Annotated in this window: 105 protein-coding genes (2 of these 105 only partly in view); 47 read left to right on the top strand and 58 right to left on the bottom strand. The window is 61.1% G+C overall.

Annotation, left to right across the window (positions count from 1 at the left end; translation table 11 throughout):
- The 3 genes from eno to ispD form a co-directional block, all read left to right on the top strand.
- On the top strand, positions 1 to 370 hold the 3' end of the coding sequence (gene eno / locus C0058_RS06330) for a phosphopyruvate hydratase (RefSeq protein ID WP_102368233.1). It extends 920 nt beyond the left edge of the window; only the last 370 of its 1,290 coding nucleotides appear in the window; its start codon lies off the left edge, out of view; the stop codon is at positions 368 to 370.
- A gap of 171 nt (positions 371 to 541) precedes the next feature.
- Positions 542 to 820, top strand: coding sequence for a cell division protein FtsB (gene ftsB / locus C0058_RS06335; RefSeq protein WP_003219292.1), 279 nt, complete (start codon positions 542 to 544; stop codon positions 818 to 820).
- Positions 817 to 1,527 (top strand): 2-C-methyl-D-erythritol 4-phosphate cytidylyltransferase, encoded by a 711-nt coding sequence (ispD, locus tag C0058_RS06340; protein WP_003219291.1) that lies wholly within the window; start codon positions 817 to 819, stop codon positions 1,525 to 1,527. Before ftsB ends, ispD begins: the two co-directional genes overlap by 4 nt.
- Before the next feature lie 3 nt (positions 1,528 to 1,530).
- Here the strand turns inward: ispD and C0058_RS06345 are convergent, their stop codons facing one another.
- Together C0058_RS06345 and C0058_RS06350 are read right to left on the bottom strand one after the other, a co-directional pair.
- Entirely contained in the window at positions 1,531 to 4,569 is a 3,039-nt protein-coding gene (locus C0058_RS06345) for a dermonecrotic toxin domain-containing protein (protein ID WP_102368234.1), read from the bottom strand.
- 69 nt (positions 4,570 to 4,638) lie between these two features.
- A complete protein-coding gene (locus C0058_RS06350) occupies positions 4,639 to 5,535 on the bottom strand; it encodes a LysR substrate-binding domain-containing protein (protein WP_102368235.1) in 897 nt (298 codons plus the stop codon).
- A 109-nt stretch (positions 5,536 to 5,644) separates the two neighbouring features.
- Here C0058_RS06350 and C0058_RS06355 point away from each other — a divergent pair, with 109 nt between their 5' ends.
- From C0058_RS06355 to rpoS, 8 genes are all read left to right on the top strand, one after another.
- The gene (locus C0058_RS06355; RefSeq protein WP_003219285.1) at positions 5,645 to 6,757 is read left to right on the top strand and encodes an S-(hydroxymethyl)glutathione dehydrogenase/class III alcohol dehydrogenase; all 1,113 of its coding nucleotides are present in this window, start codon (positions 5,645 to 5,647) and stop codon (positions 6,755 to 6,757) included.
- Between the two features lie 8 nt (positions 6,758 to 6,765).
- On the top strand, positions 6,766 to 7,611 hold the full coding sequence (gene fghA / locus C0058_RS06360) for an S-formylglutathione hydrolase (protein ID WP_003219284.1): 846 nt from the start codon (positions 6,766 to 6,768) through the stop codon (positions 7,609 to 7,611).
- A 54-nt stretch (positions 7,612 to 7,665) separates the two neighbouring features.
- Positions 7,666 to 8,139 (top strand): 2-C-methyl-D-erythritol 2,4-cyclodiphosphate synthase, encoded by a 474-nt coding sequence (ispF, locus tag C0058_RS06365; RefSeq protein WP_003219282.1) that lies wholly within the window; start codon positions 7,666 to 7,668, stop codon positions 8,137 to 8,139.
- Positions 8,136 to 9,194: a tRNA pseudouridine(13) synthase TruD gene (gene truD / locus C0058_RS06370; RefSeq protein WP_003219280.1), complete on the top strand. Its 1,059-nt coding sequence runs from the start codon at positions 8,136 to 8,138 to the stop codon at positions 9,192 to 9,194. Before ispF ends, truD begins: the two co-directional genes overlap by 4 nt.
- Entirely contained in the window at positions 9,182 to 9,931 is a 750-nt protein-coding gene (gene surE, locus C0058_RS06375; RefSeq protein WP_003219278.1) for a 5'/3'-nucleotidase SurE, read from the top strand. The genes truD and surE overlap by 13 nt, the downstream gene beginning before the upstream one ends.
- A 41-nt stretch (positions 9,932 to 9,972) precedes the next feature.
- Positions 9,973 to 10,608 carry a protein-L-isoaspartate(D-aspartate) O-methyltransferase gene (locus C0058_RS06380; RefSeq protein WP_010176736.1) on the top strand — a complete coding sequence of 212 codons (636 nt, stop codon included), beginning with the start codon at positions 9,973 to 9,975 and terminating at the stop codon, positions 10,606 to 10,608.
- 210 nt (positions 10,609 to 10,818) lie between these two features.
- Complete coding sequence (locus C0058_RS06385) at positions 10,819 to 11,655, top strand: peptidoglycan DD-metalloendopeptidase family protein (RefSeq protein ID WP_032898924.1); 837 nt, start codon at positions 10,819 to 10,821, stop codon at positions 11,653 to 11,655.
- A gap of 105 nt (positions 11,656 to 11,760) precedes the next feature.
- On the top strand, positions 11,761 to 12,765 hold the full coding sequence (gene rpoS, locus C0058_RS06390; RefSeq protein ID WP_003219274.1) for an RNA polymerase sigma factor RpoS: 1,005 nt from the start codon (positions 11,761 to 11,763) through the stop codon (positions 12,763 to 12,765).
- Positions 12,766 to 13,096: 331 nt separating this feature from the next.
- Here the strand turns inward: rpoS and C0058_RS06400 are convergent, their stop codons facing one another.
- Positions 13,097 to 13,306 carry a cold-shock protein gene (locus C0058_RS06400; protein WP_002554837.1) on the bottom strand — a complete coding sequence of 70 codons (210 nt, stop codon included), beginning with the start codon at positions 13,304 to 13,306 and terminating at the stop codon, positions 13,097 to 13,099.
- 378 nt (positions 13,307 to 13,684) lie between these two features.
- Here C0058_RS06400 and dcd point away from each other — a divergent pair, with 378 nt between their 5' ends.
- Positions 13,685 to 14,251 (top strand): dCTP deaminase, encoded by a 567-nt coding sequence (gene dcd, locus C0058_RS06405; protein ID WP_003219273.1) that lies wholly within the window; start codon positions 13,685 to 13,687, stop codon positions 14,249 to 14,251.
- Positions 14,252 to 14,358: 107 nt separating this feature from the next.
- Positions 14,359 to 14,562, top strand: coding sequence for a hypothetical protein (locus C0058_RS06410; protein ID WP_003219272.1), 204 nt, complete (start codon positions 14,359 to 14,361; stop codon positions 14,560 to 14,562).
- Between the two features lie 31 nt (positions 14,563 to 14,593).
- Here the strand turns inward: C0058_RS06410 and pdeM are convergent, their stop codons facing one another.
- The 11 genes from pdeM to C0058_RS06470 all read right to left on the bottom strand — a co-directional run bounded on the left by pdeM (position 14,594) and on the right by C0058_RS06470 (position 29,314).
- Positions 14,594 to 15,250: a ligase-associated DNA damage response endonuclease PdeM gene (gene pdeM, locus C0058_RS06415; protein WP_003219271.1), complete on the bottom strand. Its 657-nt coding sequence runs from the start codon at positions 15,248 to 15,250 to the stop codon at positions 14,594 to 14,596.
- Positions 15,250 to 17,727, bottom strand: coding sequence for a ligase-associated DNA damage response DEXH box helicase (locus C0058_RS06420; protein WP_102368237.1), 2,478 nt, complete (start codon positions 17,725 to 17,727; stop codon positions 15,250 to 15,252). The genes pdeM and C0058_RS06420 overlap by 1 nt, the downstream gene beginning before the upstream one ends.
- An 891-nt stretch (positions 17,728 to 18,618) precedes the next feature.
- Complete coding sequence (locus C0058_RS06430; protein ID WP_008432141.1) at positions 18,619 to 19,383, bottom strand: ABC transporter ATP-binding protein; 765 nt, start codon at positions 19,381 to 19,383, stop codon at positions 18,619 to 18,621.
- A 13-nt stretch (positions 19,384 to 19,396) separates the two neighbouring features.
- On the bottom strand, positions 19,397 to 20,515 hold the full coding sequence (locus C0058_RS06435) for a succinylglutamate desuccinylase/aspartoacylase family protein (RefSeq protein WP_003209530.1): 1,119 nt from the start codon (positions 20,513 to 20,515) through the stop codon (positions 19,397 to 19,399).
- Positions 20,516 to 20,524: 9 nt separating this feature from the next.
- On the bottom strand, positions 20,525 to 21,235 hold the full coding sequence (locus tag C0058_RS06440; RefSeq protein WP_003209532.1) for an ABC transporter permease: 711 nt from the start codon (positions 21,233 to 21,235) through the stop codon (positions 20,525 to 20,527).
- Positions 21,232 to 21,960, bottom strand: coding sequence for an ABC transporter permease (locus C0058_RS06445; RefSeq protein ID WP_008432134.1), 729 nt, complete (start codon positions 21,958 to 21,960; stop codon positions 21,232 to 21,234). The genes C0058_RS06440 and C0058_RS06445 overlap by 4 nt, the downstream gene beginning before the upstream one ends.
- 57 nt (positions 21,961 to 22,017) lie before the next feature.
- Positions 22,018 to 22,797: a transporter substrate-binding domain-containing protein gene (locus C0058_RS06450; protein WP_003213667.1), complete on the bottom strand. Its 780-nt coding sequence runs from the start codon at positions 22,795 to 22,797 to the stop codon at positions 22,018 to 22,020.
- Between the two features lie 329 nt (positions 22,798 to 23,126).
- Complete coding sequence (locus C0058_RS06455) at positions 23,127 to 24,761, bottom strand: ATP-dependent DNA ligase (RefSeq protein WP_008432132.1); 1,635 nt, start codon at positions 24,759 to 24,761, stop codon at positions 23,127 to 23,129.
- Positions 24,758 to 25,762 carry a ligase-associated DNA damage response exonuclease gene (locus tag C0058_RS06460; protein ID WP_003213671.1) on the bottom strand — a complete coding sequence of 335 codons (1,005 nt, stop codon included), beginning with the start codon at positions 25,760 to 25,762 and terminating at the stop codon, positions 24,758 to 24,760. The genes C0058_RS06455 and C0058_RS06460 overlap by 4 nt, the downstream gene beginning before the upstream one ends.
- A gap of 232 nt (positions 25,763 to 25,994) precedes the next feature.
- Entirely contained in the window at positions 25,995 to 28,436 is a 2,442-nt protein-coding gene (locus tag C0058_RS06465; protein ID WP_102368238.1) for a penicillin acylase family protein, read from the bottom strand.
- A 233-nt stretch (positions 28,437 to 28,669) separates the two neighbouring features.
- Positions 28,670 to 29,314, bottom strand: coding sequence for a glutathione binding-like protein (locus C0058_RS06470; protein ID WP_003213676.1), 645 nt, complete (start codon positions 29,312 to 29,314; stop codon positions 28,670 to 28,672).
- A gap of 96 nt (positions 29,315 to 29,410) precedes the next feature.
- Here C0058_RS06470 and C0058_RS06475 point away from each other — a divergent pair, with 96 nt between their 5' ends.
- A complete protein-coding gene (locus tag C0058_RS06475; protein ID WP_102368239.1) occupies positions 29,411 to 29,962 on the top strand; it encodes a cysteine hydrolase family protein in 552 nt (183 codons plus the stop codon).
- Between the two features lie 158 nt (positions 29,963 to 30,120).
- Here the strand turns inward: C0058_RS06475 and C0058_RS06485 are convergent, their stop codons facing one another.
- The 5 genes from C0058_RS06485 to C0058_RS06505 form a co-directional block, all read right to left on the bottom strand.
- Entirely contained in the window at positions 30,121 to 30,909 is a 789-nt protein-coding gene (locus C0058_RS06485) for an ABC transporter ATP-binding protein (protein WP_102368240.1), read from the bottom strand.
- The gene (locus tag C0058_RS06490) at positions 30,906 to 31,964 is read right to left on the bottom strand and encodes an iron ABC transporter permease (RefSeq protein WP_102368241.1); all 1,059 of its coding nucleotides are present in this window, start codon (positions 31,962 to 31,964) and stop codon (positions 30,906 to 30,908) included. Before C0058_RS06490 ends, C0058_RS06485 begins: the two co-directional genes overlap by 4 nt.
- A 161-nt stretch (positions 31,965 to 32,125) precedes the next feature.
- Entirely contained in the window at positions 32,126 to 33,241 is a 1,116-nt protein-coding gene (locus C0058_RS06495; protein WP_102368242.1) for an ABC transporter substrate-binding protein, read from the bottom strand.
- A 28-nt stretch (positions 33,242 to 33,269) separates the two neighbouring features.
- Complete coding sequence (locus tag C0058_RS06500; protein ID WP_102368243.1) at positions 33,270 to 33,950, bottom strand: Fe2+-dependent dioxygenase; 681 nt, start codon at positions 33,948 to 33,950, stop codon at positions 33,270 to 33,272.
- A 3-nt stretch (positions 33,951 to 33,953) separates the two neighbouring features.
- Entirely contained in the window at positions 33,954 to 36,335 is a 2,382-nt protein-coding gene (locus tag C0058_RS06505; RefSeq protein WP_087694266.1) for a TonB-dependent siderophore receptor, read from the bottom strand.
- Positions 36,336 to 36,531: 196 nt separating this feature from the next.
- Here C0058_RS06505 and C0058_RS06510 point away from each other — a divergent pair, with 196 nt between their 5' ends.
- Together C0058_RS06510 and C0058_RS06515 are read left to right on the top strand one after the other, a co-directional pair.
- Positions 36,532 to 37,242 carry a response regulator gene (locus C0058_RS06510; RefSeq protein ID WP_003213692.1) on the top strand — a complete coding sequence of 237 codons (711 nt, stop codon included), beginning with the start codon at positions 36,532 to 36,534 and terminating at the stop codon, positions 37,240 to 37,242.
- Positions 37,239 to 38,630, top strand: coding sequence for an ATP-binding protein (locus C0058_RS06515; RefSeq protein ID WP_087694265.1), 1,392 nt, complete (start codon positions 37,239 to 37,241; stop codon positions 38,628 to 38,630). The genes C0058_RS06510 and C0058_RS06515 overlap by 4 nt, the downstream gene beginning before the upstream one ends.
- Positions 38,631 to 38,770: 140 nt before the next feature.
- Here the strand turns inward: C0058_RS06515 and C0058_RS06520 are convergent, their stop codons facing one another.
- The 4 genes from C0058_RS06520 to C0058_RS06535 form a co-directional block, all read right to left on the bottom strand.
- The gene (locus C0058_RS06520) at positions 38,771 to 38,971 is read right to left on the bottom strand and encodes an SEC-C metal-binding domain-containing protein (RefSeq protein WP_003213695.1); all 201 of its coding nucleotides are present in this window, start codon (positions 38,969 to 38,971) and stop codon (positions 38,771 to 38,773) included.
- Complete coding sequence (locus C0058_RS06525) at positions 38,968 to 39,468, bottom strand: LEA type 2 family protein (RefSeq protein WP_003213697.1); 501 nt, start codon at positions 39,466 to 39,468, stop codon at positions 38,968 to 38,970. The genes C0058_RS06520 and C0058_RS06525 overlap by 4 nt, the downstream gene beginning before the upstream one ends.
- A 61-nt stretch (positions 39,469 to 39,529) precedes the next feature.
- Complete coding sequence (locus tag C0058_RS06530; protein ID WP_003213699.1) at positions 39,530 to 40,000, bottom strand: YchJ family protein; 471 nt, start codon at positions 39,998 to 40,000, stop codon at positions 39,530 to 39,532.
- Between the two features lie 4 nt (positions 40,001 to 40,004).
- Entirely contained in the window at positions 40,005 to 40,502 is a 498-nt protein-coding gene (locus tag C0058_RS06535; RefSeq protein WP_008432105.1) for a DUF6231 family protein, read from the bottom strand.
- Between the two features lie 180 nt (positions 40,503 to 40,682).
- Here C0058_RS06535 and C0058_RS06540 point away from each other — a divergent pair, with 180 nt between their 5' ends.
- From C0058_RS06540 to C0058_RS06550, 3 genes are all read left to right on the top strand, one after another.
- On the top strand, positions 40,683 to 41,378 hold the full coding sequence (locus C0058_RS06540; RefSeq protein WP_102368244.1) for an OmpA family protein: 696 nt from the start codon (positions 40,683 to 40,685) through the stop codon (positions 41,376 to 41,378).
- 128 nt (positions 41,379 to 41,506) lie between these two features.
- Positions 41,507 to 41,800 carry a DUF1145 domain-containing protein gene (locus tag C0058_RS06545; protein ID WP_102368245.1) on the top strand — a complete coding sequence of 98 codons (294 nt, stop codon included), beginning with the start codon at positions 41,507 to 41,509 and terminating at the stop codon, positions 41,798 to 41,800.
- Positions 41,793 to 42,551 (top strand): hypothetical protein, encoded by a 759-nt coding sequence (locus tag C0058_RS06550; protein WP_102368246.1) that lies wholly within the window; start codon positions 41,793 to 41,795, stop codon positions 42,549 to 42,551. Before C0058_RS06545 ends, C0058_RS06550 begins: the two co-directional genes overlap by 8 nt.
- A 102-nt stretch (positions 42,552 to 42,653) precedes the next feature.
- On the opposite strand, the gene C0058_RS06555 is transcribed toward C0058_RS06550, so the two are convergent.
- Positions 42,654 to 43,118, bottom strand: a complete 465-nt coding sequence (locus tag C0058_RS06555) for a CopD family protein (RefSeq protein WP_003213709.1) — start codon at positions 43,116 to 43,118, stop codon at positions 42,654 to 42,656.
- Between the two features lie 99 nt (positions 43,119 to 43,217).
- On the opposite strand from C0058_RS06555, the gene dinG reads away from it, so the two are divergent.
- The 6 genes from dinG (at position 43,218) to C0058_RS06585 (ending at position 51,744) form a co-directional block, all read left to right on the top strand.
- Entirely contained in the window at positions 43,218 to 45,362 is a 2,145-nt protein-coding gene (gene dinG, locus C0058_RS06560) for an ATP-dependent DNA helicase DinG (protein ID WP_008432096.1), read from the top strand.
- Positions 45,363 to 45,457: 95 nt separating this feature from the next.
- Positions 45,458 to 47,785 carry a beta-galactosidase gene (locus C0058_RS06565; protein WP_102368247.1) on the top strand — a complete coding sequence of 776 codons (2,328 nt, stop codon included), beginning with the start codon at positions 45,458 to 45,460 and terminating at the stop codon, positions 47,783 to 47,785.
- Between the two features lie 92 nt (positions 47,786 to 47,877).
- Positions 47,878 to 49,023, top strand: coding sequence for a serine hydrolase domain-containing protein (locus tag C0058_RS06570; protein ID WP_102368248.1), 1,146 nt, complete (start codon positions 47,878 to 47,880; stop codon positions 49,021 to 49,023).
- A 142-nt stretch (positions 49,024 to 49,165) separates the two neighbouring features.
- Positions 49,166 to 50,323, top strand: coding sequence for an OmpA family protein (locus tag C0058_RS06575; protein WP_087694263.1), 1,158 nt, complete (start codon positions 49,166 to 49,168; stop codon positions 50,321 to 50,323).
- 27 nt (positions 50,324 to 50,350) lie between these two features.
- A complete protein-coding gene (gene pdxH, locus C0058_RS06580) occupies positions 50,351 to 50,998 on the top strand; it encodes a pyridoxamine 5'-phosphate oxidase (RefSeq protein ID WP_102368249.1) in 648 nt (215 codons plus the stop codon).
- Positions 50,999 to 51,279: 281 nt separating this feature from the next.
- The gene (locus tag C0058_RS06585; RefSeq protein WP_003189251.1) at positions 51,280 to 51,744 is read left to right on the top strand and encodes a glycine zipper 2TM domain-containing protein; all 465 of its coding nucleotides are present in this window, start codon (positions 51,280 to 51,282) and stop codon (positions 51,742 to 51,744) included.
- 77 nt (positions 51,745 to 51,821) lie between these two features.
- Here the strand turns inward: C0058_RS06585 and C0058_RS06590 are convergent, their stop codons facing one another.
- From C0058_RS06590 to nhaA, 3 genes are all read right to left on the bottom strand, one after another.
- Positions 51,822 to 52,157: a hypothetical protein gene (locus tag C0058_RS06590; RefSeq protein ID WP_102368250.1), complete on the bottom strand. Its 336-nt coding sequence runs from the start codon at positions 52,155 to 52,157 to the stop codon at positions 51,822 to 51,824.
- A complete protein-coding gene (locus tag C0058_RS06595; RefSeq protein ID WP_003211689.1) occupies positions 52,154 to 53,383 on the bottom strand; it encodes an S-type pyocin domain-containing protein in 1,230 nt (409 codons plus the stop codon). The genes C0058_RS06590 and C0058_RS06595 overlap by 4 nt, the downstream gene beginning before the upstream one ends.
- Positions 53,384 to 53,539: 156 nt before the next feature.
- Positions 53,540 to 54,727, bottom strand: a complete 1,188-nt coding sequence (nhaA, locus tag C0058_RS06600; RefSeq protein WP_003211688.1) for a Na+/H+ antiporter NhaA — start codon at positions 54,725 to 54,727, stop codon at positions 53,540 to 53,542.
- 213 nt (positions 54,728 to 54,940) lie between these two features.
- Between nhaA and C0058_RS06605 the strand changes: the two genes are divergently transcribed.
- Complete coding sequence (locus C0058_RS06605) at positions 54,941 to 56,038, top strand: PLP-dependent cysteine synthase family protein (RefSeq protein WP_173406096.1); 1,098 nt, start codon at positions 54,941 to 54,943, stop codon at positions 56,036 to 56,038.
- A gap of 135 nt (positions 56,039 to 56,173) precedes the next feature.
- On the opposite strand, the gene C0058_RS06610 is transcribed toward C0058_RS06605, so the two are convergent.
- Both C0058_RS06610 and C0058_RS06615 read right to left on the bottom strand, forming a co-directional pair.
- A complete protein-coding gene (locus tag C0058_RS06610) occupies positions 56,174 to 57,787 on the bottom strand; it encodes an NAD(P)/FAD-dependent oxidoreductase (RefSeq protein WP_102368251.1) in 1,614 nt (537 codons plus the stop codon).
- A 107-nt stretch (positions 57,788 to 57,894) separates the two neighbouring features.
- A complete protein-coding gene (locus C0058_RS06615) occupies positions 57,895 to 58,566 on the bottom strand; it encodes a COG3650 family protein (protein ID WP_003211681.1) in 672 nt (223 codons plus the stop codon).
- Between the two features lie 136 nt (positions 58,567 to 58,702).
- Here C0058_RS06615 and C0058_RS06620 point away from each other — a divergent pair, with 136 nt between their 5' ends.
- Entirely contained in the window at positions 58,703 to 59,098 is a 396-nt protein-coding gene (locus tag C0058_RS06620) for a hypothetical protein (protein WP_102368252.1), read from the top strand.
- 16 nt (positions 59,099 to 59,114) lie between these two features.
- On the opposite strand, the gene C0058_RS06625 is transcribed toward C0058_RS06620, so the two are convergent.
- Complete coding sequence (locus tag C0058_RS06625; protein WP_003211677.1) at positions 59,115 to 59,714, bottom strand: short chain dehydrogenase; 600 nt, start codon at positions 59,712 to 59,714, stop codon at positions 59,115 to 59,117.
- 104 nt (positions 59,715 to 59,818) lie between these two features.
- On the opposite strand from C0058_RS06625, the gene C0058_RS06630 reads away from it, so the two are divergent.
- Positions 59,819 to 60,727 (top strand): LysR family transcriptional regulator, encoded by a 909-nt coding sequence (locus tag C0058_RS06630; RefSeq protein ID WP_003211675.1) that lies wholly within the window; start codon positions 59,819 to 59,821, stop codon positions 60,725 to 60,727.
- Here C0058_RS06630 and C0058_RS06635 read toward each other — a convergent pair.
- The 10 genes from C0058_RS06635 to C0058_RS06685 form a co-directional block, all read right to left on the bottom strand.
- The gene (locus C0058_RS06635) at positions 60,724 to 61,209 is read right to left on the bottom strand and encodes a DoxX family protein (RefSeq protein ID WP_102368253.1); all 486 of its coding nucleotides are present in this window, start codon (positions 61,207 to 61,209) and stop codon (positions 60,724 to 60,726) included. The two genes, C0058_RS06630 and C0058_RS06635, sit on opposite strands and share 4 nt — an antisense overlap.
- Complete coding sequence (locus tag C0058_RS06640; protein ID WP_102368254.1) at positions 61,206 to 61,982, bottom strand: DUF2063 domain-containing protein; 777 nt, start codon at positions 61,980 to 61,982, stop codon at positions 61,206 to 61,208. The genes C0058_RS06635 and C0058_RS06640 overlap by 4 nt, the downstream gene beginning before the upstream one ends.
- Positions 61,979 to 62,854: a DUF692 domain-containing protein gene (locus tag C0058_RS06645; RefSeq protein WP_102368255.1), complete on the bottom strand. Its 876-nt coding sequence runs from the start codon at positions 62,852 to 62,854 to the stop codon at positions 61,979 to 61,981. The genes C0058_RS06640 and C0058_RS06645 overlap by 4 nt, the downstream gene beginning before the upstream one ends.
- Positions 62,855 to 62,880: 26 nt before the next feature.
- Complete coding sequence (locus C0058_RS06650; RefSeq protein WP_003211666.1) at positions 62,881 to 63,186, bottom strand: DUF2282 domain-containing protein; 306 nt, start codon at positions 63,184 to 63,186, stop codon at positions 62,881 to 62,883.
- 260 nt (positions 63,187 to 63,446) lie between these two features.
- The gene (locus C0058_RS06660) at positions 63,447 to 64,148 is read right to left on the bottom strand and encodes an ABC transporter ATP-binding protein (RefSeq protein WP_003211664.1); all 702 of its coding nucleotides are present in this window, start codon (positions 64,146 to 64,148) and stop codon (positions 63,447 to 63,449) included.
- Position 64,149: 1 nt separating this feature from the next.
- Positions 64,150 to 64,917 (bottom strand): high-affinity branched-chain amino acid ABC transporter ATP-binding protein LivG, encoded by a 768-nt coding sequence (gene livG, locus C0058_RS06665; protein ID WP_003211663.1) that lies wholly within the window; start codon positions 64,915 to 64,917, stop codon positions 64,150 to 64,152.
- Positions 64,914 to 66,167, bottom strand: coding sequence for a high-affinity branched-chain amino acid ABC transporter permease LivM (locus tag C0058_RS06670; protein WP_003211661.1), 1,254 nt, complete (start codon positions 66,165 to 66,167; stop codon positions 64,914 to 64,916). The genes livG and C0058_RS06670 overlap by 4 nt, the downstream gene beginning before the upstream one ends.
- Entirely contained in the window at positions 66,164 to 67,087 is a 924-nt protein-coding gene (livH, locus tag C0058_RS06675; RefSeq protein ID WP_003211659.1) for a high-affinity branched-chain amino acid ABC transporter permease LivH, read from the bottom strand. Before livH ends, C0058_RS06670 begins: the two co-directional genes overlap by 4 nt.
- Positions 67,087 to 67,269, bottom strand: coding sequence for a hypothetical protein (locus C0058_RS06680; RefSeq protein WP_003211657.1), 183 nt, complete (start codon positions 67,267 to 67,269; stop codon positions 67,087 to 67,089). Before C0058_RS06680 ends, livH begins: the two co-directional genes overlap by 1 nt.
- Before the next feature lie 45 nt (positions 67,270 to 67,314).
- Positions 67,315 to 68,442 carry a branched-chain amino acid ABC transporter substrate-binding protein gene (locus C0058_RS06685; protein ID WP_087693197.1) on the bottom strand — a complete coding sequence of 376 codons (1,128 nt, stop codon included), beginning with the start codon at positions 68,440 to 68,442 and terminating at the stop codon, positions 67,315 to 67,317.
- 340 nt (positions 68,443 to 68,782) lie between these two features.
- Here C0058_RS06685 and C0058_RS06690 point away from each other — a divergent pair, with 340 nt between their 5' ends.
- A complete protein-coding gene (locus tag C0058_RS06690; protein ID WP_102368256.1) occupies positions 68,783 to 69,085 on the top strand; it encodes a DUF2288 domain-containing protein in 303 nt (100 codons plus the stop codon).
- A 1,033-nt stretch (positions 69,086 to 70,118) separates the two neighbouring features.
- Here the strand turns inward: C0058_RS06690 and C0058_RS06705 are convergent.
- Both C0058_RS06705 and C0058_RS06710 read right to left on the bottom strand, forming a co-directional pair.
- Entirely contained in the window at positions 70,119 to 72,296 is a 2,178-nt protein-coding gene (locus C0058_RS06705; RefSeq protein ID WP_023659116.1) for a hypothetical protein, read from the bottom strand.
- Positions 72,297 to 72,502: 206 nt separating this feature from the next.
- Positions 72,503 to 74,764 carry a bifunctional diguanylate cyclase/phosphodiesterase gene (locus C0058_RS06710; protein WP_023659115.1) on the bottom strand — a complete coding sequence of 754 codons (2,262 nt, stop codon included), beginning with the start codon at positions 74,762 to 74,764 and terminating at the stop codon, positions 72,503 to 72,505.
- Positions 74,765 to 75,045: 281 nt separating this feature from the next.
- On the opposite strand from C0058_RS06710, the gene C0058_RS06715 reads away from it, so the two are divergent.
- The gene (locus C0058_RS06715; RefSeq protein WP_003210907.1) at positions 75,046 to 76,392 is read left to right on the top strand and encodes an MFS transporter; all 1,347 of its coding nucleotides are present in this window, start codon (positions 75,046 to 75,048) and stop codon (positions 76,390 to 76,392) included.
- Positions 76,393 to 76,577: 185 nt separating this feature from the next.
- Here C0058_RS06715 and rapA read toward each other — a convergent pair whose 3' ends face one another.
- Positions 76,578 to 79,424, bottom strand: coding sequence for an RNA polymerase-associated protein RapA (gene rapA / locus C0058_RS06720; RefSeq protein WP_102368258.1), 2,847 nt, complete (start codon positions 79,422 to 79,424; stop codon positions 76,578 to 76,580).
- A 216-nt stretch (positions 79,425 to 79,640) separates the two neighbouring features.
- On the opposite strand from rapA, the gene C0058_RS06725 reads away from it, so the two are divergent.
- On the top strand, positions 79,641 to 79,982 hold the full coding sequence (locus C0058_RS06725; protein WP_008430424.1) for a hypothetical protein: 342 nt from the start codon (positions 79,641 to 79,643) through the stop codon (positions 79,980 to 79,982).
- Here the strand turns inward: C0058_RS06725 and C0058_RS06730 are convergent.
- The 3 genes from C0058_RS06730 to C0058_RS06740 form a co-directional block, all read right to left on the bottom strand.
- Positions 79,979 to 81,175 carry an aminotransferase class V-fold PLP-dependent enzyme gene (locus tag C0058_RS06730; protein WP_371132488.1) on the bottom strand — a complete coding sequence of 399 codons (1,197 nt, stop codon included), beginning with the start codon at positions 81,173 to 81,175 and terminating at the stop codon, positions 79,979 to 79,981. The two genes, C0058_RS06725 and C0058_RS06730, sit on opposite strands and share 4 nt — an antisense overlap.
- Positions 81,172 to 81,642 carry a RidA family protein gene (locus C0058_RS06735; protein WP_003210913.1) on the bottom strand — a complete coding sequence of 157 codons (471 nt, stop codon included), beginning with the start codon at positions 81,640 to 81,642 and terminating at the stop codon, positions 81,172 to 81,174. Before C0058_RS06735 ends, C0058_RS06730 begins: the two co-directional genes overlap by 4 nt.
- An 88-nt stretch (positions 81,643 to 81,730) precedes the next feature.
- The gene (locus C0058_RS06740) at positions 81,731 to 82,603 is read right to left on the bottom strand and encodes a LysR substrate-binding domain-containing protein (protein WP_102368259.1); all 873 of its coding nucleotides are present in this window, start codon (positions 82,601 to 82,603) and stop codon (positions 81,731 to 81,733) included.
- Between C0058_RS06740 and C0058_RS32575 the strand changes: the two genes are divergently transcribed.
- Positions 82,597 to 82,899 (top strand): hypothetical protein, encoded by a 303-nt coding sequence (locus C0058_RS32575; protein ID WP_143495551.1) that lies wholly within the window; start codon positions 82,597 to 82,599, stop codon positions 82,897 to 82,899. The genes C0058_RS06740 and C0058_RS32575 overlap by 7 nt on opposite strands.
- A gap of 143 nt (positions 82,900 to 83,042) precedes the next feature.
- Positions 83,043 to 83,159 carry a cytochrome c oxidase subunit CcoM gene (ccoM, locus tag C0058_RS33155; protein ID WP_003210916.1) on the top strand — a complete coding sequence of 39 codons (117 nt, stop codon included), beginning with the start codon at positions 83,043 to 83,045 and terminating at the stop codon, positions 83,157 to 83,159.
- A gap of 976 nt (positions 83,160 to 84,135) precedes the next feature.
- Here the strand turns inward: ccoM and C0058_RS06750 are convergent.
- Together C0058_RS06750 and C0058_RS06755 are read right to left on the bottom strand one after the other, a co-directional pair.
- The gene (locus tag C0058_RS06750; RefSeq protein ID WP_003219836.1) at positions 84,136 to 85,611 is read right to left on the bottom strand and encodes an inorganic phosphate transporter; all 1,476 of its coding nucleotides are present in this window, start codon (positions 85,609 to 85,611) and stop codon (positions 84,136 to 84,138) included.
- Positions 85,612 to 85,921: 310 nt separating this feature from the next.
- The gene (locus C0058_RS06755; RefSeq protein ID WP_003219834.1) at positions 85,922 to 86,122 is read right to left on the bottom strand and encodes a hypothetical protein; all 201 of its coding nucleotides are present in this window, start codon (positions 86,120 to 86,122) and stop codon (positions 85,922 to 85,924) included.
- 667 nt (positions 86,123 to 86,789) lie between these two features.
- Between C0058_RS06755 and pcaR the strand changes: the two genes are divergently transcribed.
- The 11 genes from pcaR to pcaC all read left to right on the top strand — a co-directional run bounded on the left by pcaR (position 86,790) and on the right by pcaC (position 97,686).
- Positions 86,790 to 87,632 carry a pca regulon transcriptional regulator PcaR gene (gene pcaR / locus C0058_RS06760; RefSeq protein WP_102368260.1) on the top strand — a complete coding sequence of 281 codons (843 nt, stop codon included), beginning with the start codon at positions 86,790 to 86,792 and terminating at the stop codon, positions 87,630 to 87,632.
- Positions 87,633 to 87,780: 148 nt separating this feature from the next.
- Positions 87,781 to 89,127 (top strand): MFS transporter, encoded by a 1,347-nt coding sequence (locus C0058_RS06765; RefSeq protein ID WP_003219832.1) that lies wholly within the window; start codon positions 87,781 to 87,783, stop codon positions 89,125 to 89,127.
- 147 nt (positions 89,128 to 89,274) lie between these two features.
- Positions 89,275 to 90,132 carry a CoA transferase subunit A gene (locus tag C0058_RS06770; protein ID WP_003219830.1) on the top strand — a complete coding sequence of 286 codons (858 nt, stop codon included), beginning with the start codon at positions 89,275 to 89,277 and terminating at the stop codon, positions 90,130 to 90,132.
- Positions 90,129 to 90,911: a CoA-transferase subunit beta gene (locus tag C0058_RS06775; protein ID WP_172834582.1), complete on the top strand. Its 783-nt coding sequence runs from the start codon at positions 90,129 to 90,131 to the stop codon at positions 90,909 to 90,911. The genes C0058_RS06770 and C0058_RS06775 overlap by 4 nt, the downstream gene beginning before the upstream one ends.
- The gene (pcaF, locus tag C0058_RS06780) at positions 90,908 to 92,113 is read left to right on the top strand and encodes a 3-oxoadipyl-CoA thiolase (RefSeq protein ID WP_173883074.1); all 1,206 of its coding nucleotides are present in this window, start codon (positions 90,908 to 90,910) and stop codon (positions 92,111 to 92,113) included. The genes C0058_RS06775 and pcaF overlap by 4 nt, the downstream gene beginning before the upstream one ends.
- A 28-nt stretch (positions 92,114 to 92,141) precedes the next feature.
- A complete protein-coding gene (gene pcaH / locus C0058_RS06785) occupies positions 92,142 to 92,846 on the top strand; it encodes a protocatechuate 3,4-dioxygenase subunit beta (RefSeq protein WP_003219824.1) in 705 nt (234 codons plus the stop codon).
- A 1-nt stretch (position 92,847) separates the two neighbouring features.
- Complete coding sequence (pcaG, locus tag C0058_RS06790) at positions 92,848 to 93,414, top strand: protocatechuate 3,4-dioxygenase subunit alpha (RefSeq protein ID WP_003219820.1); 567 nt, start codon at positions 92,848 to 92,850, stop codon at positions 93,412 to 93,414.
- Between the two features lie 180 nt (positions 93,415 to 93,594).
- Complete coding sequence (locus tag C0058_RS06795; RefSeq protein ID WP_003219818.1) at positions 93,595 to 94,890, top strand: MFS family transporter; 1,296 nt, start codon at positions 93,595 to 93,597, stop codon at positions 94,888 to 94,890.
- Positions 94,891 to 94,939: 49 nt separating this feature from the next.
- Entirely contained in the window at positions 94,940 to 96,304 is a 1,365-nt protein-coding gene (locus C0058_RS06800; protein ID WP_008431146.1) for a 3-carboxy-cis,cis-muconate cycloisomerase, read from the top strand.
- A gap of 10 nt (positions 96,305 to 96,314) precedes the next feature.
- Complete coding sequence (pcaD, locus tag C0058_RS06805) at positions 96,315 to 97,106, top strand: 3-oxoadipate enol-lactonase (RefSeq protein ID WP_003219815.1); 792 nt, start codon at positions 96,315 to 96,317, stop codon at positions 97,104 to 97,106.
- A gap of 187 nt (positions 97,107 to 97,293) precedes the next feature.
- Positions 97,294 to 97,686, top strand: a complete 393-nt coding sequence (gene pcaC / locus C0058_RS06810) for a 4-carboxymuconolactone decarboxylase (RefSeq protein WP_008431145.1) — start codon at positions 97,294 to 97,296, stop codon at positions 97,684 to 97,686.
- Here the strand turns inward: pcaC and C0058_RS06815 are convergent.
- From C0058_RS06815 to C0058_RS06840, 5 genes are all read right to left on the bottom strand, one after another.
- Positions 97,683 to 98,582, bottom strand: a complete 900-nt coding sequence (locus tag C0058_RS06815) for a polysaccharide deacetylase family protein (protein ID WP_166742188.1) — start codon at positions 98,580 to 98,582, stop codon at positions 97,683 to 97,685. The genes pcaC and C0058_RS06815 overlap by 4 nt on opposite strands.
- A gap of 78 nt (positions 98,583 to 98,660) precedes the next feature.
- Positions 98,661 to 99,911 carry an OprD family porin gene (locus C0058_RS06820; protein ID WP_102368263.1) on the bottom strand — a complete coding sequence of 417 codons (1,251 nt, stop codon included), beginning with the start codon at positions 99,909 to 99,911 and terminating at the stop codon, positions 98,661 to 98,663.
- A gap of 172 nt (positions 99,912 to 100,083) precedes the next feature.
- Positions 100,084 to 101,541, bottom strand: a complete 1,458-nt coding sequence (gene adeC / locus C0058_RS06830; protein ID WP_003219806.1) for an AdeC/AdeK/OprM family multidrug efflux complex outer membrane factor — start codon at positions 101,539 to 101,541, stop codon at positions 100,084 to 100,086.
- Complete coding sequence (locus tag C0058_RS06835; RefSeq protein WP_003219803.1) at positions 101,538 to 104,699, bottom strand: efflux RND transporter permease subunit; 3,162 nt, start codon at positions 104,697 to 104,699, stop codon at positions 101,538 to 101,540. The genes adeC and C0058_RS06835 overlap by 4 nt, the downstream gene beginning before the upstream one ends.
- 3 nt (positions 104,700 to 104,702) lie before the next feature.
- Complete coding sequence (locus C0058_RS06840) at positions 104,703 to 105,851, bottom strand: efflux RND transporter periplasmic adaptor subunit (protein ID WP_003219800.1); 1,149 nt, start codon at positions 105,849 to 105,851, stop codon at positions 104,703 to 104,705.
- A gap of 286 nt (positions 105,852 to 106,137) precedes the next feature.
- On the opposite strand from C0058_RS06840, the gene C0058_RS06845 reads away from it, so the two are divergent.
- Positions 106,138 to 106,770: a TetR family transcriptional regulator gene (locus C0058_RS06845; RefSeq protein WP_003219798.1), complete on the top strand. Its 633-nt coding sequence runs from the start codon at positions 106,138 to 106,140 to the stop codon at positions 106,768 to 106,770.
- A 230-nt stretch (positions 106,771 to 107,000) separates the two neighbouring features.
- Here the strand turns inward: C0058_RS06845 and C0058_RS06850 are convergent, their stop codons facing one another.
- Genes C0058_RS06850 through C0058_RS06860 form a run of 3 tightly spaced genes read right to left on the bottom strand, consistent with a single transcriptional unit; the run spans position 107,001 to position 109,577 of the window.
- Positions 107,001 to 108,056 carry an alkene reductase gene (locus C0058_RS06850; protein ID WP_003219797.1) on the bottom strand — a complete coding sequence of 352 codons (1,056 nt, stop codon included), beginning with the start codon at positions 108,054 to 108,056 and terminating at the stop codon, positions 107,001 to 107,003.
- 26 nt (positions 108,057 to 108,082) lie between these two features.
- A complete protein-coding gene (locus C0058_RS06855) occupies positions 108,083 to 109,249 on the bottom strand; it encodes an MFS transporter (RefSeq protein ID WP_003219795.1) in 1,167 nt (388 codons plus the stop codon).
- Between the two features lie 13 nt (positions 109,250 to 109,262).
- On the bottom strand, positions 109,263 to 109,577 hold the full coding sequence (locus C0058_RS06860) for a helix-turn-helix transcriptional regulator (protein ID WP_003219793.1): 315 nt from the start codon (positions 109,575 to 109,577) through the stop codon (positions 109,263 to 109,265).
- Between the two features lie 156 nt (positions 109,578 to 109,733).
- Between C0058_RS06860 and C0058_RS06865 the strand changes: the two genes are divergently transcribed.
- Entirely contained in the window at positions 109,734 to 110,318 is a 585-nt protein-coding gene (locus tag C0058_RS06865; RefSeq protein WP_003219791.1) for an ACP phosphodiesterase, read from the top strand.
- 109 nt (positions 110,319 to 110,427) lie between these two features.
- Here the strand turns inward: C0058_RS06865 and C0058_RS06870 are convergent, their stop codons facing one another.
- A complete protein-coding gene (locus C0058_RS06870; RefSeq protein ID WP_003219789.1) occupies positions 110,428 to 111,219 on the bottom strand; it encodes a lysophospholipid acyltransferase family protein in 792 nt (263 codons plus the stop codon).
- Positions 111,219 to 111,974, bottom strand: a complete 756-nt coding sequence (olsB, locus tag C0058_RS06875) for an L-ornithine N(alpha)-acyltransferase (RefSeq protein ID WP_102368264.1) — start codon at positions 111,972 to 111,974, stop codon at positions 111,219 to 111,221. Before olsB ends, C0058_RS06870 begins: the two co-directional genes overlap by 1 nt.
- Positions 111,975 to 113,021: 1,047 nt before the next feature.
- Between olsB and C0058_RS06890 the strand changes: the two genes are divergently transcribed.
- On the top strand, positions 113,022 to 113,937 hold the 5' portion of the coding sequence (locus C0058_RS06890; RefSeq protein WP_102368266.1) for a serine hydrolase. Its footprint extends 164 nt past the window's final position; only the first 916 of its 1,080 coding nucleotides appear in the window; the start codon lies at positions 113,022 to 113,024; its stop codon lies beyond the right edge, outside the window.

Below are 113,937 nucleotides of genomic sequence, written 5' to 3' on the forward strand. Positions count from 1 at the left end.
CGGCGAGAAGATCCAGCTGGTGGGCGACGACCTGTTCGTGACCAACACCGAGATCCTGAAAGAAGGCATCGACAAAAAGATCGCCAACTCGATCCTGATCAAGTTCAACCAGATCGGCACCCTGACCGAAACCCTGGAAGCCATCCAGATGGCCAAGGCTGCGGGCTACACCGCCGTGATCTCCCACCGCTCCGGCGAAACCGAAGACTCGACCATTGCCGACCTGGCCGTGGGCACTTCGGCTGGGCAGATCAAGACCGGTTCCCTGTGCCGTTCCGATCGCGTTTCCAAGTACAACCAATTGCTGCGTATCGAAGAGCAACTGGGCGGCAAAGCCAAGTACAACGGTCGCAGCGAGTTTCGCGGCTGATTGTTAAATGGTAAAAGGTCAGCGGATTACGTCGGAAAAATCACGGCAGCGTGAATTTCGGCGCTAATCTCATGACTAACAAGCACAAGCCTGGTTTTTCCAGGCTTCGTGCTATCAGTTGCTGCAAAAGTTTTGCATGGCTGTCTTTTTTCACTGGATACCCGATATTCGATGCGCAGTCCCAATTGGTTGTTCCTCGTCTTGCTCTTGCTGCTGGCTGGCCTGCAGTACCGCCTTTGGGTGGGGAATGGCAGCTTGGCGCAGGTCACCGAACTGACCCAGCAAATTGCCGCACAGCACGCCGAAAACGAGGTGTTGCTGGAGCGCAATCGCGTGCTCGATGCCGAAGTACTTGAATTGAAGAAAGGCATGGAGACCGTTGAAGAGCGGGCTCGCCATGAGTTGGGCATGGTCAAGGAGGGCGAAACCCTCTACCAGTTGGCCCAATGAGCATTTCGTCACCGGCCTTCTGGGCCGTGATTCCTGCCGCGGGCGTGGGTGCCCGTATGGCCGCGGACCGTCCCAAGCAGTACTTGCAATTGGGTGGGCGCACTATTCTCGAACACAGCCTTGGCTGTTTCCTCGATCATCCGGGCCTCAAGGGGCTGGTGGTCAGCGTTGCGATGGATGACCCTTACTGGCCGACCCTGGCTTGCGCCACCGACCCACGCATTGTGCGCGTTGACGGCGGCGAAGAGCGCTCGGGTTCGGTCCTCAATGCCTTGCTTTACCTGCACGGCCAGGGCGCGAGCGATGACGATTGGGTGCTGGTGCATGACGCCGCCCGGCCGAACCTCAGCCGCGATGACCTGGACAAGTTGCTCTTTGAACTGGCCGACGACAGCGTGGGCGGGCTGCTGGCCGTGCCGGCGCGGGACACCCTCAAGCGCGCCGACAAGCACGGGCGCGTGTTGGAAACGGTTGATCGCACGCCGATCTGGCAGGCCTACACCCCGCAGATGTTCCACCTTGGCGCGCTGCACCGGGCCTTGGCCGACAGCCTGGTCTCGGACGTGGTCATCACCGACGAAGCCTCGGCCATGGAATGGGCCGGGCATGCGCCTCGCCTGATCGAAGGCCGTTCCGACAACCTCAAGGTCACGCGCCCGGAAGACCTTGAATGGCTGCGCCAGCGTCGGACTTTCCAGTCTTCCTGACGCTCACACCGTCATCTGTTCAACCCCGGCCGGGGTCTTGAACTCATCCACCAGCGCCTGAATGCTGTCGAACGGTTTGCCGTCCACGGCCCAACCGGGCGCGCTGATGGCGTATCGGCTGCCCTGTTGATCGATCCTGAAATGGCGTACGTCGCCTCGCCGTGAACGGTAGTGAAGGTGTGCCGGTGTCGTGACGGTGGCCGGTGTCAGCATGAACTGGCCTGGCTTGGTCAGCAGCGTCTGTGGCGTCCTGGCCTGGGGCTGGGAGGGGGCGGGCGCCGGTTGCGCCGGGCGTTGCAAGCTGGCGCGGTCCACCCGCAGGACCAGGTTGGCCTTGACCGTTCCCTCACCCTTGCCGATGCCCAGGCTGGCGGTGCGTCCCGTGTCCACTTCGACGCCGAGGTGCCCGCCAGCCGCTGCATCCTCGATCCGCAGGCCGATGCTGCCGGTGAGTTCGGCGATCCCCGGAATCCCTTTGTAGGTATTGGTATGGCTGTCACCCACCAGTGCGACCCATTTTCCCGGGCGCGGCTTGGTGGTCTGGATCCATTGAATCACCTCGGTGGCGTAGAAGTTCATCATGCGCTGGCGCAAGTTGTCGGCGGTGTCGGGCAGGTCGCGCAGCATGTAGCTGACAGTGCAGTCGATCGGCTGGATTTTGATCCCGGCGTCACGGGCTGCGGTGACGATGTTGACGAACGAGTAGTGCCGGTCGCGCAACGGCGGGTAGATGTTGTTGAGGAAGCCCTTGAGTTCCTCGGGCATCACCGCGCTTCGGGTACGGTAGAACGCCTTGAGCAAGGGCATGTGTACATCCGTCAGCAGATGCTCGAAATAGAGGCGTTTGACCCCCTCGCTGGCCAACAGCGGCATGTTGTTGATCAGGAACGCCTTGCTCGACAGGGCTCCATGGCTTTCGCCGATCACCAGGCCGTCGCTGGCGTGCAGCAGTTTTTGAATGATGGTCGGCTGCGATTCATTCAGGCTGAGCCTTGGAAGCACGGGCCGCATCGGTGAAAACGACAAGTTGGCAAAGAATATCGTGGCATCTTCAGACAGCTTGGTTCTTTTCTCGAAAAACAACTTGCGGGTGTCTTTCACCGGCTGGGCACCGCTGCCCACGGGTTCAAGGTTTTCCGAAAACGAACTGGTGTCGGTGAGCATCTCCGAAACGGTCTCGCGTGCGGGGGGTGGCATCTCGTAGGCACTGTAGAACGTCGAGTGTTGCGGGCCGCCGAACAGCGTGTAGACCCTTTGCCAGGCATTGCGAAATGCGCCTCCGCCGGCCAGCCCGGCCGTGCGCCACTTCAGGTCGGCGCTCTGGATGGCATACAGGCCGGTGGATTGCAGCGTGTTTGGCGCGTTGGGAGCCATTACGAACAGTTCGAAGAAGCCTGATTCATTGGGGGTCTTGTAGGTCAGGTACAGGTCGCCGTGAATCCGGATGGTCTGCAGGCCGCCGGGAGTCATCCGTGGGCTCAGGGTGCGCGTCTCGGTGTTGGCCGCCATGGAGGTTTCGTTGATGGCGCTGACGCTGATCCGGCCCGCATCCTGGCGTACTGCCGGGCCCAGGGTGGGGCGCAGGCTTTCGAGGCCCTTGAGCCCCTTGGACACGCCATGGGCGACCACCGGCAGCGCGTTAAGGGCGCCGAATACAATGCGCTCCTTCGCGTGGGGTTTGCCGCGCAGCAGGTCGTCGGCACCCACCACCATTTCAGTCGCGCCGGAGGTCAGGAAGCAAAATTCCGCCAGTAGTGCGTTGCCCATGGCCAGTGCTACGGGAACCGCCAGGATGCAGGCTTTTTCCAGGGCATCCAGGGTGTCGGCCTTGAGCGTATCCAGGGGCGAAATAAAGCTTCGCGCCGCTACTTTTGCAAGGCGTACCCTGATCTGCCGGGCGATGAACTCAAACGGGTTACTGCCCAGTGCCGGATACATCGGGTTATTGATGTACTGCTCGGGATCCCAGTAGTTATCGGCCCGCAGGCTGTTGAACAAACCCGGGGAGGTTGCCGGCTTCGGAAACACCGCCATCCCCACCAGTGCCTCCTCCACGCCGCTGTAGATCAGGCCGGAGTCGATGGCGTCCTCGTCGAAGTGTTGGGTCAGCGTCTTGCGTTGAGTGGCGTCCCTTGCCGTTTCCACCAGCCAACTGCGCATGTCTGCCGGGTTATTGAACCCATGGAAGGGCGAGGAGTTGCCCGGGATATAGAGCAGGGTCACCTGGCTTTGGTTATCGGTGATGGTCAGGATGTCGGTGGATTCGCTGTTGTGAACGCGCAATAGCCGCAGGGACAGGTTTGGGTCGAGGCGATAGGGCTCCTGGAAATCCTCCAGGGTGAGGTTGTCGTGGTTCTTGTCGATGCCGATTCCCGCCGCCCGTGCCGCCAGCTGTCTCTCTGCCACGGTCAGGGTGAACTCATGGAACTGTTCCAGATAGGCTTTGGTGAACGCGATGCGCATCAGGGTGTTGTAGTTTTCCCGGTGGTTGTTCCAAAACTTGCCGATCGCCTCGTCGTAGGTTTGTTCGAAATGGCTTGAGTTAACGATGAGCCTGAAGGTTTTTGGTGAAATCTGCAGCTGCGTGCTCGGGTCGTAAACCTGGGGCTGGCTTTGCAGATACAGCGCCTCATAACGCCTTGGCGGGATCCAGCCCGAGACGATGAACTCTTCGTTGAACATTGCCGGAATCCGGTTATCCATCAAGCGCGGCAGCTCGCTGACAATATTGAAATAAGGTGCAGTGGTGGAAAACCCGGTGGTATTGAGCATGCCGCCCGGGGGCTGGGGCGCATTGCAGACCATGGCCTCGGTCAGCGACATCGACTGGATCACCACGGCGGTGAAGGCCGCGTTGGGGTTGTCGGTGTTGTATTCGAGGGTGGCGAGGAGGGTGGTGTCCGGGTCGAACTCGACCTGGCTGAGGGGCTGTACCCGCTCGCGGATCAACTGGGCGGCGATTCGCGAAGGTACGGGAAAATCCGCCAGGACCTTGCGAACGAAATGACTGATGCGCTGGAGTTGCGGGCCGTTGGTTATCATGGGGGTGCCTGGTTACGCAGTAAAAAAGGCTATTTACCGGCACTCAGGCGCTGCATGGGCGGTAGCAGTCTATCTCAGGTAGACGGGATGGTTGCCCAGGCCCTCCTTGAGAAAGTCCACCAGTTTTCGCACCTTGGGCGAAAGGTGGCGTTGTTGCGGGTACAGCGCCCAAACCGCGGTGTTGGGCGGTTGATGGGCTTCGAGTAACGACACCAGTGCGCCGCTGTGCAAATGCTCCAGCACGTAATAGTCCGGCAACTGGCAAAGACCGACACCTTGCAGGGCCGCATCCAGCACCGCTTGCCCGCTGTTGCAGCGCCAGTTTCCCTGTACCCGCTGGGAAAATTCGCGCCCGTCCTGGGCCAGTTGCCAAATATCCGAGCTGCCGATCAGGCAGTTATGCCGGCTTAACTCCGACAAGCTATGTGGCCGCCCGTACCTGGCCAGGTAGGACTGTGACGCGCACAGGTACATACGCCGCGGCGCGAGGCGGCTGGCAACCATGCGCGAATCCGCCAGGCGCCCGAGGCGAATCGCCAGGTCCAGGCCTTCGTGCACCAGGTCCAGCTGGCGGTTGGTCAATTCCACGTCCACGCGCAATTGCGGATAAAGCGCCATGAACCGCGTCACCAGCGGCACGATAAAACGCTCGCCGTAAGCCACTGCGCAGGTCATGCGCAACATTCCCTTGGGCTCGCTGGCCAGGTCGCCCACGGCGCGCAAGGCTTCTTCGCGACCGTCCTGCAATCGCTGGCAATGTTGCAGGAAGGTCTGGCCGGCTTCGGTCAGTGTCACCTTGCGCGTGCTGCGATACAGCAAGCGTGTTTGCAGGCGCTCTTCCAGTCGCGCGACCTGGCGGCTGATATGGGACGACGACACGCCCAGGCGCTCGGCGGCCGCGGTGAATTGGCTGCATTCGGCCACGGCGACGAACTCGTCGATGCCCTCCCAGCGGTTTTCCAGCATGCTGATTATCCCTGCGTAGCAATAATGTTTTGCTTTTGTCTGGATTATTAATCAGATGAGCATGTTTTACACTGCCGGCCATACGTTTTTAACCCGATGGAGAAACCGGATGATCAAGTCCCGCGCGGCCGTAGCCTTCGAAGCCAAGAAACCCCTCGAGATCGTTGAAGTGGATGTGGCCATGCCCAAGGCGGGCGAGGTGCTGTTGCGGGTGGTGGCGTCCGGTGTGTGCCATACCGATGCCTACACCCTGTCGGGCGCGGACCCGGAAGGCATTTTCCCGTCGATCCTCGGCCACGAAGGCGGCGCCGTGGTTGAAGCCATCGGCGAAGGCGTGACCTCGGTGGCGGTGGGCGACCACGTGATCCCGCTGTACACCCCGGAATGCGGCAAGTGCAAATTCTGCCTGTCGGGCAAGACCAACCTCTGCCAGGCGATTCGCGCCACCCAGGGTAAAGGCCTGATGCCAGATGGCACCTCGCGCTTTTCCTACAAGGGCCAGCCGATTTTCCACTACATGGGCACTTCGACCTTCTCCGAATACACCGTGCTGCCGGAAATCTCCGTAGCGAAGATTCCCAAAGAAGCGCCGCTGGAAAAAGTCTGCCTGCTGGGCTGTGGTGTCACCACCGGTATCGGTGCAGTGATCAACACCGCCAAGGTCAAGCCAGGCGACACCGTGGCCATCTTCGGCCTGGGCGGCATCGGCCTGTCGGCGGTGATCGGCGCGGTGAAAGCCAAGGCCGGCCGCATCATTGCCATCGACATCAACCCGGCCAAGTTTGAAATCGCCAGGCAGCTGGGTGCCACCGACTGCATCAACCCGAAAGACTACGACCGCCCGATCCAGGACGTGATCGTCGATTTGACCGACGGCGGCGTCGACTTTTCCTTCGAGTGCATCGGCAATGTCCAGCTGATGCGTGCGGCCCTTGAGTGCTGCCACAAAGGTTGGGGCGAGTCGGTGATCATCGGCGTGGCCGGCGCCGGCCAGGAAATTGCTACCCGTCCGTTCCAACTGGTCACCGGCCGCGTCTGGCGCGGTTCGGCGTTCGGCGGCGTGCGCGGTCGCAGCGAGTTGCCAAGCTATGTGGAAATGGCCCAGACCGGTGAAATCCCGCTGGATACGTTCATCACCCACACCATGGGCCTGGAAGATATCAACAAGGCGTTTGACCTGATGCATGAAGGCAAGAGCATCCGCACCGTCATTCACTTCTGAGGTCGGCCATGAGTCTGGAAAACCTGTCGTGCCAGAAAAGCTTTGGCGGCTGGCATAAACGCTACAAGCATCATTCCGACGTGCTGGGTTGCGACATGACCTTCGCCGTGTACCTGCCGCCGCAAGCGGAGCAGGGCGGCAAATTGCCGGTGCTGTACTGGCTATCGGGCCTGACCTGCACCGATGAGAACTTCATGCAGAAGGCCGGCGCGCAACGCATGGCAGCCGAGCTGGGGTTGATCATTGTTGCGCCGGACACCAGCCCGCGCGGCCCCGGTGTGCCGGGTGATCCGGACAACGCCTGGGACTTTGGCCTGGGCGCCGGTTTCTACCTGAACGCCACCCAGGAGCCCTGGGCCCAGCACTATCGGATGCATGACTACGTGGTGCAGGAGTTGCCTGCATTGGTCGAGGCGCATTTCCCGGCGTCGGCCAAACGCGGGATCAGCGGCCACTCCATGGGCGGCCACGGCGCGCTGGTGTGTGCCTTGCGCAACCCGGGGCGTTATCAGTCGGTGTCGGCGTTCTCGCCGATCAACAACCCGATGGATTGCCCGTGGGGCCAGAAGGCATTCTCCCGCTACCTCGGCGAAGAGCGCTCGAAATGGCGCGAATGGGATGCCTGCGTGTTGATCAGCGAAGCCTCGGAAAAGCTGCCATTGCTGGTGGACCAGGGCGACCGCGACGATTTCCTCGCGGTGCAGCTCAAGCCTGAAGCGTTGCAACAGGCGGCCAGGGCGGCGAACCATCCGCTGGAGCTGCGCCTGCAACCGGGCTATGACCACAGCTACTTCTTTATCGCCAGCTTCATCGAAGACCACTTACGCCATCACGCGCGCGCTTTGCTCGGTTAATGTGAGGCAAAAGTAGGTAGAATCACGCCCTGAATTAAATCGGGGCGTTTTTTTATGCGTATTGGCCACGGCTATGATGTGCACCGTTTCGCCGAAGGCGATTTCATCACCCTGGGCGGCGTGCGGATCGCGCACCACCACGGGTTGCTGGCTCATTCCGACGGCGACGTGGTGCTGCATGCCTTGAGCGATGCCTTGCTCGGCGCAGCCGCGTTGGGCGACATCGGCAAGCACTTTCCGGATACCGACCCGACCTTCAAGGGCGCGGACAGTCGTGTGCTGTTGCGTCACGTGGTCGGCTTGATCCATGCCAAGGGCTGGAAGGTCGGCAACGTCGACAACACCATCGTCGCCCAGGCGCCCAAGATGGCCCCGCATATCGAAACGATGCGCGCGCTGATTGCCGCGGATCTTCAAGTTGAGTTGGATCAAGTGAACGTAAAAGCCACCACCACCGAAAAGCTCGGGTTTACCGGTCGCGAAGAGGGCATTGCCGTGCACTCCGTTGCCTTGTTGCTGCGCGCATGAATGATCTGCAACTGCTGGGCCCGCGTGCCTATGGCGAGGCCTTGGGCAGCGCTGTTCTAAAGGCCACCGCTGAAGACTTCCAGGTGGATGAAGTGCTGGATATCCCGCTGACCGGCGAGGGTGAACACCTGTGGTTGTGGGTGGAAAAGCGCGGCCTGAATACCGAAGAGGCGGCGCGGCGGATTGCCAAGGCGGCGGGCGTGCCGTTGCGTACCGTCAGCTACGCCGGGCTCAAGGACCGCCAGGCGCTGACACGCCAGTGGTTCAGCGTGCAGTTGCCGGGCAAGGCGGACCCGGACCTGAGCGCGGCTGAAAACGACACCCTGAAGATCCTCAAGACCGGCCGTCACAAGCGCAAGCTGCAGCGCGGCGCGCATTCGGCCAACGGCTTTACCTTGCGCCTGACCCAGTTTGCCGGGGATGCGGCGGCCATCGACGCCCGCCTGCAACTGATCGCCAGGCAAGGCATTCCCAACTATTTCGGCGCCCAGCGTTTCGGCCATAACGGCGGCAACGTCGTCGATGCCCGTGACTGGGCCGCGCGCAAGGCCTTGCCGGAGCAGCGCAATGTGCGTTCGCGCCTGCTCTCGACGGCCCGCAGTTTCCTGTTCAATAAAGTGCTGGCGGCGCGGGTGGCCGACGGTTCCTGGCAGCGCGCCCAGGTCGGTGACTTGCTGGCGTTTACCGACAGCCGCAGCTTTTTCCCGGCGGGGGAGGCTGAATGCAGCGACCCGCGCCTGGCAATCCTCGACCTGCATCCCACCGGCCCGCAGTGGGGCGAAGGTGATTCGCCGGCGGCGGGAGCAACCTTCGCGCTGGAACAGGCGATTGCCGACGGTGAAGCCGAACTGCGGGATTGGCTGGTGAATGCCGGCATGAGCCAGGAACGTCGCATTCTTCGACTGCCCATTGGCGGGTTGACGTGGCATTATCCCGAACCTGACATTCTGCAATTGGAATTCGTCCTGCCGGCTGGATGCTTCGCCACTGTCTTGGTGCGCGAGCTTGTAGATCTGGTGCCGGTGGGGCAGACGGACAGCCCATGCGTATTCTGATATCTAACGACGACGGGGTCACTGCACCCGGCCTTGCCGCGCTTCATGCTGCGCTGGCGGATTACGCCGAGTGCGTGGTGGTTGCCCCGGACCAGGACAAAAGCGGCGCCAGCAGCTCGCTGACGCTCGACCGTCCGTTGCATACACAGACGTTGCCCAACGGCTTTATCAGCGTGAATGGCACGCCGACCGACTGCGTGCACCTGGCGATCAACAGCCTGCTGGACCGCGAGCCGGACCTGGTGGTTTCCGGGATCAACCTGGGCGCCAACCTGGGTGACGACGTGCTGTATTCCGGTACGGTGGCGGCAGCCCTTGAAGGGCGCTTCCTCGGTCGGACCTCGTTCGCTTTTTCGTTTGCGTCCCGTCAATTGGACAACCTGGCGACTGCGGCGTATTTCGCCCGCAAGCTGGTGGAGGCCCATGACACCCTGGTCCTGCCGCCGCGCACGGTGCTCAACGTCAATATTCCCAATCTGCCCCTGGACCACATTCGCGGTATCCAGCTGACCCGCCTCGGCCACCGTGCCCGTGCGGCAGCGCCGCTGAAGGTGGTCGACCCGCGTGGCAGGGAAGGGTACTGGATTGCCGCTGCCGGCGATGCCGAGGACGGTGGCGAGGGCACGGACTTTCATGCGGTGATGCAAGGTTATGTCTCGATTACCCCGTTGCAACTCGATCGCACCTTCAGTGATGCCTTCAGTAGCCTCGATGGCTGGCTGGAGGGGCTGCGCTGATGGCTCGTGAACAAGACGACCTGCTGCGCCGGGGCATCGGGATGACCTCCCAGCGCACCCGCGAGCGATTGATCCAGCGCCTGTATGAAGAAGGGCTGTCCAATGCCCAGGTGCTGGAAGTCATCCGGCGTACCCCGCGGCATCTGTTTGTCGATGAAGCCCTGGCGCACCGCGCCTATGAAGACACAGCCTTGCCCATCGGCCACAACCAGACCATCTCCCAGCCCTATATGGTGGCGCGGATGAGTGAGTTGCTGCTGGCGGCGGGCCCGCTGGACAAGGTGCTGGAAATCGGCACCGGTTCCGGCTACCAGACGGCCGTGTTGTCGCAGCTGGTGGAGCGGGTGTTTTCCGTGGAGCGCATCAAGGTGTTGCAAGACCGGGCCAAGGAACGCCTGGTGGAGTTGAACTTGCGCAACGTGGTGTTCCGTTGGGGTGATGGCTGGGAAGGCTGGCCGGCACTGGCGCCATACAACGGCATTATCGTCACCGCGGTGGCGACCGACGTGCCCCAGGCCTTGCTCGATCAACTGGCTCCCGGCGGGCGCCTGGTGATTCCGGTGGGCTCCGGCGAAGTGCAACAATTAATGTTGATCATTCGCGAGGAAGAGGGCTTTTCCCGGCATGTGCTCGGCGCCGTGCGTTTTGTCCCGCTGCTCAACGGTCCGCTGGCCTGATCAATTATTTCTGCGTACTGAATTCTATTGCCGGGTATGTGTCTTACAGCGGGGTCTGTTGAGTCCACATGATCAGCCGTCGGAGTTAAACATGATGAAATTTTCTTTAGAATCGTGTTTCCAGTAAAAACCCAACGGCCAGTTATACTTGCGTCATATTTCAAGCCTGATACAGGCGTTCATAGTCAGCCACCACAAAGGGAGCGGCGGGTGAGTCTCACGGTCATTGCACAGCGTATGAGTCAAACAAGCTTTCAGCGACTGGTGATTGGCCTTGTCTTGAGTTCCTTGCTGGCGGCTTGTTCAAGCACGCCATCCGGTGGCGCGCGGGTGGTCGACCGCAATAACGCGGTACCGCAGAAACCTACCGTTACCACAGGCCAATACGTCGTGCGCAAGGGCGATACGATGTTCTCGATCGCCTTTCGTTATGGCTGGGATTACAAGGCGCTCGCCGCCCGTAACAACATCCCTGTGCCATACACGATACATCCAGGTCAGACCATTCGTTTCGATGGACGAACCGGTTCAACACCGACCGCGGTAGTCACAAACACGGCTTCTTCGCCGTCGTCTTCGAGCAAGACCACCATCATCACCCGGCCTGCAGGCACCGCCGCGCCTAGCGTTGCGAGCAAGCCGGCACCTGCGCCGATGCCGCCGGCGGGGCCCGCACCGACCGGCTGGGGATGGCCCTCAAATGGCATCCTTATTGGAAAATTCTCTTCAAACGGTAGTTTGAATAAAGGCATTGATATCGCCGGGGATTTGGGACAGCCTGTTTTAGCTGCGTCTGATGGGACAGTGGTGTACGCCGGGAGTGGTTTACGGGGCTACGGCGAGCTGGTCATCATCAAACACAGCGATACCTACGTCAGTGCCTACGGTCACAACCGCAGGCTGTTGGTTCGGGAGGGGCAGCAGGTCAAAGTCGGACAGACAATTGCCGAGATGGGGTCAACTGGTACAGACCGGGTGAAACTGCACTTTGAGATTCGCCGCCAAGGGAAGCCTGTTGATCCGCTGCAATTCCTTCCCCGTCGTTGATGTGTTGCACAGCCTGTTCCTCACGTAGTAGGAACAGGCTCCAGCGTTGCCAAGGATAAAGGCGTCGCTTGAGCTTGAGGTCGAACTCACCAAAGGACTATAACAATGGCTCTCAGTAAAGAAGCGCCGGAGTTTGACATCGACGATGAGGTTCTCCTTATGGAGACTGTCATCGATACGGAATCGATGTCGAATGAGGGACCTGCTGTACCTTCAGTTCGCACCAAATCCAAGAACTCCACCGCGTTAAAGCAACACAAGTACATTGATTACACACGGGCGCTCGACGCGACTCAGTTGTACCTCAATGAAATCGGCTTTTCCCCTCTGCTCACTCCCGAAGAAGAAGTCCATTTTGCGCGCTTGTCGCAAAAGGGCGATCCGGCTGGGCGCAAGCGCATGATTGAAAGCAACCTGCGACTGGTGGTGAAAATCGCCCGACGCTACGTCAATCGTGGGCTGTCCCTGTTGGACTTGATCGAGGAAGGCAATCTCGGCCTGATCCGGGCGGTGGAAAAGTTCGACCCTGAGCGGGGCTTCCGCTTTTCGACCTACGCCACCTGGTGGATTCGTCAGACCATCGAACGGGCGATCATGAATCAGACCCGTACGATCCGGTTGCCGATCCATGTGGTCAAGGAGCTCAACGTCTACCTGCGGGCGGCGCGTGAGCTGACACAGAAACTCGATCATGAACCTTCGCCTGAAGAAATCGCCAACCTGCTGGAAAAACCGGTGGGAGAGGTCAAGCGCATGCTCGGTCTCAATGAGCGGGTGTCTTCTGTCGATGTCTCGCTGGGTCCGGATTCGGATAAAACCCTGCTGGACACCCTGACCGATGATCGTCCTACGGACCCATGTGAGTTGCTGCAGGACGACGATCTGTCGCAAAGCATCGACCAGTGGCTTTCGGAGCTGACGGACAAACAGCGTGAGGTGGTGATTCGCCGCTTCGGGCTGCGCGGCCACGAAAGCAGCACCCTGGAAGATGTTGGCCTGGAGATTGGCTTGACCCGTGAGCGGGTGCGGCAGATCCAGGTCGAGGGCCTCAAGCGCTTGCGCGAGATCCTCGAGAAGAATGGCTTGTCGAGTGAGTCGTTGTTTCAATAAACGACGCAGGATGAAATGTGGGAGCGGGCTTGTGTGGGAGCTGGCTTGCCTGCGATAGCATCACCTCGGTGCAACTGATAGATCGAGGTGATGCTATCGCGGGCAAGCCCGGCTCCCACATAGGTGGGCTCCCACATTTTTTTGTGCATGGAATTACATCGTGTGATTGCTCGTTCCCACGCTCTGTGTGGGAAAGCAGCCCAGGACGCTCCGCGTCCCAAAGCGTGACGCAGAGCGTCACAAGAGGCATTCCCACGCAGAGCGTAGGAACGAGCGGGCACAAAAAAGCCCCGCTTTTGAGGGCGGGGCTTTTCGACTAAATCAGTAAAAGTTAGATAACTTGAACTTCTTCAGCTTGCATGCCTTTCTGACCGCGGGTAGCGATGAAAGAAACCTGTTGGCCTTCTTTCAGGCTTTTGAAGCCGTCGGATTGGATAGCTTTGAAGTGAACGAACAGGTCGTCACCGGATTGTGGAGTGATGAAGCCGAAGCCTTTTTCATCGTTGAACCACTTAACGGTACCAGTTTGGCGATTAGACATGGTGTATCTCCTTGGACAAAGTTAACTGCGACTCAGGAAAAGCCCTGGCCGAGACTGAGTGCAAAGAGCAGGAAAAATTCTTGGAGATGGTTGGATCGAAATTCAACATATCGTGTAGAGATTCTCAGTGACACAAGCAGCACAGTGGCGCCACCTTAACCCTTTTTCCGGAACGTGCCAATGGTATTTCCGAAGGTTTCTCTATTTTCGTGACTGGCGGCACCCTGATACCGCACCAACACCCCACAATTGAAGGTGCGCCCCGCCCAGCAGGGGCTGCGCGGCGCCAAGAAAAACAGCCGCCCCTTTGAACCACGGGGCCAGCCCCGGTAAGATGCCCAACAGAATTTTTTCACCTCGCTATTCAGGACACCCGCCATGAGCATCAAATCGGACAAGTGGATTCGCCGCATGGCGCAAGAGCACGGCATGATCGAGCCCTTCGTGGAGCGCCAGATGCGTGGCGAAGGCGCTGAGCGGCTGATCTCGTTCGGGGTTTCCAGCTACGGCTACGACGTACGCTGCGCCGATGAGTTCAAGGTGTTCACCAACATCAACTCGGCAACCGTCGATCCGAAAAACTTCGACGAAAAAAGCTTCGTCGACGTCAAGAGCGACGTCTGCATCATCCCGCCAAACTCCTTTGCCCTGGCGCGCACCGTCGAATTCTTCCGTATCCCGCGTAATGTCCTGACTATCTGCCTGGGCAAAAGCACCTACGCGCGCTGCGGCATCATCGTCAACGTGACGCCGCTGGAGCCGGAATGGGAAGGGCACGTCACCCTGGAGTTCTCCAACACCACCACCTTGCCGGCAAAAATCTACGCCAACGAAGGCGTGGCGCAGATGCTGTTCTTCGAATCCGACGAAGAGTGCGAAGTGTCCTATAAGGACCGTGGCGGCAAGTATCAGGGCCAGCGCGGCGTCACTCTCCCACGCACTTGATCGAATCGTCTTACAGGCTAAGGGAATTTGTCAGCGGGCATGCACTCTATTGGGTGTACTGCCCCGACGCGTGCACAACGCGCCGGGCCACGCTTGAGGAGTCCCCTATGAAGCTCGATCCGCGAATCAGCGCCGAACTCGCCCGGCTTGAACCCAACCAGATTGGTGTGATGGCCTGGTCCTTGATGGCCGATCCCGCCGCAGGCGGCATTCCCGGCCAGCCAGGTCCCGATGATCCCTGGCCCAACCAGCCTGAAGAGCCTGGCGAACCCACTCTCCCTGACGAACCGCCTCCCGCCCCTGTGGCCTGATTTCCTGCACGTGTCGCCAATGGTCAGTTGCTCAACGCACTGGCCATACTTCCTGGTCTCCGATCACGAAGATCCGGCTGCCTTCTTCCTGCGTCACTGAATAACCCCCGGTAAAAGCGCCGAACGCCGGTAGCAGGCTGACTTGGTTGCCGATCAGGAAGCACGGCAGGCGCAAGCTTTGCCGGCCCTTGCCCCGCAGGCGATACACCGGATGCACGTGCCCGGCCAGCACATGGTGGCTGGCATGGGCGTCGGGCTCGTGCTGCAAGGCAAATGGGCCCATCAGCAAGGGTTCGGTCACCACCTCAATATTCAGATCGCCAGGCGGGTCGCCAGCGCGTTTGTCGTGGTTGCCGCGAATCAGCGTGAGCGCCACGCCTGCATGACGCTCACGCCAGGCTCTCAGGGCGTTCAGGGTGCCGCTGGCGTGAGAGCCGGGCCCGTGGAGAAAGTCGCCGAGAAAGATCACCTGCGCGCCGGGGAAAGCCGCCAACAACCGGTCCAGGCGCTGCAGGTTGGCCGTCGTCGTGCCCTGTGGCACTGGCTGGCCCAGGCTGCGATAGGCCGACGCCTTGCCAAAATGCGCGTCGGCGATCAGCAGGCACTTTCTCGCAGGCCAGTACACCGCCTTGTCCGCCAGCAACCACAGCGCTTCTTCCGCCAGATGTATCGGGTAATGAGCGGGCATCAGGGCTTCCCGTTATCGGCGACTTTTTCCAGATCCTTGACCATCCGCGCAATCCGCTCCGAGAGTTTTTCCGAGCTCAGGCTTTCCCGAAAACGTTCCACCAGCAGCGGAAAGGCCAACGGCGTAGGCCGTTTGATGCGATGCAGGTCCAGCTTCAACCCAGACAGGTGGCGCAAGGTCTCTTCCAGGCGACGAATATCCAGCTCATCCCGCAGGACTTCTTCCCCGGCCTGGGTCAGCAGCAGGTTCTGCGGGTCATATTGCTTGAACACTTCAAAGAACAAACCGCTGGAAGCCTGGACCTGACGCGTACTTTTCGGCGCGCCCGGATAGCCTGCGAACACCAGCCCGGCGATCCGCGCGATCTCGCGAAAACGTCGCAGGGCCAGCTCACCGGCATTCAGGCTGGCTACCACGTCATCCAGCAGATGATTCGCGCTCAGCAGTTCGCCGCCCAATAACTCAGGCCAATCCACTTCGGTCGCACTCAACAGTTCCAGCCCATAGTCATTGACCGCAATCGAGAACGTCACCGCCTGCTGCCGGCTGACGCGCCAGGCCAGCAGGCTCGCCAGCCCCAGATGCACCTGGCGCCCGGCAAACGGATACAGGAACAGATGCCAGCCCTCCCGGGACTTGAGGGCCTCGGCCAGCAAGTGATCGCGGGTCGGCAGCCCGGACCAGCGCAGTTGGGTTTCCAGCAAGGGTTGCACCGCTTGCATCTCCGGGCCGAGATAGTGACCGTGGGCAGCCGCATCAAAGCGCTCGACCACCGCCTGGGCCAGCTCGTTGGAAAGAGGCATGCGCCCGCCGTTCCAGCGTGGCACGGCAGCCTTTTTCGCGGTGCTGCGCTTCACATAAGCAGTCATGTTTTCCACCCGTACCAACTCCAGCAAGCGGCCGGCGAACAGGAAACCATCCCCTGGCTTAAGTCGTGCAATAAAGCCTTCCTCGACACTGCCCAGGGTCTTGCCACCGCCGCCTTTGCTCCAGAATTTCAGCTGGATGCTGGCGTCGCTGACGATCGTACCCACGCTCATGCGATGGCGTCGCGCCAGGCGTGCGTCGGGGACGCGCCAGATGCCGTGTTCGTCCGGCTCGACGCGGCGGTAATCCGGGTAGGCCGTCAGTGACAGGCCACCATGGCGCACGAAACCCAGGGCCCAGGCCCAATCTGCTGCGCTCAGGTCACGATAGGCCCACGCGGTGCGCACCTCCGCCAGCAGCTCATCCGGCACAAAGCCGCCGCCCAGCGCTATGCTCACCAGATGCTGCACCAGCACATCCAACGGCTTGTGAGGCGACTGGCGCGCTTCTATGCGCCGTTCAGCGATGGCGTCCTGCGCGGCAGCGGCTTCCACCATTTCCAGGCTGTGGGTTGGCACCAGCGTGACCCGCGACGGCCGGCCCGGTGCGTGGCCGGAGCGCCCTGCGCGCTGCATCAGCCGGGCTACGCCCTTGGCGGAGCCAATCTGCAGTACCCGTTCCACCGGCAGGAAATCTACCCCCAGGTCCAGGCTCGACGTACACACCACGGCCTTCAGTTGCCCCTCCTTCAGGGCTCGCTCCACCCAGTCCCGGGTTTCCCGGGACAGCGAGCCGTGGTGCAGGGCAATCACTCCGGCCCAGTCGGGGCGCGCGTCGAGCAGGGCCTGGTACCAGATTTCCGATTGTGCCCGTGTGTTGGTAAACACCAGGCAACTGCTGCTGGCATCGACTTCGGCCACCACTTGCGGGAGCATTTTCAGGCCGATATGGCCGGCCCACGGAAAGCGCTCGATAACCGGTGGCAACAGGGTGTCCACTCGCAACTGTTTGGTGGTTTGGCCTTGGACGTTGATCCCGCCGCCTTGTGGGATCAACACCTCCAACGCGTGGGCCTGATTACCCAGGGTTGCGGAAATGCCCCACACAATCAGGTCGGGGTGCCATTGCCGAAGGCGTGCGAGGGCCAGTTGCAATTGCACGCCGCGTTTGTTGCCGATCAGTTCGTGCCATTCGTCCACTACCACCATGCGCAGGTGCGACAGGCTGGCCTGGCTGTCGGCGCGGGCGAGCATCAGCGTGAGGCTTTCCGGGGTGGTGATCAGGGTGGTGGGCAGACGGCGGGTTTGGCGGGCGCGTTCGCTGCTGCTGGTGTCGCCGGTGCGCAGGCCGACGGTCCAGGGGATTTTCAGTGATTCGAGCGGGGCCTCAAGGGCGCGGGCGGTGTCGGCGGCCAGGGCGCGCATTGGGGTGATCCACAGGACGGCCAGCGGTTCGGCGGGGGCTTTGCGTTTGCGGGGTGTGGTTTCGGTGATGGCGAATCGGTTGAGGGCGGCGAACCACAGGGCGTAGGTTTTCCCGGCGCCGGTGCTGGCGTGGAGCAGTCCTGACTGGCCTTCCTTGACTGCGTGCCATACGTCTTTTTGGAAGGCGAACGGTTTCCAGCCCTTGGCGGTGAACCAGTCTTTGGCGAAGTTGGGGGATTTGACCATGCTTGGGGCTCTGGGGGGGTAATTCAGAGACCTTTGGGGTGGGGGAAAGGTTTAACTGCGATTTTTTTTGGGGCGGGGTGTATATCCGTTATTTAGGTAACGGCTGCCTATGGTTCCGCTCTTACAGCGGGTCACTTTTGGCAAACGCCCCAAAAGTAACCAAAAGGTCTTTGCCCCACCACTCGGTGCCTCGCCTAGGCTCGGCATGCCCGCACTCCGGCACGGCTCCGCGGGCCGCCGCGACGGGCCATCCATGGCCCGGCGCGGCTAAATCGGCATCCTTGCCGATTTACCCGCTCCACCGTGCCTACTTGCGGCCATCGTGGTTGACGGGGCCTGCAGATCAAAATCAAAAGCAAAAGCACGGCGGCCTGAAAGCCGACCTGAGTGTTAAAAGCCAGATCAAAAACCAGAGCGAAAGCAGAGCTGCTTTTCTGTAGGAGCTGGCTTGCCGGCGATGCAGACAACTCGGTGTATCAGGCAAACCCAGTTGATGCCATCGCCGGCAAGCCAGCTCCTACAGTGGACCGTCCCCGCTTTAGCTTTTGATTTTGCTTTTAACACTCAAGCCGGCCGGTAGGCCGCTGTGCTGTTGATCTGCTTTTGATCTTGATCTTGGGCGCCCCGTTAAACCACGCTGGCCGAACGCAGGCTTTGGAGCGTGGGTAACCCGGCAGGACGCCGGGTTAGCCGTCCTGGGCCAGGGATGGCCCATGACGGCGGCCCACGGTCCAAAGCCGGAGTGAGGGCACTCCGAGCCTAAGCGAGGAGCCGAGTGGTGGGGCAAGAGCGTTTTGCTTACTTTTGCGCTGTTCAAAAGTGAGCCGCTGTAAGAGCGGAACCATAAGTGGCCGTTACCTAAATAACGGATATACACCCAACCCCTGCGGGCTACTTCAAATTCCCACTCAAAAACTGCTGCAACCGCTCGCTCTTCGGATTACCCAGCACATCCTCCGGCGCACCCTGTTCCTCCACCAACCCCTTGTGCAAAAACAGCACCTGGCTCGACACCTTGCGCGCAAAGCTCATCTCATGGGTCACCATGATCATCGTCCGGCCTTCCTCAGCCAAACCCTGGATCACCTTCAACACCTCACCCACCAACTCCGGGTCCAGCGCCGAAGTCGGCTCGTCAAACAGCATCACCTCCGGCTCCATCGCCAGCGCCCTGGCAATCGCCACCCGCTGTTGCTGGCCACCCGACAAAAACGCCGGATATTGACCGGCCACCCGCGCCGGCAACCCCACCTTGTCCAGATACCGGCGAGCGCGATCCTCGGCGTCCTTCTTGCTGCAACCCAGCACCCGGCGCGGCGCCATGGTGATGTTCTCCAGCACACTCATGTGGCTCCACAGGTTGAAATGCTGAAACACCATCGCCAACCGCGTACGCAGGCGCTGCAACTCAGCATCATCCGCCACGCGCATCCCATGGCGGTCACTGACCATGCGAATCTGCTGCCCATCCAGCGTCATCGCGCCATCATTGGGCTGTTCAAGAAAATTGATGCAACGTAAAAAGGTGCTTTTGCCCGAGCCACTGGCGCCGATCAAGCTGATCACATCACCGGTCCTGGCCTTGAGCGAGACACCTTTGAGCACCTCATTGTCGCCATAGCTTTTATGCAGGCCTTCAACGGTCAATTTGTACATGGGGCGTGCATCCTCAAGGCGAAAGTAGGTAGCCGCTGCGATAGGCTTCAGTGCCTGCGACATGGGCAATGACCATCCCGGCAGTGGCCATGCGCCGCAGCGAACGAGCGTAAAGCAGCCCGGCATTGCGGCAATGCACTGGCGTTACGCGGTCGGAAATGGGGTCGATGATTTCGGCGATCAGTTGCCCGGCGTCCACGTATTCCCCAGGCAGCGCGCTGAATACCAGCAAGCCGCCCACGGGTGTGGCCACCGGCTCGACGCCCGCCAGCGGTGTGGCGGGGTAGGGCAATTCCGGTAGCGGTGCCGGCTCGCCGCTGATTGCGCCGAAGTGAATCAGGTAATCGATGATCGCCTGGCAGTCGAGGCTGGCCAGGCCGTGGTTGACGTCGCCCTGGCCGCGCAACTCGACGGTCACCGAAAAGCTGCCCATCGGAATCGGGAAGCGCTCGCCAAACCGTTGTTGCAATTGCCACCACACCAGCGTGAAACACTCATCGAACGACTGCCCACCGGAATCGGTAGCCAACAGGCTGGCTTCCGAACCGATATAGCGCGCCAGCGGCTCCACCTGCGGCCACGCCTCGGGGGTGGTGTACAGGTGTGCAACGGCTTCGAAGTCGCAGTGCAGGTCCAGCACCATGTCGGCATCACACGCCAGGCGTTGCAGCACCAGGCGTTGGGATTCCAGTTGTGTGACGGGCGTTTGCGCCGCCAGGGCCATGGTCAGCGCATCGCGGATCAGTTCGACGTTGTGCGCAGGATCATCTCCCAGCAGGCCTTCGACTTGATTGCCAACCTCGTCGGACAGGTCGACAAACAGGCGGTTGAAGTTCTGCCCGCTTTCCAGCTCGTAGCGGCCCAGGGGGATGTCCATCAACACCTGTTCCAGGCCGGTCGGGTTGGCGATCGGTACCAGCACGATCTCGCTGCGCAGGCGGCCGGCCGCAGCCAGCTCCGCCAGGCGCGCCTTCAAGTGCCAGGCCACCAGCATGCCCGGCAATTCGTCGGCGTGCAGTGACGACTGGATGTAGACCTTGCCTTCGGCCTGCTCCGGCCCGAAGTGGAAACTGTGGATTTGTCGCTCCGTGCCCGGCACCGGCGCCACAAGTGGATGAATCTGATGACGCATGAAGGCTCCTTAGTGGCTGGGGCCGAGAAAGGCCAGCCAGCGACGCTCCGCCAGACGAAACAGACCGACCAGGGCAAAGGTCACGGTCAGGTAGATCAGCGCAGCGATACCGAATGATTGAAAGGTCATGTAGGTGGCCGAGTTGGCGTCCCGGGCGACTTTCAGGATATCCGGGATGGTCGCGGTGAAGGCCACCGTCGTCGAGTGCAGCATCAGGATCACTTCATTACTGTAGTACGGCAGCGAGCGGCGCAGGGCCGACGGCATGATCACGTAGGCATACAGCTTCCAGCCGCTGAGGCCGTAGGCTTTCGCCGCTTCGACTTCGCCGTGGGCCATGCTGCGGATCGCCCCGGCAAAAATCTCCGTGGTGTAGGCGCAGGTGTTGAGGGCGAAGGCGAGAATCGTGCAGTTCATCGCATCACGAAAGAACGCGTCCAGCACCGGCTGCGCGCGAACCGCCGCGATGCTGTAGATCCCGGTGTAGCAAATCAGCAACTGGATATACAGCGGCGTGCCGCGAAACAGGTAGGTGTAGAACTGCACCGGCCAGCGTACCCAGCGATTGCGCGACACCCGCGCAATGGACAGCGGGATCGATACCAGGAAGCCGATGAAGATCGACGCGCTGAGCAGCCACATCGTCATGGCCAGCCCGGTGATGTGCTGGCCGTCGCTATAAAGGAAGGGGCGCCAGTATTGCTGGATAAGTTCGATCATCGCACTGCCTCCCGGGAGCCTGCGGAGTAGCGCCGTTCGAGGCGGCGCAGGACGAAGTTGGACGCGCTGGTGATCAGCAGGTAGATAAACGCGGCGATCACCAGGAAATAGAACAGCTGATAAGTACTCTTGCCGGCATCCTGCGCGGCCTTGACCAGGTCGGCCAGGCCGATGATCGACACCAGTGCCGTGGCCTTGAGCATCACCATCCAGTTATTGCCGATGCCCGGCAGGGCGAAGCGCATCATCTGCGGGAAGGTCACGAAGCGAAACCGCTGGCCACGCGTGAGCCCGTAGGCCGTGGCGGCCTCCAACTGGCCACGGGGCACGGCGAGGATCGCGCCGCGAAAGGTCTCGGTGAAATACGCACCGTAGATAAAGCCCAGGGTGATCACCCCTGCGCTGAATGGGTCGATCTCGATGTAGTCCCATTCCATAAAGTCGGTAAAGCTGGTCAGCCAGATTTGCAGGCTGTAGAAAATCAGCAGCATCAGCACCAGGTCGGGCACGCCGCGAATCAGGGTGGTGTAGATCTGCGCGGGAATCCGCAGGAACGGCAGGCTGGACAGTTTGGCAGTAGCCCCGAGCAGGCCCAGCAACACGCTGACGGCCAGGGAGAACACCGACAACTTGACGGTCATCCAGGTGCCTTGCAGCAACAGCGGGCCGAAACCCTTCAAGCTGAAGGCACTGAGCCCCAGGGTTTGCAAAAGATCTTCGAACATAAATCAGGACCTATGGCGATAAAAAAGCGCCCCTCCAGAGGAAGGGCGCCCCAGGCATTATTTGCCGCTGTACAGGTTCAGATCGCCAAAGTGTTTCTTCTGGATGGTGGCGTAGGTGCCATCATCGTGTAACGCTTTGATACCTTTATCCAACAAGGCCTTGAGGTCTTTGTTACCTTTTTTGATACCGACCGCAGTTTTGGACGGCAGCAGTGGATCGTCGATGGCCTTGCTGACTTCGTAGTCAGCACCGGCTGGCGACTTCAAAAAGCCCAGTTCGGCTTGCAGCATGTCCTGCACGGAAGCGTCCAGGCGGCCGGAAGTCAGGTCGGCGTACACCTGGTCCTGGTTGGCGTAGGCCTTGGTGGTGACACCGGCCTTGTCCAGTACGGCCTTGGCGTAGGCTTCCTGGATGGTGCCTTGCTCGTAGCCAACGCTTTTGCCCTTGAGGGACTCAGGCGTGGAGTAGTTCGCGCCCTTTTTGAACACCAGGGAAGTTGGGCCGGAGAACAGCTCGTTGGAGAAGTCGATCGCCTTTTCACGGGCTTCGGTCACGGTCATCGAGGAAATCACGCCGTCAAACTTGTTGGCGTTGAGGCCTGGAATCATGCCGTCGAAATCACTTTCGACCCACTTGCACTTGACCTTCAGCTCGGCACAGATGGCATTGCCCAGGTCGATATCGAAGCCCACCAGGCTGCCGTCAGCGGCTTTCGACTCAAATGGCGCGTAGGACGGATCGACACCAAAACGCAATTCCTTGTATTCCTTGGCCAGCGCGGAACCGGCGGCCATGCACAGAGCCAGTGCAGAAAGGGTCAGCAATGCTTTTTTCATTATGTAATCCCTGGAAACCAAGATAAGCGCTTGTGGCGCGGTTAGGACTGTTACTGAACGGTGTCAGACCGGACTCAAGTAGCAATTTCTGCACCATAGTTCCGAATGGTCGTTTTAAAAGGTGAGATTAAGGAGTTGTGCCAGTAGGAAATGCCCGAAAATGGGCATTGATCAATCTATGCATTATTTTGGGGCGTGTGAGGTTTTCAAATGTGGGAGCGGGCTTGCTCGCGAATGCGGTGGATCAGTCGGTACATGTATTGACTGACACACCGCATTCGCGAGCAAGCCCGCTCCCACATTGATCGGTGGCGTTCGTGAGAGGCTTGTCAGGCCAGTAAATCCTGCAGGGTCGCCAGGTTGTCGGCTTCCTCGACGGCCTTGTCCTGGCGCCAGCGCAACATCCTCGGGAAACGCACCGCAATTCCGCTCTTGTGCCGCTTGGACAGGGCAATCCCTTCAAAACCCAGTTCAAACACCATGCTCGGCGTGACGCTGCTCACCGGGCCGAATTTCTCCACGGTGGTCTTGCGCACGATGGCGTCGACCTTGCGCATTTCCTCATCGGTCAGCCCCGAATACGCCTTGGCGAACGGGACTAAAGTACGCTCAGTACCGGGCGGGCCGTCCCACACCGCAAAGGTATAGTCGCTGTACAGGCTGGCGCGCCGGCCATGGCCGCGCTGGGCGTAGATCAACACCGCATCGACGCTGAACGGGTCGACTTTCCACTTCCACCACACGCCCATGTCCTTGGTCCGGCCCACGCCGTAGAGCCCGTCCCGGGCCTTGAGCATCATGCCTTCCACGCCCAGGCTGCGGGACGCCTCACGCTGCTCTGCCAAGTCTTGCCAGCTATCGCCGATCAGCACTGGCGACGTGCGCAACGTTGGCTGGTCGCAGTCGCTGACCACCAGCTCCAGTTGCGCCCGGCGTTCGGCCTGGGTGTGGTTGCGCCAGTCTTCGCCGTGGTGTTCCAGCAGGTCATAAGCGAGCACGGCGACCGGCGCGTCTTCGAGGATTTTCTTGCCCAGGGTCTTGCGGCCGATACGCTGTTGCAGCAGGGCGAAGGGTTGCACCGAGTCCTTCCACACCACGATTTCGCCGTCGATCACCGTGCCATCGGGCAGGCTGTTTTCCAGGTCATGAAGCTCCGGAAAGCGCTCGGTGACCAGTTCTTCGCCCCGAGACCAGACCCACAAGCGGCCTTCGCGCTTGACCAGTTGTGCGCGGATACCGTCCCACTTCCATTCCACTTGCCAGTCAGCAGGGGAGCCGAGCAAGGCATCGAACTGCTCCACCGGCTGGGCCAGGCCATGGGCCAGGAAAAACGGATAAGGCTGCCCGCCACGCTGGGCGTGTTCGTCGGACGATTCGGCGGCAATCAGCTTCAAGTAGCCTTCGGCCGTCGGACGGTTCGACAGGTCGGTGTAGCCCACCAGCCGCTGGGCCACGCGTTTGCTGTCCAGCCCGGCCATGGCGGCCAGGGCGCGGGTGACCAGCAACTTCGACACACCGACCCGGAAGCTGCCGGTGATCAGCTTGATGCAGAGCATCAGGCTCGGCTGATCCAGCTGTGCCCACAACGCGGGCAGGCGTTCTGCCAGTTCTTCTGGCGGCAGGCCACGCAAGGGCAGGAGTTTTTCTTCCAGCCACACGGCCAGACCATCGTCCGAGGTGTGGGGCGATTCCGGTAACAGCAGGGAAATGGTTTCCGCCAGGTCGCCTACCGACTGATAACTCTCTTCGAACAGCCACGGCTCAATGCTCGCGGCTTCGGTGGCCATGTCCCGCAGCAACCGGGTGGGCACCAGTTGCCGGGGCCGGCCGCCGGATAAAAAGTACACCGCCCACGCAGCATCTTCCGCGGGCGCCTGTAGGAAATAAGCCTGCAAGGCGGCGAGCTTGGCGTTGCTGGAGGTGGTGGCGTCGAGGTTGGCGTACAGCTCGGCGAAGGCTTTCATGACGTGGCCTCCTCTTCGTCATCGCCGTATTCGGTGGTGAATCCCTGGGCATCCAGGCCCTTTTCCCGCAGGTGCCTGACCAATACGCCCACAGAACCGTGGGTGACCATTACCCGCTCGGCACCGGTTTGCTCAATGGCCCATAACAGTCCGGGCCAATCGGCGTGGTCCGAGAGCACAAAGCCGCGATCCACGCCGCGCCGACGCCGGGTTCCGCGCAGGCGCATCCAGCCGCTGGCGAAGGCGTCACTGTAGTCGCCGAAGCGGCGCATCCAGGTGCTGCCACCGGCGGAGGGCGGGGCGATGATCAGGGCCTGGCGCAATAAAGGGTCGGTCTTTTTGAAGTCGCCGGCGTAGAGGGTTTCAGGGATATAGATGCCAGCTTCGCGGTACACCCGGTTCAAGGGTTCGACCGCGCCATGGCTGAGGATCGGGCCGATGCTGGCGTCGATGCCGTGGAGAATCCGCTGGGCTTTGCCGAAGGAATAACAGAACAACACGCTGGCCTTGCCGGCGGCGATATTGGCCTGCCACCAGTCGTTGATCCCGGCAAAAATCTGCGCCTGGGGCTGCCAGCGGTAGATCGGCAGGCCGAAGGTCGATTCGGTGATAAACGTATGGCAGCGCACCGGTTCGAACGGCGCGCAGGTGCCGTCGGGCTCGACTTTATAGTCGCCGGAGGCGACCCAGACTTCACCCTGGTATTCCAGGCGCACCTGGGCGGAGCCGAGGACATGGCCGGCGGGGTGGAAACTCAAAGTGACGCCGTGGTGGCGCAGGCTTTCGCCGTAGGCCAGCGTTTGCAGGTTGATGTCCTGGCCGAGGCGCGAGCGCAGGATACCTTCGCCGGGGGCGGCGGCCAGGTAGTGTTGGTTGCCGGTGCGGGCGTGGTCGCCGTGGGCGTGGGTGATGACCGAACGTTCCACCGGGCGCCAGGGGTCGATGTAGAAATCCCCGGCGGGGCAGTAGAGGCCTTCGGGCCGGGCGATAACAAGGTCCATGGGCGTGCCGTGGAGGTGGGCTTGTTAATTATGAGGCGAGGGCGGGTGGAGAAGTTCTATCGGAATGCATGCAATCAAATGTGGGAGCTGGCTTGCTGTGGTGAGGGGGCTTGTCCCCCGTCGGGTTCACCACAGATTGATGGGGCTGCTTCGCAGCCCAACGCGGGGCAAGCCCGCTCACCACAGCAAGCCCGCTCCCACATTTTGATCCGGTTGAGTCAGGGAAACCGGGTTATTTACCCGGCACCAACGTCAACCGCGTCTTCCCATACACCCCGTCAAAGTTCTGCGGCTGCATCGGGAAGCTCAGGTATTGCGCCTTCAGCCACGGGTCGATGCCATTGGCATAGTTCGGGCTGGCCGGGTTGCCGGATTGGCCGATGCCGCTTTGGCCCATCATCGGTTCCGCCAGGCCGAAGTCGACAATCATCCGCAGCGCCGGCACCTGGGTCGTGTCGAAACTCTGGCCCCAGCTATACGGTGCGCTGTTCAGCGTGTTGTGATCGCCGCCCGCGGCCAGTGGGCCGCGAATGGCCTGGCCGCTGGTGTTCTTCCAGGTGTAGCTGTGCAGTTTGCCCCACTGCCAGGCCTTGTGATCGGCGCCCAGCGCGCTGTCGCCTGCGGTGATCGCGGCGGCCAGGCTGCGGGCGAGGATCGCCGGCTTGTCGGTTTTCTGCCCGGTGCGGGCGTCATTCCAGAACGGGCTGTCTTCGCGCCCCAGCAGGTGGTCGGCCACCGCCGAGTACGACAGGTTGGCGTTACCGATGAAGGCTTTCCAGGTGGCGCTGTTTTCCGGACCGAGTTCGTCGAGGAAAATCTGCTTGGCGCTTTCCTGCAGGAACAACTCATAAATCGCCGCGTCGGCGGAGGTGGATGCCAGCCGACCGTCGAAGGCCATCAGGCGGCCCAGTGCTTCCCGCGCCTTGGCCTGGTCTGCCACCGGCAATCCATCGATCGCCTGTTTCAGCGGCTGGGCCATGCCCGGCGCCTGGAACATGCTCTTGAGCTTGGCGGCAAACGTGGTGGTCTGGTCGTACTGCATGGCAATCATGCTGCGGCTGTCATGCTTGCCGCTGCCGGCCAGTTGCGCGATACGTTCGGCGCGTTCCGGCGCGGCCCACGAGTTGGACAGTTGCATGCCGTAGCCACGGGGAATGGTGCGCTGGTTGGCCGTGCCGATCCAACCCTGGGCCGGGTCCTGATCGTAGGGGTGCAGCATCGCGTCGGCGTAGCCATCCCAGTCGAAACGCCCGTCCCAGCCCGGCGATGGCACCAGGCCTTCGCCTTCACGGCGGTTGGGGAAGCGCCCGGTCACTTGCCAGCCAATGCTGCTGGCGTCGGCGAAGACCATGTTCAAGGCAATTGCGCGAATTTCCCGGGTGGCGTCAGACGCTTTACCGGCGGTTTGCGCACGGGACAGGTCGAAGAACGCGTCCAGGCTCTTGTCGTCCTTGAAATCGGCGGTTTGCAACGCCAGGCCGTAGCCGCTGGTCAGCGACTGGGCACTGTTGAGCAGCGGCCCGTGGCGGGTTTCGTACACCGCTTCGCGAATCGGCCGCTGGCCCTTGGCGAAGTAGGTTTCATTGCGCACGATGGCGGGCAGCCATTTGCCGTTGTTTTCGTAGTACAGCGCGTTGCCCTGGCGCTTGACCTTCTCCAGGAATACGTCCTGGGTGTCACCCGAGACCTGGCTCATGCTCCAGGCCACCTTGCCGTTGAAGCCGGAAAGCAGGGTTGGCAAACCGGCGATGGACACACCGGCGGCCTGGTATTTCGGCGAGCGGATCTGCACGTAGTTCCACAGCGACGGGGCCTGCATCGAGGTCGACAGGTCATTGGCCAGCAGGCTCTTGTTGCTGCGGCTGCGCTGCGGGCCGATCGCCCAGTTGCTGGAGCTGGACGTGCCCAGGGTGTTGAGGGTGCCGAGGTGCTCGCTGAGGCTGGTCAGCGCAGCGAGGCCCGGGATCTGGCCCAGGTTGATGCCCTTGAGCTTGTCGGACTCGGCCACTGGCAGCGGTTCATCCGGGTAGCTCGGGGTCAGCCAGGCGAGTTTGTCGGCACCGACTTTTTGCGCGAGCACCAATGACGACAGCTCTTCCTGCAAGTTGGTCGACTCGCTGAAATTCAGCAGGCAGAACAGCAGCGCCGAATCTTCCGGCTTCCAGTATTCAGGCTTGTAGCCAGTCTGGGCCAGGTCTGGCGGCAGCTTGTCGCGGTAGCGGAACAGGTAGGCGTTGACCCCGCGCGCATACACCTCAAAGAAGCGCTTGAGGCGCGGCGACGAGGCGTTATACAGCTCGCCGGCGCTTTTGCGCAGGTTGACCGCCCGCATGAAACGGTCGACATCCAGCATATCCGGCCCGGACATTTCCGCCAGGCGGCCCTGGGCCAGCAGGCGCAGGGTGACCATCTGGGTGATGCGGTCGCTGGCGTGCACGTAGCCCAGGGTGAACAGCGCATCGTGGAAGGTGCTGCTTTCAATCAGCGGGATGCCCTGGCTGTTGCGGCGCACCGAAACGTTCTGCGCCAGGCCCTTGATCGACTGTACGCCGGAAACCGGAGGCAGGGTGTCTTGGGTGCTCTGTAACTGGCAACCGGCCAGGCCCAAGGCACTGGCAATTGCCGCGGCAACGCCGAACCGGGGAAGAAAATGTGAGAGGGCTGGCGAGGCCATGGCAAAGCTCCTGCGGGGGGTAGCGTCAGTAAAGGCGCTACGTTAGTGAGCGCGGCGAAACGACGCAAGCGGGAGGCGATGCTTATTTCAGGATTTGCGTAAGGTTTCTAGTCGGGCACAAATCAGTGTGGGAGCGGGCTTGCTCGCGAATGCGGTGTATCAGCTAAAAGAGTTGTGGCTGATCCACGGCATTCGCGAGCAAGCCCGCTCCCACATTTTGATCCCGTTGACCTTCAGGATTTTGGCGGATTGACCTTCTGCACCAGCTCATAGGCACGCACCGTCGCCGGGCGTTGCTTGATGTGGTTGAACCAGCGTTCTACATGTGGGAAGTCTTCCAGCTTCTGGCTCTGCCACTTGTGGGAAACGATCCACGGGTAGATCGCCATGTCGGCAATGCTGTATTCCTCGCCGGCCACGAACGTGCGGTCGGCCAGGCGCCGGTCCAGCACGCCATACAGGCGGGCGGTCTCATCCACATAGCGTTTGATCGCGTAGGGAATCTTTTCCGGGGCGAACTGGCTGAAGTGGTGATTCTGGCCGGCCATCGGCCCCAGGCCACCCATTTGCCAGAACAGCCATTGCAGCGCTTCCTGACGACCACGCAGGTCCTGGGGAATGAACTTGCCGGTTTTTTCCGCGAGGTACAGCAGGATCGCACCGGATTCGAACAGGGAAATCGGCGCGCCGCCGTCGGTCGGGTTCTGATCGACGATGGCCGGGATGCGGTTATTGGGTGCGATCTTCAGGAAGTCGGGCTTGAACTGATCGCCCTGGCCGATGTTGATCGGGTGTACCTCGTAAGGCAGGCCGGCTTCTTCCAGGAACAACGACACTTTGTGACCGTTGGGGGTGGTCCAGTAATACAGGTCGATCATGAAGCTCTCCAAGGGTGGTGATGCTTGAGCGAATGCCTGTAGGTATAGGTGATGTTAGGGTGACGAAAATTCAATGAAACATTTGGGTCTATCGATATGGAAATTCGTGCGGGCGCAGCGTTGATTCTGATTGACCAGCAAAAAGGCATTCATCATCCCAGGCTGGGACGGCGCAATAATCCGCACGCCGAGGCGCGCATGCTGGCGTTGCTGGCGCATTGGCGGCGCGAAGGCTGGCCGGTGATTCATGTGCAGCATCTTTCCCATTCGCCGGAATCGGTGTTCTGGCCGCAGCAGTCGGGGGTTGAGTTTCAGGACGCGTTTATTCCGCAGGCGGGTGAGCAGTTGATCCAGAAACGCGTGCCGGACGCATTTTGTGGGACGGGGCTGGAAGCGAGGTTGCGTGAGGCCGGGCTTCGGCAAGTGGTGCTGGTGGGCGTGGCCACCCATAACTCGGTGGAGGCCACGGCCCGCAGTGCCGGCAACCTGGGGTTTGAGACGTGGGTTATCGAAGATGCCTGCTACACCTTCGACAAGGCGGACTTTTTCGGGCAGATGCATTCGGCGCAGGCGGTACATGCCATGTCGTTGGGCAACCTGCACGGCGAGTACGCCACAGTGATTTCCTCCAAACAGTTGCTGGAGTGACCGTTGTGGCGAGGGAGCTTGCTCCCGCTGGACCAGGCTGGAGCTCCAGTGCGAAGCGCTCCCGAGTGCCTCACCTCAGTCCGCCTGAAGACGCGCGTGCACAGATTTTGGGGCTGCTACGCAGCCCAACGGGAGCAAGCTCCCTCGCCACAGAGGATCTAAGCCACCGCTCCGTCCACCAACACCTGCAACGTTTGTTGTGAGCATCGCTCGATGCGTACCCGCACACCATAGACTTCGGCAAACAGCGCCGTATCCAGCACGTCATCCGCCGCGCCACTGGCGTACAGCCGGCCCTGGCGCAGCACCGCGATATGGTCGGCATAGCGCGCCGCGAGGTTGATGTCGTGCAGCACCACCACGGCGATCAGGTTGTGTTCCCGCACCAGGTCGCGCACGCAATCCATGACCTTCAACTGGTAGTTCAAGTCCAGCGCACTGGTGGGTTCATCCAGCAGCATCACCTGTGGCCGACGCGCAATCAGTTGCGCCAGGCTGACCAGTTGCCGCTGGCCGCCGGATAACGTGCTCAATAGCTGATCCGCCAGATGAGCGATGCCAATCCTTTGCAACGCATCAAAGGCCTCGCGCATGCACGCGTCGCTTGAAAGCGCAATGCCCTCGACGTTCGCCACCCGCAGCGCCGCGATCACGCTTTCCATCACACTCAGGCTCAAGCCCGGCGGAAGGTTTTGCGGCATATAGGTCACACGCCGGGCGCGGTCACCGACGGACATTTTCGTCAGGTCCAGGTCACCCAATCTGACAACGCCGTGCATCTTTTCCAGCCCCGCCACCGCCCGCAGCAACGTCGACTTGCCCGCACCGTTCGGCCCGATCAACGCGGTCAGGCTGCCGTGGGCCAAGGTTGGCAAACTCAGGTCATGCACAATCTGGCGCCGGCCATAGCTGACCTGGGCGTTCTGAATCGACAGCCCGCTGCTCATAACTGCCTCCCGCGCTTGAACACCAGCAACACGAAAATCGGCACGCCCACCAGCGCGGTGACGATACCCACGGGTACGATCACCCCGGGCATGATCAGCTTGCTGGCGATGGATGACAGCGACAACAACAACGCGCCGACAAGCGCGCTGGCCGGCAGCAGGAAGCGCTGGTCTTCACCCACCAGAATCCGCGCGATGTGCGGACCCACCAGGCCGATAAATCCGATGGTTCCCACAAACGCCACGGCGGTGGCCGACAGCAGGCTGATGCGCAACAACGAGAAAAACCGCAGGCGCTTCACATCGACACCGAAGCTTTGCGCGCGGTCTTCGCCCATGCGCAACAGGGTCAGGCGTGGCGCGGCCGCGAAGGAAAAGGGCATGACCACGGCGACCACCAACGCGAGGATGCCGAGCTTGTCCCAGTTGGCCCGGGTCACGCTGCCCAGGGTCCAGAACACCAGTTGTTGCAGCACATCTTCGGTGGCGACCAGTTGCAACAGGGCGACCACCGCGTTGCAACTGAACACCAGGGCAATCCCGAACAGCACCAGGTTTTCCACCCCGGCACCGCGCAGGCGCGACATGGCTTGCAGCAAAAAGACCGAGGCGGCGGCAAACACAAAGGCTGAAATGGAAATCGCCGTATTGGCCGACACCCACAGCGTCGTCACCGGAAACACAATCACCAGGGACGCGCCCAACGCCGCCGCCGAGGAAACCCCCAGGGTGAATGGACTGGCGAGCGGGTTGTTAAGGATCGCCTGCATCTCGGCGCCCGCCAGCGACAGCGCGCAACCGACCAACACCGCCATCAAGGCGTAGGGCAGGCGCACGTTCCAGATGATCACCTGGTCGGTGGCGCTCAGGTGGGCCGGGTGCAGCAAGCCATCGAGCAGGGCGCCAAGGCCCATGCCCGACGGGCCGCTGGCCAGGTCCACGAGGATCGCGCACATCAGCGCGCCACCCAGCAGGGCCAGCAGCCAGCAACGACGCGCGAGCAGGCGGCGATAGCCTTGGCTGGCGGTGGCGAGGTCGAGGGTTTGAGTGGTCATTGGATTCGCAGCCTTGAAAACGACGAAAATCCCTGCCGGTACACGGTCAGTGTGGGAGCTGGCTTGCCTGCGATGGCGATGGTGAATCCAACACCGCTATCGCAGGCAAGCCAGCTCCCACAGGAACCGTGTCCAGGCAGGGAATGGGTTGTGAGCCTTAGTTACTTGGGTTTGCCATCAATCCAGTAAGCACCCTGCAGCGGCATGCCGAGGAACTGTTGGTTCATCGCTTCCATGGTCGCCTTGGGATCCAGCTTGGCGAACAATTCCGGATGCACCCACTTGGCCAGCGCTTCAATCGCCAGCAGGTTGTACGGCGAGTTGTAGAAGTCATGCCACAGACCGTGGGAATTGCCCTCACGAATCGCCCGAAGGTTCACAAACTCAGGGCGGGCCAGCACGGTATCAAACGCGGCACGCGCGTCTTCGTTGCTCACGCCAGCACCCAGAATCAACCCGGGCTTGTGATTGCCGGTGGCCACATACACATCCGGGTCAGCTTTCAGCGCGTACTCGACACTGATATCTCCCAGCGCCCCCGGCACCACGTCGGCGGCGATGTTGCGCCCGCCCACCAGCTTGATCACTTCACCCATGCCGCTCTTGCCAGTGGTGTGCCCCGGTGCCTGCCAGGCGCCGGCCAGCAATTCCAGGAACACGCTCGGGCGCGGCCCGGCCGGCAAGGTGGCGACGGCGTCGGTGATCACCTTGATGTGCTGGTCATAAAAGTCGAGGAACGCCTTGGCCTGGGTTTCCCGGCCCAGGGCCTGGCCCAGGGCGGTCATGCTGGCGTGGGTGCCTTGCACCGGGTTGATGCGGAAGTCGACGAACAACACTGCAATGCCCGCCTTGGCCAACACGTCCGCCACCGGGCTGTGTTCAGTCGGGCCATGGCCGGAAATGCTGAACACCGCCAGGTCCGGTTTCAGCGAAAGAATTTCCTCGGCGCTGACGCTTTGCTCCGACGCCTGGCCAATCAGCGGAATGTCTTTTACCGTCGGAAATTTCGCCACGTAGGCGTTATAGGTGTGGGCGTCCAACAGTTTCAAATCATTCTGCCAGCCGACAATCCGTTGGAATGGCGCGTCCTTGTCCAGCAAGGCAAAGGCCGAAATCAGCCGGCCTTCGCCGAGCACCACGCGCTGCACGTGGTCTGGCACCTCGACCTTGCGGCCCAGCACGTCGGTGACTTCATGGGCGGCGGCGGTTTCGGCGTGGCCGAGGATCAGCACGGCAAACAGCGCGCCCAGCTTGAGGAAGTTGCGGGGTTTCAGCATGGCGAGAACTCCAGGTGAAGGCGGCGCATCAGACATCGCTCCAGCGCCGCAAAAGGTTGTGATAGGCGCCGCTCAGTTGCAGCAATGCGTGGTCGTCGGCGTGTTGCGCGGTGAGGCGTTGAATCGCCACGTCCATGTCCAGCAGCAGTTGGCGCTGGCTGTCTTCTCGCACCAGGCTTTCGATCCAGAAGAAACTGGCGATGCGCTCGCCGCGGGTGACCGGGTTGATCTTGTGCAAACTGCTGCCGGGATAAATCAGCAGGTGTCCGGCGGTCAGCTTCACCGAGTGCTCGCCGAAGGTGTCGCGGATCACCAGTTCGCCGCCGTCGTAGCTGGCCGGATCAGCCAGGAACAAGGTGGCGGAGATGTCGGTGCGCACCCGTTCGCGCACGCCCTTGAGGCCGCGAATCGCATTGTCGATATGCCAGTCGAAGGCCTCGCCGCCGCTGTAGCGGTTGAACAGCGGCGGGTAGATTTTCTTCGGCAGGGCGGCGGACATGAACAGCGCGTTGTCCGACAGCCGAGACAGAATCTGCTCACCCAGGCGAATCGCTACCGGCGCGTCTTCCGACAGCTGCCGGTTGTTTTTCGCCCTGGCCGAGCGTTGCCCGGCGGTAACCTTGCCGTCGACCCACGGTTGATCGAGCAGGGTGGTGACGGCCACCTCGACTTCTTCGGCACTCAACAGGCCGGGGATTTCGATCAGCACGGCTTAAAACTCATAGTCGACACTGGCGGTGAGCGTGCGCCCGGCGCCCGGAATGCCGTAGAGCTGGAAGCCGTCCAGGGACGCGCCGATCTGGCTGTAGTAGAACTTGTTAAACACGTTGTTCAGGTTGAGGTTGACCGTGGTTTGCCTGGTCACTTTGTATTGCGCAGCCACGTTGTTGAGCCAGTAGCCGGGGGCCTTTTCGTGGTCACGGGTGTAGATCGCGTACACGCCGGACGGGCCGGTGGCGTAGCTGCTGTTGTTGTTCAGGCCGCCGACGTATTTGTTGTCGCTGTAGCGGCGGCGTCCTACGTATTGCGCGCCGTAACTCAGGCTCAGGTCGTCGGTGACGGCGTAGGTGGTCCACAGGTTGGCGGTCAGGTCGGGAACGTTCTTGGCTTCCTCGCCTTTGTTTGCCCCTTTGGTCTGGGTGCTTTTCAGCGCGGAGAACCCGCTGTACACCGTCCAGCGCGGGCTGATATTGCCTTGCAGGCCCAGTTCCACACCGTCTACGCGCTTGGCGGGGAGGGCGCGTACCGGAGCGCTTTCGCCGTCCTGGTATTCCCAGGAGTTGTCCAGTTCGGTGCGGAAGATCGCGGCGGTGACGTTCAGCAGGTCGTGGGCAATGTCCCACTTGGTGCCGATCTCGTAGGTCTTCGACTTGGCCGGGGTGTAGTTGCTGGTGCTCGCGGCGCCGTAGATCTGGTTGTTGGTCGACGCGCCCAGGGCTGACGGTTGTGCCGCTTCGCTGTAGGACACGTAGATGCTGCCGTTAGGCAACGGCTTGTACACCGCGCCGACCCGGCCGCTCACGGCACCGTCGGTGCTGTCGATGGACGCTTGGCCACGCTGGGTGGTTTTGGCCTGCCAGTTGTCGTAGCGCAGGGAGCCGAGCACTTGCCACTGTTCATTCAGGGTGACGGTATCGCCCAGGTAGATGCCGGCGTTGTCGATCACTGAGCGTGGCTGGCCTTCACCCTTGGTCACTTCGCTGCTGGCGAAGCTGTGGTTCGGGTCGTTCATGTCGAAGAACAGATCGCCGGCTGGCACTTCGGCGTTGCGTTTCAGGCCGCCGTAGGTCTCGTGATAGAACTCGAGGCCGCTGACCACCGCGTGTTCCAGCCCGCCGGTATTGAGTTTGAAGGCGAAGTCGGTCTGGTTGTCGAGGATGGTGTAGCGCGTCGACTGGCCGAAGTCGCTCCCTCGCAAAATACCGTAGGCGGTGTTACCGCTGTTGGCGTATCCCGGGTACGCATTTACCGTGCTGCCGGGCACTTGGCTGATCGGTCCTACGCCGGTGTAGCCCAAGGTCGCACAGCGCGTGCCGGTGCAGGTTTTTTGGCCATTGCCGTTGGCGGCGAAGAAGCGCGCGGGCGAGAGCACCGCGAAGTTGTCGGTACGCTCCCACTTGGTCTGGTTCTTCAGGGTCGCTTCGTTCCAGTCGAAATCATGCTCGAAGCGGGTGGTCAGCGAAGTGGTTTTGGTCTGCTGGGTGTACAGGTGCGAGTCGCCATACCAGTTGGAGCGCTTGACTCCCGGCATGCGGTCGCCGTCGGTGCCGCGCTGGATCGGCACACCGCCGTCCGGCGTGTTGTCGTCCTTCTGGTAGAAGGTGTCGATAAACAGGCGGGTGTCGGTGCCCAGGCCGAAGCCGAGGGAGGTCGCGATGCCCCAGCGGTCGTAGTCCACGTCGTCACGCTCGGCCACCTGGTTGTAGTGCTTCATCAGGTTGATGCGCAGGGCGGTGGTGTCATTCAGTTGTTGGTTGAAATCGCCGGTGAGGCGGCGGTAGCTGTCGGTGCCGATGCCGGCCGAGAGTTTGTTGGCATCCCCCAGATGCGCCTCTTTACTCACCAGGTTGACGCTGCCGCCTACCGCGGAAACGCCGGATTCGATCGAGCCGGTGCCCTTGAACACTTCTGCCTGTTGCAGGTTGAAGGTGTCGGTGCGGGTCGATTGGCCGGCATCGCGCACACCGTCGACGGTCAGGCTCTGCTCCGAGGAAAACCCGCGAATCGAAAACAGGTCGCCCCAGCCCAGGTTGCCTTCGCCGGACATGAAGGTGATGCCCGGCACGTTGCGCAACACTTCCTGCAAGGTCTGCGCGTTTTGCTCCTTGAGCACTTGCTGCGGGACGATGGTTACGCTTTGCGGGGCATCAAGCAGCGGCTGGCTGATTTTTGCCGAGGTCACCCGGTCGACTTTAAAGGCGGAAGTGGCTTCACCGTCGATCTTGATTTCCGGCAGGCTCAGCACTGAATCATTCGACGCCGCCACCGGCGCATCGGCCCAGGCGGTGGGAGAAACGCTGCCGGCGGCAAGCAGGCCGAACATCGGCGCAAGGGTAGATTGCAGCGACAGGGCGCGCGGGGTAGGCAATGGCATTCGGAGTGACCTAGGCTAAATTACAATTAATCTCATTTAGATTCGGTAGTCTAAAGACCGATACCGGCCGCCATGCCGTGGCTTTGTAATGTGGATGCGTGATTACCGCTTCCCACAACATTCCATTACATTTGCGCGTACTCCTGGCTGAAGTTTCGGCTATCTCCTGCCTTTTGAGTTTCGGACGAATTGCCCCATGGCCAAGCAAGACCACCTGCTGATCGTTGATGACGACCCGCAAATCCGCCAATTGCTGTGCGACTACCTGAGTGACGCCGGCTTCCAGGTGTCCACCGCCGGCGACGGCAAGGAAATGCGCCGCCGCCTGGCGCTGAATGTCATCGACCTGATCGTCCTCGACCTGATGTTGCCCGGCGAAGACGGCCTGAGTTTGTGCCGCGAATTGCGCGTCAGCTCCAACACGCCGGTGATCATGCTCACCGCCAAGGGCACGCTGATCGACCGGATCGTCGGCCTGGAAATCGGCGCCGACGATTACCTGCCCAAGCCGTTCGACCCGCGGGAGTTGCTGGTGCGGATCAAAGTGGTGCTGCGCCGGGTGCAGAGTTTTCCGGACCGGGCGCGGCTCGATGAAGCACCGAGCATCAGCTTTGCCGGCTGGCAGCTGGACACCCGGGCCCGCCAATTGCTTTCGCCGGAAGGCGTGGTGGTCAGCCTCGGCAACTCCGATTACCGGGTGTTGCGCCTGTTATTGCAGCATCCCAACCGGCCGCTGAGCCGCGACTTTTTGCTCAACCACGTGTTCGACAAAGACAGCACGCCGTTCGACCGCTCGATTGATGTGTGCGTCAGCCGACTGCGCTCGCAGTTGCCGGCCGGGTTGATCAAGACCGTGCGCAACGAGGGTTACATGCTCACCGCCGACGACGTGGCGCTGCAATCGTGAAACTGCTGCCGCGTTCGCTGTTCGGCCGGCTGGTGCTGATCCTGGTCAGCGGCATGCTCGCGGCCCAGGCCCTGACCAGCAGCATCTGGTACGACATGCGCCACGGCCAGGTGCTGGAAATCCCCAGCCGGCTGATCGCCACGCGGCTGGCGGACGTGGTGCGGTTGGTACACAGCGATCCGGCGCAGGCGGATGTGCTGATCAAGCTGCTTGATACGCCGCGCTTTCGCCTGACCCTGAGTGACCAGGCCAGTGATGTGACAAGCAGCATCAGCGACAGCGACCAGGCCACCGAGCGCTTGCTGAATAAAGTGCTCTCGGAGAAAACCGGCTACACCCAGAACCTGCATCTGTTGAGCCTCAAGCTGCTGGATGCCGAGGGCCAGCATGCCGGGCTGTCGACTCTGCTCAGCTCCAGGCCTGTGGTGGGGCAATTCCTGATTGACCTGCGTTTGCCGGACGGGCGCTGGCTGCAGGTGCAGGCCACCGAAGAACAAGGCTGGACCAGTACTTCGCCGATGGACTTGCTGTTCGATTACGTGATGCGCATTTATCTGCTGCGGGTATTGGTGCTGGTGATCATTGCCCTGGTGGCGGTGCGCCTGGCCATTCGCCCGCTCAACGCCCTGGCCAAGGCTGCCGAAGCCTTGGGCCGGGACATCCAGCGGCCACCGCTGGCCCTCGATGGGCCCACCGAAGTGCGCCGTGCCGCCCAGGCGTTCAACGCCATGCAGCAGCGGCTGATCGCCAATATCGCCGAGCGCACGCGCTTCCTGGCGGCGATTTCCCACGACCTGCGCTCGCCCATTACGCGCCTGCGGTTACGTACGGAAATGCTCGACGACAACCGCACCAAAGAACGTTTTCGCAGCGACCTGGAAGAAATGGAGCACATGGTTTCCAGCACCCTGGACTTCGTCAGCAGCGGCGAAATCAACGAGAAGCGCCAGAACATCGACATCAACGCCTTGCTGCAAAGCTTGCAGGCGGACCTGCAGGACGTGGGCGAGACGGTGACGATAGAAGGGCGGGCCAAACAGCCATTGCCGGGGTATGCCCGCAGTCTCAAGCGTTGTGTGCAGAACCTGCTGGAGAACGCGGTGCGTTATGGCTCCGAGGTGGTGGTGCGGGTAGAAGACAAGGCGGACAGTTTGAAGATTGTCATCAGCGACCGTGGGCCGGGGATTCCCCAGGAACAACTGGAACAGGTGATGGAGCCGTTTTACCGGGTGGAAGGCTCACGCAATGTGGAAACCGGTGGTTACGGGCTGGGGTTGAGTATCGCGCATACGATCGCCAGTGCCCATGACGGTCGGTTGAGCTTGAGCAATCGGGAGGGTGGGGGGTTGGAGGTGGTGTTGGAGTTTCAGCGCAAATCCTGGCCTTGAAATGCAGGCTAAATGTGGGAGCGGGCTTGCTCGCGAAAGCGGTGTATCAGTAACAGAGAGGTTGACTGACACTGCGCTTTCGCGAGCAAGCCCGCTCCCACATTTGGATGTGCAGTGTTTCGAGAATCGGGTTTCTTAACTCAAGCCCCGTGGCACTTCTTGAATTTCTTCTCGCTGCCGCACGGGCAAGGATCGTTACGACCCACGTCCTTCAACGTATTGCGCACCGGCTCCTGGTGAGCGTGGCCGCAGTTCGGGCCGTGGACATGGCCGTGGTCGTGATCATGATGATCGTGATCGTGGTTGCAGTCGGGACCATGGACATGGGGTTGCTGAGTCATCGATGTCGCTCCGGAATAAAATCGCCGGGGATTATCTCGCCATTGCGCAACACCTGCACGTCGTTCCCGATAAATAAACCGGTTTTCAACTCGCCTTCAAGACGATAGGGCACGGGATCGCGCGGATTTTTCAGCATGTCGACCACATCGCGGATCTGCGGCCACAGGTTGGTGCGCACCGATACCCGGAAAAAAGCGTGGCTGTGGGGTGGCACGGTCAGCCATTCGTTGGACTCGCCTTCGGTCAGCACCATCGTGCCGAGGCTGACCTTGTAAACCAGGCCGCGTACGGTCAGGTCGTTGTCGTCGCGGTTATCCACGCGGAAATACAGCTTGAACTTCTGCTCCAGCAACTTGACCCGCACGGGGTCGACCTTGACCAGACGCACCTCGGGGGCGGGCGTATCGTCGGCGAACCACGACGCGCAGCCGGAGAGCCCCAGCATCAATGCCAGCAGAAGGCTGTAAGTCCTGAATACCCGCGCCTGAGAAACCATGCCGTTACTCCGTGTGAAGAGTCAGCATAGCAAGCGAGAGCCTGTCGGGTATCAATGAATGTCAGAGGTAGCCGGAACAGCACTTCTTGAATTTCTGCCCGCTGCCACACACGCAGGCGTCATTACGCCCGGCCTTCACGTCCACTGTCGGGTCGATAAAGTACCAGTGCTCATTGTTCTGTACGAAAGATGAGCGCTCGCGGTGGCTGTGTTCGCCGGTGCTGTCATGCCAGCGAGCGGTAAAGGTCACGAAGGCGTGTTCCGGCTGGCCGCCGAACACCTCGGAGCTTTCCACTGAAAGGCCCAGCCAGGTGCTTTGGGCGCTCCAGGCGCCGATGGCGGCGGTGTCCAGCCCGGCTTGCTGCGCAGGCAGGGTGGTTGCCACCAGGTAGTCCACCAGGCCCAGCACATAGGCGCTGTAGCGCGAACGCATCAACGCTTCGGCGCAGGGGGCCGGGTGGCCGGCGTGATAATGACCGCAGCAGGCATCCAGCAGGTTGCCGCTGCCGCAGGGGCAAATGGATGTACTCATCGGGTTACCACCAATACTTTCCAAAGTTTTGCGGGTTGGCCCAGAAGCGGGCGTTCAGCCAATCCGGCACCTGTTTATAGTCAAGCAGATCATAGGTAAACAGCGTCAAAACCTGATCGTCGCGCTGGAAACGCTCGCTGGCTTGCAGGGCCAGGGAGAAGAAATCGGTGTCTTTCCAGTGGCAGGCCTCCAGGTCCACCAGCACCGCAATGCGACTGGCATTGAGGTTGCGAATGCCCCCCAGCAAGGTCAGGCCCGCAGGTTTTGACAGGTGTTCCAGGCAACCGACCGCCAGTGCCAGGTCAAAACGCTGGGCCGCGAGGTCGGTGGGCAAGGGACCGGGCTCGGCGAAGGACACCACGGTATCCGGGTGTGCTTCCTTAAAGGCATCCAGCGCCGGGAACTGGCTGGCGCCCAATAACAACAGGCGTTTGGGCGCGTGAAGATCAAGCAGCGCAGCGAGCGCTTGCTGGGGTGTACGGGAAGAAATACCGGCAGTCATCGAAGATCCTCACATCAGGACCGTAGAGACTAGCCTGCCTGAGCGTGCGGGCCTAGAGCGGGCGGTGAGAATAAACCGCTCGGCCCAATGAATACTGGGGTGTGACACGCTGGCGCAGATGAAAAGAGCCGTCTTTACTCCACTCGTCGGCCCCCGCCGATCCCCTCAGGAGAAAGTCAGATGAGCATCATGCGGACAGCTCTACCCTTGGTTCTGCTAACCGGAGTATTGACAGGTTGCGCAGGCTTGCAAAAAACCGACTGGCCCACCTGTGCCGCCGTCGGCGGTGTGACCGGTGCTGCCATTGGTGCGACCCAAAGCTCGTCCTATGCAGGCTACGGCGCACTGCTGATTGGCGGCATGGCTGGCGCCTATTGCTGGGTGCATGGCGACGGTGACGAGGACGGCGATGGCGTACCGGACAGTCGCGACAAGTGCCCTGGCACGCCAAAAGGCGTGCAGGTCGACGCCAATGGCTGCCCTCCGGTGCCGGTAGCGGTGGTTCAAGAGGAAGTGGTAGTGGTCAAGGAAGAAACCATCGTGATTCGTGACGTGCACTTCGAGTTCGACTCCGCGAAGCTCACGGCTGCCGACAAAATCAAGCTCGACGTGATTGCCACCCGCCTGAAAAAAGAGGCCCCGAGTGCGCAGCTGCGCGTCAGCGGGCATACCGACAGTGTCGGTAAAGATGCCTACAACCAGAAACTCTCTGAACGACGCGCTCATTCGGTGACCGACTACCTGGTCAGTTCCGGCATCCCGCGCAGCAGTTTTGTCTCCGTGACCGGCGCCGGCGAAAGCCACCCCGTAGCCGATAACAAAACCGCTGATGGCCGCGCGCTGAACCGCCGCGTGGAAATTCAGATCAACCGCTGACCCCGCCTCAAGGCCCCTGCGGAATCCCCAGGGGCCCCTTCATCAATTTTTTAATCCTTCACTGGCACAACGCCTGTAGAAGTCGTTACTGTGCGCCCAAAGAATAATGTGCAAGGGGAGCGTGCGGGATGAAGGTGTTTTGGGGGCTGGGTAAATTCTTGACGTTGCTGTTCTGGGTCGTGGTGGTGGTCAACCTGATCACACCGCTGATCAACCCGTTCCACCTGTTGGTCAACCTGGCCGGCAGCCTGTTGTTGCTGACCCATGTTCTGGAACTGCTGTTGTTCAACGGCAGTGTGAAAACCCGTGCCCATCCCTGGCGTGACCGCTTGCAGATCCTGCTGGTGGGTATGTTCCATGTGCAGAGCTTTTCGACGCCGACACCGACTAATGATGTAAACAAGGAGGCCAATCATGCGTAAGGTTTTTCTGTTGGCCCTGCTGGCCAGCCCCATTGCCCTGGCCCAGAGCGTCAGCGTCGAGACCAACTCCTTGATGCGCCTGCCCAACAGCAGTGGTGTGTTGCAACTGGAGCGACTGGACGTGGCGGATTACGGCACCTTGCTGATTCCCGCCAATATCACCCAGGTGACCATGGATGAACTGCACCTGGGCCGCGACGCGCGAATCGCCATCGTGCCCGGTAGCACCACGTTGCAACTGCAGGTGCGTCAGGCGCAGCTGGAGCAGGGCAGCCAGATCACCTCACGCGGCGCTCCCGGTACCCATGAGCGCCCGGCCAAGGCGGGGCGTGACCTGGTGTTGCGGATTAACTCGCTGACGGCCGATGAGCTGTCGGTGGATGCCCGCGGTGGCGCGGGTGCCCAGGGTTATGCCGGGCTGGATGGTGCCAACGGCGAAGACCCGGGCTGCACCTGGGGTTCGGCCGGGCGCGGTGCCAATGGCGACAACGGCGGCGACGGGCTGCCGGGCGCGGCGGGCGCGCAGGTCCGTGTGGAATTGCCGCAGGACTTCCCGGGCGAGAAGATCAAGGTCTGGGTAGACGGCGGAGCCGGTGGTTTGGCGGGCACGGCGGGCAAGCCGGGTAAAGGCGGGCAGTCCAAGGGGTGCCTGGTGTACCGCGCGGATGGCGGCGAAAAGGGCAGGGCCGGGTTGGAAGGGCAGCCGGGGCCAGCGGGGCCTGCGGGTGCTGTGACCATTCAGAGGCTCTGAGGCGACTGGCCTGACGCTTTCGCGAGCAAGCCCGCTCCCACATTTGAAACGCATTCCAAATGTGGGAGCGGGCTTGCTCGCGAAAGCGGTCTACTAGGCGCTTCAGAACATCGGCCGTGCCGAAGCAATCGCCACCAGCACCAACCCCACTATCAAGTTGATCCCCACCAATTTACGAATCTGCCCCAAGGCCGCAGCCCCGGCCGGCCAATCCTCCGCCGCCACCGCCACGCGCAGCTCCGGCAACTTCAGCGCCTGAATCCGGATAAACAGCGCCGTCATCACCACATATAGCCCCATCATGACCTGTACATAACGCGGCGCGGTCTCAAACCCGCTGAAGCGCAGTTGCAGCAGGCCGACACCGCTGATCGGCAACACCAGCACCGCCACCCAGACCCACACGAAAAAACGTTGAAACACATTTACCCAGAGTTTCAGCCGGGCCGGCCCGTCCAGCGCGGCCATGGCGGCGGGGCGCAGGATCATCCAGGCGAAAAACATACCGCCGACCCAGATCAGGGCGGCCAGTACATGCAGGGTGTAAGCGAAGCTAAAGACGGTCATTGGGGTACTCCGTTCTGCGCGGGATTAATTAGCGGGGTATGATAGCGGCCGATCCGAACCACTGAAAATTTATCCAGCGTTTTTTGCGCCCGACTATCCATGATCAGCACTGAACTCAAAACCACGATCCAGGGCGCCTACTCGCGTTTTCTCGAAGCCAAGAGCTTGAAGCCGCGGTACGGCCAGCGCCTGATGATCGCCGAAGTCGCCAAGGTCCTCGGGGATATCGACACCGACGACGAAGGTCGGCGCAGTGGCGACCCCGCCGTGGTGGCCGTCGAGGCCGGCACCGGTACCGGTAAAACCGTGGCCTACAGCCTGGCGGCGATCCCCACCGCCAAGGCCGCCGGCAAGCGCCTGGTGATTGCCACCGCCACCGTCGCCCTGCAAGAGCAGATTGTCTACAAGGACCTGCCCGACCTGATGCGCAACAGCGGCCTGAATTTCACCTTCGCCCTGGCCAAGGGCCGTGGGCGCTATATGTGCCTGTCCAAGCTCGACGTGCTGTTGCAGGAAGGCCACGCGCAAACCGCCACTGCCTCGCTGTTCGAAGAAGAAGGCTTCAAGATCGAAGTCGATGAGGTCAGTCAGAAGCTGTTTACCAGCATGATCGAGAAACTGGCGGGCAATAAATGGGACGGCGACCGCGACAGCTGGCCCAATGCCCTGGAAGACGCCGACTGGGCACGGCTGACCACCGATCACAGCCAGTGCACCAACCGTCATTGCCCCAACTTCGGCCAGTGCGCCTTCTACAAGGCCCGGGAGGGCATGGGCAAGGTCGACGTTATTGTCACCAACCATGACATGGTCCTCGCCGACCTCGCCCTGGGGGGCGGCGCCGTGTTGCCCGACCCGCGCGACACACTCTACGTGTTCGACGAAGGCCATCACCTGCCCGACAAGGCCATCGGCCACTTTGCTCACTACACGCGGCTGCGCTCCACCGCCGACTGGCTGGAAACCACCGCCAAGAACCTCACCAAGTTGCTCGCCCAGCACCCGCTGCCGGGCGACCTGGGCAAGTTGATTGAGCAGGTGCCGGAGCTGGCGCGGGAGATCAAGACCCAGCAGCAATTCATGTTCAGCGCCTGCGAACAGGTGGCAGACTTCAAGCCCGGCGAAGACGTGGAAGGCCGCGAACGGCCGCGCCATCGTTTCGTTGGCGGGCTGATCCCCGAGCACATGCGCGAAATGGGCGTCGAGCTGAAAAAGGGCTTTTCGCGCCTGACCGACTTGTTCACCCGTCTCACCGATTTGCTCAAGGAAGGCATGGATGGCGAGGTCAATATCGGCATCGCCAGCAATCAGGCTGAAGAATGGTACCCGCTGTTTGGCAGCCTGCTGTCCCGTTCCCAGGGCAACTGGGAGTTGTGGACCGCCTTTACCGTCGAAGACCCGGAAGACAACCCGCCCATGGCCCGTTGGCTGACCCTGTCGGAAAGCGGTGCGCTGTTCGATATCGAGGTCAACGCCAGCCCGATCCTGGCGGCGGAAATGCTCCGACGCAACCTGTGGAACGTGGCCTACGGTGCCTTGGTCACCTCGGCCACGCTGACGGCCCTGGGCACCTTCGACCGCTTCCGCATGCGCGCCGGGCTGCCGAAAAAGGCCGTCACCGCCGTGGTGCCCAGCCCGTTCCATCACGCCGACGCCGGTGTGCTGCGGGTACCGGACCTCAAGGCCGACCCACGGGATGCGCCGGCCCACACGGCGGCGATCATTCGTGACCTGCCATCATTGGTGGAGGGCTCACGGGGCACGCTGGTGTTGTTCTCGTCCCGCAAACAGATGCAGGACGTGTTCGACGGCCTCGACCGTGACTGGCGCAAGCAGGTGTTTATCCAGGGCAACCTGTCGAAACAGGAAACCCTGAACAAGCACAAGGCGCGGGTGGATGGCGGCGATTCCAGCGTGCTGTTCGGCCTCGCGAGTTTCGCCGAGGGTGTGGATTTGCCCGGTGCCTACTGCGAACACGTGGTGATCGCCAAGATCCCGTTCTCGGTGCCGGATGATCCGGTGGAAGCCGCGTTGGCCGAATGGATCGAAGCCCGGGGCGGCAATCCGTTCATGGAGATCTCGGTGCCGGACGCTTCCTTGAAACTGGTCCAGGCCTGCGGCCGCCTGCTGCGTACCGAAGAAGATCGCGGCACCATCACCTTGCTTGACCGGCGTCTGGTTACCCAGCGCTATGGGAAAGCTATCCTGAATGCTTTACCGCCGTTTCGGCGGGAAATTTCTTAAGGCCCAGTGGGCGAATTCGCCCACTTTGTGGTCTATCTCACCATCGCTTCACGTCATCAGGCCAGTCACCGGCCGTTTGGGAGAACCTTGTTCACATGATTCGCACGCTGCCCGCTGTTTTTGCCCTGTTGTTTGCCGCGCCATTGCTGGCTGCGCCTGCCGGGCAACAAACCTTGTTCAACTTTGTACGGCCCGCCGATGTGGTCAAGGTGGCGACCCAGGACGCCAGCCTGCCGCAATACAACGCCGAACAAACCGCTGAAGGCGAAGTGCTGCGCCGTATCACCTTCAACCCGGCGGCCGAACCGAGCCTGGTGCTCAGCCCGCAGACCGGCGCCTGGGACTGGTCGCAATCCGGTGCCATGAGCCTGCGGATTCAAAGTGCGATGGACTGGGCGCTGACCCTGTACGTCAAGGTGCAGAGCAATGACGGCCGAACGCTGTTCAGCCGTATCGACCTGCCAGCCGGTCCCGCGCAAACGCTGTTGATTCCGCTGCAAGCCAACTCGCCCCTGAGCCAGGGGATGAAGGCCGGCCCGCCGATGCCGATCACCGTCGATGGCCAGCGCGTGCTGCTGGCCAGCAGCGAAGGGGAGATCGACCGCAGCCAGATCGTGTCGGTGACCCTGTCGATGATCAAGCCGAACGTTGCCCAAAGCATCTTGCTCGAACGCTTTGGCGTGCAGGACATCGCGCCGGTACTCAAGGCTACCTACAGCGATCTGGTGGACGCCTATGGGCAGTCCACCCGCGCCCGGTGGCCGGAGAAAGTCAGCAGCGACGAGCAGTTGAGGGCCGCAGCGGTCAAGGAACAGCAACAGCTCAAGGGCTGGCTGGCCGAGCGCGACAAGGCCTCCCTGGACAAATTCGGCGGCTGGAACAAGGGCCCGGCCTTTGACGCCAGCGGCTTCTTCCGCACCGAGAAGCGCGACGGGCGCTGGTACCTGGTGACACCGGAAGGCCATCCGTTCTACTCCCTGGGCGTCAACACCGTCGCCCCGGACAACAGCCAGACCTACGTGGCGGGCCGCGAATGGATGTTTGCCGCGCTGCCCAAGGCCGGCGAGCCTTTCGACAAATACTACGGCAGCGGTGACAGCCGCAGCGGCAATGGTGCCGATCAGGGGCGCAGCTTTAATGTCGGCCGCTGGTACGACTTCTATGGCGCCAACCTGCAGCGTACCTATGGCCAGCCGTGCGTGCCGCCGGCACCTTGTGCTCCGGAAGGTTTCGACCAGAAACGCTGGGTCAGCCACACCCTCGACCGCCTGCGGGCCTGGGGTTTCAATACTGTCGGCAACTGGAGTGCGCCGCAGCTGGCGACCGCCGACCGCGTGCCTTACACCTTGCCACTGTCGATCGTCGGTGATTACGCGAGCATCAGCACCGGCACCGATTGGTGGGGCGGCATGCCCGACCCGTTCGACCCGCGCTTCGCCATGGCCACCGAGCGTGCGGTGGCAATTGCCGCCCGTGACCATCGCGACGACCCGTGGCTGATCGGCTTCTTTGCCGACAACGAACTGGCCTGGGCCGGTCCCGGTGATGATGCGAAATCCCGCTACGCCCTGGCCTACGGCACCCTGCGCATGACCACCGACGTGCCGGCCAAGCGCGCGTTTCTCAAGCAATTGCGCGACAAGTACCGCAACCAGGAGGGGCTTTCCAGGGCCTGGGGCATCGAGCTGCCCGCCTGGGAACTGATGGAAGACCCGGGCTTTGTGCCGCCAATGCCAAGCCCGGAGCACCCGGAAATCGAAGCGGACTTCAAGTACTTCCAGAAGACCTTTGCCGAGGCCTACTTCAAGACCATCTCCGATGCATTGAAATGGCATGCGCCCAACCAGCTGTTGCTGGGTGGCCGATACGCGGTCAGCACGCCGGAAGCGGTGGCGTCCTGCGCGCAGTATTGCGATGTGCTGAGCTTCAACATGTACACCCTCAAGCCTCAGGACGGCTACGACTTTGCGGCCCTGCGGACGTTGGACAAGCCGGTGCTGATCACCGAATTCAACTTCGGCTCGGCGGACCGCGGCCCGTTCTGGGGCGGCGTGACGCAGTTGGCTCGGGAAGAGGATCGTGGGGTTGCCTACGCCAACTTCCTGAAGCAGGCCATGGCCGAACCGTCGATTGTCGGCGTGCATTGGTTCCAGTACCTGGACCAGCCGGTTACCGGCCGTTTGCTTGACGGCGAAAACGGCCACTTCGGCCTGGTCGGCATCACCGATGTGCCGTTCCAGGGGTTTGTCGACAGTGTGCGCAAAAGTAACCTGGCTGCCGTCGATCAGCTGGGCAAGGAGGCCGAAAAGGCCAAGGCTGCCGCAGCGGTCCACGCCGGTGAGGGCGGCAAGCCCGGGCGTGAAGGCAATGCAGCAGCGCCGGGTGCAGAGCATTCCGGCGGGCATTCCGGCAAAGGTCATTGATGGGGGCTGATCGACGAGAGCGGGTTCACAAATCGCTCAATGGCTGGAACAATGTCGGCCACTTTCTGTAGTACTTTTCCAAGGGGGCTTAGGTGCAGATTCAGGGTCATTACGAGCTTCAATTCGAAGCGGTGCGTGAAGCCTTCGCCGCGCTGTTCGACGACCCTCAGGAACGTGGTGCCGCGCTGTGCATCCAGATTGGCGGCGAAACCGTCGTCGACTTGTGGGCCGGTACCGCCGACAAGGACGGTGCCGAGGCCTGGCAAAGCGACACCATTGCCAACCTGTTCTCCTGCACCAAGACCTTTACGGCTGTCACGGCGCTGCAACTGGTGGCCGAAGGCAAGTTGCAGCTGGATGCGCCGGTCGCCAAGTACTGGCCGGAGTTTGCTGCCGCGGGCAAGGAAGCCATCACCCTGCGCCATCTGCTCTGCCACCAGGCCGGGTTGCCGGCCCTGCGTGAAACGCTGCCCGCCGAAGCCCTGTACGACTGGCAGATGATGGTCGACGCCCTCGCCGCCGAAGCGCCATGGTGGAAGCTCGGGGAAGGGCACGGTTATGCGGCGATTACCTATGGTTGGCTGGTGGGCGAGTTGCTGCGCCGCGCCGACGGTCGTGGGCCAGGCGAGTCCATCGTGGCCCGGGTTGCACGGCCACTGGGCCTGGATTTTCATGTGGGGTTGGCAGATGAAGAGTTTTATCGAGTTGCCCATATAGCCCGAGGCAAGGGCAATGTTGGCGATGAGGCGGCACAACGTTTACTTCAAGTAACGATGCGCGAGCCGACGGCGATGACTACCCGTGCATTTACCAATCCACCGTCTATTCTGACCAGCACTAATAAACCCGAATGGCGGCGTATGCAGCAGCCAGCGGCAAATGGTCACGGTAATGCGCGAAGTCTGGCGGGTTTTTATAGTGGGCTGCTCGACGGTAGTTTGCTGGAAGCCGATATGCTCGAAGAGTTGACCCGCGAACACAGTATCGGCCCGGATAAAACCTTATTGACACAAACCCGGTTCGGGCTGGGTTGCATGTTGGATCAACCGCACGTGCCAAACGCCACGTTCGGCCTTGGCCCACGGGCCTTTGGGCATCCCGGGGCCGGTGGTTCGGTGGGGTTTGCCGATCCGGAACATGATGTAGCCTTTGGTTTTGTGACCAATACATTGGGCCCTTATGTACTTATGGACCCGCGGGCGCAAAAGTTGGTAAGAATATTGGCCGGTTGTCTGTAAATAGCTTGCTGTCTTGCGTTTTTTTGTTACAAAGGCACATACAAAAAGACGCTAAGCGAAATGTTGTAACTTTAATGTTCCAGAAGCGTCTGTTTAACGGGTCATTCAGGCCCCTGATTTTTTCTCATTTTGTGGATATCTCATGTTATCGAACAAGTCCTTGGCACTGGCGCTATGCCTCACTATTACTGGCTGTGCACAAACCCCACAAAATGATGCCGAGGGCGGGCATTGGTGGTCATTTGGCTCCGATAAGGCTGCTACCAAGGACGCAGTGAGCCAGGCCGACACCAAACCGGATGCCAAGCCGGCGGTCGCGGCCAAGGCGCCAGCGCCGGTAGCACCCGCTGCTGCACCTGCACCGGTTGCGAAGGCGGATACCGGCTCCAGCTGGTGGCCGTTCTCGTCGAAAGCCGACGACGCCAAGGCAGACCTGAAGGCCGACCTCAAGGCGGCAACGCCTGCCTCCGGCGCCCCGGCTGATGCACCGGCCGCTGCACCTGCCGTTGCCAAGACGGATACCGATACCAAATGGTGGTGGCCGTTCGAAAGCAAGCCAAAGCCATTGGCCAAGGTCGACGTCGCCAACATCCCGATGCCTGATCCAAAAATCACCCAGGCCTGGCTGGACGACTACGAGCCACGCCTGCGTCTCGCGATCAAGGACAGCAACCTGCAACTGGAACGCCGCGACAACGTATTGGTGGTGATTGCTCCGGTTGACGGCTCCTACAACCCGAAACGCCCGGCGATGTTGCTGCCGGTGACCCTGGGTCCGTTCACCCGTGTTGCCAAGGCCGTTGAAGGCGATCCGAAAACTGCCGTACTGGTCCTGGGCCATGTAGATACCTCGGGTGCCGAGCCGGTGAGCCAGGCCCTGACCAAGGAACGTGCACAGTCCATCGCTTCGATCTTCAGCCTCAGCGGCCTGAAGCAGGACCGCCTGATGCTGCGTGGCATGGGCGACCTGATGCCGCGTGCCGCCAACGACAGCAACCAGGGCCGCGCCCTGAACCGTCGCATGGAAATCATGTTCACCCAGCGCACCACCATGCTGGCCCTGTTGAGCAAGTACAATTCGGCCAACCCGCCGAAGGCTGAAATGGTCGCTGTGCAGGACGTTCCTGCTCCAGCCGCTGCTCCGGTCAAAAAAGCTGCCGCTCCGGCGAAAAAAACCGTCGCCAAGAAAGCTGCCGCCAAGCCGGCTGCCAAAAAGGCCCCGGCCAAGCCTGCTGCTAAAAAGCCAGCACCTGCCAAGGCCGCCGCTCCAGCTGCTACCAACGACCAGGCGAAGAACTGATTATTTGAGCAAGAAGGATAAAGCCGCATGACCCAGGCACTGGCCGATATGCGCCGTGACTACACACGGGACGGTTTGAGCGAGGCCCAGGCCCCGGATGAACCGTTTGCCTTGTTCCACCAGTGGTTCGCCGACGCGGTGAAAACCGAACAGCCACCGGTGGAGGCCAATGCCATGACCCTGGCTACGGTGGACCAGGACGGTCGCCCGCACTGCCGGATCCTGCTGCTCAAAGGCCTGGATACACAGGGCTTTACCTTCTTCACCAATTATCAGAGCGCCAAGGGCGAACAACTCGCGGCGCGACCGTTTGCCGCCATGACCTTCTTCTGGCCGACCCTGGAGCGCCAGGTGCGCATAGAAGGTCGGGTGGTCAAGGTCTCGCCCGAGGAGTCGGATGCTTACTTCCAGGTCCGTCCCCTGGGTAGCCGCCTGGGTGCCTGGGCTTCACCGCAAAGCCGGGTAATCAGGGACCGCGAAGAGTTGCAGGCGCTGCTCAAGGCCACCGAACAACGCTTCAGCGATACCCAGCCTGATTGCCCCGAACATTGGGGTGGTTACCGCCTGCTGCCGGAGCGCATCGAGTTCTGGCAAGGCCGCGCGAGTCGTTTGCACGACCGCCTGAACTACCGCTTGCAGGGGGCCGACTGGACCCGTGAGCGGCTGGCGCCCTGAGCCCACCTTTCGTCACCTCGCCTGAATGTAGCGCTGCACGCCGAAGTCTCTAGTCAGAGGCCTTGGATGGGTAGCGCTGCGCTGCGTTATGCGGCCGTTAGCTACAATGATGACAGCGTCCATCAAGATCCTGAGGGAGGTGGGAACGCTACCGTTCGTCGAGTTTTTCGGTACAGGTTCTCTGTACTAAGGCTGAATGAAAACAATTTTCTGCCCGGCATGCCGTGACAGGCGGCAAGCCACAGCGGTTTAATGGATACCTGTCCTTTGGAGTTGATGCTATGCGTAAGTCCGTTTTACTAGTTGCCTGCTTTACCACCCTGTCGCTGCTGCTGGGTGGCTGCGCCTCGAGTCTGACCGGCGACTCGTACTCCCGTGACGAAGCTCGTCGTGTACAGACTGTTCGCATGGGCACCATCGAATCCCTGCGTCCGGTGAAAATCGAAGGCACCAAGACCCCAATCGGCGGCGCTGCGGGCGCAGTCATCGGCGGCGTTGGCGGCAGCGCCATCGGCGGCGGCCGTGGCAGCATCGTGACCGCCGTTATCGGCGCAGTCGCCGGCGGCCTGCTGGGCTCGGCCACCGAGGAAGGCCTGACCCGCACCCAGGGTGTTGAAATCACCGTCCGCGAAGATGATGGCAGCATGCGCGCCTACGTCCAGGCGGTTCAAGAGAACGAAATCTTCCGCATCGGCGACCGCGTCCGCATCATGACGGTGGACGGAACCAGCCGCGTTACTCGCTAAGGGTAAGGTTGCAGGAAAAGAAAAACCCCAACCGGGTGGCCGGTTGGGGTTTTTTGTTGGACGTATGTTTTGCGGGATCAGGTGAACATATGAATATCGTCAAGGGTGTCTTGTACGGCACCACTCAGAAACGGTGATTTTGTTTTTGCTTGTTGCAGTGCTGGCGAAATTTTCGCCATGTCAAGCTCACCGAAGCGTCGCGCGATGTGGCCTATCGCAATGATGGCAGCTGACGCGATGTTCTCGTCATCATTGCTCACATACCGGAGGCAGGTTTCTTGTGCCCACGTAGCGTCTGTCTCGTTGAGGCCAATGGATATCAGGGCTTCTGTGATCTTGTTTAGGTCGTTGGTGGCTAGAAGGCTTATAGCTTCATCGTGGCTCAAAGACGGGTCGTGATAACGCATACTCATTTTTCAGCTCCTAGAATTTTTCCTTTTCGATCTGTTTTATTCGCTTTTATTAAAGCGTTTTTCATCTCTTGTCTTAACTCACTCCACCGCCTCACATGACCGTGGTAAAGACCTTCTGAGGTGCGATCAATCACCACAAACTCGTTTGTGTGTGGGTCAATACCTATTCGTCTACGTGAATTTGGCGGATTCAGCTCCACTGAGTTGTTAAGAGCATCTAAGCCGTTAGTCGGCTTTTTGCTTTTGACAGAGCTATCTTTTTTTCCGTGATAGGGGGCGTCCTCATACTTCAGGCTTACAACGATATACAGAGGCCGAATGCCCGAATCCACCGGAAACACCAGAATGAAATCCCTGTATTCCGGCGGGTAAATCGGGTCAACGATGATGCTAGCGGCCTTCTCGGTCGGTGGGTACACCCAGATTTGCGGTGCCTGCGGCGCAGCTTCCAGCGCAGGAATACCGAGGGTGCCAGCGGGATCGATGGCAGGCGTCCAGATCAGCTCAATCCCGTCGCCCAAGTCCGCGACCTGATGTGTGCCTCGCAGCCCAAACTTCACGACATCGATCATTTCCCAGTCGCGATTTTTCCCTGTGTAGAAGGCGTATCCCTTGAGGGTGCCGTTAGCTAATTGCTCGACGTGCAGGCGAACCCGTGTACGCGCTCGTGGCATTGAGCGCAGTTGACGGTCGCTGTAGAGCGCGCTGTCGCCCAAGCTGGAGGGCCAGATAAGTGCTGCAATCCCAAGCATCAGGCCTGCGGCGACTGTTCCAGCACCGGCTGCGACGCTTGATGCCCCGCCGATCGCGGAACCGCCCAGTGCCAATGTTCCGAGCCCGGCCGGGAGGGCGCTGCCGCTGATCTTCTTGAGTGGCAGTAGCCCCTCACTGTCGGTTTCACGGCCACCAAGCAGCACGTGTTCGCCATAGTCCCCTATGCGATCAAGCGGTAAGTAACCGGACGGATTGTTGTAGTCGATGAGGGCGTCCGGCAGATTGCAGGACTTTGCGAATACGCAGCCGACCATGGGCAATGGCGTTGGCGGCGGCTCCACTTTACGCCTGGCCTCGTAGGCTTCCTGGCGGGCAAGCATGGCTTCATATGCTTGCTGCCTGGCCTCACGCTCAGCCAACTCGCGCTCGTTCATGTTCTCGAGCCGTCGGTAACCGCCCGTGCCGGTCCCGTAGCATCGCCAGACTTGGGGTATATCCTTGTTGTTTGCCATCGTGCCCTCCTGGCGTGTTGCCTAACGACATCCAGCGTTGGAGCCGGGAGCATGACGTTATGGCAAGCAGCGGAGGGTGGATGTAGGACGGTTCTGTGAGATGGCGCCGAATGGGCCTAGAGGAGGTTGGAGCCGGCGAGCCGGCTCCAAAAGCGGTTACGCCTGAACGAGCGCCTGCTTGCGACTGGCCATCGCCGTCACTGCATACCCGATCAGCGCCGCCAGTATCGACCCGGTCAGGATGCCCATCCGGTCCATACCCGCGTATTCACTGCTGCCCGGCACAAACGCCAGGGAGCCGACAAACAGGCTCATGGTGAAGCCGATGCCGCACAGGACCGCCACGCCCAGCACCTGGCCCCAGTTGGCGCCGGCGGGCAGTGCGGCAAGGCCGGTTTTTACCATGACCCAGGTGAAACCCAGTACGCCAACGGTCTTACCCAGCAGCAGGCCGGCGGCGATGCCCATTGGCACGTGGTGGGTGAAGCTTTCCAGGTTGACGCCCACCAGCGAGACGCCGGCATTGGCAAAGGCAAACAGCGGCAGGATCGCGTAGGCCACCCAGGGATGCAGGGCGTGTTCCAGGGTCAGCAGCGGCGATGGCTCGGCGTTTTTGGTGCGCAGCGGGATGCAGAACGCCAATGTTACGCCCGCCAGGGTGGCGTGTACGCCGCTCTTGAGCACGCAGACCCACAGGATCAGCCCGACAATCATGTAGGGCCCCAGCTTGACGACACCCAGCCGGTTCATGGCTATCAAGGCGATCAGGCATGCCGCTGCGCCGGCCAATGACGCCCCGGACAGGTCGGTGGAGTAGAAGATGGCGATCACGATGATTGCGCCAAGGTCGTCGATGATGGCCAGGGTCATCAGGAACAGCTTCAGCGAAACCGGCACGCGCTTGCCCAGCAGGGCCAATACGCCCAGGGCGAAGGCAATGTCGGTGGCCATGGGGATTGCCCAGCCACCCAGGGCGGCCGGGTTGTCCTTGTTCAGCGCCCAATAGATCAGCGCCGGCACGACCATGCCGCCGATGGCTGCCGCTCCCGGCAGTACTACTTGCGAAGGCTTGGACAGTTGGCCGTCGAGCAACTCGCGTTTGACCTCAAGGCCGATCAGCAGGAAGAACAGGGCCATCAGGCCGTCGTTGATCCACAGCAGCGCCGGCTTGGCGATTTTCAGGGCGCCGATTTGTGCGACCACCGGCACGTCGAGAAAACTCGCGTAGAGGTGCGACAGCGGTGAGTTGTTGATGATCAGCGCCAAAGCGGCAGCAGCGATCAGGAGCAGACCGCTGGCGGCTTCCAGCTGGAAGAAACGGGTGAAAGTGCTACGCAGAGGCAAGGGATGCTCTCCAATCAAAGTTCAATAGGTGGGTACCCTAACCCGTACCGTTAGTTGTTAAAACAAAAGTTATATTCTTATTTGTTATAAGGAATCGGTCTGATCACTTGCGCGCCAGACCCCGAAAATTGTGTGTCCAATTGAGTCATGACTGTATCTGTGTGGAGTGTAGGAAACATCCTAAGATCAGGTCTGAAATCCTTAGAGAAACCGATCATGAGCGACAACCGCCAATGGGCCCGCGAAGCCATTCGCATTATTGAAGCGGACTTCCAGCGTAGCGCCGACACCCACCTGATCCCCTTGCCAATGCAGGGTTTGCCAGGTATCGAGTTGTATTTCAAGGATGAGTCCAGCCATCCCACCGGCAGCCTGAAACATCGGTTGGCGCGTTCGTTGTTCCTCTATGCGTTGTGCAACGGCTGGCTCAAGCCCGGTGCACCGGTGATCGAAGCCTCCAGCGGTTCCACGGCGATTTCCGAGGCGTACTTCGCCAGGCTGCTGGGCTTGCCGTTTATTGCGGTGATGCCGGCCACCACTTCCCAGGAAAAGATTGCGCAGATCGCGTTCTACGGGGGCAAGAGCCATCTGGTGCAGGATCCGACGCAGATCTACGCCGAATCCGAGCGCCTGGCGCAGGAAAGCGGTGGTCATTTCATGGACCAGTTCACCTATGCCGAACGTGCCACTGACTGGCGCGCCAACAACAACATCGCTGAATCGATCTTCCAGCAACTGCGCTTTGAGCGTTATCCGGAGCCGAGTTGGCTGATTTCCAGCCCCGGCACGGGTGGCACCACGGCGACGTTGGGGCGTTATGTGCGTTATCGCCAGCACTGCACCCGAGTGTTGTGCGCGGACGCGGAGCGTTCGGTGTTTTTCGACTACTACCTGAGCGGCGACGCCAGCCTGCGCCTGGACTGTGGTTCGCGCATCGAAGGTATTGGCCGGCCACGGGTTGAGGCGTCGTTCCTGCCGAAAGTGATTGATGCGATGGTCAAGGTGCCGGATGCACTGTCCCTGGCGGCCATGCATTACCTGGCGCAGCGCTTGGGGAGGCGAGTAGGCGGCTCAAGTGGCACCAACCTGATCGGTGCGTTGATCGCGGCGCAGCAGATGAAGGCGGCAGGGGAGTCGGGCTCGATCGTGGCGATCTTGTGCGACGGCGGTGAGCGCTATGCCACGACCTATTACGATCAGGCCTGGCTTGCAGGGCAGGGGTATGAGTTGGAGGGTTTGATTGCGGCCGTTGCGGCGAGTGTCGAGCGGGGGCAACCGTTGCCGGAAAGCATCCTGCGCGCCAATATTTGAAACACCGCATTACCAATGTGGGAGCGGGCTTGCTCGCGAATGCGGTGTGTCAGCCAATACATCATTCGGCTGATCCACCGCATTCGCGAGCAAGCCCGCTTCCACATTTGATCTGCTGCGTTTTCAGCGCAGTGGTTAAGCCTCTAGGCCCAACATATCCCGCGCCAGCGCCTCGGCAATCCGAATCCCGTCGACACCCGCCGACAAAATCCCACCGGCATAACCGGCACCTTCGCCCGCCGGGAACAGGCCTTTCACGTTCAGGCTCTGCATCGACTCGTTACGGGTAATCCGCAGCGGCGAAGAAGTGCGGGTCTCGATCCCGGTAAGGACCGCGTCGTGCAGCGAGTAGCCCTTGATCTGCTTCTCGAACGCCGGCAACGCTTCGCGGATGGCTTCGATGGCAAACTCCGGCAACGCCAGCGCCAGGTCACCCAGGGCTACGCCGGGCTTGTAGGATGGCTCCACGGTACCGATGGCGGTGGACGGCTTGCCGGCGATGAAATCACCCACCAGCTGCGCCGGTGCTTCGTAGTTGCTGCCGCCGAGGATGAACGCGTGGGATTCCAGGCGTTCCTGCAACTCGATCCCGGCCAGCGGGCCGCCCGGGTAATCCACTTCCGGGGTGATGCCCACCACGATCCCGGAGTTGGCGTTGCGTTCGTTACGGGAGTACTGGCTCATGCCGTTGGTTACTACGCGGTTCGGCTCTGATGTCGCCGCGACCACGGTACCGCCCGGGCACATGCAGAAGCTGTACACCGAACGGCCGTTCTTGGCGTGGTGCACCAGTTTGTAATCGGCGGCCCCGAGTTTCGGGTGGCCGGCGTACTTGCCCAGGCGTGCAGCGTCGATCAGCGACTGCGGGTGTTCGATACGGAAACCCACCGAGAACGGCTTGGCTTCCATGTACACGCCACGGCCATGCAGCATGCGGAAGGTATCGCGGGCGCTGTGGCCGAGGGCCAGGATTACGTGCTTGGACAGGATCTGCTCGCCGCCATCCACCACCACGCCATTCAACTGGCCGTCTTCGATCAGCACGTCGGTGACCCGCTGCTCGAAGCGCACTTCACCGCCCAGGGCGATGATCTGCTGGCGCATGTTTTCCACGACGCCGGTCAGGCGAAACGTACCGATGTGCGGCTTGCTGACGTAGAGGATTTCATCTGGCGCACCGGCCTTGACGAACTCGTGCAGCACCTTGCGACCGTGGAATTTCGGGTCCTTGATCTGGCTGTAGAGCTTGCCGTCGGAGAAGGTCCCGGCGCCGCCTTCACCGAACTGCACGTTGGATTCCGGGTTCAGCACATTCTTGCGCCAAAGGCCCCAGGTGTCCTTGGTGCGCTGGCGCACTTCGCGGCCGCGCTCGAGGATGATCGGCTTGAAACCCATCTGTGCCAGCAACAGCCCGGCGAAGATCCCGCACGGGCCAAAACCGACGACGATCGGCCGCTCGGTCAGGCCTTCCGGCGCATGGCCCACGACCTTGTAGCTGATGTCCGGCGCCGGGTTGACGTTGCGGTCGTCGGCGAACTTGAGCAGCAGGGCCGCCTCGCCTTTGACTTCCAGGTCGATGGTGTAGATGAAGCACAGCTCCGACGATTTCTTGCGGGCGTCGTAGCTGCGTTTGAACAGGGTGAAATCGAGCAGGTCATCACTGGCGATGCCCAGGCGTTGCACAATGGCAGGCCGCAGGTCTTCTTCGGGATGGTCGATGGGCAGCTTGAGTTCGGTGATTCGTAACATGACAGGAATCCGGTAGGCGGCGGGCAAAGAGGCCGGCTGTTTTGCAAACCGGCGATTATAAGCCCCAACAGCGGTTTCCCGTCATGCTAAAACAGCGCAGGGCGCAATCAGTCGTCTCGCGAACCGCCGAACGACGCGCAACCGCGTTGCACCTGGCCGTTGACCCGAAGCTCAGCGGACATGTGCTGCAGGCTGCCGCTGGCGCTGTCGACACAGCGTTGCGGGGCCACCCAGAGTTCGATGTGCTGGTTATTCGCTTCGGTCATCAGGTTGAACCGTCCGTCGCCCGATTGCTCTTCCACATACGGCACGGCCAATGGTGGCTGGCCTTCACGCTCCAGCACCATGCCCTTGGCGGTGACGTTCATCGCCCAGGCCGGTTTGTGGCCGTTGGCCCGCAGGATCATGCGCTTGAAGTCCGGGTCATCACAGGCCGAGGTCGAGCGCTCGACGCGGTACACCTGTTGCAGGTCCACCGTGCCCTGGGTACCGCTGGCGACGCCGGAGAACTTGCCACGCAGGTCGGCAAACAGTGCGCCTTGCTGGCCGGCCAGGGAGGCGGCCTCCTGCAGGATGCTGGTGCCACCGGTGTCGTTGACCACGTAGTTGCGTTTGTCGTTGCAGGGCTGGAACAGCAGTTTGTCACCCTGGGCCGTCAACTCGCCCTGCATGCGGGTCATCCCGGCGAGAGAGGGCTTGGCCGGCTCGTTATCGAACATCTGGCAGGCGGCGAACAGGGGCAACAGGGCAAACAAGGCTAGGGTACGGGCGGCACGCATTATCGGGTCTCCTGATAAGTGCCGCCACGTTACGCAGGCTGGCGGTGCATCACAAGCCCGGGACACAGGTTGAATAAGGTGTGCCGGGGGCGATCATCCCTGCTGGGACTTTTCCTATAGAGGGATCTGAACGGTCATGGGAACGTCTTTCTCTTTTATTCGGAAAGCCGCGATGACTATTCGATGGAATCTGTGGGGGCTGTTACTGGTGACGGGTTCTGCACTGGGCAGTGAACCGGCGCGGCTGGAGTACTCCTCTGCCACTGACTTTACCGAGATCTCGATCACCGTGAAGAGGACGCCTGACAGTAGCCCGGACTTTATTTCGGTCAGTGTCACGCTGAGCCCGGAGGCCAGGGCCCGCACGGCTGCAATTACTTTACTGGCTTACAACAAGCAGGTTTCGACATACGTAGACGGCTACAACGTGAGTGATGGCGCCACTGTCATGGGTGTGCTGAACACACGAGAAATACAGTTTTCCGTCCCCCAGGACATGCTCCGTAAATGGATGCCCTGGGTTCAACGGTGACGGCTTTTCAGGCTGGTCAACCAACGATAAACGTCTGCCCGGTCTGCAAGCCTTCCACGCTTTTCGCGTAGGCCAACGCCACTTCTGCACCCGGAGCCGGTTTGTACCCACGGAAGTACGGCGCGTAGCTGCCCATGGCTTCCAGCAGGACGGTAGGGCTGACCGAGTTGATGCGCAGGCCGCGGGGCAGTTCGATCGCAGCGGCTTTCACGAATGCATCCAGCGCGCCGTTGACCAGGGCAGCCGAAGCACCGGTGCGAATCGGATCGCGGTTGAGAATGCCGCTGGTGAAGGTGAACGACGCGCCGTCATTGGCGAACTCGCGGCCAATCAGCAGCAGGTTGACCTGGCCCATCAGCTTGTCTTGCAGGCCCAGGTCAAAATCGGTTTCGCTCATGTCGCCCAGGGGCACGAAGTTGACGCTGCCGGCGGCGCAGATCAGTGCGTCGAATTTGCCGGTCTGTTCGAACAGTTTGCGGATCGAGGCGCTGTCGCTGATATCGACCTGGAAGTCGCCACTTTTGCGACCGATGCTGATCACTTCATGCCGTTGGGACAGTTCTGCCTTCACCGCCGAACCCACGGTACCGCTTGCGCCAATCAACAGGATTTTCATCGTGCCTTCCTCCAGATGTGTAGGTGAGGTTTCAGTCTAGAGTGATTTTTTGCGCGGATAAGTGCACTAATAGGCAACCTTTGGTTTTCAATTGGAAACAATCCATGAGCGAAATGGATGACCTCGCCGCGTTTGCCGTGTTGATCGAAGCCGGCAGCTTTACCTTGGCGGCCCAGCAACTGGGCTGCAGCAAAGGGCAACTGTCCAAGCGCATCAGCCAGTTGGAAGCGCAGTTTTCGGTGGTGTTGTTGCATCGCACCACCCGCCGCCTGAGCCTGACGGCGGCGGGTGCGGCGCTGTTGCCGCAAGCCCAGGCGTTGGTGGTCCAGGTGGAGCGGGCACGTCAGGCGTTGGCCAGGCTCAAGGATGATCTCGTCGGCCCGGTGCGTATGACGGTTCCGGTGTCCCTGGGCGAAACCTTCTTCGACGGTCTGTTGCTGGAGTTTTCCCGGGAGTACCCACAGGTGCAGATCGAGTTGGAACTCAACAACCAGTACCGGGACCTGGCGCGGGATGGCTTCGACCTGGCGGTACGTTCGGAGGTCGCCAACGACGAGCGTCTGGTCGCCAAGCCGTTGCTCGCCTGGCACGAGATGACCTGCGCCAGCCCGGCTTACCTGGAACAGCACGGCGAGCCGCTGACGCCGGCGGAACTGGTGGGCCACAACTGCTTGCTGAACAGCCACTACAGTGGTCGTGAAGAGTGGCTGTATCACCAACAGCATGAGCTGCTGCGGGTTCGGGTATCCGGGACCTTTGCCTCCAACCATTACAACTTGTTGAAGAAGGCTGCACTGGTGGGGGCGGGCATCGCGCGCTTGCCGTCCTACGTGCTGCACGCGGAATTGGCTGACGGTCGCCTGCGCTGGCTCCTGCGGGATTATCAGACCCGCAGCATGCCGATGTACCTGGTCCATCCGTATCAGGGCGGCCTGCCGCGCCGCACCCAGGTACTCGCAGATTATCTGGTGGGCTGGTTCAAGCGCAGCGGCGAAGCCCTCGATCGCCTTTAGCGGTAGCGTCGCGCAATCAGGTGATCAATCGAGAAGCTGCCCGGCCCCTTGGCCATCAACAGCAGCAGCAATGCGACCCAGGTGCCGTGGGTCGGGTAGGCGTCCGGGTAGACGAAAAGCTGGATGGTCAGGGTCATGCCCAGCAGCGCCAGCGCCGAGAATCGCGTGGCAAACCCCACGAGGATCAGCACCGGGAAGAAATGCTCGGCGAACGCAGCCATGTGCGCCGCCACTTCCGCAGACAGCAGCGGCACGTGGTATTCGCTGCGAAACAGCGGCAGGGTGGACGGCGCCAAGTGCGGCCAGCCCAGCTGGAAGGTCCCGCCGATCAGGTCCACGGCGAGGCCTTCCACTTTGGTCTGGCCGGATTTCCAGAACACCGCTGCGATAGAGAAGCGTGCGACAAAGGCGATCAGGCTGTAGGGGATTTTCTCGAAGCACTGGATGATCCGTTGGATCAGCCCCGGAGCGGTGGTGTTCATGGCGATACCTTGGGTTCTGTGTGCAAGTGGGTGATGGCGCCGTGACCGATCAGCAGGGCCAGGCATTGGTGCAGGTCAAATTCGGCGGCCGCATCGAGGGCGTAGGCCACGGCCATTTCCAATGGCCAACCGTTGTTCAGGCTGTTGATAAACGTCGCTGAGCCGCTGTCGATGTGAAATACCTGCACGTGCAGGCCATTGCGTAGTACCAGCGCGCTTTGGGCATGGAAGGGGTCGAGGGTGGCGAGGGATTCGCCGGTCTGATGCGCCGCCCATAAAGCCACCACGGCGTAGGCCGAGTTCAGGGTGGCCAGGGATGGATGCAGTTGCAGGCGCAGTTCGCCCAGGTCCGACTGTTGTTGCAGGGTGGCGATGACCTCCTGTTGATCCAGTGGCTGTGCGTCCGCCGCGTGGTAGGCCCTCACCCGCAATCGCTCCAGGCGCGCCACGTCAGCCAGGTAAGGCACGCTGGCGGCGGGGGCGAAGCCCTGGATGAAGTCCGCCAGGTCGCTGCCGTATTCATTGATCAGAGGGCTTGTCGGCGGGAAACCCTGGACATACACACCGGCCATCGCCCGAAAAAACTCATCGCCCACCAGTTGCAGGGTGACCGGGTAGCCGGCGGCCAGCGCGTTGATCAGCGAGCTATGGACATTGTTGCGATACACCGCAAAACGACCGGCCGGATCGGCGCCGTTGCGGCTGAACAAGCCTTGCGGGCAGTTTTCGTCGGGGGACAGCAGTGCGCGGCTAAAGACGTCCTGGCGGCTCATGCACGCACCTCCAGCAGAAACCGGTCGGCCTCGCGTGCTTCAGCGTGCAGCACGCTGAACGCCGGCACCTGGTTGTCGCGCTCGATCAGCGTGGCGACCGGCCCGGTGCGGCTGAGCACGTGCTGGTAGAGCTGCCATACCGCGTTGTCGATGGGGGCGCCGTGATCGTCAATCAGCAAACGGTCGCCGAGGCTGTCGGTGTCTTCGGCAAACCCTGCCAGGTGAATCTCGCCCACGGCGTGCAACGGCAAGGCCTCGATGTACTTCAGCGGGTCTTGCTGATGGTTGATGCACGACACATACACATTGTTCACGTCCAGCAGCAGCCCGCAGCCGGTGCGGCGAATCGCTTCGCTGATGAAGTCGGTCTCTTCCAGGGTGGAGCACTGGAATTGCAGATAGGTCGACGGGTTCTCCAGCAGCATGGTCCGCTGCAGGCGGGTTTGTACCTGGTCGATGTGTTCGCACACCCGCTTCAGGGTTTCATCGTCATACGCCAGCGGCAGCAAATCATTGAGAAACACCGGGCCGTGGCTGGACCAGGCCAGGTGTTCGGAAAAGGAGTGGGGTTGATAGCGTTCGATCAGCGTGGCCAAGCGCACCAGGTGCTCGTCGTTCAGCGGACCTTCGCCGCCAATGGACAGGCCTACACCGTGCAGCGACAGCGGGTACTGTTCGCGGATCAAGCCCAGGTAGTGATGGAAAGGCCCGCCGGCCACCATGTAGTTTTCGGCGTGGACTTCAAAAAAACCGATATCGGGGGACGTCTCGAGCACTTCACTGAAGTGCTCGTTCTTGAGCCCCAGCCCGGCCCGACGGGGGAGGCCGGGCGCCTGAGCCTGGGAGATGGAGTGGGTGAATGAGAGCGTCATCGTCAGTACTCAGGCTGTGCAGGGTTTCAGGACTTGGCGGTGAAGGCAGCTTCCTGGCCGAAGCCGGTTGGCGAGGTGGTGCTTGGGGTTTTCAGGCAGGTACCGGCCGGGACCAGTTTCCAGGCGTTGGCCTGATCCTTGACCTTCGAGGTGCCCGCGCAGGAAGTGCCGGCGCCTGCGGCGCAATCGTTCTTGCCGGCTTCGGCTACACCGAAGCATTTCTGCATGTCATCGGCGGCGTGGGCGGTGGTGGTCAGGGCGGACAGGCTCAGGGCCGAACCCAGGGCCAGGACGAGGGTGGCGGCGGACAGCGAGCGGGTTTTGGTAGTCATGGTGTATCTCCAGCAGTGGGTTGAGTTGGCAAGCATGTTCGCCTGCTTACACCACTAGAGAAAGGGGGAAGGGATTCGTTACAAAGCCGGGGAAAATAATTTCAGGTTTCGCCAAAGTCTTTGGTTCACACCAAACAAATGTGGGAGCGGGCTTGCTCGCGAAGGCAGTGGGTCAGTCACCCAACAAGTTGGCTGATCCACCGCCTTCGCGAGCAAGCCCGCTCCCACAAAAGCCCGCTCATACATTGACCAGATGGGCATCAACCGCCCAAATAAGCCTCACGTACTTTCGGATCGGTCAGCAGTTGTTCGCCGCTGCCCTGCATCACCACGCGGCCGTTTTCCAGCACGTAGGCGCGGTCGGCAATCTTCAGCGCTTGGTTGGCGTTCTGCTCCACCAGGAACACCGTCACACCGTCCTTGCGCAGCTGTTCGATGATGTCGAAGATCTGCTGGATGATAATCGGCGCCAACCCCAGAGACGGTTCGTCCAGCAACAACAGCTTGGGCTTGCTCATCAGCGCGCGGCCGATGGCGAGCATTTGCTGTTCGCCGCCGGACATGGTGCCGCCGCGCTGGCTGAAGCGTTCCTTGAGCCGCGGGAACAGGTGCAGCACCTTGTCCATCTGCTCCTGGTAATCGCCCTTGTCGGTGAAGAACCCGCCCATGGCGAGGTTCTCTTCCACGGTCAGGCGGGCAAATACCCGGCGGCCTTCCGGAACCACGGCAATGCTCTTGCGCATGATCTCGGAGGAGGCCTGGCCCACCAGCTCCTCACCCATGTAGCGGATGCTGCCGCTGTGAGCCTGGGGCGAACCGCACAGGGTCATCAGCAGCGTGGATTTACCGGCACCGTTGGCGCCGATCAGGGTAACGATTTCGCCCTGGCGCACTTCCACGTTGACGCTGTGCAGCGCCTGGATCTTGCCGTAGAAAGTGGAAACGTTTTCGAATTGCAGCATTTTACGCTTCCCCCAAATAGGCTTTGATCACTTCCGGGTTGTCGCGGATCTGCTCCGGCGTACCGTCGGCCAGTGGCGTGCCCTGGTTGATCACGACGATATGGTCGGAAATGCTCATGACCAGTTTCATGTCGTGTTCGATCAGCAGCACGGTGGCGTTGTTTTCTTCACGCAGCACACTGATCAGCGCCTTGAGGTCTTCTGTTTCCTTCGGGTTCAAGCCGGCGGCCGGTTCGTCGAGCATGAGGATCCGCGGGCGGGTCATCATGCAGCGGGCGATTTCCAGGCGCCGTTGCTGACCGTAGGCCAGGGTGCCGGCAGGACGGTTGGCAAACTCGGTGAGGTTGACCTTGTCCAGCCAGTACGCGGCATATTCCATGGCCTCGCGCTCGCTCTTGCGGAACGACGGCGTCTTGAACAGGCCGGCAAAGAAGTTGGTGTTCAGGTGGCGATGCTGGGCGATCAACAGGTTCTCGACCGCCGTCATGTCCTTGAACAACCGCACGTTCTGGAAGGTGCGCACCACGCCCTTGCGGGCGATCTCGTGGCCGGCCAGGCCCTGGATCGGCTGGCCGTCCAGCAGGATGGTGCCGCCAGCCGGCTTGTAGAAGCCCGTCAGGCAGTTGAACACCGTGGTCTTGCCGGCGCCGTTGGGGCCGATCAGGGCCACGACTTGTTTCTCTTGCACGGTCAGGGCCACGCCGTTGACCGCCAGCAAACCGCCGAAGCGCATGCTCAAGTTTTCGACTTTCAGGATCTCGCGGCTCATTTGCGCAGCTCCATGTGGGGACGTTGCATGGGCAGCAGGCCTTGAGGTCGCCAGATCATCATCAGCACCATCATGGCGCCGAACATCAACATGCGGTATTCGCTGAATTCACGCATCATTTCCGGCAGCAGGATCATCACGATCGCCGCGAGGATCACGCCGAGCTGCGAGCCCATGCCGCCCAGTACCACGATGGCGAGGATGATTGCCGACTCGATGAAGGTGAACGACTCCGGCGTCACCAAACCTTGGCGCGCGGCGAAGAAGCTGCCGGCAAAACCGGCGAAGGTTGCCCCGAGGGTGAATGCCGAAAGCTTGATGACGGTCGGGTTCATGCCTAGTGCACGGCAGGCGATTTCATCTTCGCGCAGCGCTTCCCACGCACGGCCGATCGGCATGCGCAGCAGGCGGTTGATCACGAACAGCGCCGCCAGTGCCAGCAGCAGGGCCACCAGGTACAGGAACACCACTTTGCTCACCGGGTTGTAGTCGATCCCGAAGTACTCGTGGAACGTCTGCATGCCTTCGGCCGCGGTGCGGTCGAACGTCAGCCCGAAGAACGTCGGCTTGGGAATGCTGCTGATGCCGTTGGGGCCGCCGGTGATATCGGTGAGGTTACGCAGGAACAGACGGATGATTTCACCGAAGCCCAGGGTCACGATCGCCAGGTAGTCACCGCGCAAGCGCAGTACCGGGAAGCCCAGCAGGAAGCCAAATGTGGCCGCCGCCATGCCGGCCAGTGGCAGGCAGATCCAGAAGCCCCAGCCCAGGTAATGCGAGAGCAGCGCGTAGGTGTAGGCACCCACCGCGTAGAAGCCCACATAGCCCAGGTCGAGCAGGCCGGCGAGACCCACCACGATGTTCAGGCCCAGGCCCAGCAACACGTAGATCAGGATCAGCGTCGCGATATCCACCGCACCACGGGAACCGAAGAACGGCCAGATCAGCGCGGCCACGATCAGGCCGATGATGATGTAGCGCTGGGTGCGCGGCAGGGTCAGGAACTGGCTGACCTTGGGCGATACCAACGGGCCACGGTTGGACTTGAGGAGCGCACCGACCTGTTGGGTGAACAGCACGCGCAGGAACATCAACACCGAGCATAGGGCAATGATGGTCAACGTCACGGGACCGGTGCCATGCACTTCAAGGTTGATCCCGACAATGCTCAACTTGAGCCCGAGTACCGGGAAGGCCACGGCCCAGACCAGCAAGGCGCTGAAAAACGCCGATTTAAGATATCTGCTCATACTTTCTCAACCTCCGGACGGCCCAGAATGCCGGTCGGCCGGAACAACAGCACCAGAACCAATAGACCGAATGCCACCACGTCCTTGTACTGGTCACCGAATACGTCGGCGCCAAAGGCTTCAGCCACACCCAGCACCAGCCCGCCGAGCATCGCGCCCGGAATGCTGCCGATGCCGCCCAATACCGCCGCGGTGAAGGCCTTGAGGCCCACCAGGAAGCCGGCGTTGGGGTTGATCACGCCGTACTGCATGCTCAGCAACACGGCAGCGATAGCCGCCAGTGCGGCACCGATGACGAAGGTCAGGGCGATGATGTTGTTGGTGTTGATGCCCAACAGGTTGGCCATCTTGATGTCTTCGGCGCAGGCCCGGCAGGCGCGCCCCAGACGGGAGCGAGAGATGAACAGGGTCAGGCCGAGCATTGCCACCAGGGTGACGACGAAGACCAGGATCTGCATATAGGAAATCAGCACTTCCTGTGCGCCGCCTGGGCCGAAGGAGATGCTCCCCGGGATCAGGTTGGGAATGGATTTGTCCTTGGAGTCCTGGGACAGCAATACGGTGTTCTGCAGGAAAATCGACATGCCGATCGCGGAGATCAGCGGGATCAAGCGGTTGCTGCCACGCAAGGGGCGGTACGCAACGCGTTCGATACTGTAGCCATAGGCACTGGTTACGACGATGGACGCCAGGAATGCGGCGGTCATCAACAGCGGCAGGGAATGGATACCCAGCATGGCCAGCCCGGCAAGGGCGATGAAGGCCACGTAGGAACCAATCATGTACACCTCGCCATGGGCGAAGTTAATCATTCCAATGATGCCGTAAACCATTGTGTAGCCAATGGCTATCAAGGCATAGGTGCTGCCAACGGTCATGCCGTTAACCAGCGTTTGGAAAAAATGATAGATCTCAGGCATTACAGCGCTCCTAAAAACCCGATACGCATTTCACTGGTGGAGTCAATTTCCGGCTCGGTGCCCTGTTCTGTGATCAGGTTGCACAAAGCGTTTGCCAGCGAACCGCTGGTGACGGTTTTAAGATTTTCAGGTGAGCCAGCGCCCGGATCGCGGGTGACAGGCCCATAAACCTCGTAAAACAAAGCCCACTGCTTGCACAGTGGGCTTGTTGACCAGTAACGCCTGGCTTACTGAGGGGAAACTTCGGTTTTTGGTTTGCCGAAGTGCCATTCGTAGACCACGAACTTGAAGTCCTTCAGGTCGCCCTTGGCGTCGAAGCTCAGGTCGCCGGTCGGGGTCTTGAAGGTACCGGCGTGGATGGCCGCTGCCACCTTGGCGGTGTCTTCGCTCTTCGCGGCAGCGATACCGCCGGCGATCACTTCAACTGCCGAGTAGGCCGGGAACACGAACGGACCGGTTGGGTCCTGCTTGTTCTTGGTGAACTCTTCAACGATTGCCTTGTTGGCAGGATCGGTGTCGAAGGATTTCGGCAGGGTAACCAGCAGGCCTTCGGAAGCGTTCTGGGCGATTTGCGAGATGGAGTCGTTGCCGACGCCTTCAGGGCCCATGAACTTGGCGTTCACGCCTTTTTCCTTGGCTTGGCGCAGGATCAGGCCCAGCTCAGGGTGGTAGCCGCCGTAGTAGACGAAGTCGACGTTGGCTTGCTTGAGCTTCTGGATCAGCGAACCGAAGTCTTTGTCGCCAGCGTTGATGCCTTCGAAGAGGGCAACTTTCACGCCTTTCTTCTCGAGGGTTTGTTTAACGGCGGTGGCGATGCCTTCACCGTATTGCTGTTTGTCGTGGATAACGGCTACGACTTTCGGCTTCACGTGGTCGGCGATGTAGTTACCGGCGGCAGGGCCCTGGGCGCTGTCCAGGCCGATGGTGCGGAAGACCAGCTTGTAGCCACGGGACGTGATTTCCGGGCTGGTGGCAGCCGGGGTGATCATGATCACGCCTTCGTCTTCGTAGATGTCGGATGCTGGCTGAGTGGAGCTGGAGCAAAGGTGACCGACCACGAACTTGACGCCGTCGTTGACCACTTTGTTGGCTACGGCCACGGCTTGTTTTGGATCGCAAGCGTCGTCGTATTCCTTGGCTTCGAGCATTTTGCCATCTACGCCGCCCTTGGCGTTGATGTCGGCGATGGCCTGCTTGGCACCCATGAACTGCATGTCGCCGTACTGGGTCACAGGGCCGGTTTTAGGGCCGGCAATACCGATCTTGATGGTGTCAGCTGCGAACGAATGGCTGGCAACCCCGGCCAGGACCATAGCGGCAAACAGTTTGGAAATCTGCTTAGTAGCCTTATTCATAGTGCTCCACTCTTACTGTTGTATTTTTTATAGTTCTAGCGGCCTTGTGAGCTGCAGAACCGGATCAGATATCTCGGATATCCCCCGGCAGCGGCCTGGCAACTGTACCGGTACAGTGTAGAGCGCCGGTTGATCGCTTGAAAAGCTGGCTGCTGGGGGCAAAACCCGGGTATGTCGCTTAAATGAAAGAAAAAGACAGAATTGCGGCGGGGTGATGCCAGAGTTTCGGGCAATCCTTGGCTTTCCTGACACTTTCGTTCGGTGCCTCATTTGCAACTGGGTTTTTCTGCCTGGGGCTCGACGGTATGATTGCGCCGATTTTTTCTTCAGGTGAACTCCCATGACGCAAGAACCTAGCACCCTCTATGCCAAGCTGCTTGGTGAAACTGCCGAAATTTCCTGGAAGGAGCTTGAGCCGTTCTTTGCCAAGGGTGCCCTATTGTGGGTCGACGCCGGGCTGGATTTGATCGAGGCCGCCGAGGGCATGGCTGAGGACAACCGTGAGAAAGTCGCTGCCTGGCTGGCTGCGGGGAGTCTTGGCGAGGTGTCTGCGACGCGGGCATTGGACCTGGTTGAGCGGGGCCCGAGTTTGTGGGCGGTGGTGGTTTCGCCGTGGATTCTGATCCAGGAAAGGGCAGTGTAGGAAATGCATGCGCGAAAAAGGTGCGTGATTTTTCCGAGTTTAAGTGTGTAGGCGGGTAACTGCATTTGCGGTGATGGCACCTTGCCGTAGAGAAAGGTCACAGGCGGGGGTTACGTGCGCGTCATGGGAACAGTTTTGGTAGCGGCGGAGTGCGGGGGGAATTGTTTCTGGGTGTGAGTTTTTTGAGTACATATCCGTTATTTAGGTAACGGCTACTTATGGTTCCGCTCTTACAGCGGGTCACTTTTGGCAAACGCCCGGAATGCCGGCCCAGCCAAAAGTAACCAAAAGGTCTTTGCCCCACCACTCGGTGCCTCGCTTAGGCTCGGCATGCCCGCACTCCGGCCCGGTTCCGCGGGCCGCCGCGACGGGCCATCCATGGCCCGGCGCGGCTAAATCGGCATCCCTGCCGATTTACCCGCTCCACCGTGCCTACTTGCGGCCATCGTGGTTAACGGGGCCCGCAGATCAAAATCAAAAGCAGAGCACAGCGGCCTCCCGGCCGGCTTGAGTGTAAAAAGAAAAAGCAAAGACCAGAGCGAAAACAGATCTGCTTTTCTGTGGGAGCGGGCTTGCTCGCGAAAAACCTGAGAGCGCCGCGTTTATCCAGAATGCCCGCGTCATCGTTAACGACCTTCGCGAGCAAGCCCGCTCCCACATTTTTTGGACCGTGCCCGCTTTAGCTTTTGATTTGGCTTTTAAACACTCAAGCCGGCCGGTAGGCCGCTGTGCTTTTGATCTTGATTTTGATCTTAGGCGCCCCGTTAAACCACGCTGGCCGAACGCAGGCTTTGGAGCGTGGCTAACCCGGCAGGACGCCGGGTTAGCCGTCCTGGGCCAAGGATGGCCCATGACGGCGGCCCACGGTCCAAAGCCTGCGTGAGGGCACACCGAGCCTAGGCGAGGTGCCGAGTGGTGGGGCAAGAGCGTTTTGCTTACTTTTGCGCTGTTCAAAAGTGAGCCGCTGTAAGAGCGGAACCGATATAAGCCATCACCCAAATAACGGATATACACCCCACCTCAGCAACAAAGCCTACGCCGTCTTCCCGGTATGGTTATTCAGCGAAATAACCTTGGTCTTCCCAATCCGGTGACGATAAATCTCACGCAGGTACTTGATCGCCTTCTTCACACAATCCCGCGACAGACGAATATCGTTGATCGACACAAACTTGTCCTTGTCGTTGATCAACTCACGATACTTCTTCTCGTACATCGGCTTGATCGCATACCAGTTGGTATCCAGGATCTTCGCCGGGTTCTCGAACTCGTTGAGCAGCTCATCAATCCGGTCTTCATCAAAATCCTCATGGATGATGAAATCCAGGATCGAATTATCCAAGGTGTCATCAAACCGATACGGATTACGCGCAAAACAGCGCTTGATAAATGCCACGATCAACGTCAAAAAATCATCCGACAGGCACGGGCTTTTAGCGATCAAGGTCGTGAGCGACAAGTTGGCCGACGCCCCGATCACCAGCGCATACCGTTTGAGCGTCGTATTGGGAAACAGGCTGTTGAGGTGCGTCTTGAGCCGATTCAGGTCCATATAGGACAGCTTGTAATCCTTGGGCAACGACACAATCGACACCACCGACGAGCAGTTCTTGAAGAAGTGCAAGTCATGCAACGCCGCCGCGTCATAGCCGGAATTCTTGTACTGCTCCAGGGAGGCCTTGTACCGCTTGGACTCAATCGGCAACAGGCTGATGCCTTCGATCGCCTGGGTCACCTTGTTGAAGTGCGGCAGATCAATGGAACGGAAAAACAAGTCGTCGATGTTCAGCCGCTGCGGCTCTTTTTCGAACACCTTGAACTTGTCGCTCGAAGGCGCCGGCGTTTCCGGCACCACCGATTCGGCATAGGCAATCGCCACCGGGCCGGCCAGGCTCATGAACAGGTCGTTGGCATCCAGGCGGATGGTCTCGCCAATGTCGATCCCGGCGCGACGGAAATAGTTCTGGTCGTAGTCGGTGGTAACCGCCTGGGCCGTCAGAATGTTGAAGATCTGCTGCGAGATGTACTGGTTGGCGTGCTTTTCCATGGCATTGACATCAATGTTCTGGATGTTGCCGTCATCGCTTTCCTCGGCGTAACGCATGATGTCGTTGGAGATCAACATCATTGCGTTCCACGGTCGGATACGGCCTTTCACGCTGGCTTCGCTGCTGTCTTCATTGTCGAAGTTGTACGAGAAGTCCCATTCTTCCGATAGGTATTTGCACAACAGCCGCCCGGCGTTGATGTGCAGCGCCTCGGACATTTCGCTGCGGTGATCGGAGATGTTCGGCAGCACACAAATCCCGCTGGTGAAGATCGGCTCGAACACGAAGGCGTGACCGCTTTTGCTGTCATGTTCATCGGCGGGCTTGGTGTCGAACGTCTTGTTCATGTACGAGTGCTGCTGGGCCAGGCCGAACTCCGAGGCCATGCCTGAACCGGTACCGCCGCCGGCGCTGAAGATCGAGAAGTACAGGCGCGACTGGTTGGCCTTGATGCCGCAGGAGTCGATCAGGTACGAGTGGATCATCTTCCAGTCGGGGCTGGAGAAGCGCTGGGTGTCTTTGTTGAGGATGATCTTGGCCAGGTACTGGCCGAGGATCGGCGCGTTACCGGCGCCGCCGGCATGGACTTCCGAGAGGTCCATGATTTTCATCTTGCTGTAGTCCCGCAGGAAACCGCTTTTCTCACCCTTGCGCGAGAAACGGATGCGCCCGGCAATGTCCTTGTCCAGGTCGCCCAGCATCACCAGCGGCTCGACCAGGAACACCGGTTTGGTGCCCTTGTTCGAACCCAGGCGCAGGTTGTTGCGAATCCACTGGGCGGGGCGGTAGCCCTTGTCGGTGGATTTGTCTTCGTTGCTGAATTCGTTGAGGTAGAACTTGCGGGCGTTGTACACCAGCTCTGCCACATCCAGGGCAATGTTGGAGCCACAGCGGCCCAGGCCGATCAGGCACACCGAGGGGAATTCCTGCTCATTGCGCAGTTCACCGTCGACTTCCAGGTGCGGTGCGCGCGGGAACACCATGTCGCGCAGGCCGTCGAGGTTGTCGAGGATGCGGTCGGTGTTGGTCTCGGTGAAGTACAGGTACTGCTGGGTGGCCAGCGGGCGGGCGGTGCTCAATGACTTTGAACCTGAGGGTTTTTCCGCAGGGGCTGTCAGCAACACGTCGGATACCGCGGTGGCAGAGTTATTTTTAGAAGTCATTGTGCGCCATGTGCCTGGACGGATGGCTGAGTAAGTATCAAATAGCCATCACAGAATGAGAGATCGCGACTTTACAGTGCGTCCTGGTCCTGGGCGATAGGGTTTAACCCTAGGGTTTTAAGGGGAAAGCCTGGCCGGACTCTGATGAATCGGCCGTTCGTCGGGGTTCTTTAGTGAAATGATGGCGATTTGCCAAATAAACGGCGTCAGCGAATTGGCCGAACGATGGACGCCGGGCCCGCACGGCCCGAAGGCGGGTCTTTCGGCGCGGGGTCACCCCCCGTCAGGCCCAGCAGGCTGAACAGGTTGTTCTGGTCCAGGCTGTTGATCACCGCGCTGATATCACTCAACGGCACCGCAGCGCTGAGCAGGTAACCCTGAACAAAATCACAGCCGTGTTTTTGCACCACTTCAAATTGTTGCAGGGTTTCCACGCCCTCTGTCACCACCTGCAGGTGCAGGGTGTGGGCCATGCCGATAATGGCCTGGACGATCTCGATGTCGGCGTTCGACTTGGGGATATCCTGGATAAATGAACGGTCGATTTTCAAGGTGTTCAACGGCAGGCGCTTGAGGTAGGCGAGGGACGAGTAGCCGGTGCCGAAGTCGTCGATGGACAGCGACACGCCCAGGGCGCGGATTTGCCGCAGCAATGCCAGGGTGCTGCTGATATTACCCATCAGCGCGTTCTCGGTTACTTCCAGTTCCAGGCGATTGGCGGCGATCCCGCCGAAGCGCAGGGCGTTTTCGATCTCATCGGCCAACTCGTCACGCGTCAGGTTCAGGGCCGAGCAGTTCACGGCCATGACCAATTCGGTGTGGCCTTGTTCCGACAGCAGGCTCAGGTCGTGACAGGCCTGGCGCAGCACCCAGTGATCCAGTTCGGCAATCAGCCCGTTGCTTTCGGCAATGCCGATGAACCGGTCCGGGGTCAGCAGGCCATGTTGGGGGTGTTGCCAGCGCACCAGGGCTTCGAGGCGCGTGACCCTGCCTTTTTTCAGGTCAAGTATCGGTTGGTAAAACAGCACCAACTCGTTCTTGCCCCGCAGTGCGGCGCGCAGTTCCTCTTCCAGCTGCAGTTCCAGGAAGGCCCGGGTTTTCAGGTTGGAGCTGAAGAAGTTCAGGCTGTTACGCCCGGCATCCTTGGACTGATACAGCGCCAGGTCAGCGGTCTTCAGCAGCTCTTCGCTGGTTTTGCCGTCTTCGGGAAACAGGCTGATGCCGATGCTGGTGGTCATCACCATGCGCCGGCCGGCCAGTTCGATGGGGTCTTTCATTTTCTGCATGATGCGCTGGGCCATGTGCCGCGCTTCATCGCGGTGATGGATGCTGATCAGGATGCAGAATTCATCACCGCCAAACCGCGCGACCACGTCGTCATGGCTGCGCACCGAGCTTTTGATATGGCCGGCCAGCACCGTCAGCAGTTCGTCGCCGGCGTCATGGCCGAGGCTGTCGTTGATGCGCTTGAAGTGGTCGATATCCAGGAAGATCACCGCCAGCATGCCGTCGGTGGCGGTTTTTTCCGCGAGTTTCTCGGCGAAGATCTGGTTGAAACCACGGCGGTTGAGCAGGGTGGTCAGGGCATCGTAATGCGCCACCTGTTGCAGCGAGGCGCGGGCCTGGTCCAGTTCGGTGAGCAGGGCGTTGACCCGGCGCAGGTCGGTTTCCTTGTGTTGCAGCTTCTTGTCCGCGAGGGCAGCACTGATGCTGCTGCCAATCACCAGCAGTGCGATGACCGCCACCAGCAGCCCCAGTTGGACCGGGTTGTTGTCCACCGGCAGTGCCGACTGTACGAGGTCTTCGGGTACCAGCAGCTGCATGGCCGCCATGCCGGTGAAGTGCATGCTGATAATGCCCGCGCCGAGCACCAGGCTGGCCGCGTACTTGAGCAATTGATGGAACATGCCGGTGCCGTTGCGCAGGTACAGCGACAGCAGCAAAGCCGCCAGGCTGGCGCCGATCGCGATCAACACAGAGGCGAGGAACAAGCCAGTCTCGAAATACACGCCCGCCTCGGAGCGCATGGCCGACATGCCCACGTAGTGCATCAGCGCAATACCCAGCCCCATCCACACCGACGCCAGCACATATTGGTGGGCGCGCAGCCTTGGATGACTGAGGGTTTGCATGGCGAACAGCGCCGCGATCAGGGCGATCAGCAGCGAGGCGAACGTCATGATCAATTCGTAGTGAATCGCGATAGGCGCCTGGAAGGCCAGCATGCTGATGAAGTGGGTCGACCAGATGCCGCCTGCCAGGCAGCCCGCGCCTACCCAGCGCCAGTGCCGTTGAGCCTTGGGGTTGTCGACATGGCCGACCCGCTCGGCCATGTCCAGGGTGCCGAAGCCCGCTGCACACGCCACTACATACGCCAGTAGCACCAGAAAGGGGTTATGACTGCAATTGAGTAATAAGTGCCCACTGTCCGGAAGGTCGGTAAAAAAATGCAAACCAAGCCATTCCATAGCATGTCCCGTCACAGAGTTTTAGTCTGACTGCGTCTTTCAGTATAGAGAGCGTGAGCGAGTTACAAGGATTGATGGCAGATTGCTTCTAATCATTTGGCGATGAGTTTATAAACAACTAGAACCAAATGATTAGGGATGACCGCCCGGGTCGCCCGATGGAGTGACATCAGACTTACGAATCATTACAGACAATCCCCACGAGGCTGACTAGATTGCAGGTTCCGGGCTCAGGATGCGTCTGGCATCGCGGCTCACATAACAATAAAAGAGACGGACCCATGCAGAACTCGACCCAAGCGGCGAATGCCTGGCGCATTCTGTTCCTGCTGTTCCTGGCCAACCTGTTCAACTTTTTCGACCGCACCATTCCCGCGATCATCATCGAGCCGATCCGCATGGAGTGGCACCTCAGCGACTTCCAGCTCGGGATCATCGGTACCGCGTTCACCATTGTTTATGCAATTGCCGGCTTGCCGCTGGGGCGCCTGGCCGATACCGGCTCGCGCAGCAAACTCATGGGCTGGGGCCTGGCGGCGTGGAGTGGCCTGACAGCGGTCAATGGTCTGGTGGGCAGTTTCTGGACCTTTTTGCTGGTGCGCATGGGCATCGGCATCGGCGAGGCCAGTTATGCGCCGGCGGCAAACTCGCTGATCGGTGACCTGTTTCCCGCCCACCGCCGTGCCCGGGCCATGGGGATCTTCATGCTGGGCCTGCCCTTGGGCCTGTTGCTGGCCTTCTTCACCATTGGTGCGATGGTCAAGGCGTTCGACAGCTGGCGTGCGCCATTCTTTATTGCCGCGGTGCCGGGGCTGATCCTTGCGGTGTTCATGTTCTACATCAAGGAACCCAAGCGCGGCGCGGCGGAAGCCGTGCAAGTCTCCCAGGAGAAAGTCGACCGGCCGATTCGCCGGGTGCTGGCGGTGCCGACATTCCTCTGGCTGGTGCTGGCCGGGTTGTGCTTCAACTTCGCCACCTATGCCTGCAACTCGTTCCTGGTGCCGATGCTGCAACGCTATTTCCTGCTGCCGTTGCAGGATGCGGCAGTCGCCACCGGTGTCATCGTCGGTATTACCGGCCTGGTGGGCCTGACTCTGGGCGGCTGGATTGCCGACAAGATCCATCAACGCATCGCTAACGGCCGGCTGCTGTTCGCGGCGTGCAGTTTGATTATCTCTACAGTGACCACTGCCTGGGCGTTGCACGCGGGGCGGATCGAGATTGGTGTGTTTGTGGCGCTGTTCAGTGTCGGCTGGCTGTTTGCCTATAACTTCTACACCTGCGTGTACACGGCGATCCAGGACGTGGTCGAGCCGCGCCTGCGGGCGACGGCGATGGCATTGTTCTTCGCCGGCTTGTATTTGCTGGGGGGTGGCATGGGGCCGATTGTGGTGGGCGGGTTGTCGGATCATTTTGCCCATTCGGCGATGTATGCCGACGGTGCCCAGCAGATGACCGAGGCTTACAAGGCGGTGGGACTGCATGACGCCATGTACCTGATTCCGGTGGCGCTGTTTTTGACCATGCTGTTTCTGTTCCAGGCGTCCCGCAGTTTTGTGCGCGATGCCCAGCGGATGAAGGATGGGTTGGGGGTGGTGGAGGTGCCGGCCAGGGCGGTTACTGCCTGAGACCGAGGTGACGCCTTCGCGAGCAAGCCCGCTCCCACATTTGACCGCATTCTCAAGATGGAACTCGGTCAAATGTGGGAGCGGGCTTGCTCGCGAAGAGGTCATCAATAACAACGATGTCTACAGTGAATAAAAAAGGCCCGCATTGCGCGGGCCTTTTTGTTTGTCAGGGTAGGGCGGCGAAGTTAGCCCGCGACCAATACCCGAATCGCTTCCAGTCGCAGCGCCGCCTTGTCGAGCATCGCCAGGCCTTGCTCGCGCTGTTGGCGCAGGGCAACCAGTTCGCTGTCGCGCACGGTCGGGTTGACCGCTTGCAACGCGGTCAGGCGCGCCAGTTCTTCCTCGGTATCCGCCGCCAGGCGCCGTTGAGCCTCGGCCACACGCTCGGCGTGACGCGGGGCGATCTTCTCTTCACCGGCGTTGATCCGCGGCGTCAGCTGGTCGCGCTGGGCCTGCACGAACTTGTTGGCGCTGGCCCGCGGCACGCTTTCCAACTGGTCATTCAAGGTCAGGAACGACACGCGGCCCGACAGGTCATTGCCATTGGCATCCAGCAGGCAACGCAGTGCCGCCGGTGGCAGGTAACGGCCCAACTGCAGCGAACGCGGAGCAACCACTTCGCTGACGTAGAGCAGTTCCAGCAACACGGTGCCCGGCTTGAGCGCCTTGTTCTTGATCAGCGCCACGGCGGTGTTGCCCATGGAACCGGACAGCACCAGGTCCATGCCGCCCTGCACCATCGGGTGTTCCCAGGTAATGAACTGCATGTCTTCGCGCGACAGCGCCTGGTTACGGTCGTAGGTGATGGTCACACCTTCGTCGTCGCCCAGGGGGAAGCTGGCGTCGAGCATTTTTTCGCTGGGCTTGAGAATCAGTGCGTTTTCCGAATGGTCTTCGCTGTCGATGCCAAAGGCGTCGAACAGGGTTTCCATGTAGATCGGCAGGGTGAACTGGTCGTCTTGCTCAAGGATCGCTTCCACCAGCGCATCACCTTCGCCAGCGCCGCCGGAGTTGAGCTCCAGCAAACGGTCGCGGCCGGTGTGCAGTTCGGCTTCGAGGCGCTCGCGCTCGGCACGGGCTTCGTCGATCAGCCCTTGCCACTCGCCGTCGTCGGCGTTTTCCAGCAGCGGCAGCAGGCGCGGGCCGAACTGGTGCTGCAAGGCGTTGCCGGTCGGGCAGGTGTTGAGGAACGCGTTCAGCGCCTCGTGGTACCACTGGAACAGGCGCTCTTGCGGGCTGGTTTCCAGGTACGGCACGTGCAGTTCGATCACATGTTTCTGGCCGATCCGGTCCAGACGGCCGATCCGTTGTTCCAGCAAGTCCGGGTGGGACGGCAGGTCGAACAGCACCAGGTGGTGGGAGAACTGGAAGTTGCGGCCTTCACTGCCGATTTCCGAGCAGATCAGCACCTGGGCGCCGAACTCTTCATCCGCAAAGTAGGCGGCAGCGCGGTCGCGCTCGAGGATGTTCATGCCCTCGTGGAACACCGTGGCCGGGATGCCGGAGCGCACGCGCAGGGCGTCTTCCAGGTCCATGGCGGTTTCGGCGTGGGCGCAGATCACCAGGACTTTGGTGCGCTTGAGCATCTTCAACTGGTCGATCAGCCATTCGACGCGCGGGTCGAAACGCCACCAGCGTTGTTCTTCATCGACGTCCGGCTGCGACTGGAAGCTGACTTCCGGGTACAGCTCGGCGTGCTCGCCCAGGGGCAGCTCGAGGTATTCGTCCGGGCACGGCAGCGGGTAGGCGTGCAGCTTGCGCTCCGGGAAACCTTGCACCGCGGCGCGGGTGTTGCGGAACAGCACACGGCCGGTGCCGTGGCGGTCCAGCAGTTCGCGGACCAGGCGGGCACTGGCTTCGGCGTCGCCATCGTTGACGGCGGTCAGCAGCGCTTCGCCTTCGTCGCCGAGGAAACCCTGGATGGTCTTGTGGGCGGCGGGCGAAAGACGGCCCTTGTCCAGCAGCTCCTGGACGGCTTCGGCCACCGGGCGATAGTTTTCGCTCTCGGCGCGAAAGGCGTGCAGGTCGTGGAAACGGTTCGGGTCCAGCAGGCGCAGGCGCGCGAAGTGGCTGTCCTGGCCCAGTTGCTCAGGGGTTGCGGTGAGCAGCAGCACGCCCGGAATCACTTCGGCCAGTTGTTCCACCAGCGAGTACTCGGGGCTGGCTTTTTCTTCGTGCCAGACCAGGTGGTGCGCTTCGTCGACCACCAGCAGGTCCCAGCCGGCCGCGAACAGCGCGTCCTGGGCCTTCTCGTCGTCCACCAGCCATTCCAGGGCCACCAGCGCGAGCTGGGTGTCTTCGAACGGGTTGGTGGCATCGCTTTCGATAAAGCGCTCTTCGTCGAACAGTGCGACCTGCAGGTTAAAGCGGCGGCGCATTTCCACCAGCCACTGGTGCTGGAGGTTTTCCGGCACCAGGATCAACACGCGGTTGGCGCGACCCGACAGCAACTGGCGATGGATCACCAGGCCGGCTTCGATGGTCTTGCCTAGGCCCACTTCGTCCGCCAGCAGAACCCGCGGCGCGATACGGTCGGCAACTTCACGGGCGATGTGCAATTGATGCGCGATCGGTTGCGCACGCACGCCGCCCAGGCCCCAGAGCGAGGACTGCAACTGGCGGCTGGTGTGTTCCAGGGTGTGGTAGCGCAGGGAGAACCAGGGCAGCGGGTCGATCTGGCCGGCGAACAGACGGTCGCTGGCCAGGCGGAACTGGATGAAGTTCGAGAGCTGGGTTTCCGGCAGGGTGACCTGCTCGTTCTGCCCATTGAGGCCGTGGTAGACCAGCAGGCCGTCGACGTCGTCGACTTCTTGCACGGTCATTTTCCAGCCTTCGAAATGGGTGATGGTGTCACCCGGCGAAAACCTCACGCGAGTGAGGGGCGCATTCCGTAGCGCATACTGGCGAGTGTCGCCAGTGGCCGGATAGAGCACGGTTAACAAGCGGCCGTCCTGTGCCAGAACGGTGCCTAACCCCAGCTCTGCTTCGCTGTCACTAATCCAGCGTTGCCCCGGTTGATACTGCTGCGCCATGCTGCCTGACTCCCGCCGTGAAAAAGCCGACTATTCTAACGGAACACGGCTTCCAGACCAAAAGGAATAGGTGCAGCTTCGAGCTTTAAGCTACAAGCGGCAAGAAAAAGGGCGGTATCTTCGTCGGATAGATGACGATTGGTTCACAAGTTGGCAACTTGACGCTCAAGTCGTCACCCACGCAGCCGACAGTCTGCTGAACAGGAGACTAATAATATGCTGCCACCCATGCTGCCCTTGAGTGTTGTGCCGGTCACGTCGCAGCTTGACCCGGTGCGCCAGAAGCCGGATATCCCGCCCGTGGCGCCGGTTCAGCCAGGCTCCAACGAAAGTACCATCGACTTGCAAAAGCGCGATCCCGAGGAAGCGGCTTTGCTGCTGCGCGAGGAGCAGCGTCGCCAGCAGGAACAGCAAAAGCGTCGCCGCGAAGCCGATGAAGACTCGCAGGAGCACCTGGCTGTTCCCGGTGACGAACTCAACGCCGACAACACCGTGCCGGTGGTGCCGTTGATTGAAGACGCACCACGGCAAGGCTTGTGGGTGGACGTCGAGGTTTAATCCCGCAGTTCGCGCAGGGCGGCGATCAGTTGCTCGATGTCTTGCGCCGTATTGAGGTAGCTCACGGAGATTCGCGCCACGCTGTCCAGCTCGCGGGCCTGCATGTCCAGTGGAGTGTAGGGCACGCCATTGGCACCGATGTTGATCCGCTTGAGGCCCAGGCGGCGCTTGAGCTCGAAGGCGTCCCAGCCGGCCAGGTTGAACGCGATCAGGCCGGACTGGTTTGCGCTGGTTCCCAGGTCATGCAAGGTAATCCCGTCGATTCGGCGCAATTGTTCACGGATTGTGTCGCTTAACAGCCGGACCGTCTCGCGTACCCGCTCGACCCCCAATCGATTGACCTCCAGCAACGCATTGCCCAGGCCTGCCAGCAAGGCGAACGACACTTCGCTGGTTTCAAAGCGCCGGGCGTCGTTGCGCAAGTCAAATCCCGCAGGGCTCCAGGGCGCCGAAAACACATCGCGTTGGGCCGGGTTCAAGCGCTCGAGAAAATCCGGCCGCACATAGAGCAGGGCGGTCCCCCGTGGGCCGCGCAGATGCTTGCGCCCGGCGCCCTTGAGCACATCGCAGTGCAGCGCTTGCACATCCACCGGCACCTGGCCGATGGCTTGCCCGGCGTCGATGAAATAGGCAATGCCATGACGCCTGGCCAACGCGCCGATGGCCTCGGCCGGGTTGATCAAGCCGCTGTTGGCGGGGAGCCAGGTCAGGTCGATCAACCGCACCCGGGCGTCGAGCATGGCTTCCAGGCCGGCGACGGAGACCGCGCCGGTTTCATCGCAGGGGATCACTTCTACTTGTGCACCCGATTGCACGGCCGTCTGCATGCTCGCCAGGTTGCCGCCCCATTCGTGGCGGCCCACCAGAATGCGGTCGCCTGGCTGCCACGGGCCCAACGCCTGGAACGCCATGCTCCAGGCGGTCGAGCCACTGCTGGCGAAGGCAATCGATGACACGGGCGCATTGAGCAGTTGCGCGGCGGCGCGACGGGCTTTTTCTGTCAGCAGTGCGCCGTGTTCGCCGGCCTCCATCGGGCCGTCGCGGGCTTCGCGCTGCAACTGGTCAATGATTGCATCGAGCGTCCCTTGGCTGGGCAGGGAGGCCCCGGCGTGGTTGAAGTGGACGATGCCGGACTGGCAGCCCGGCGTTTCGTCCCGCAGCTCCCGGACCTCGGTCAGGGACAGCGCAGTCACGGCTGCAACTCGAAAATCGCGTCGATCTCCACGGCTACGCCGCCCGGCAAGCTGGCGACGCCCACGGCCGTACGGGCATGCCGGCCTTTGTCGCCGAGGGCGTTGACCAGCAAGTTCGAAGCGCCATTGGCGACTGCACCCTGGCGCTGGAAATCACCGCTGCTGGCGATAAATACGCCCAACCGAATGATGCGCACCAGTCGCGACAGGTCATCGCCCAGGGCATCGCTTAATTGGGCCAGCAGGCCCAGCGCCGCGAGTTCGGCGGCCTTGGCGCCTTCGTCTTCGCTGATGGATTCGCCGAGTCTTCCGATGTAAGTGGGTTTGCCGTCCAGCAGCGGGATTTGGCCGGAGATGAACAGCTGGTTCTGGCTGATCACGTAATTGACGTAGTTGGCAATCGGCTGGCTGGGTGTCGGCAGGCTCAGGCCGAGGGCTTGTACGCGTTGTGAGATGGAGTGGCTCATGATGAATCCTCTTGGAAAGAGTCTTCAGCATGGGCGGGGCGATTTTCGCCGACAAACGGATAGATTTAACTCGACGTATCGAAATAACTCATGCGTCAGCGCAGATTTCCCTGAGCCATTCACTGAAACAAGCGGCCGCCGTGCTGGTTTCGCCATGCGGGGCAATCAGCCAGTAACCGATCTCGCTTTGATAGGGCGGCCAGTCGAAGGCTTCCACCAATGTGCCCTCCTTGAGCCTGCGTTCGATCAGGCGGTGGCGGCCCATGGCGATGCCCTGGCCGGCGACGGCGGCTTCGACCACGATGTTGTAGTCGTGCAGCAGCGCCTTGGGGTAGTGCTCCACATCCACCTGATAATGCCGGGACCAGTCGGTCCACTCGAAAGGGCGGTGCGAGGTGGCCATCAGCAGCGGGCCATTGGCCAGTTGGCTGGCCTTGAACGCCGGGCTGCAGACGGGTGACAGTGTTTCGCTCATCAGGCGCGTGGCCTGCACGTCGGTCCAGTCGCCCTTGCCGTAGCGAATCGCCAGGTCGACCTCGGCGGCGGCGACATCTGCCAGCTGAATCGCCGGCACCAACTCCACCTGGATGTGTGGGTAGCGGCTGAGAAACCCCGCCAGGCGCGGTGCCAGCCACAAAGTGGCGAACGAGGCGAGCAGGCCGACGCGCAGTACGCTGGTGGCGGGCGGTGTTTGCTGCTGCCGGGTGGCGGCGGCGATGGTGTCGAGGGCGGGGCGGATCTGGTCGTAGTAGTGTTGGCCGTCTTCGGTCAGATCGATGGCGCGGGTGCGTCGGATAAACAGCGGTTTGCCCAGGTGCTGTTCGAGTTTCTGCACTTGATGGCTGAGGGCGCTTTGGGTCACTGACAGCTCGGCGGCGGCCTTGATAAAACTCAAATGCCGGGCCACGGCCTCAAAGGCGCGCAGGGCCAGGAGTGGGGGAAGGTCCTTGTGCAGTGCCACGTCGAACGCTCTGTGTGAGGGGGTGGGATGGGGGGATTTTGCGGGCAAATGCGCGCGATGACATCGATTTTGTTTACGCGGGATTGGCGCAGGACGCATTATTGGGGCATCCAAGCCATTACGTAAGCCAAGCCATGAGTGACGATGACAAGCTGATTGATCTGAATGCCGAACGGGCCAAACGTGTTCATGATCTGAATGACAAGCGACTGAATGAAGTGCGCCAGGCGTTTGAACAGGCGATGCCGTTGGGGAAGCCCAAGAAAAAGCCGAAAAGCAAACCGAAAAAGCGTTGATATAGCCTGCATCGTTTGATGCAGGTCAGTTATTTCCCTTCTTTACGCTCCGTCGCGGGCGACATTGATCCTCGTCAATTTCTTCTTTCGTCTTCTTGGTTAACTTAGCCCTATCGCAACAGGGCAAGTGCAGGAGGCCGGTCATGTTTTTCGATAATGTGGTGTTTGCCGGAGTGCTGACGGTTGGCCTCATGGTGATGTTCTTTGTAGGGTTTGGAATTTTTATCTGGAAAGACGCTAATAAGCGTAAGAGGCCTTAGGTCTTTTCGGATACATGAGCACGCAAGGCATTTTGGGCGACTTCGGTCGCCTTTTTTTTGTTTTGGATTTTTTGATTTGTGCACATATCCGTTGCTGCGGTAACGGCTACTTATGGTTTCGCTCTTACAGCGAGTCACTTTTTTACAAACGCCTAAAAAAGTAACCAAAAAACGCTTTGCCCCACCACTCGGTGCCTCGCTTAGGCTCGGCATGCCCGCACTCCGGCACGGCTCCGCGGGCCGCCGCGACGGGCCATCCATGGCCCGGCGCGGCTAAATCGGCATCCTTGCCGATTTACCCGCTCCACCGTGCCTACTTGCGGCCATCGTGGTTAACGGGGCCCGCAGATCAAAATCAAAAACAGATCAAAAGCAGAGCACAGCGGCCTCCCGGCCGGCTTGAGTGTTAAAAGCAAAAGCAAAGACCAGAGCGAAAACAGATCTGCTTTTCTGTGGGAGCGGGCTTGCTCGCGAAAAACCTGAGGGCGCCGCGTTCATTCAGAATGCCCGCGTCATCGTTAACGACCTTCGCGAGCAAGCCCGCTCCCACATTTGACCGTGCCCGCTTTAGCTTTTGATTTGGCTTTTGCTCTTCAACACTCAAGCCGGCCGGTAGGCCGCTGTGCTCTTGCTTTTGATCTTGATCTTAGGCGCCCCGTTAAACCACGCTGGCCGAACGCAGGCTTTGGAGCGTGGGTAACCTGGCAGGACGCCAGGTTAGCCGTCCTGGGCCAAGGATGGCCCATGACGGCGGCCCACGGTCCAAAGCCGGAGTGAGGGAACACCGAGCCTAGGCGAGGTGCCGAGTGGTGGGGCAAGAGCGTTTTGCTTACTTTTGCGCTGTTCAAAAGTGAGCCGCTGTAAGAGCGGAACCATAAGTGGCCGTTACCTAAATAACGGATATACACCCAAACCCCAGCCATAAAAAAAGGCACGACCCTCACAGGTCGCACCCTCTTCACAAGCCCAAGAGCTGTCAGCTACCCAAAGCCTTGGAAGCCAACCAGAACAACCCGGCCGAAAGGCCCACAGTCGCCGGCAGCGTCAACACCCAAGCCATCAGAATGGTCTTGACGGTGCCACCTTGCAGCCCGCTCTTGTTCGCCACCATGGTCCCCGCCACACCCGAAGACAACACATGAGTCGTGGAAACCGGCAAGCTGAAGATATTGGCCAAGCCAATCATGCTGGCCGTGGTGATCTGCGCCGACATACCCTGGGCATACGTCATGCCCTGCTTGCCGATCTTCTCACCAATGGTCAGCACCACACGCTTCCAGCCCACCATGGTGCCCAGGCCCAAGGCCAGTGCCACCGCCAGGATCACCCAGAACGGCGCGTACTCGGTGGTCGCCGTCAGGTCCTTGCGCAACTTGTCCAGGTCCGACTTCTCACGCGCATCCAGGCCTGGCAACTTGCCCACCTTCTTCGCGGTGTCATCCAGGCACAACAGATAACGACGCACTTCAATCCGATGCTCGGCGGTCAACGAATGGTAGTCAGAGACACCTTTCAAGGTCCCCAGCAGGGCGTTGATCGTCGGTTCAGTCTGCTGCGGATTGCACTGGAACTTGCCCGGCAAATCGTCTTTCACGCTTTTGCCCAGGGCCAGGAACTCACCGAGGGTTTCTTGATTGCGCTGGTAGAACTGATTCAAGTGCAGCGTGGCGTCGCGGGTGCGCTCGATCTGGTAAGTGGTGCTGCCCAGGTCCAGTACGAACTGCGCCGGCACGATACCGATCAGTACCAGCATGATCAGGCCAATACCTTTCTGCCCGTCGTTGGAGCCGTGCACGAAGCTCACGGCCATCGCCGAAATCACCAAGACCAGGCGGTTCCAGAACGGCGGGTGCTTCTTGTCGTCGAGCTTGCGGCGCTGGTCCGGTGTCTTGTGCATCTTCGACAGCGGGCGCCACCATTTCAGGCCCAGCAGCACCAGGGCGGCAACCACGAAACCAGCCATCGGCGAGAACACCAGCGAAGCGCCGATATCGATCGCTTTCTGCCAGTTGACGCCGTCAGCCAGGGGAATGTCGTTGATCAGGGCGTTGGCCAGGCCGACACCGAGGATCGAACCGATCAGGGTGTGGGAACTGGACGCCGGGATCCCGAAATACCAGGTGCCGAGGTTCCAGGTGATCGCCGCTGCCAATAATGAGAAGACCATGGCCAGACCGTGGCCGGTGTTCACATTGATCAGCAACTCCACCGGCAGCAGGTGCACGATGGCATACGCAACACCGACCCCACCGAGCAACACGCCGAGGAAGTTGAACACCCCGGAGAAGAACACGGCCAGATGCGGAGGCATGGCTTTGGTATAGATGACTGTGGCAACCGCGTTAGCGGTGTCATGAAAGCCATTGATGAACTCGAAGGCGAGGACAAAGGCCAGGGCGAGCAACAGGCTCACTAGAACCCAAGCATCCAGTCCGCTGAATAAATCGATCATGAAGGTTTTCTGACCCGGTCGTAAGGGGGCGCGATTATGCCAGAAAACATCGGTAATCAATGCACTAGCTGCTCATCGGTAACATTCTTCAACGAAAAAAAATGGGGGGGAGGCGTGCATCCCGGTGTTTTCGGGGCTTTGGCAAGTGATTGATTTATATGGAGGATCCATCAAATTCGCGGGATAAAGCGCCGGAAGGGAATAACTGAAACAATCGTATGAAATTTCGCTAAGGCCACATAACGGGCTTCCCTCCACCAGCGTGGTACTGGCAGAGAGATGGCACCTTTGGAAGCTCAACCCGAAACGCTTATGGCTCTTCGGCTTTGAGGTCCTGTTCAATCTTTTGGATTTCCTGGGCAAAGGCCTGGTCGAGCAGGCTGGCTCGTTTGCGCCATGGCTTGCGTTCAGGTTCTGGCTGGGCGGCGTAGGTGGTGACTTCCCCGCCGTAAACATCCTTGTAACGTTGTTCCTGGCGCTCAAGTTCCGCGCGCAGTTCGTCTTTCGTCACATTGTTACCTAATTGAGTTGAGTTTGATTCCGGCGAAACGCGATGCCGGGAAGTCGCCCCCGGTATACCGTCAATCTGAAGATCAGCGTGGAAAGGTATACAGGAAAAACCACTTCTTTATTGCACGCGGCCACGATACCGGAGAAGAGCAGTTGTCGTAGCAACAGTTTTCTTGTCACAGCCACAAGCAGTTGGCAGGCATTCGAAATGTGTGTCAGGTACTTGCGGCGGAGCCTGCACGCAGCCGGTGCACGACTGGGTGAAATCTATCCTCGGGGTCAGGCGAGGCTGGCTCCTGCACAGGATGCATTATAGCCACGCGCTTGAATAACACTATCGCCAACAAGTTAAAAATCGTCAACTTTGTGTGAGGGTTTTGTTACGCAGGTGTGTGGGGTATTTGCTGAACTATTGGCGCCATAAATCGTGCAATGTTCTACAGGCGTTAATCAACCTTAACTTCTCTCGTACATCAGTCGATTCTGAAAGGCACTCAAATGGATGTAGAGGGGTTCCGGCACCGGTCGGCGGTGACAAATTGCGATAATCGAATGACCGTCCGATAATCGCCCAATGTTGGTTGCCCTGCCTTGTGCAGCCATTGCACGGCGGCTTGTAATAGCGGTCACCCTCCCGCAGCGGTTAAAAATAAGAGAAAGGACCCCAAATGAACGATCAATTGCGCAACTCCTTCGCATCAGTGGCGCCGCCGATCGTTGCGTCACCGGCCAAGCGCATCCAGGCGTTTACCGGTGATCCGGATTTCATGACCTCCCTGGCACGCGGCCTGGCCGTGGTGCAGGCATTCCAGGAGCGCAAGCGCCACCTGACCATCGCCCAGATTAGCCACCGCACGGAAATCCCCCGCGCTGCCGTACGCCGTTGCCTGCATACCCTGATCAAACTCGGCTACGCCACCACCGACGGGCGTACCTATTCGCTGTTGCCCAAGGTGCTGACCCTCGGCCACGCTTACCTGTCGTCCACGCCCCTGGCCGTTTCGGCGCAGCCTTACCTGGACCGCATCAGCGAGCAGCTCCACGAGGCGTGCAACATGGCAACCCTGGAAGGTGATGACATCCTCTACATTGCCCGCTCCGCCACCACCCAACGCCTGATTTCCGTCGACCTTTCCGTGGGCGGCCGTCTCCCGGCCTACTGCACCTCCATGGGCCGTATCCTGCTGGCGGCGCTGGATGACGCCTCGCTGCAGGACTACCTCGACCACGCCGACCTGCAAACCAAGACCAGCCGCACCCTCACCACCCCGCAAGCCTTGCTCGAATGCCTGCAGGAAGTGCGGCAGCAGGGCTGGTGCATTGTCGACCAGGAACTGGAGCAAGGGCTGCGTTCCATCGCCGTGCCGGTGTACGACGCTTCGGGCCAGGTCCTGGCGGCACTGAACGTCAGCACCCATGCCGGGCGGGTCAGCCGCAGCGAGCTGGAGCAGCGTTTCCTGCCGAGCATGCTCAGTGCCAGCCAGGAGCTGAGCGCGCAGCTGTTTGCGTAAGCTGTTCGGTGACCGCACAGATCCCGGCTGGATGAATTGACGGTGTTTCCCAAGGCTTATTAATGTGCGGCAGCGCTTCAAGGCGCCGCCCCAATAATAATGACGACTCAAGGTCGTTCGCCCGCCCATCGGTGTGGAAATAAAAATAATGAATCAGCCTTCACCTGCTGTCGGTACTTGTTTGGACGTTCAGTCCTTCATCAACGCCCAGCCGCTGTCGCGGTATCAGTGGCGAGTGGTGATCCTGTGTTTTCTCATCGTCTTCCTCGACGGCCTCGACACCGCCGCCATGGGCTTTATCGCCCCGGCGCTGTCCCAGGACTGGGGCATCGACCGCGCCAGCCTCGGCCCGGTGATGAGCGCCGCGTTGATCGGCATGGTCTTCGGCGCCCTGGGCTCCGGCCCACTCGCCGACCGCTTCGGGCGCAAGGTGGTGCTGGTGGGGGCGGTGCTGGTGTTTGGGGCCTTCAGCCTGGCCTCGGCCTACAGCAGCAACGTCGATCAACTGCTGATCCTGCGCTTCCTCACCGGTCTCGGCCTGGGCGCCGGCATGCCGAACGCCACGACACTGCTCTCCGAATACACCCCGGAACGCCATAAGTCGCTGCTGGTGACCAGCATGTTCTGCGGCTTCAACCTGGGCATGGCCGGTGGCGGGTTTATCTCGGCCAAGCTGATCCCGGCGTATGGCTGGCACAGCCTGCTGATGATCGGCGGCCTGTTGCCGCTGATCCTCGCGGTGGTGCTGCTGTTCTGGCTGCCGGAGTCGGCGCGTTACCTGGTGGTGCGCAATCGCGGCACCGACAAGGTGCGCAAGACCCTGGCGCCTATCGAGCCGGGCATCGTCGCCCAGGCCTCGAGCTTCAGCGTGCCCGAACAGAAAACCGTCAAGGCGCGCAACGTGTTCGCGGTGATCTTCTCCGGCACCTACAGCGCCGGCACCTTGCTGTTGTGGCTGACGTATTTCATGGGCCTGGTGATTGTTTACCTGCTGACCAGTTGGCTGCCGACCCTGATGCGCGACAGCGGCGCCAGCATGGAACAGGCCGCGTTTATCGGTGCGTTGTTCCAGTTTGGCGGCGTATTGAGTGCGGTCGGCGTGGGCTGGGCGATGGACCGGTTCAATCCGCACAAGGTCATCGGCACTTTCTACCTGCTGGCCGGGGTGTTTGCCTACGCGGTGGGGCAGAGCCTGGGCAATATCACGCTGCTGGCGACTCTGGTGTTGATTGCCGGCATGTGTGTCAACGGTGCGCAGTCGGCGATGCCGTCGCTGGCCGCACGTTTCTACCCGACCCAGGGCCGCGCCACGGGCGTGTCGTGGATGCTCGGCATCGGCCGCTTCGGCGCGATCCTCGGGGCGTGGATGGGCGCGACCTTGCTGGGCCTGGGCTGGAACTTCGAACAGGTGCTGACCGCCCTGGTGATCCCGGCGGCATTGGCCACCACCGCGGTGGTGATCAAGGGCATGGTCAGCCATGCCGACGCTACCTGAAACGGACCGATAGCAAGACAACAATCCGTTCGATAATCGAACACTCAGTCGATTATCGGATTGTTTGGCCCCGACCCCCGGCTTAATCTTCAAGCACTTCGGCGCTGCCTCCAGCGCCTTTTTCGATCGATACCGGGAGCCCACCCCATGGCTGAAATCCTTTCGCTGGCTGATGCGGTAAAGCAGTTCGTGAATGACGGCGACACCGTTGCACTCGAAGGCTTTACTCACCTGATTCCTACGGCGGCAGGTCATGAAATCATTCGTCAGGGCAAGAAAGACCTGACGCTGGTGCGCATGACGCCTGACCTGATCTACGACCAGTTGATCGGCGCCGGCTGTGCACGCAAGCTGATTTTCTCCTGGGGCGGCAACCCGGGCGTGGGTTCCCTGCATCGCCTGCGGGACGCCGTTGAAAAGCAATGGCCGCAACCGCTGGAGATCGAAGAGCACAGCCACGCCGATCTGGCCAATGCCTACGTCGCCGGTGCCTCCGGCCTACCATTCGCGGTGCTGCGGGCCTACGCCGGTTCCGACCTGCCCAAGGTCAACCCGCTGATCAAGACCGTGACCTGCCCCTTCACCGGTGAAGTACTGGCGGCCGTGCCGTCGGTGCGCCCGGACATCACAGTGATCCACGCGCAAAAGGCTGACCGCAAGGGCAACGTGCTGCTGTGGGGCATCCTCGGGGTGCAGAAGGAAGCGGCCCTGGCGGCCAAGCGCTGCATCGTTACCGTTGAAGAAATCGTCGACGACCTCAACGCGCCGATGAACGCCTGCGTGCTGCCGACCTGGGCCCTGACTGCCGTGTGCCATGTGCCGGGTGGCGCGCATCCGTCCTACGCCCACGGTTACACCGAACGTGACAACCGTTTCTACCAGGCCTGGGACCCCATCGCCCGGGACCGTGAGACGTTTACTGCGTGGATCAACGAATACATCCACGGCACCGCCAATTTCAGTGAATTCCAGGCCAAGCTGGCCACCGCGCAGGAGGCCAAATAATGGCTTACTCGACCAACGAAATGATGACCGTCGCCGCCGCGCGCCGCCTGAAGAACGGTTCGGTGTGCTTCGTCGGCATCGGCCTTCCCTCCAAGGCTGCCAACCTGGCGCGCCTGACGTCGTCGCCGGATGTGGTGCTGATCTACGAGTCCGGCCCGATTGGCGCCAAGCCTTCGGTGCTGCCGCTGTCCATCGGTGACGGCGAGCTGGCTGAAACCGCTGACACCGTGGTGCCGACCGGTGAGATTTTTCGCTACTGGCTGCAGGGCGGGCGCATTGACGTCGGCTTCCTCGGCGCGGCCCAGGTCGACCGTTTCGGCAATATCAACACCACCGTGGTCGGTGACTACCACCAGCCCAAAGTGCGCCTGCCAGGTGCCGGTGGCGCACCGGAGATCGCCGGCTCCGCGAAGAGCGTGCTGATCATCCTCAAGCAGTCGGCCCGCTCGTTTGTCGACAAGCTGGACTTCATCACCTCGGTCGGCCACGGCGAAGGCGGTGACTCGCGCAAACGCCTGGGTCTGCCAGGCGCCGGTCCTGTAGGGATTATTACCGACCTGTGCATCATGGAGCCGGAGGAGGGCAGCCACGAATTTGTCGTCACCGCCCTGCACCCCGGCGTGACCCGTGAGCAAGTAGTGGCCGCCACCGGTTGGGCGATTCGTTTTGCCGACCAGGTGACCACCAGCGCCGAACCCACCGAGATTGAACTGACTGCCCTGCGCGACCTTGAGGCACGCACCGCTGCCGCCCACGGCCAAGCCCCCGGAGAAGCCTGATGCGCGACGTATTTATCTGTGACGCCATTCGTACCCCCATCGGCCGTTTTGGCGGTGGCTTGTCCACCGTGCGCGCCGATGACCTGGCGGCACTGCCGATCAAGGCGCTGATGGAACGCAACCCATCGGTGGACTGGAACGCGGTGGACGAAGTGTTTCTCGGCTGCGCCAACCAGGCCGGCGAAGACAACCGCAACGTGGCGCGCATGGCGGCATTGCTGGCCGGCCTGCCGGAGAGCATTCCCGGCGTTACCCTGAACCGCCTGTGCGCTTCGGGCATGGACGCGATCGGCACGGCCTTCCGCGCCATCGCCAGCGGCGAGATGGAACTGGCGATTGCCGGTGGCGTCGAGTCGATGTCCCGCGCGCCGTTCGTGATGGGCAAGGCCGATGCGGCGTTCTCGCGCAACATGAAGCTGGAAGACACCACCATCGGCTGGCGCTTTATCAATCCGTTGATGAAGGCCCAGTACGGCGTCGACCCGATGCCGCAAACCGCTGACAACGTGGCCGACGACTATAAAGTCTCCCGCGCCGACCAGGACGCCTTCGCCCTGCGCAGCCAGCAACGTACTGCCGCTGCACAGGCCGCCGGTTTCTTCGCCGAAGAAATCGTACCGGTGCGCGTCGCCCACAAAAAAGGCGAAACCGTGGTCGAGCACGACGAGCATCCACGGGCCGATACCACCCTGGAAGCCCTGGCCAAACTCAAGCCGGTCAATGGTCCGGAAAAGACCGTCACCGCAGGCAACGCCTCTGGTGTGAACGATGGTGCCGCTGCGCTGATTCTGGCCTCTGCTGAAGCCGTCAAAAAACACGGCCTGACCGCCCGCGCCCGGGTGCTGGGCATGGCCAGCGCCGGTGTGGCGCCGCGTGTGATGGGCATCGGCCCGGTGCCGGCGGTGCGCAAACTGGTGGAGCGCCTGGGCCTGGCGGTAACTGATTTCGATGTGATCGAACTCAACGAAGCCTTCGCCAGCCAGGGCCTGGCCGTGCTGCGCGAGCTGGGGATTGCCGACGACGCACCGCAGGTCAACCCGAACGGCGGCGCGATTGCCCTTGGCCATCCGCTGGGCATGAGCGGTGCGCGCCTGGTACTGACCGCGCTGCATCAGCTGGAAAAAACCGGTGGCAGCAAAGGCCTGGCGACCATGTGCGTCGGTGTGGGCCAAGGCCTGGCCCTGGCGATCGAACGCGTTTGAGACCCACAAGAATAAAGAGGATTGCTCCATGAGTGACAAGCCCGGATACCGGCGCCCGCAAGCGGGTACTCAGCCTGATTACCTGCACCCGGCCTACCAGTCGACGAACCTGCGTTCGCCGTCCAAGCCGTTGGTGTTCCTGCCCCATTCCCTGTCGGAAATCACTGGCCCGACCATCGGCGCCGAGCGCGTCAACGAGAAGGACAACGACCTGACCGCCCAGCACGAAGGCGAGCCCCAGGGCGAACGCATCATCATTCACGGGCGCGTGCTGGATGAAAACGGCCTGCCCGTTCCCGGCATCCTCGTGGAAATCTGGCAGGCCAACGCTGCCGGCCGCTACAACCACAAGCGCGACCAGCACGACGCACCGCTGGACCCGAACTTCACCGGCACCGGGCGTACCGTCACCGACGCCGACGGCTGGTACCAGTTCCAGACCATCAAGCCCGGCGCCTACCCGTGGGGCAATCACCACAACGCGTGGCGCCCGGCGCACATCCACTTCTCGCTGTTCGGCCCGAGTGTGCTGACGCGGTTGGTGACGCAGATGTATTTCCCCGGTGACCCGCTGCTGGCCTATGACCCGATCTACAACTGCGTCCCGGACACGTCCGCCAAGGAACGCCTGATCGCCTCGTTCGATCTGGAAAAAACCATTCCGCACTATGCCCTCGGCTACCGCTGGGACATCGTCCTGCGCGGCCGCGACGCCACGCCGATGGAGAAATGAGATGAGCCTCAACGCGACTACTTCCCACACCGTCGGGCCGTATTACCACATCGGCCTGACCTGGCTGAACCGCGAAGACCTGACCGTTGCGGCCACCCTCGGCGAGCGCGTGGCGATCACCGGGCAGGTGGTGGATGGCAATGGCGATGTGGTCAACGACGCCATGCTGGAAGTCTGGCAGGCCAATGCGGCCGGCAAGTACGACCATCCCGAGGATGAGCAGGACAAACCGGTGGACCCGAACTTCGAAGGCTTTGGCCGAGTGCCGGTGGACGCTGAAGGGCGTTTTCGCTTTACCACCATCAAGCCGGGCAGTGTGCCGGGGTTGAAGGGCACGACCCAGGCGCCGCACCTGGTGGTGCTGGTGTTTGCCCGTGGGCTGGTGAAGCACCTGCTGACGCGGATTTACTTTGACGGTGAAGCGGCGAATGGGGATGACGCGCTGCTGGCGTGTGTGCCGCAAGAGCGCCGCCGTACGTTGATCGCCAAGGCGGATGCGGCGGGTGTGTATCAGTGGAATGTGATTTTGCAGGGCACAGACGAAGAGACGGTGTTCTTCGATTATTGAGTGGGTTGCGGATTTATCGCAGGCAAGCCAGCTCCCACAGGGGAATGCATTCCAAATGTGGGAGCCGGGCTTGCCCGCGATGAGGCCGGCCCAGGCAACAAATATCCAAAAGTCTGCTTGCGGAACATGGTTGTTGCAAAGTATGTCTAGGCTATAACCGTTCCCACTGAGTGAAAAAACATGACAACAAAAACCAGCCACTACACCGGAGAAGAACGCAGCAAAAGGATTTTTGCGATTGTCGGTGCCTCTTCCGGCAACCTCGTCGAATGGTTCGACTTCTACGTCTATGCCTTCTGCGCCATCTATTTCGCCCCGGCGTTTTTCCCGTCGGACGACCCCACCGTGCAACTGCTGAACACCGCCGGCGTGTTCGCCGCCGGCTTCCTGATGCGCCCTATCGGCGGCTGGCTGTTCGGCCGGGTGGCGGATAAACACGGTCGCAAGAATTCCATGATGATCTCGGTGCTGATGATGTGCGCCGGTTCCCTGGTCATCGCCTTTTTGCCCACCTACAAAGACATCGGCGCCTGGGCCCCGGCCCTGCTGTTGGTCGCCCGGTTGTTCCAGGGCCTGTCGGTCGGCGGCGAATACGGCACCACTGCCACCTATATGAGTGAAGTCGCCCTCAAGGGCCAGCGCGGGTTCTTCGCCTCGTTCCAGTACGTGACCCTGATCGGCGGGCAACTGCTGGCGGTGTTGGTGGTGGTGATCCTGCAACAGATCCTCACCGAAGAAGAACTGCGGGCCTGGGGCTGGCGCATTCCGTTCGTGATCGGCGCCATTGCGGCGGTGATCTCGCTGTTGCTGCGTCGCACCCTGAAAGAAACCACCAGCAAGGAAATGCGTGAAGACAAGGACGCCGGCAGCATTGCCGCGCTGTTCCGCGATCACAAGGCTGCGTTTATCACCGTGCTCGGTTACACCGCCGGCGGCTCGCTGATTTTCTACACGTTCACCACCTACATGCAGAAGTACCTGGTGAACACCGCCGGGATGCACGCCAAGACCGCCAGCTACATCATGACCGGCGCGCTATTCTTCTACATGTGCATGCAGCCGGTGTTCGGCATGCTGGCGGACAAGATTGGCCGCCGTAACTCGATGCTGTGGTTCGGCGCCCTGGGCACGCTGTGCACCGTGCCGATCCTGTTGACCCTGAAAACCGTCAGCAGCCCGTTCCTGGCTTTTGTGCTGATCACCCTGGCCCTGGCCATCGTGAGCTTCTACACCTCCATCAGTGGCCTGGTGAAAGCCGAAATGTTCCCGCCACAAGTACGCGCACTGGGCGTGGGCCTGGCGTATGCGGTGGCGAACGCGATCTTCGGTGGTTCGGCGGAATATGTGGCCTTGGGGCTCAAGTCCATGGGCATGGAGAACACCTTCTACTGGTACGTCACGGCGATGATGGCGGTGGCGTTCCTGTTCAGCTTGCGCCTGCCCAAAGAGGCGGCGTATTTGCACCACGATCTGTAATCGGCTGGCGCATGCCCGTTGCCGGGTATGCGCCACCTAGGGATGTGTTATGACGATGCGCACGAGCAACCAACTGTTCGACGCCTACTTCACCGCCAACGGCATGGCTGAAGTGTTCTGCGACCAGGGGCGTTTGCAGGGCATGCTGGATTTCGAAGCGGCGCTGGCCCGGGCCGAGGCTCAGGTCGGGTTGATCCCGCAAGCGGCCGTCGCGCCCATTGCCCAGGCCTGCCTGGCTTCTCTCTACGACGTAGATGCCCTCGGCGACGCCATCGCCACCGCAGGCAACTCTGCGATTCCCTTGGTCAAGGCCCTCGGCAAGTTGATCGCCAGCGAAGATGCCGGCGCCGAACGTTATGTGCATCTGGGCGCTACCAGCCAGGATGTGATGGACACCGGCCTGGTGCTGCAACTGCGCAGTGCGGTCGAGCTGATCGAACATGATCTGGCGCGGTTGGGGGACATTCTTGCCGCCCAGGCCCAGCGTTACGGGACAACTCCTTTGGCGGGCCGGACCTGGCTGCAGCATGCAACGCCGGTCACGCTGGGCATGAAGATCGCCGGTTGGCTCGGCGCAGTCACCCGCAACCGGCAACGTCTCAGTGAGCTGAAGCCGCGTTTGCTGGTGCTGCAATTTGGCGGTGCTTCCGGAACCCTGGCGGCCCTCGGCGAACAGGCGATGCCGGTGGCGCAAGCACTGGCCGCCGAGTTGCAGCTGGGCCTGCCGGAGCAACCCTGGCACACCCAGCGCGACCGCCTGGTGGAGTTTGCCTCGGTGCTCGGTTTGATCGCCGGCAGCCTCGGCAAGCTGGGTCGCGACATCAGCCTGCTGATGCAGACCGAAGCGGCGGAAGTGTTTGAGCCGTCGGCCCCCGGCAAGGGCGGCTCTTCGACCATGCCCCACAAGCGCAACCCGGTGGGCGCTGCCGTGCTGATCAGCGCTGCCACGCGAGTGCCCGGCCTGGTGGCAACGATGTTCAGCGCGATGCCCCAGGAACACGAACGCAGCCTGGGCCTGTGGCACGCCGAATGGGAAACCCTGCCGGAGATTTGCCGGCTGGTATCCGGTGCATTGCATCAGGCGCTGCTGGTCAGCGAAGGCCTGGAAGTCGATCCCCGGCGCATGGTCCAAAACCTTGATCTGACCCAGGGCCTGGTACTGGCCGAAGCGGTCAGCATCGTCCTCGCCCAGCGCCTGGGCCGCGAAACCGCGCACCATCTGCTGGAACAATGCTGCAAACGCGCCGTCGCCGACGGGCGTCACCTGCGCGCGGTGCTGGGGGATGAACCCCAAGTGACTGCCGAGCTTTCGGCGGCCGAACTCGATCGCCTGCTGGACCCGGCGCACTACCTGGGCCAGGCGCACACCTGGGTCACCCGGGCCGTGGCCGAACATTTTGCTTTGACTGCCTGAGGAGGCTGCTGTGGGATTTGTACAACTCGCCGATGGCGAACTGAACTACCAACTCGATGGCCCCGAAGATGCGCCGGTACTGGTGCTGTCCAACTCCCTGGGCACCGACCTGCATATGTGGGACATCCAGATCGAGGCGTTCACCCAGTACTTCCGGGTGCTGCGTTTCGACACCCGGGGCCATGGCAAGTCGCTGGTCACCGAAGGCCCCTACAGCATCGAGCAATTGGGCCGTGACGTGTTGGCGCTGCTGGATGCGTTGCAGATCGAGCGCGCGCATTTCTGCGGGTTGTCCATGGGCGGCCTGATCGGCCAGTGGCTGGGGATCAACGCGGGTGAGCGTTTGCGCCGGCTGGTGGTGTGCAACACCGCCGCGAAGATCGGCACGCCCGAGATCTGGAACCCACGCATCGAGATGGTCCTGCGCGACGGTGCGGCCGCGATGGTTGCCCTGCGTGATGCGTCAATTGCCCGCTGGTTCACCGCCGACTTCGCCGAGGCTCATCCTGACCAGGCCAAGCTGATCACCGATATGCTGGCGGCGACTGATCCCCAGGGTTATGCCGCAAACTGCGCGGCCGTGCGCGACGCGGATTTTCGCGAGCAACTGGCGTCGATCAAGGTGCCGACCCTGGTGATCGCAGGCAGCGAAGATGCGGTGACGCCGCCGGCGGGTGGGCACTTTATCCAGGCGCATGTGCAGGGCGCCGAGTATGCCGAGTTCTATGCCGCGCACTTGTCCAACGTGCAAGCCGGTGCGGCGTTCAGCGACCGTGTGCTGGAATTTCTGCTATCGCGCTGAGTATCGCTGAACCCTGTGGCGAGGGAGCTTGCTCCCGTTGGGCTGCGTAGCAGCCCCTGAGCAGCCGCAACCCAACTATTTGTAAAACCCTGCAGCGGCCTCACTGGCGTCGCTGCGCGACCCAACGGGAGCAAGCTCCCTCGCCACAGGTATGTGCCTGTCGTCACCGTTGCATGAGGAGCGTTTTGTGGACGAGAAACAACGTTATGCCGAAGGCCTGCAAGTGCGCCGCGAAGTGCTGGGCGACGCCCACGTCGACCGCAGCCTCAACGCCCTGACCGAGTTCAACAGCGAGTTCCAGGAAATGATCACCCGCCACGCCTGGGGTGATATCTGGACCCGCCCGGGGCTGCCGCGGCATACCCGCAGCCTGATCACCATCGCCATGCTCATCGGCATGAACCGCAGCGAAGAGCTGAAGCTGCACCTGCGCGCCGCCGCGAGCAACGGTGTGACCCGCGCCGAGATCAAGGAAGTGCTGATGCAGAGCGCGATCTATTGCGGGATTCCGGCGGCCAATGCGACGTTTCACTTGGCCGAGTCGGTGTGGGATGAGTTGGGGGTAGAGTCGCGCGTCTAGTGCGAGTCAGCGTCCCACACCCAATTCCACACACCGGGCAGGTGCACCACTTCGTCGGCGCTTTTTACCGTGCGGGCCATGGCGGCTCGCTGCAAGGTTGCCCGGTCGGTGTAGAAAGGCTGTGTGGCGAGGGGCACGCCATTGATGTGGGCGCTGTCCAGCAGGATTTGCAGGTATTCCTTCAAGTGCCAGGCGGTGTAGCGGTTGATATCGTGGAAGGTCACCACCACCGGGATCACGCCGTCCACCGTCGGTAATTCGCCTTTGGCGATGCGCTCGCGCACCACCGAGAGTTGGCGTATCAGGTTTTCCCGTCGACGCGGGCTGCCGTTGAACACCCAGATCACCCCATCGTTTGCACTCAGGTCGGTCAGCAACACATGCATGCCGTGTTGCTGATAGGCGGCGAAGGTGCGCTTGTCGTAGTTCCAGAACGGCGGGCGTACCAGTGTGGGCGGTTGGCCGGTGATGGAGGTGAGGGTCGACGAACCCAGGCTGAGGTAGTGCTCCAGTTCAGCCGGATTCTGCAAGCGATGGTTGCTGTGCCACGGGGTCGCGGTGTGGAAGCCCAGGATATGGCCGGCCGCGTATTCGCGCTCCATGGTCTTGTAGCCCCGCGGGTTGCCGCCGGAGCGGGGCGCCTCGGTCTGCAGGAAGAACACCGCCTTGATCCCCGGCTGTATCGGGTTGTTCGCCAGGTCCGCCATCACCGAACGGCTGGGGTTCATGAAGCCCGAGGCGCTGGGGCCGTCATCGAAGGTCAGCAAAAAACGGATCGGCGCCTCGGTTTTCAGGCGTTGTTCAGTTTGCGGTGTCAGCGCCAGAGGCGGGCCGATGCAACCGCTGAGGCTCAGGGCCAGGGCTAGTGCGGCCGATACGGTGGCGAAGTGTTTCATGGCGGACTCGAATGACATTGGCTGCTGGGGCGGGTCATCCATGACACGCGCGCACCATACAACAAGACTGTCGAGGCTTTACAGCAGGCTTATCGGGTAACTGACGATCAACCGGTTTTCATCAAACTCGTTGTTGTTGTAGTCCCGGCGCATGCTGGAGTTACGCCAGCGCACATTGAGATTCTTCAGCGCTCCGCTCTGCACCACGTAGGCCACTTCACTTTCCCGTCCCCATTCCTTGCCATCGGTCACCGTGCCGCTGTGTACGTTGCTGCCGCTGATGTAGCGGTTCATCAGCGTCAGGCCCGGAATACCCAGGGCGGCGAAGTTATAGTCATGGCGTACCTGCCAGGATTTTTCCTGGGCGTTGTCGTAGCTGGCGTTGTAGCTGTCGTTGGCCAGGGTGCCGCCGCTGGTGCCGTTGACGCGCATCCAGGCGCTGTTGCCGGTGAGTTTTTGCAGGCCGACGTAGAACGTGTTACCGCCGTATCGGGCCGAGAACAGTCCGGACCAGGTCTTGTTATCGAGGTCACCGGCGCGGGCGCTGCCGTCGTCCTTGCCGTAGAAGAACCCGAGGTTGGCGCCCAGGGTCCAGTCGCCCACCGGTTGGCTGTGGATCAGGTTGAGGTATTGCTGGCTGTAGATGTCCTTGAGCTGGGCGTTCCACACACCGACCTGGGTGCGTTTGTCGTTGAAGGCATATTCGCCGCCCTGGAAGTTGAAGCGGTCGGAGGTGAACGCGGTTTTCCCGAACATGGACATGTCGGTCATGCTGCTGTCGTCCCGTGGGCTGTTGGCGCGGAACTGGCCGCCGTACAGGGTCAGGCCGTCGATTTCCTTGGAGGTGATTTGCCCGCCGCGCAGGGTTTGCGGGAGCGAGCGGCCATCGTCCGAACGCAGGATCGGCAGCACCGGCATCCATTCGCCGACTTTCACTTCTGTCTTTGAAACCCGTGCCTTGAACGCCACGCCCAGACGCCCGAATTCATCCGCCGGGCGGCCATCGTGGTCCAGCGGCAACAGCTGGGTGCCACCCGTGCCGCGTCCGCCATCGAGCTTCAATGAGTACAGGCCCAGTACATCCACGCCGAAACCGACGGTGCCCTGGGTGAAGCCGGATTTGGCGTCGAGGATGAAGCTTTGCGTCCACTCCTGTGCGCCGCCCTGGGTCTTGCTGGGGTTGGTGTAGTTGCGGTTGAAGAAGAAATTACGCAGGTTTAGGTTGGCGCTGGCGTCTTCCAGGAAGCCGTGTTCTTCAGCGACAACGGGGAGGGCAATGCTGGCGACAGCGGTTGCCAGCAAAAGCCGGCGCGGGTCGAAAGTGCTCATGGTGTCAGACCTGTTGTTATTGGGGTTATGCAGGTGGCGGCCATGGTGCGGGGCGGTGCGGGGGCGATGAAAGTGGGGGAGAGCGGGTTGTGGGCGATGATCGAACGCAAAGTCATGGGCGTAAAAAAACCGCTTCCTGGGCGGGAAGCGGTTTTTGTCTACTGCGCCACTATCAGAACAACTTCAAGGGCGGTGCTTCTTCTTTCAACGGTTCGTTCTTCGCGGTCTGTTCGTTCCAGCCACCACCGAGGGCCTTGTACAGGTTGACCTCGCTGTTGAGCTGCGCCAGGCGGTCGGTGATCAGCGATTGCTGGGCACTGAACAGTTGGCGCTGGGCGTCGAGGAACGTCAGGTTGCTGTCGACACCAATACGGTAGCGACGCTCGGCCAGGCGGTAGTAATCCTGGTTGGCCGCGACGAAGCCACGTTGGGCGTCCAGTTGCTGCTTGTAGGTCTCGCGGGCGGCGAGGCCGTCGGAGACTTCCTGGAAGCCGGTCTGGATGGCTTTCTCGTAGTTGGCGACGTTGATCTCTTTCTGGATTTTCGAGTAATCCAGGCTGGCGCGCAGGCTGCCGGCGTTGAAGATCGGGATGTTGATCTGCGGTGCAAACGACCAGGTACCCGAACCGCCCTTGAACAGGCCGCCCAGGGTCGGGCTCGCGGTGCCGGCGCTGGCGGTCAGGGTGATGCTCGGGAAGAACGCAGCGCGTGCCGCACCGATGTTGGCGTTGGCCGCCTTGAGGTTGTACTCGGCCTGCAGGATGTCGGGACGACGTTGCAGCAGGTCCGATGGCAGGCCGGCCGGTACTTCGCTCAACAGGTCATCAGCCAATGGCCGGCTGACGATGTTCGCCGGCAGGCCGGTACCCAGCAGCAGGGTCAGGTTATTTTCGTCCTGGGCCACCTGGCGGGTATAACGCGCCAGTGCAACCCGGGCGTTTTCCACCGAGGTACGGGCCTGGCTCAGGTCCAGGGCCGAAGCCACGCCGACTTCATTGCTGCGCGAGGTCAGTTTGAAGCTCTGCTCGTACGCGCCCAGGGTGTCCTGGGTGAGCTTGAGCAGCTCCTTGTCGGCCTGCCAGGTCAGGTAGGCGTTGGCCACGCTGGCCACCAGGCTGATCTGGGTGGTGCGACGCGCTTCTTCGGTCGCGAAGTATTGTTGCAGCGCTTGTTCGCTCAGGCTGCGTACGCGGCCGAACAGGTCCAGCTCATAAGAACTGATCCCGAGGCCCGCCGAGTATTGGCTGGTGATGCCCGCTTCGCCGGTCTGCGACAGCTTGGCCGGGGTGCGCGTACGGCTGCCGCTGCCCGTGGCCGAAACCGCCGGGAACAGGTCGGCGCGCTGGATCTGGTACTGCGCGGCATACGCATCGATGTTCAGGGCCGCGACACGCAGGTCGCGGTTGTTCACCAGGGCGGTCTGGATCAGCTGTTGCAGGGCAGGGTCATGGAAAAACTGCTTCCAGCCCTGCTCGGCAGCTGCCTGGCCCGGCGCCTGGGCCGACGAATACGCCGGCCCCTGCGGGAACTGCGCGGCTACCGGCGCTTCAGGGCGCTGGTAGTCCGGGATCAGCGAGCAGCCACTGAGCACGAATGCCGTGACAGCTAAGGAAAGTAGCGACTTGCTCATTGGCCAGCCTCTTTAGGAGTTTGCTTGGGTTCAGTCTTTTTACGCTCGCCAGCGGAGGACACGGTTGCGAAGAACAGGGGTACCCAGAAGATCGCGAGGACCGTGGCGGTGATCATACCGCCAATTACGCCCGTACCGATGGCGTGCTGGCTACCTGAGCCGGCACCGGTGGAAATTGCCAGGGGCAGTACGCCGAGCATGAACGCCATGGACGTCATGATGATCGGTCGCAGACGCATGCGGGATGCCTCGATGGCCGACTCGACAATGCCTTTGCCCTGCTCGTGGAGCTCCTTGGCGAACTCCACGATCAGGATGGCGTTTTTCGCTGCCAGACCCACCGTCACCAACAGGCCCACCTGGAAGAACACGTCGTTGGACAGTCCCCGCAGGCTGGTGGCGATCAACGCACCGATCACACCCAGCGGTACAACCAGAATCACCGCAATCGGGATCGACCAGCTTTCGTACAGTGCCGCGAGGCAGAGGAACACCACCAGCAGCGACAGGGCGTACAGCGCAGGTGCCTGGGAGCCGGACAGACGTTCTTCGTACGACAGGCCGGTCCAGGAGTAACCAACGCCAGCCGGCAGGTCCTTGGCAATGCGTTCGACTTCCGCCATCGCATCACCGGTACTGTAGCCAGGTGCCGGGGTACCGAGGATTTCCATCGCCGCTACACCGTTATAGCGCGAGAGTTTCGGCGAACCGAAGATCCACTTGCCCGAAGAGATGGCCGACAGCGGCACCATCTTCCCGGACGTGCTGCGCACGTACCATTTGCTCAGGTCTTCCGGAGACATCCGGCTGGCGGCGTCACCCTGTACATACACCTTCTTCACACGACCACGGTCGATGAAGTCGTTGATGTAGCTGCCACCCAAGGCGATTGCCAGGGTCTGCTGGATGTCTGCCAGGCTGATGCCCTGGGCACTGGCCTTCTCGTCGTCAACGGTCAGCTCGTACTGCGGCTCATCGTTCACGCCGTTGGGGCGCACGCCCGCCAGGATCTTGCTTTGTGCCGCGGCACCCAGGAACTGGTTACGCGCATCCATCAGCTTCTGGTGTCCGACGCCGCCCTGGTCTTGCAGGAACACGTCGAAACCGGTGGCGTTACCCAGTTCGAGTACCGAAGGTGGCACCACGGCAAATACCATGGCGTCCTTGAAGGCCCCGAAGAAGTAACCCTGGGCACGCTTGGCAACCTCAAATACCGACTGGCTCGAGTCACGCTCGTCCCACGGCTTGAGCATCACGAACGCGAGGCCCGAGCTCTGGCCACGACCGGCGAAGTTGAAGCCGTTCACGGTAAACACCGATTTGACAGCCTTGCCTTCGCCTGGCTCGCCTTCCTTGTCGTTCAACAGGTAGGCGCGCATATCGTCGATGACTTTCTGCGTACGTTCAGCCGAAGAACCCACCGGCGTTTGTACCTGGGCAAAGATCACGCCCTGGTCTTCCTCTGGGAGGAACGCGCTTGGAATGCGGGTGAACATCCAGATCATGCCGGCAAGGATCAGGGCATAGACCACGAACGCCGGGAACTTGTGCTTGATCATGTTACCGACGCCGCGCTCGTAGCTCAGTACGCCACGGTCGAAGGTACGGTTGAACCAGCCGAAGAAGCCGCGCTTGGGTTGGCCGTGTTTTTCCGGGTCAATCGGCTTGAGCATGGTGGCGCACAAGGCCGGGGTGAAGACCAGGGCAACCAGTACCGACAGCGCCATCGCCGAAACGATAGTGATGGAGAACTGGCGGTAGATCACACCGGTGGAACCACCGAAGAACGCCATTGGCAGCAATACCGCCGACAGCACCAGGGCGATACCCACCAGGGCCCCCTGGATCTGGCCCATGGACTTGACCGTCGCCTCCTTGGGCGACAAGTGCTCCTCGGCCATTACCCGCTCGACGTTCTCCACCACAACGATGGCATCGTCCACCAGCAAGCCGATGGCCAGGATCATGCCGAACATGGTCAGGGTGTTGATGGTGAAGCCGAACGCAGCGAGGATCCCGAAGGTACCCAGCAATACCACCGGTACGGTCATGGTGGTGATGATGGTGGCGCGGAAGTTCTGCAGGAACAGGAACATCACCAGGAACACCAGCACGATCGCTTCGATCAGGGTGTGAACCACACCGGAGATCGATTCGGTCACAACCGGCGTGGTGTCATACGGCACCACAGCCTTCATGCCAGGCGGGAAGAACGGTTCGAGGGACGCAACCGTTTCGCGAATCGCCTTGGCGGTGTCCAGTGCGTTGGCACCGGCTGCCAGCTTGATCGCCATACCGGAAGCCGGCTTGCCGTTGAACTGTGCGCTGATGCTGTAGTTCTGGCCGCCCAGTTCGATACGCGAAACGTCACCCAGGCGAACCTGGGAACCGTCGGTATTGACCTTCATCAGGATATTGCCGAACGCTTCAGTGGTTTGCAGACGCGTCTTGCCGATGATGGTGGCGTTCAACTGAGTGCCGGGCAGGGCAGGCAGGCCGCCGAGTTGGCCGGTGGCCACCTGGACGTTCTGCGCCTGGATGGCGTTGCTGACATCCACGGGCGTCAGCTGGTAGTTGTTCAGCTTGGCCGGGTCGAGCCAGATACGCATGGCGTACTGGGAACCGAACACCTGGAAGTCGCCCACACCGGCGGTCCGGGAAATCGGGTCCTGGATGTTGGAAACGATGTAGTTGGAAAGGTCATCCTTGGTCATGCTGCCGTCTTCCGACACCAGACCGATCACCATCAGGAAGTTCTTCACCGACTTGGTAACGCGGATACCTTGCTGCTGTACTTCTTGTGGCAGCAGCGGGGTTGCCAGGTTGAGCTTGTTCTGTACCTGAACCTGGGCGATGTCCGGGTTGGTACCCTGGTTGAACGTCGCGGTGATGGTCATGCTGCCGTCGGAGTTACTGTCCGAGGCGACATAACGCAGGTTGTCGATACCGTTGAGCTGTTGTTCGATCACCTGCACCACGGTGTCCTGCACGGTTTGTGCAGACGCGCCCGGGTAGGTCACCTGGATATCAATGGCGGTTGGCGCGATGGCCGGGTACTGGTTGATGGGCAACTTCAGGATCGACAGTGCCCCGACCAGCATGATCACCAGGGCAATTACCCAGGCGAAAATGGGACGGTCGATAAAAAATTTCGACATGAATTACTCCCCTTGACCAGCAGCGGCAGCAGGAGCAGCAGCGGAACCGGCGGGTTTGGCGTTATCAGCGTCCTTGACCTTGACTTCGATGCCCGGCTTGATGAATTGCAGGCCTTCGGTGATCACACGGTCACCGGCGTTCAGGCCTTTTTCCACCAGCCAGTAGGCGCCGGTAGTGCGGTTGGCCACCAGTACACGTTGCTCGACCTTGTTGTCCTTGTTCACCACCAGCGCGGTCGGGATGCCCTTCAGGTCGCGGGTCACGCCTTGCTGTGGTGCCAGGATGGCCTTGCTGTTCACACCGGCTTGCAACTGCGCGTGGACGAACATGCCCGGCAGCAGGGTGTGGTCAGGGTTCGGGAATACGGCACGCAGGGTCACGGAACCGGTGGTTTCGTCGACCGAGACTTCGGAGAATTCCAGCTTGCCTTCCACGCCGTAGGCGGTGCCGTCTTCCAGGGTCAGCTTGACCTTGGCCGCGTTTTCGCCGGCTTTTTCCAGTTGGCCGCTTTCCAGGTCACGACGCAGTTTCAGCATCTCGGCGGAGGACTGCGTGACGTCGACGTAGATCGGGTCCAGTTGCTGGATCACTGCCATGGCGTCGGTCTGGCCGTTGCTGACCAGCGCGCCTTCGGTGACCGAAGAGCGACCGATACGCCCGGAGATCGGGGCAAACACCTTGGTGTAGCGCACGTTGATCTGGGCCGTTTGCACGTTGGCTTCAGAGGTCATGCGGTTGGACACGGCGGTGTCGTATTCCTGGCGGCTGACGGCCTGCTCATCGACCAACTGCTTGTAGCGATCGGCAATCGATTTGGTCTGGGCAAGGTTGGCCTGAGCGCTTTTCAGCGAGGCGTCATACACCGACGGATCGATCTGATAGAGCTGCTGGCCCTCCTTGACGTCGCCCCCTTCCTTGAACAGACGCTTGAGAATGATGCCGTTGACCTGAGGGCGAACCTCGGCAATGCGGTAGGCCGTGGTGCGGCCTGGCAGCTCGGATGTCAGGGTAAAGGCTTGAGGTTGAATAGTGACCACGCCGACCTGAGGGGTTTGAGCGGGCGGAGCCGCTTCTTCCTTTTTACATCCGCTGAGCAGCGATGCCAGGGCGACGGCAGTAACCAGGGCGGTAACAGCTGGCTTAAGTTGCATGAAGATCCTCGGGTCAGGCGCGCAGAGTGCGCACAAGAAGTGTGGAAGGGTAAAAAACAGGCACTGAGTGGATAAGTAGCTTGCTACGCAATATACTTACGTTCATGGTTGTTTGTAAACTCTTGACAGGCTTCGCGGAATGTTGACAAAGCAGCGTCCAAAGCCTCGATTCTAGTACGTTCGGCGCCCTTGACGGCGTCGTCCCACAATTATTCAGATGGTCGTTAGCAGCGGTTGAGTCTGCGTTACCGATCACCCCAAGTCTCCTGATTGAGGTTTTACTGCCATGGTTCGTCGTACCAAAGAGGAAGCTCAGGAAACGCGCAGCCAGATTCTTGAAGCGGCCGAGCAGGCCTTCTACGAGCGCGGGGTTGCGCGTACCACGCTGGCGGATATTGCCGCGCTGGCAGGCGTGACACGTGGTGCCATCTACTGGCATTTCAGCAACAAGGCCGACCTGGTGCAGGCGATGCTCGATACGCTGCACGAGCCGCTGGATGAATTGGCCAGGGCCAGTGAGAGCGAGGACGAGGTCGATCCGCTGGGTTGCATGCGCAAGCTGCTGATTCATCTGTTCCATCAAGTGGCCCTGGACCCGAAGACCCGGCGCATCAATGAGATTTTGTTTCATAAGTGCGAATTCACCGATGAAATGTGTGATCTGCGCCGTCAGCGCCAGACCGCCAGCCTCGAATGCAACCTGCGCATCGGGCTGACCTTGCGTAACGCGGTCCATCGCGGGCAGCTTCCGGAGAATCTCGACACCGTACGTGCCGCGGTGTGCATGCACGCCTATATCGACGGAATTCTCGGCCAGTGGTTGCTGGTGCCCGACAGTTTCCAGTTGGCCCAGGACGCAGAGCGCTGGGTCGATATCGCGTTGGACATGCTGCGCTTGAGCCCTGGCCTGCGCAATTAAGACAAAATGCGTAATTGCGACCAGTTGTGTCAACAATAAACACCGGGGGTGGTCAATCAGGCTTTTCCCTGATTTTGTGGGGTGACGTTATATACGGGCTGGCGGGCGGTTGATAGGTAGTTGGCTAAGTATTTTGTAGCAATATTGTTGCAAGGCTGTGAAGGAGTGTTTCCTGCGGCCCATAAAAAAGCCCCGGCTCTCGCAAGCCGGGGCTTTTTCGTTTCAGCAGATCAGAGTGCCAGGGTCGGGTAGTCGATGTAGCCGACCGGGCCTTTGGCGTAGAAAGTCTCTGGATGTGCTTCGTTCAGCGGTGCATCGGCCTTCAGGCGAGCCGGCAGGTCCGGGTTGGCGATGAACGGCACGCCGAATGCCACGGCGTCAGCCTTGCCCGAAGCCAGCCACGCGTTGGCGCTGTCCTTGGTGAAGCGTTCGTTGGCGATGTACGGGCCACCGAAGGCGGCTTTCAGTTGTGGGCCGAGGCTGTCGCCCGCTTCCTTTTCACGGGAGCAGATGAACGCGATGCCACGCTTGCCCAGCTCTTTGGCGACGTAGGTGAAGGTTTCCGACAGGTTGGCGTCGCCCATGTCGTGTGCGTCGGCGCGTGGTGCCAGGTGCACACCGACGCGACCGGCGCCCCAGACTTCAATCACGGCGTCAGTGACTTCGAGCAGCAAGCGTGCGCGGTTTTCCAGGGAGCCGCCGTAGTTGTCGGTGCGCTGGTTGGTGCTGCTTTGCAGGAACTGGTCGAGCAGGTAGCCGTTCGCGCCGTGGACTTCAACGCCGTCAAAACCGGCGGCCTTGGCATTCTCGGCACCTACGCGGTAGGCGTCGACGATATCGGCGATTTCAGCGACTTCCAGGGCGCGCGGGGTAGGGTAGTCGGCCAGTGGACGCACCAGGCTGACGTGGCCCTTGGCTGCGATGGCGCTTGGGGCAACCGGTGCTTCGCCGTCCAGGTACGACTCGTGGGAGATCCGGCCCACGTGCCACAGTTGCAGGAAGATCTTGCCGCCTGCACCGTGCACGGCCTTGGTCACATTGGCCCAGCCGCGAACCTGGTCGTTGGACCAGATGCCCGGGGTATCCGGGTAACCCACGCCCATTGGCGTTACGGAGGTGGCTTCGCTGAGGATCAGCCCGGCGGAAGCGCGTTGGACATAGTACTCAGCCATCAGCGCATTGGGCACGCGACCGGCGTCGGCACGGCAGCGGGTCAGCGGCGCCATGATGATGCGGTTCGACAGTTCCAGGTCGCCCAGTTTGATCGGATCGAAAATAGTCGTCATGGGATAACACCCTTCTCTTTAGTTGATCAGTTAGTCGCGGGGGCCAGGTCGGCATCGCCGGTCTGACGGAAAGTAATCAGGGTCACCAGCAGCGCGAGCACGGCCAGTGCAGCAGCGGCCAGGGGCACGCTGGTCAGGCCGAAGCCGTGGGCAATCACGCTGCCGCCCACCCAGGCGCCGAGGGCGTTGCCGATGTTGAAGGCGCCGATGTTCAAGGTGGACACCAGGTTCGGTGCGGCCTTGCCGAAGGTCACCACGTTGATCTGCAGTGCCGGTACGGCGGCAAACGAGGCGGTGGCCCAGAGGAACAGGGTGATTTCAGTCGGGATCACGGCGACGCTGGTCCAGGTCAGGACGGTGGACACCACCGCCATGCTGATGAACACGCCGATCAGGGTCGCAGCCAGGCGCTTGTCTGCCAGCTTGCCGCCGATGATGTTGCCGACGGTGAGGCCCAGGCCGATCAGCAGCAGGGTCCAGGTCACGCCCTTGGGCGAGACGCCAGTGACATCCCCCAGCAGCGGCGCGACGTAGGTGAAGAGGGTGAACATCGACGCAGCGAACAGCGCGGTCATGCTCAGCGACAGCCAGATGCCGGCGCCTTTGAGTGCTCTGAGCTCGGCGCGCATGTCGAGTTTTTCCTCGTCACGCTTGGCCGGCAGGAAGCGGATCAGGCCGATCAGGGCGATCACCCCAATCACCGTCACGGCCCAGAAGGTCGAGCGCCAGCCGGCTTCCTGACCCAGCGCGGTGCCCAGCGGTACGCCGAGCACGTTGGCCAGGGTCAGGCCGGTGAACATCAGCGCCACGGCCGAAGCACGCTTGTTGGCCGGCACCAGGTTGGCGGCGACCACCGATCCGATACCGAAGAAGGCGCCGTGGCACAGCGCGGTGACCACACGGGCAAACATCAGCACGTTGTAGTCGCTGGCCAGGGCGCAGAGCAGGTTGCCGATGATAAAGATGCCCATCAACGCTACCAGGGCGGCCTTGCGCGGCAGCTTGGCGGTGGCCAGTGCCATGAAGGGGGCACCGATGGCCACGCCCAGGGCGTAGCCGGTCACCAGCCAGCCGGCGCCGGGAATCGATACACCGAGGTCGGCCGCCACATCGGGCAACAGGCCCATGATGACGAACTCGGTCGTACCGATGGCGAAGGCGCTTAAGGCCAGGATGAGTAGCGAGAGAGGCATTGATGGGTCCTTGTTACAGCGGTGCGCTGAGTTCTTCGGTGAGCGCTTTGAGGAAGGCTTGGATCACGTCCTCATTGCGTTTGAAAAAGTGCCATTGGCCGGCCTTCTGGCTGCTGATCAGCCCCGCCCGTTGCAGGTTCGCCAGGTGCGCCGACACGGTGGACTGAGACAGCCCGCAGCGCTGGTCGATCTGCCCGGCGCAAATGCCGTATTCGTGGTTGTGCAACTGCTCGGGGAATTGCACTTTCGGATCTTTCAGCCAGTTGAGGATGTCTCGCCGTACTGGGTGCGCCAGGGCTTTTATTATTTCGTCGAGGTCGATGGACATGGCAGTGATGCTCGTTTTTGTAAAACGTTATATCGCGATGAGGCGAACTTTAAATCGTTGTATTCCGATATACCAATATGATTTTGGTCTTAAATCAGATTGAATCGGTATATCGGGTTATAACGATACGTTGACGGCAGTGCTAGACTGCGCGCCATGAATTATCTCGCACATCTGCACCTCGGCGGCCAACTTCCTGCTCAATTGCTTGGCAGCCTGTATGGCGACTTTGTTAAAGGTCGCCTGCAAGGCCAGTTCAGCCCGCAAATCGAGTCGGCGATTCAGTTGCATCGCTCAATCGATCGCTATACCGACAGTCATCCGCTGATCGGGCAGGCGCTGTCGCGCTTCACCCTGACCCGGCGCCGCTATGCCGGGATTGTCCTCGATGTGTTTTTCGACCACTGCCTGGCGCGGGACTGGGCGTTATATGCCGATCAGCCGCTGGAGCGATTTACCTCTGAGGTTTACCGGGTGCTCGCCGAAGAGCCGGCGTTGCCGGGGCGGCTGGCGCAGATTGCGCCGTACATGGCGGCGGATGACTGGCTGGGTTCGTACCGCGAATTTGCGGTGATGGAACAGGTACTTCGAGGAATTGGCCGGCGCCTGACACGGCCCGAAGAACTGGGCCATGCCATGCAGGAATTACGAGCGCTGTACGAGCCGTTGAGCGAGGATTTTCGGGTGTTTTACCCAGAATTGCAGCGGTTCTCAAATAGCCAGTTGGCAATACAACTATAAATGTGGGAGCGGGCTTGCTCGCGAAAGCGGTGGGTCAGCTAATGAATCTGCTGACTGATGCACCGCCTTCGCGAGCAAGCCCGCTCCCACATTTTTCACCGTGCTCGCTTCAGGCCGCGAATGCTGGCCGCGCTGGCATTTGCTCAGCTTCTGGAAGGGGGCCAAACAACGCCTTCTGCACCGCCTGCTGCGCCTGGAACGCCAGCGCCGCACGTTCCTGCCCGGCGCAGGCAATCGGCTTGAGCAGATGGATTTCTACGTCGCCCTGGTCATTGCCGAACAAACGCATCAAGTGCGAGAGCAAATCATCGTCGCCAATAAACGGTGCCAGCGGGTCGATGTGGCCATCGCGCAGATAACGAATCGCCACCGGTTGCAGCGACACATCGGCATCAATCGCACTGGCCAGTAACCGCCCGTGGAACGTACGCAGGGCGCGGCCGTCGGTGGTGGTGCCTTCCGGGAACATCAACAGCGGGTGTTGTTGTTCCAGATGACGCGTCATCTGTTTGCGAATCAACTGGCTGTCCCCCGAACCTCGGCGGATGAACAGGCTGCCTGCCTTGGCGGCCAACCAGCCCGCCACCGGCCAGGTGCGCACCTCGGCCTTGGACAGGAACGACATCGGCGCCACCATCCCCAGCAGCGGGATATCGGTCCACGATACATGGTTGCTGACCCACAGCATCGACTGTTGCGGCAACTCACCGTGAACGGTCACGCGAAAGGGCAGGGCGTTGGTCAGCCGTGCCATGAAAAAACGCGACCAGCGCTGCCGGCGCACCATCGAGTTGGCCACGCCCAGACGTTCAAACACGCCAAACACACTGGCCATGGTCAAACCCAGGGCCACCACCACCAGCACGCGGGCAATTCGCCCGTACACCCGAAGGCGGCTCATCACATGGCTGCCTTGAAGTGGCGGGCATACCGCGGGCACAGCTCCTCGCGCTTGAGCAGGATGAACACGTCGGCGACCTGGAAGTCTTCGTCCCAGCAGGGTTCGCCGCAAATCTTTGCACCCAGGCGCATGTAGGCCTTGAGCAAGGGGGGCATTTCGGCGATGACGTTGGATGGCAGGTCCAGTGCCGGCAGCGGCTTTTTCGGCTCGGCCCGCAGGTGTTCGTTGCACAGGTAGCGTTCGCGCAGGCGCTGCATGATGGCGTGGGCCTGGATGCCGCCGTCGTGCATCGGGATGCTCGCGCAGCCCATCAGGTAGCTGTAGCCACCCTGGTTGAGGACTTCGGCCAGCTCGCCCCACAACACGGCGATGGTGCCGCCGTTGCGGTAGGCGGGGTCGACGCAGGTGCGGCCGATTTCCAGGATGGGGCCTTTGAGGTGCAGCAGGCCGTGGAGGCTGAATTCTTCTTCGCTGTAGAAGCGGCCCAGGGTGGTGGCGGCCTGGTGGTCGAGCAAACGGGTGGTGGCGACGAGTCGACCGCTGTTCAAATCCCGCACGCCGATGTGGCTGCAGTGAACATCATAGTCATCCATGTCCAGGCCCAGTTCAGCGCCTTTCAGCTTGGCGTTGAATTCGCCGCTGAATACGTTGAACCGCAGGGCCTGGGCTTCCTGCAAAGCCTGGGCGCCGATCAGGCGTTCGGCTTGCAGGCGGCGTTCATTGCCGGTGTCGCTGATGCGGGCGATCTGAGTCATGGCGAGTCTCCGAGTGCCGGCCAGGGTTACGGCCGGTCGACTTGTTTGTGCCATGTCAGGCTATGTAGGGCCGGTGTCATCTCCATGAAGTTACGGTGACGCTTAGATGACAGGGGGCTTGGTGGTGGTTTGCAGGGGGATTGAGTACATATCCGTTATTTAGGTAACGGCTGCTTAGGGTTCCGCTCTTACAGCGGGTCACTTTTGGCAAACGCCCCAAAAGTAACCAAAAGGTCTTTGCCCCACCACTCGGTGCCTCGCCTAGGCTCGGCATGCCCGCACTCCGGCCCGGTTCCGCGGGCCGCCGCGACGGGCCATCCATGGCCCGGCGCGGCTAAATCGGCATCCTTGCCGATTTACCCGCTCCACCGTGCCTACTTGCGGCCATCGTGGTTAACGGGGCCCGCAGATCAAGATCAAAAGCAAGAGCACAGCGGCCTACCGGCCGGCTTGAGTGTTTAGAAGCCAGATCAAAAGCCAGAGCGAAAGCCAAATCTGAAGCTGATGCAGCTCTGCTTTTCTGTGGGAGCTGGCTTGCCTGCGATGCAGACACCTCGGTGTATCAGGCAGACCCAGTTGATGCCATCGCAGGCAAGCCAGCTCCCACATTTGACCGTGCCCGCTTTAGCTTTTGATCCGGCTTTTAAACACTCAAGCCGGCCGGTAGGCCGCTGTGCTCTGCTCTTGATCTTGCTTTTGATCTTGATCTTAGGCGCCCCGTTAAACCACGCTGGCCGAACGCAGGCTTTGGAGCGTGGGTAACCTGGCAGGACGCCAGGTTAGCCGTCCTGGGCCAGGGATGGCCCATGACGGCGGCCCACGGTCCAAAGCCGGAGTGAGGGAACACCGAGCCTAAGCGAGGTGCCGAGTGGTGGGGCAAGAGCGTTTTGCTTACTTTTGCGCTGTTCAAAAGTGAGCCGCTGTAAGAGCGGAACCCATATCAGCCATCACCCAAATAACGGATATGTACTCACCCCAGGGTCCGTAACAAAACCGTCATCCCCCTGGGCTAGGCTCGCGGGCTTGAATGCCCCCGAGTCCCAATCCATGTTCAAAGGCCTCCTATACGCCGCGCTGCTGTTCACCCTGACAGCCCACGCCGAAACCTGGCCGGAGAAGGAATGGTCCCAAGGCCAGCCCCTGACCGGCCCGGCCGCCAAGGCCTTGGACGACTACGCCTTCCCACCCCGCGACGACACCAGCCGCAAAGGCGTCCGCACCGACGCCTTGCTGGTCATCCGCGACGGCCAGATCATCTACGAACGCTACGCCGCCCCCATCACCGCCAGCACCCCGCACCTGACCTGGTCCATCAGCAAAAGCCTGATGGCCACCGTGCTCGGCGTGGCCTTCGGCGAAAACCGCTTCAAACTCACCGACCCCGCCGCGCGCTTTTACCCGCCGATGAAACAACACCCCGGCGTGACCATGGCCGACCTGCTGCACTGGGCCTCGGGCCTCGACTGGCAGGAAGACTACGAATACGCCCCGCTGAAATCCTCGGTGGTCGCCATGCTCTACACCCGCGGCCACCACGACATGGCCGAGTTCGCCGCCGACACCGCGACCTCCAGCGCCCCCGGCCAGGCATTCCGCTATTCCAGTGGCGACAGCAATATCCTGTCCGCCACCCTCAAGGGCATGCTCGGCCACAAGGCCTACGTCGACTACCCATGGACCGCCCTGTTCCAGCCACTGGGCATCCACAACGCCACCTGGGAAAGCGATGCCGAGGAAACCTTCGTCGCGTCCTCATATGCCTACCTCACCGCCCGCGACCTGGCCCGTGTCGGCCTGCTGATGCAGCGCGACGGCCGTTGGGGCGAGCAACAGTTGCTGCCCAAGGAGTGGGTCGCGTTCAATCGCCAACCGTTCGACAAGTACAAGGCGGGCCAGGACGAAGCCGTTCCGGGCGGCCAATGGTGGCTCAACCGCGAAGTGCAGGGTGCCGCCAGACCCTGGC

Source organism: Pseudomonas sp. NC02, assembly GCF_002874965.1.
Lineage (GTDB): Bacteria > Pseudomonadota > Gammaproteobacteria > Pseudomonadales > Pseudomonadaceae > Aquipseudomonas.

Excerpts from the sequence above, each read along its gene's own strand:
- ftsB (WP_003219292.1), top strand. The coding sequence starts at position 542 with ATGCGCAGTCCCAATTGGTTGTTCCTCGTCTTGCTCTTGCTGCTGGCT.
- ispD (WP_003219291.1), top strand. The coding sequence starts at position 817 with ATGAGCATTTCGTCACCGGCCTTCTGGGCCGTGATTCCTGCCGCGGGC.
- C0058_RS06345 (WP_102368234.1), bottom strand. The coding sequence starts at position 4,569 with ATGATAACCAACGGCCCGCAACTCCAGCGCATCAGTCATTTCGTTCGC.
- C0058_RS06350 (WP_102368235.1), bottom strand. The coding sequence starts at position 5,535 with ATGCTGGAAAACCGCTGGGAGGGCATCGACGAGTTCGTCGCCGTGGCC.
- C0058_RS06355 (WP_003219285.1), top strand. The coding sequence starts at position 5,645 with ATGATCAAGTCCCGCGCGGCCGTAGCCTTCGAAGCCAAGAAACCCCTC.
- fghA (WP_003219284.1), top strand. The coding sequence starts at position 6,766 with ATGAGTCTGGAAAACCTGTCGTGCCAGAAAAGCTTTGGCGGCTGGCAT.
- ispF (WP_003219282.1), top strand. The coding sequence starts at position 7,666 with ATGCGTATTGGCCACGGCTATGATGTGCACCGTTTCGCCGAAGGCGAT.
- truD (WP_003219280.1), top strand. The coding sequence starts at position 8,136 with ATGAATGATCTGCAACTGCTGGGCCCGCGTGCCTATGGCGAGGCCTTG.
- surE (WP_003219278.1), top strand. The coding sequence starts at position 9,182 with ATGCGTATTCTGATATCTAACGACGACGGGGTCACTGCACCCGGCCTT.
- C0058_RS06380 (WP_010176736.1), top strand. The coding sequence starts at position 9,973 with ATGACCTCCCAGCGCACCCGCGAGCGATTGATCCAGCGCCTGTATGAA.
- rpoS (WP_003219274.1), top strand. The coding sequence starts at position 11,761 with ATGGCTCTCAGTAAAGAAGCGCCGGAGTTTGACATCGACGATGAGGTT.
- C0058_RS06400 (WP_002554837.1), bottom strand. The coding sequence starts at position 13,306 with ATGTCTAATCGCCAAACTGGTACCGTTAAGTGGTTCAACGATGAAAAA.
- dcd (WP_003219273.1), top strand. The coding sequence starts at position 13,685 with ATGAGCATCAAATCGGACAAGTGGATTCGCCGCATGGCGCAAGAGCAC.
- C0058_RS06410 (WP_003219272.1), top strand. The coding sequence starts at position 14,359 with ATGAAGCTCGATCCGCGAATCAGCGCCGAACTCGCCCGGCTTGAACCC.
- pdeM (WP_003219271.1), bottom strand. The coding sequence starts at position 15,250 with ATGCCCGCTCATTACCCGATACATCTGGCGGAAGAAGCGCTGTGGTTG.
- C0058_RS06420 (WP_102368237.1), bottom strand. The coding sequence starts at position 17,727 with ATGGTCAAATCCCCCAACTTCGCCAAAGACTGGTTCACCGCCAAGGGC.
- C0058_RS06430 (WP_008432141.1), bottom strand. The coding sequence starts at position 19,383 with ATGTACAAATTGACCGTTGAAGGCCTGCATAAAAGCTATGGCGACAAT.
- C0058_RS06435 (WP_003209530.1), bottom strand. The coding sequence starts at position 20,515 with ATGCGTCATCAGATTCATCCACTTGTGGCGCCGGTGCCGGGCACGGAG.
- C0058_RS06440 (WP_003209532.1), bottom strand. The coding sequence starts at position 21,235 with ATGATCGAACTTATCCAGCAATACTGGCGCCCCTTCCTTTATAGCGAC.
- C0058_RS06445 (WP_008432134.1), bottom strand. The coding sequence starts at position 21,960 with ATGTTCGAAGATCTTTTGCAAACCCTGGGGCTCAGTGCCTTCAGCTTG.
- C0058_RS06450 (WP_003213667.1), bottom strand. The coding sequence starts at position 22,797 with ATGAAAAAAGCATTGCTGACCCTTTCTGCACTGGCTCTGTGCATGGCC.
- C0058_RS06455 (WP_008432132.1), bottom strand. The coding sequence starts at position 24,761 with ATGAAAGCCTTCGCCGAGCTGTACGCCAACCTCGACGCCACCACCTCC.
- C0058_RS06460 (WP_003213671.1), bottom strand. The coding sequence starts at position 25,762 with ATGGACCTTGTTATCGCCCGGCCCGAAGGCCTCTACTGCCCCGCCGGG.
- C0058_RS06465 (WP_102368238.1), bottom strand. The coding sequence starts at position 28,436 with ATGGCCTCGCCAGCCCTCTCACATTTTCTTCCCCGGTTCGGCGTTGCC.
- C0058_RS06470 (WP_003213676.1), bottom strand. The coding sequence starts at position 29,314 with ATGATCGACCTGTATTACTGGACCACCCCCAACGGTCACAAAGTGTCG.
- C0058_RS06475 (WP_102368239.1), top strand. The coding sequence starts at position 29,411 with ATGGAAATTCGTGCGGGCGCAGCGTTGATTCTGATTGACCAGCAAAAA.
- C0058_RS06485 (WP_102368240.1), bottom strand. The coding sequence starts at position 30,909 with ATGAGCAGCGGGCTGTCGATTCAGAACGCCCAGGTCAGCTATGGCCGG.
- C0058_RS06490 (WP_102368241.1), bottom strand. The coding sequence starts at position 31,964 with ATGACCACTCAAACCCTCGACCTCGCCACCGCCAGCCAAGGCTATCGC.
- C0058_RS06495 (WP_102368242.1), bottom strand. The coding sequence starts at position 33,241 with ATGCTGAAACCCCGCAACTTCCTCAAGCTGGGCGCGCTGTTTGCCGTG.
- C0058_RS06505 (WP_087694266.1), bottom strand. The coding sequence starts at position 36,335 with ATGCCATTGCCTACCCCGCGCGCCCTGTCGCTGCAATCTACCCTTGCG.
- C0058_RS06510 (WP_003213692.1), top strand. The coding sequence starts at position 36,532 with ATGGCCAAGCAAGACCACCTGCTGATCGTTGATGACGACCCGCAAATC.
- C0058_RS06520 (WP_003213695.1), bottom strand. The coding sequence starts at position 38,971 with ATGACTCAGCAACCCCATGTCCATGGTCCCGACTGCAACCACGATCAC.
- C0058_RS06525 (WP_003213697.1), bottom strand. The coding sequence starts at position 39,468 with ATGGTTTCTCAGGCGCGGGTATTCAGGACTTACAGCCTTCTGCTGGCA.
- C0058_RS06530 (WP_003213699.1), bottom strand. The coding sequence starts at position 40,000 with ATGAGTACATCCATTTGCCCCTGCGGCAGCGGCAACCTGCTGGATGCC.
- C0058_RS06535 (WP_008432105.1), bottom strand. The coding sequence starts at position 40,502 with ATGACTGCCGGTATTTCTTCCCGTACACCCCAGCAAGCGCTCGCTGCG.
- C0058_RS06540 (WP_102368244.1), top strand. The coding sequence starts at position 40,683 with ATGAGCATCATGCGGACAGCTCTACCCTTGGTTCTGCTAACCGGAGTA.
- C0058_RS06545 (WP_102368245.1), top strand. The coding sequence starts at position 41,507 with ATGAAGGTGTTTTGGGGGCTGGGTAAATTCTTGACGTTGCTGTTCTGG.
- C0058_RS06550 (WP_102368246.1), top strand. The coding sequence starts at position 41,793 with ATGCGTAAGGTTTTTCTGTTGGCCCTGCTGGCCAGCCCCATTGCCCTG.
- C0058_RS06555 (WP_003213709.1), bottom strand. The coding sequence starts at position 43,118 with ATGACCGTCTTTAGCTTCGCTTACACCCTGCATGTACTGGCCGCCCTG.
- dinG (WP_008432096.1), top strand. The coding sequence starts at position 43,218 with ATGATCAGCACTGAACTCAAAACCACGATCCAGGGCGCCTACTCGCGT.
- C0058_RS06565 (WP_102368247.1), top strand. The coding sequence starts at position 45,458 with ATGATTCGCACGCTGCCCGCTGTTTTTGCCCTGTTGTTTGCCGCGCCA.
- C0058_RS06575 (WP_087694263.1), top strand. The coding sequence starts at position 49,166 with ATGTTATCGAACAAGTCCTTGGCACTGGCGCTATGCCTCACTATTACT.
- pdxH (WP_102368249.1), top strand. The coding sequence starts at position 50,351 with ATGACCCAGGCACTGGCCGATATGCGCCGTGACTACACACGGGACGGT.
- C0058_RS06585 (WP_003189251.1), top strand. The coding sequence starts at position 51,280 with ATGCGTAAGTCCGTTTTACTAGTTGCCTGCTTTACCACCCTGTCGCTG.
- C0058_RS06590 (WP_102368250.1), bottom strand. The coding sequence starts at position 52,157 with ATGAGTATGCGTTATCACGACCCGTCTTTGAGCCACGATGAAGCTATA.
- C0058_RS06595 (WP_003211689.1), bottom strand. The coding sequence starts at position 53,383 with ATGGCAAACAACAAGGATATACCCCAAGTCTGGCGATGCTACGGGACC.
- C0058_RS06610 (WP_102368251.1), bottom strand. The coding sequence starts at position 57,787 with ATGTTACGAATCACCGAACTCAAGCTGCCCATCGACCATCCCGAAGAA.
- C0058_RS06615 (WP_003211681.1), bottom strand. The coding sequence starts at position 58,566 with ATGCGTGCCGCCCGTACCCTAGCCTTGTTTGCCCTGTTGCCCCTGTTC.
- C0058_RS06620 (WP_102368252.1), top strand. The coding sequence starts at position 58,703 with ATGGGAACGTCTTTCTCTTTTATTCGGAAAGCCGCGATGACTATTCGA.
- C0058_RS06625 (WP_003211677.1), bottom strand. The coding sequence starts at position 59,714 with ATGAAAATCCTGTTGATTGGCGCAAGCGGTACCGTGGGTTCGGCGGTG.
- C0058_RS06630 (WP_003211675.1), top strand. The coding sequence starts at position 59,819 with ATGAGCGAAATGGATGACCTCGCCGCGTTTGCCGTGTTGATCGAAGCC.
- C0058_RS06635 (WP_102368253.1), bottom strand. The coding sequence starts at position 61,209 with ATGAACACCACCGCTCCGGGGCTGATCCAACGGATCATCCAGTGCTTC.
- C0058_RS06640 (WP_102368254.1), bottom strand. The coding sequence starts at position 61,982 with ATGAGCCGCCAGGACGTCTTTAGCCGCGCACTGCTGTCCCCCGACGAA.
- C0058_RS06645 (WP_102368255.1), bottom strand. The coding sequence starts at position 62,854 with ATGACGCTCTCATTCACCCACTCCATCTCCCAGGCTCAGGCGCCCGGC.
- C0058_RS06650 (WP_003211666.1), bottom strand. The coding sequence starts at position 63,186 with ATGACTACCAAAACCCGCTCGCTGTCCGCCGCCACCCTCGTCCTGGCC.
- C0058_RS06660 (WP_003211664.1), bottom strand. The coding sequence starts at position 64,148 with ATGCTGCAATTCGAAAACGTTTCCACTTTCTACGGCAAGATCCAGGCG.
- livG (WP_003211663.1), bottom strand. The coding sequence starts at position 64,917 with ATGAGCCGCGAGATCCTGAAAGTCGAAAACTTGAGCATGCGCTTCGGC.
- C0058_RS06670 (WP_003211661.1), bottom strand. The coding sequence starts at position 66,167 with ATGAGCAGATATCTTAAATCGGCGTTTTTCAGCGCCTTGCTGGTCTGG.
- livH (WP_003211659.1), bottom strand. The coding sequence starts at position 67,087 with ATGCCTGAGATCTATCATTTTTTCCAAACGCTGGTTAACGGCATGACC.
- C0058_RS06685 (WP_087693197.1), bottom strand. The coding sequence starts at position 68,442 with ATGAATAAGGCTACTAAGCAGATTTCCAAACTGTTTGCCGCTATGGTC.
- C0058_RS06690 (WP_102368256.1), top strand. The coding sequence starts at position 68,783 with ATGACGCAAGAACCTAGCACCCTCTATGCCAAGCTGCTTGGTGAAACT.
- C0058_RS06705 (WP_023659116.1), bottom strand. The coding sequence starts at position 72,296 with ATGACTTCTAAAAATAACTCTGCCACCGCGGTATCCGACGTGTTGCTG.
- C0058_RS06710 (WP_023659115.1), bottom strand. The coding sequence starts at position 74,764 with ATGGAATGGCTTGGTTTGCATTTTTTTACCGACCTTCCGGACAGTGGG.
- C0058_RS06715 (WP_003210907.1), top strand. The coding sequence starts at position 75,046 with ATGCAGAACTCGACCCAAGCGGCGAATGCCTGGCGCATTCTGTTCCTG.
- rapA (WP_102368258.1), bottom strand. The coding sequence starts at position 79,424 with ATGGCGCAGCAGTATCAACCGGGGCAACGCTGGATTAGTGACAGCGAA.
- C0058_RS06725 (WP_008430424.1), top strand. The coding sequence starts at position 79,641 with ATGCTGCCACCCATGCTGCCCTTGAGTGTTGTGCCGGTCACGTCGCAG.
- C0058_RS06735 (WP_003210913.1), bottom strand. The coding sequence starts at position 81,642 with ATGAGCCACTCCATCTCACAACGCGTACAAGCCCTCGGCCTGAGCCTG.
- ccoM (WP_003210916.1), top strand. The coding sequence starts at position 83,043 with ATGTTTTTCGATAATGTGGTGTTTGCCGGAGTGCTGACGGTTGGCCTC.
- C0058_RS06750 (WP_003219836.1), bottom strand. The coding sequence starts at position 85,611 with ATGATCGATTTATTCAGCGGACTGGATGCTTGGGTTCTAGTGAGCCTG.
- pcaR (WP_102368260.1), top strand. The coding sequence starts at position 86,790 with ATGAACGATCAATTGCGCAACTCCTTCGCATCAGTGGCGCCGCCGATC.
- C0058_RS06765 (WP_003219832.1), top strand. The coding sequence starts at position 87,781 with ATGAATCAGCCTTCACCTGCTGTCGGTACTTGTTTGGACGTTCAGTCC.
- C0058_RS06770 (WP_003219830.1), top strand. The coding sequence starts at position 89,275 with ATGGCTGAAATCCTTTCGCTGGCTGATGCGGTAAAGCAGTTCGTGAAT.
- pcaH (WP_003219824.1), top strand. The coding sequence starts at position 92,142 with ATGAGTGACAAGCCCGGATACCGGCGCCCGCAAGCGGGTACTCAGCCT.
- pcaG (WP_003219820.1), top strand. The coding sequence starts at position 92,848 with ATGAGCCTCAACGCGACTACTTCCCACACCGTCGGGCCGTATTACCAC.
- C0058_RS06795 (WP_003219818.1), top strand. The coding sequence starts at position 93,595 with ATGACAACAAAAACCAGCCACTACACCGGAGAAGAACGCAGCAAAAGG.
- C0058_RS06800 (WP_008431146.1), top strand. The coding sequence starts at position 94,940 with ATGACGATGCGCACGAGCAACCAACTGTTCGACGCCTACTTCACCGCC.
- C0058_RS06815 (WP_166742188.1), bottom strand. The coding sequence starts at position 98,582 with ATGAAACACTTCGCCACCGTATCGGCCGCACTAGCCCTGGCCCTGAGC.
- C0058_RS06820 (WP_102368263.1), bottom strand. The coding sequence starts at position 99,911 with ATGAGCACTTTCGACCCGCGCCGGCTTTTGCTGGCAACCGCTGTCGCC.
- adeC (WP_003219806.1), bottom strand. The coding sequence starts at position 101,541 with ATGAGCAAGTCGCTACTTTCCTTAGCTGTCACGGCATTCGTGCTCAGT.
- C0058_RS06835 (WP_003219803.1), bottom strand. The coding sequence starts at position 104,699 with ATGTCGAAATTTTTTATCGACCGTCCCATTTTCGCCTGGGTAATTGCC.
- C0058_RS06840 (WP_003219800.1), bottom strand. The coding sequence starts at position 105,851 with ATGCAACTTAAGCCAGCTGTTACCGCCCTGGTTACTGCCGTCGCCCTG.
- C0058_RS06845 (WP_003219798.1), top strand. The coding sequence starts at position 106,138 with ATGGTTCGTCGTACCAAAGAGGAAGCTCAGGAAACGCGCAGCCAGATT.
- C0058_RS06850 (WP_003219797.1), bottom strand. The coding sequence starts at position 108,056 with ATGACGACTATTTTCGATCCGATCAAACTGGGCGACCTGGAACTGTCG.
- C0058_RS06855 (WP_003219795.1), bottom strand. The coding sequence starts at position 109,249 with ATGCCTCTCTCGCTACTCATCCTGGCCTTAAGCGCCTTCGCCATCGGT.
- C0058_RS06860 (WP_003219793.1), bottom strand. The coding sequence starts at position 109,577 with ATGTCCATCGACCTCGACGAAATAATAAAAGCCCTGGCGCACCCAGTA.
- C0058_RS06865 (WP_003219791.1), top strand. The coding sequence starts at position 109,734 with ATGAATTATCTCGCACATCTGCACCTCGGCGGCCAACTTCCTGCTCAA.
- C0058_RS06870 (WP_003219789.1), bottom strand. The coding sequence starts at position 111,219 with ATGAGCCGCCTTCGGGTGTACGGGCGAATTGCCCGCGTGCTGGTGGTG.
- olsB (WP_102368264.1), bottom strand. The coding sequence starts at position 111,974 with ATGACTCAGATCGCCCGCATCAGCGACACCGGCAATGAACGCCGCCTG.